Origin of the sequence: Bradyrhizobium sp. USDA 336, assembly GCF_044908355.1 — a bacterium.
In the GTDB taxonomy this organism is placed as follows: domain Bacteria; phylum Pseudomonadota; class Alphaproteobacteria; order Rhizobiales; family Xanthobacteraceae; genus Bradyrhizobium; species Bradyrhizobium yuanmingense.
In genome coordinates this window covers 7,538,210-7,653,552 of sequence record NZ_JBIYDC010000002.1, presented here as the reverse complement: position 1 = coordinate 7,653,552, position 115,343 = coordinate 7,538,210, and the positions used below count along the sequence as shown (strand labels likewise).

General features: G+C 58.7%; 78 protein-coding genes and 25 pseudogenes (2 of these 103 running past the window's edge). 32 read left to right on the top strand and 71 right to left on the bottom strand.

Annotation, left to right across the window (positions count from 1 at the left end):
* The 5 genes from ABIA45_RS36675 to ABIA45_RS36655 all read right to left on the bottom strand — a co-directional run.
* On the bottom strand, positions 1 to 1,415 hold the 5' portion of the coding sequence (locus ABIA45_RS36675) for a M81 family metallopeptidase (RefSeq protein WP_404655304.1). The gene continues 55 nt to the left of window position 1, outside the view; only the first 1,415 of its 1,470 coding nucleotides appear in the window; the start codon lies at positions 1,413 to 1,415; its stop codon lies off the left edge, out of view.
* A 332-nt stretch (positions 1,416 to 1,747) separates the two neighbouring features.
* On the bottom strand, positions 1,748 to 2,224 hold the full coding sequence (locus ABIA45_RS36670; protein ID WP_404655303.1) for a hypothetical protein: 477 nt from the start codon (positions 2,222 to 2,224) through the stop codon (positions 1,748 to 1,750).
* Positions 2,225 to 2,348: 124 nt separating this feature from the next.
* Positions 2,349 to 2,966, bottom strand: a complete 618-nt coding sequence (locus ABIA45_RS36665) for a reverse transcriptase domain-containing protein (protein WP_404655844.1) — start codon at positions 2,964 to 2,966, stop codon at positions 2,349 to 2,351.
* Entirely contained in the window at positions 2,909 to 3,235 is a 327-nt protein-coding gene (locus tag ABIA45_RS36660) for a hypothetical protein (RefSeq protein WP_404655302.1), read from the bottom strand. The genes ABIA45_RS36665 and ABIA45_RS36660 overlap by 58 nt, the downstream gene beginning before the upstream one ends.
* Positions 3,202 to 3,486, bottom strand: coding sequence for a hypothetical protein (locus tag ABIA45_RS36655; RefSeq protein WP_404655300.1), 285 nt, complete (start codon positions 3,484 to 3,486; stop codon positions 3,202 to 3,204). The genes ABIA45_RS36660 and ABIA45_RS36655 overlap by 34 nt, the downstream gene beginning before the upstream one ends.
* Positions 3,487 to 4,286: 800 nt before the next feature.
* On the opposite strand from ABIA45_RS36655, the pseudogene ABIA45_RS36650 reads away from it, so the two are divergent.
* Positions 4,287 to 5,485: pseudogene (locus ABIA45_RS36650) on the top strand (IS256 family transposase).
* Between the two features lie 88 nt (positions 5,486 to 5,573).
* On the opposite strand, the gene ABIA45_RS36645 reads toward ABIA45_RS36650, so the two are convergent.
* Positions 5,574 to 5,906 (bottom strand): hypothetical protein, encoded by a 333-nt coding sequence (locus tag ABIA45_RS36645; RefSeq protein ID WP_404655299.1) that lies wholly within the window; start codon positions 5,904 to 5,906, stop codon positions 5,574 to 5,576.
* Positions 5,907 to 6,261: 355 nt separating this feature from the next.
* On the opposite strand from ABIA45_RS36645, the gene ABIA45_RS36640 reads away from it, so the two are divergent.
* Positions 6,262 to 7,104: a fumarylacetoacetate hydrolase family protein gene (locus tag ABIA45_RS36640; RefSeq protein ID WP_404655297.1), complete on the top strand. Its 843-nt coding sequence runs from the start codon at positions 6,262 to 6,264 to the stop codon at positions 7,102 to 7,104.
* A 211-nt stretch (positions 7,105 to 7,315) separates the two neighbouring features.
* Complete coding sequence (locus ABIA45_RS36635; protein WP_404655296.1) at positions 7,316 to 8,173, top strand: D-amino-acid transaminase; 858 nt, start codon at positions 7,316 to 7,318, stop codon at positions 8,171 to 8,173.
* Positions 8,174 to 8,639: 466 nt separating this feature from the next.
* Here the strand turns inward: ABIA45_RS36635 and ABIA45_RS36630 are convergent.
* Positions 8,640 to 8,914 (bottom strand): annotated as a pseudogene (locus ABIA45_RS36630) (aldehyde dehydrogenase family protein); the annotation flags it as partial.
* A 512-nt stretch (positions 8,915 to 9,426) separates the two neighbouring features.
* Here ABIA45_RS36630 and ABIA45_RS36625 point away from each other — a divergent pair.
* Positions 9,427 to 10,764 (top strand): annotated as a pseudogene (locus tag ABIA45_RS36625) (IS5 family transposase).
* Positions 10,765 to 10,984: 220 nt separating this feature from the next.
* Here the strand turns inward: ABIA45_RS36625 and ABIA45_RS36620 are convergent.
* The gene (locus ABIA45_RS36620; protein WP_404655295.1) at positions 10,985 to 11,452 is read right to left on the bottom strand and encodes a GNAT family N-acetyltransferase; all 468 of its coding nucleotides are present in this window, start codon (positions 11,450 to 11,452) and stop codon (positions 10,985 to 10,987) included.
* Positions 11,453 to 11,855: 403 nt separating this feature from the next.
* On the opposite strand from ABIA45_RS36620, the gene ABIA45_RS36615 reads away from it, so the two are divergent.
* Positions 11,856 to 12,641, top strand: coding sequence for a 2OG-Fe dioxygenase family protein (locus ABIA45_RS36615; RefSeq protein ID WP_404655294.1), 786 nt, complete (start codon positions 11,856 to 11,858; stop codon positions 12,639 to 12,641).
* Positions 12,642 to 13,109: 468 nt separating this feature from the next.
* Here the strand turns inward: ABIA45_RS36615 and ABIA45_RS36610 are convergent.
* Positions 13,110 to 13,313 (bottom strand): annotated as a pseudogene (locus ABIA45_RS36610) (transposase); the annotation flags it as partial.
* Between the two features lie 240 nt (positions 13,314 to 13,553).
* Here ABIA45_RS36610 and ABIA45_RS36605 point away from each other — a divergent pair.
* On the top strand, positions 13,554 to 14,774 hold the full coding sequence (locus tag ABIA45_RS36605; RefSeq protein ID WP_404655293.1) for an IS110 family transposase: 1,221 nt from the start codon (positions 13,554 to 13,556) through the stop codon (positions 14,772 to 14,774).
* A 19-nt stretch (positions 14,775 to 14,793) separates the two neighbouring features.
* Here ABIA45_RS36605 and ABIA45_RS36600 read toward each other — a convergent pair.
* A pseudogene (locus tag ABIA45_RS36600) lies at positions 14,794 to 15,710 on the bottom strand (IS3 family transposase); the annotation flags it as partial.
* Between the two features lie 53 nt (positions 15,711 to 15,763).
* On the opposite strand from ABIA45_RS36600, the gene ABIA45_RS36595 reads away from it, so the two are divergent.
* Positions 15,764 to 15,979: an amidase family protein gene (locus tag ABIA45_RS36595; RefSeq protein WP_404655292.1), complete on the top strand. Its 216-nt coding sequence runs from the start codon at positions 15,764 to 15,766 to the stop codon at positions 15,977 to 15,979.
* Between the two features lie 263 nt (positions 15,980 to 16,242).
* Here ABIA45_RS36595 and ABIA45_RS36590 read toward each other — a convergent pair whose 3' ends face one another.
* The 5 genes from ABIA45_RS36590 to ABIA45_RS36570 are packed head-to-tail and all read right to left on the bottom strand — an operon-like array spanning position 16,243 to position 21,670.
* Complete coding sequence (locus tag ABIA45_RS36590) at positions 16,243 to 17,241, bottom strand: ABC transporter ATP-binding protein (protein ID WP_404655291.1); 999 nt, start codon at positions 17,239 to 17,241, stop codon at positions 16,243 to 16,245.
* Complete coding sequence (locus tag ABIA45_RS36585; RefSeq protein WP_404655290.1) at positions 17,238 to 18,239, bottom strand: ABC transporter ATP-binding protein; 1,002 nt, start codon at positions 18,237 to 18,239, stop codon at positions 17,238 to 17,240. The genes ABIA45_RS36590 and ABIA45_RS36585 overlap by 4 nt, the downstream gene beginning before the upstream one ends.
* Positions 18,240 to 18,246: 7 nt before the next feature.
* Positions 18,247 to 19,128, bottom strand: coding sequence for an ABC transporter permease (locus ABIA45_RS36580; protein ID WP_404655289.1), 882 nt, complete (start codon positions 19,126 to 19,128; stop codon positions 18,247 to 18,249).
* 1 nt (position 19,129) lies between these two features.
* Complete coding sequence (locus ABIA45_RS36575) at positions 19,130 to 20,074, bottom strand: ABC transporter permease (protein WP_404655287.1); 945 nt, start codon at positions 20,072 to 20,074, stop codon at positions 19,130 to 19,132.
* 3 nt (positions 20,075 to 20,077) lie between these two features.
* Positions 20,078 to 21,670, bottom strand: coding sequence for an ABC transporter substrate-binding protein (locus ABIA45_RS36570; RefSeq protein WP_404655285.1), 1,593 nt, complete (start codon positions 21,668 to 21,670; stop codon positions 20,078 to 20,080).
* A gap of 722 nt (positions 21,671 to 22,392) precedes the next feature.
* On the opposite strand from ABIA45_RS36570, the gene ABIA45_RS36565 reads away from it, so the two are divergent.
* Positions 22,393 to 22,986, top strand: coding sequence for an ATP-binding protein (locus ABIA45_RS36565; protein ID WP_404655284.1), 594 nt, complete (start codon positions 22,393 to 22,395; stop codon positions 22,984 to 22,986).
* Between the two features lie 2,184 nt (positions 22,987 to 25,170).
* Here the strand turns inward: ABIA45_RS36565 and ABIA45_RS36560 are convergent.
* The 3 genes from ABIA45_RS36560 to ABIA45_RS36550 all read right to left on the bottom strand — a co-directional run bounded on the left by ABIA45_RS36560 (position 25,171) and on the right by ABIA45_RS36550 (position 26,387).
* Positions 25,171 to 25,710 (bottom strand): DUF2285 domain-containing protein, encoded by a 540-nt coding sequence (locus ABIA45_RS36560; RefSeq protein WP_404655283.1) that lies wholly within the window; start codon positions 25,708 to 25,710, stop codon positions 25,171 to 25,173.
* A 46-nt stretch (positions 25,711 to 25,756) separates the two neighbouring features.
* On the bottom strand, positions 25,757 to 25,951 hold the full coding sequence (locus ABIA45_RS36555; RefSeq protein ID WP_404655282.1) for a transcriptional regulator domain-containing protein: 195 nt from the start codon (positions 25,949 to 25,951) through the stop codon (positions 25,757 to 25,759).
* 163 nt (positions 25,952 to 26,114) lie between these two features.
* Entirely contained in the window at positions 26,115 to 26,387 is a 273-nt protein-coding gene (locus ABIA45_RS36550) for a DNA -binding domain-containing protein (protein ID WP_404655280.1), read from the bottom strand.
* A gap of 640 nt (positions 26,388 to 27,027) precedes the next feature.
* On the opposite strand from ABIA45_RS36550, the gene ABIA45_RS36545 reads away from it, so the two are divergent.
* Entirely contained in the window at positions 27,028 to 27,309 is a 282-nt protein-coding gene (locus tag ABIA45_RS36545) for a helix-turn-helix domain-containing protein (protein ID WP_404655278.1), read from the top strand.
* A gap of 165 nt (positions 27,310 to 27,474) precedes the next feature.
* Here ABIA45_RS36545 and ABIA45_RS36540 read toward each other — a convergent pair whose 3' ends face one another.
* From ABIA45_RS36540 to pimC, 15 genes and pseudogenes are all read right to left on the bottom strand, one after another.
* On the bottom strand, positions 27,475 to 28,818 hold the full coding sequence (locus ABIA45_RS36540; protein WP_404655276.1) for an LLM class flavin-dependent oxidoreductase: 1,344 nt from the start codon (positions 28,816 to 28,818) through the stop codon (positions 27,475 to 27,477).
* 679 nt (positions 28,819 to 29,497) lie between these two features.
* Positions 29,498 to 31,969 carry a CaiB/BaiF CoA transferase family protein gene (locus tag ABIA45_RS36535; protein WP_404655275.1) on the bottom strand — a complete coding sequence of 824 codons (2,472 nt, stop codon included), beginning with the start codon at positions 31,967 to 31,969 and terminating at the stop codon, positions 29,498 to 29,500.
* Between the two features lie 795 nt (positions 31,970 to 32,764).
* Positions 32,765 to 33,547, bottom strand: coding sequence for an SDR family NAD(P)-dependent oxidoreductase (locus tag ABIA45_RS36530; protein ID WP_404655274.1), 783 nt, complete (start codon positions 33,545 to 33,547; stop codon positions 32,765 to 32,767).
* A 170-nt stretch (positions 33,548 to 33,717) separates the two neighbouring features.
* Positions 33,718 to 34,977: an aminotransferase class I/II-fold pyridoxal phosphate-dependent enzyme gene (locus ABIA45_RS36525; protein WP_404655273.1), complete on the bottom strand. Its 1,260-nt coding sequence runs from the start codon at positions 34,975 to 34,977 to the stop codon at positions 33,718 to 33,720.
* A gap of 222 nt (positions 34,978 to 35,199) precedes the next feature.
* Positions 35,200 to 36,316, bottom strand: a pseudogene (locus ABIA45_RS36520) (IS630 family transposase).
* A 298-nt stretch (positions 36,317 to 36,614) separates the two neighbouring features.
* The gene (locus tag ABIA45_RS36515; RefSeq protein WP_404655271.1) at positions 36,615 to 37,943 is read right to left on the bottom strand and encodes an aspartate aminotransferase family protein; all 1,329 of its coding nucleotides are present in this window, start codon (positions 37,941 to 37,943) and stop codon (positions 36,615 to 36,617) included.
* A 297-nt stretch (positions 37,944 to 38,240) separates the two neighbouring features.
* Positions 38,241 to 38,951 (bottom strand): hypothetical protein, encoded by a 711-nt coding sequence (locus ABIA45_RS36510; protein WP_404655270.1) that lies wholly within the window; start codon positions 38,949 to 38,951, stop codon positions 38,241 to 38,243.
* A gap of 410 nt (positions 38,952 to 39,361) precedes the next feature.
* On the bottom strand, positions 39,362 to 40,252 hold the full coding sequence (locus ABIA45_RS36505; protein WP_404655268.1) for a crotonase/enoyl-CoA hydratase family protein: 891 nt from the start codon (positions 40,250 to 40,252) through the stop codon (positions 39,362 to 39,364).
* 31 nt (positions 40,253 to 40,283) lie between these two features.
* Positions 40,284 to 41,546: a diaminobutyrate--2-oxoglutarate transaminase gene (ectB, locus tag ABIA45_RS36500; RefSeq protein WP_404655843.1), complete on the bottom strand. Its 1,263-nt coding sequence runs from the start codon at positions 41,544 to 41,546 to the stop codon at positions 40,284 to 40,286.
* A 462-nt stretch (positions 41,547 to 42,008) separates the two neighbouring features.
* Complete coding sequence (locus ABIA45_RS36495) at positions 42,009 to 44,510, bottom strand: CaiB/BaiF CoA transferase family protein (protein WP_404655266.1); 2,502 nt, start codon at positions 44,508 to 44,510, stop codon at positions 42,009 to 42,011.
* A 674-nt stretch (positions 44,511 to 45,184) separates the two neighbouring features.
* The gene (locus tag ABIA45_RS36490; protein ID WP_404655265.1) at positions 45,185 to 46,033 is read right to left on the bottom strand and encodes an acyl-CoA thioesterase; all 849 of its coding nucleotides are present in this window, start codon (positions 46,031 to 46,033) and stop codon (positions 45,185 to 45,187) included.
* Positions 46,034 to 47,090: 1,057 nt separating this feature from the next.
* Positions 47,091 to 48,224, bottom strand: coding sequence for a mandelate racemase/muconate lactonizing enzyme family protein (locus tag ABIA45_RS36485; RefSeq protein WP_404655263.1), 1,134 nt, complete (start codon positions 48,222 to 48,224; stop codon positions 47,091 to 47,093).
* 309 nt (positions 48,225 to 48,533) lie between these two features.
* A complete protein-coding gene (locus tag ABIA45_RS36480; protein ID WP_404655262.1) occupies positions 48,534 to 49,970 on the bottom strand; it encodes an MATE family efflux transporter in 1,437 nt (478 codons plus the stop codon).
* 820 nt (positions 49,971 to 50,790) lie between these two features.
* The gene (gene pimD / locus ABIA45_RS36475; RefSeq protein WP_404655261.1) at positions 50,791 to 51,933 is read right to left on the bottom strand and encodes a pimeloyl-CoA dehydrogenase small subunit; all 1,143 of its coding nucleotides are present in this window, start codon (positions 51,931 to 51,933) and stop codon (positions 50,791 to 50,793) included.
* Positions 51,934 to 51,980: 47 nt separating this feature from the next.
* Positions 51,981 to 53,168, bottom strand: coding sequence for a pimeloyl-CoA dehydrogenase large subunit (gene pimC, locus ABIA45_RS36470; protein ID WP_404655260.1), 1,188 nt, complete (start codon positions 53,166 to 53,168; stop codon positions 51,981 to 51,983).
* Positions 53,169 to 54,006: 838 nt separating this feature from the next.
* On the opposite strand from pimC, the pseudogene ABIA45_RS36465 reads away from it, so the two are divergent.
* The 5 genes and pseudogenes from ABIA45_RS36465 to ABIA45_RS36445 all read left to right on the top strand — a co-directional run.
* Positions 54,007 to 54,715 (top strand): annotated as a pseudogene (locus ABIA45_RS36465) (transposase); the annotation flags it as partial.
* Between the two features lie 149 nt (positions 54,716 to 54,864).
* On the top strand, positions 54,865 to 55,965 hold the full coding sequence (locus tag ABIA45_RS36460) for an Ldh family oxidoreductase (protein ID WP_404655259.1): 1,101 nt from the start codon (positions 54,865 to 54,867) through the stop codon (positions 55,963 to 55,965).
* A 521-nt stretch (positions 55,966 to 56,486) separates the two neighbouring features.
* Positions 56,487 to 57,068 (top strand): annotated as a pseudogene (locus ABIA45_RS36455) (KUP/HAK/KT family potassium transporter); the annotation flags it as partial.
* Between the two features lie 136 nt (positions 57,069 to 57,204).
* Positions 57,205 to 59,007: a hypothetical protein gene (locus ABIA45_RS36450; protein ID WP_404655258.1), complete on the top strand. Its 1,803-nt coding sequence runs from the start codon at positions 57,205 to 57,207 to the stop codon at positions 59,005 to 59,007.
* Between the two features lie 147 nt (positions 59,008 to 59,154).
* Entirely contained in the window at positions 59,155 to 59,526 is a 372-nt protein-coding gene (locus ABIA45_RS36445) for a hypothetical protein (RefSeq protein ID WP_404655257.1), read from the top strand.
* A gap of 213 nt (positions 59,527 to 59,739) precedes the next feature.
* Here ABIA45_RS36445 and ABIA45_RS36440 read toward each other — a convergent pair whose 3' ends face one another.
* Both ABIA45_RS36440 and tnpC (ABIA45_RS36435) read right to left on the bottom strand, forming a co-directional pair.
* Positions 59,740 to 59,982 carry a transposase domain-containing protein gene (locus ABIA45_RS36440; RefSeq protein ID WP_404655255.1) on the bottom strand — a complete coding sequence of 81 codons (243 nt, stop codon included), beginning with the start codon at positions 59,980 to 59,982 and terminating at the stop codon, positions 59,740 to 59,742.
* Positions 59,983 to 60,004: 22 nt separating this feature from the next.
* On the bottom strand, positions 60,005 to 60,709 hold the full coding sequence (gene tnpC / locus ABIA45_RS36435) for an IS66 family transposase (protein ID WP_404655254.1): 705 nt from the start codon (positions 60,707 to 60,709) through the stop codon (positions 60,005 to 60,007).
* A gap of 83 nt (positions 60,710 to 60,792) precedes the next feature.
* Between tnpC (ABIA45_RS36435) and ABIA45_RS36430 the strand changes: the two are divergent.
* A pseudogene (locus tag ABIA45_RS36430) lies at positions 60,793 to 61,884 on the top strand (IS3 family transposase); the annotation flags it as partial.
* Positions 61,885 to 62,225: 341 nt separating this feature from the next.
* Here ABIA45_RS36430 and ABIA45_RS36425 read toward each other — a convergent pair.
* The 5 genes and pseudogenes from ABIA45_RS36425 to ABIA45_RS36405 form a co-directional block, all read right to left on the bottom strand.
* Positions 62,226 to 63,250: pseudogene (locus tag ABIA45_RS36425) on the bottom strand (IS110 family transposase).
* A gap of 161 nt (positions 63,251 to 63,411) precedes the next feature.
* Positions 63,412 to 64,014 carry an IS66 family transposase zinc-finger binding domain-containing protein gene (locus tag ABIA45_RS36420; RefSeq protein WP_404655252.1) on the bottom strand — a complete coding sequence of 201 codons (603 nt, stop codon included), beginning with the start codon at positions 64,012 to 64,014 and terminating at the stop codon, positions 63,412 to 63,414.
* A gap of 336 nt (positions 64,015 to 64,350) precedes the next feature.
* Positions 64,351 to 64,863: a transposase gene (locus tag ABIA45_RS36415; protein WP_404655250.1), complete on the bottom strand. Its 513-nt coding sequence runs from the start codon at positions 64,861 to 64,863 to the stop codon at positions 64,351 to 64,353.
* Between the two features lie 681 nt (positions 64,864 to 65,544).
* The gene (locus ABIA45_RS36410; RefSeq protein WP_404655248.1) at positions 65,545 to 66,816 is read right to left on the bottom strand and encodes a glycoside hydrolase family 28 protein; all 1,272 of its coding nucleotides are present in this window, start codon (positions 66,814 to 66,816) and stop codon (positions 65,545 to 65,547) included.
* Positions 66,817 to 67,765: 949 nt separating this feature from the next.
* Complete coding sequence (locus tag ABIA45_RS36405; RefSeq protein ID WP_404655247.1) at positions 67,766 to 68,434, bottom strand: hypothetical protein; 669 nt, start codon at positions 68,432 to 68,434, stop codon at positions 67,766 to 67,768.
* A 524-nt stretch (positions 68,435 to 68,958) separates the two neighbouring features.
* Between ABIA45_RS36405 and ABIA45_RS36400 the strand changes: the two are divergent.
* The 3 genes and pseudogenes from ABIA45_RS36400 to ABIA45_RS36390 all read left to right on the top strand — a co-directional run.
* A pseudogene (locus ABIA45_RS36400) lies at positions 68,959 to 69,174 on the top strand (transposase); the annotation flags it as partial.
* A 2,153-nt stretch (positions 69,175 to 71,327) separates the two neighbouring features.
* Positions 71,328 to 72,308, top strand: coding sequence for a lysylphosphatidylglycerol synthase transmembrane domain-containing protein (locus ABIA45_RS36395; protein ID WP_404655246.1), 981 nt, complete (start codon positions 71,328 to 71,330; stop codon positions 72,306 to 72,308).
* A 348-nt stretch (positions 72,309 to 72,656) separates the two neighbouring features.
* The gene (locus ABIA45_RS36390) at positions 72,657 to 73,004 is read left to right on the top strand and encodes a hypothetical protein (RefSeq protein ID WP_404655245.1); all 348 of its coding nucleotides are present in this window, start codon (positions 72,657 to 72,659) and stop codon (positions 73,002 to 73,004) included.
* 276 nt (positions 73,005 to 73,280) lie between these two features.
* Here ABIA45_RS36390 and ABIA45_RS36385 read toward each other — a convergent pair whose 3' ends face one another.
* From ABIA45_RS36385 to ABIA45_RS36360, 6 genes and pseudogenes are all read right to left on the bottom strand, one after another.
* Positions 73,281 to 73,502, bottom strand: coding sequence for a three component ABC system middle component (locus tag ABIA45_RS36385; RefSeq protein WP_404655244.1), 222 nt, complete (start codon positions 73,500 to 73,502; stop codon positions 73,281 to 73,283).
* A gap of 145 nt (positions 73,503 to 73,647) precedes the next feature.
* Positions 73,648 to 73,770: pseudogene (locus ABIA45_RS36380) on the bottom strand (three component ABC system middle component); the annotation flags it as partial.
* Between the two features lie 101 nt (positions 73,771 to 73,871).
* Positions 73,872 to 74,171 carry an ABC-three component system protein gene (locus ABIA45_RS36375; RefSeq protein ID WP_404655842.1) on the bottom strand — a complete coding sequence of 100 codons (300 nt, stop codon included), beginning with the start codon at positions 74,169 to 74,171 and terminating at the stop codon, positions 73,872 to 73,874.
* Positions 74,172 to 74,809: 638 nt separating this feature from the next.
* Positions 74,810 to 75,566: pseudogene (locus ABIA45_RS36370) on the bottom strand (IS5 family transposase).
* Positions 75,567 to 75,731: 165 nt separating this feature from the next.
* Positions 75,732 to 75,884 (bottom strand): annotated as a pseudogene (locus tag ABIA45_RS36365) (VirB8/TrbF family protein); the annotation flags it as partial.
* A gap of 263 nt (positions 75,885 to 76,147) precedes the next feature.
* Positions 76,148 to 76,340: pseudogene (locus ABIA45_RS36360) on the bottom strand (IS5/IS1182 family transposase); the annotation flags it as partial.
* Between the two features lie 201 nt (positions 76,341 to 76,541).
* Here ABIA45_RS36360 and ABIA45_RS36355 point away from each other — a divergent pair.
* Positions 76,542 to 77,273 (top strand): methyltransferase domain-containing protein, encoded by a 732-nt coding sequence (locus ABIA45_RS36355; protein WP_404655243.1) that lies wholly within the window; start codon positions 76,542 to 76,544, stop codon positions 77,271 to 77,273.
* Positions 77,274 to 77,464: 191 nt separating this feature from the next.
* Here the strand turns inward: ABIA45_RS36355 and tnpC (ABIA45_RS36350) are convergent.
* The 6 genes and pseudogenes from tnpC (ABIA45_RS36350) to istA form a co-directional block, all read right to left on the bottom strand.
* Positions 77,465 to 78,933: pseudogene (tnpC, locus tag ABIA45_RS36350) on the bottom strand (IS66 family transposase).
* A gap of 122 nt (positions 78,934 to 79,055) precedes the next feature.
* Positions 79,056 to 79,411, bottom strand: a pseudogene (gene tnpB / locus ABIA45_RS36345) (IS66 family insertion sequence element accessory protein TnpB).
* Positions 79,408 to 79,839, bottom strand: coding sequence for an IS66-like element accessory protein TnpA (gene tnpA, locus ABIA45_RS36340; protein ID WP_404655242.1), 432 nt, complete (start codon positions 79,837 to 79,839; stop codon positions 79,408 to 79,410). Before tnpA ends, tnpB begins: the two are co-directional and overlap by 4 nt.
* An 864-nt stretch (positions 79,840 to 80,703) precedes the next feature.
* Positions 80,704 to 81,096, bottom strand: coding sequence for an ATP-binding protein (locus ABIA45_RS36335; protein WP_404655241.1), 393 nt, complete (start codon positions 81,094 to 81,096; stop codon positions 80,704 to 80,706).
* Between the two features lie 186 nt (positions 81,097 to 81,282).
* Positions 81,283 to 81,923, bottom strand: a pseudogene (gene istB / locus ABIA45_RS36330) (IS21-like element helper ATPase IstB).
* A 61-nt stretch (positions 81,924 to 81,984) separates the two neighbouring features.
* A pseudogene (gene istA, locus ABIA45_RS36325) lies at positions 81,985 to 83,471 on the bottom strand (IS21 family transposase); the annotation flags it as partial.
* Between the two features lie 846 nt (positions 83,472 to 84,317).
* On the opposite strand from istA, the gene ABIA45_RS36320 reads away from it, so the two are divergent.
* Positions 84,318 to 84,518, top strand: a complete 201-nt coding sequence (locus ABIA45_RS36320) for a recombinase family protein (protein WP_404655240.1) — start codon at positions 84,318 to 84,320, stop codon at positions 84,516 to 84,518.
* 545 nt (positions 84,519 to 85,063) lie between these two features.
* Here ABIA45_RS36320 and ABIA45_RS36315 read toward each other — a convergent pair.
* The 7 genes and pseudogenes from ABIA45_RS36315 to ABIA45_RS36285 form a co-directional block, all read right to left on the bottom strand.
* Positions 85,064 to 85,450 (bottom strand): hypothetical protein, encoded by a 387-nt coding sequence (locus tag ABIA45_RS36315; protein WP_404655239.1) that lies wholly within the window; start codon positions 85,448 to 85,450, stop codon positions 85,064 to 85,066.
* 823 nt (positions 85,451 to 86,273) lie between these two features.
* On the bottom strand, positions 86,274 to 87,509 hold the full coding sequence (locus ABIA45_RS36310) for an NAD(P)/FAD-dependent oxidoreductase (RefSeq protein ID WP_404655238.1): 1,236 nt from the start codon (positions 87,507 to 87,509) through the stop codon (positions 86,274 to 86,276).
* Entirely contained in the window at positions 87,506 to 88,327 is an 822-nt protein-coding gene (locus tag ABIA45_RS36305; protein ID WP_404655827.1) for a sugar phosphate isomerase/epimerase family protein, read from the bottom strand. Before ABIA45_RS36305 ends, ABIA45_RS36310 begins: the two co-directional genes overlap by 4 nt.
* 65 nt (positions 88,328 to 88,392) lie before the next feature.
* Positions 88,393 to 88,728, bottom strand: a complete 336-nt coding sequence (locus ABIA45_RS36300; RefSeq protein WP_404655191.1) for a Rieske 2Fe-2S domain-containing protein — start codon at positions 88,726 to 88,728, stop codon at positions 88,393 to 88,395.
* A 146-nt stretch (positions 88,729 to 88,874) separates the two neighbouring features.
* On the bottom strand, positions 88,875 to 89,867 hold the full coding sequence (locus ABIA45_RS36295) for a sterol desaturase family protein (protein ID WP_404655190.1): 993 nt from the start codon (positions 89,865 to 89,867) through the stop codon (positions 88,875 to 88,877).
* A 1,539-nt stretch (positions 89,868 to 91,406) separates the two neighbouring features.
* Positions 91,407 to 91,829: a hypothetical protein gene (locus tag ABIA45_RS36290; protein ID WP_404655237.1), complete on the bottom strand. Its 423-nt coding sequence runs from the start codon at positions 91,827 to 91,829 to the stop codon at positions 91,407 to 91,409.
* A gap of 194 nt (positions 91,830 to 92,023) precedes the next feature.
* Positions 92,024 to 93,286, bottom strand: a pseudogene (locus ABIA45_RS36285) (type IV secretory system conjugative DNA transfer family protein); the annotation flags it as partial.
* Positions 93,287 to 93,396: 110 nt separating this feature from the next.
* Between ABIA45_RS36285 and ABIA45_RS36280 the strand changes: the two are divergent.
* A pseudogene (locus tag ABIA45_RS36280) lies at positions 93,397 to 93,740 on the top strand (ISNCY family transposase); the annotation flags it as partial.
* A 591-nt stretch (positions 93,741 to 94,331) separates the two neighbouring features.
* On the opposite strand, the gene ABIA45_RS36275 reads toward ABIA45_RS36280, so the two are convergent.
* Positions 94,332 to 94,577: a hypothetical protein gene (locus tag ABIA45_RS36275; RefSeq protein WP_404655236.1), complete on the bottom strand. Its 246-nt coding sequence runs from the start codon at positions 94,575 to 94,577 to the stop codon at positions 94,332 to 94,334.
* A 121-nt stretch (positions 94,578 to 94,698) separates the two neighbouring features.
* Complete coding sequence (locus ABIA45_RS36270; protein WP_404655234.1) at positions 94,699 to 94,965, bottom strand: hypothetical protein; 267 nt, start codon at positions 94,963 to 94,965, stop codon at positions 94,699 to 94,701.
* A 131-nt stretch (positions 94,966 to 95,096) separates the two neighbouring features.
* Between ABIA45_RS36270 and ABIA45_RS36265 the strand changes: the two genes are divergently transcribed.
* Both ABIA45_RS36265 and ABIA45_RS36260 read left to right on the top strand, forming a co-directional pair.
* The gene (locus ABIA45_RS36265; protein ID WP_404655232.1) at positions 95,097 to 95,510 is read left to right on the top strand and encodes a group II intron maturase-specific domain-containing protein; all 414 of its coding nucleotides are present in this window, start codon (positions 95,097 to 95,099) and stop codon (positions 95,508 to 95,510) included.
* A 264-nt stretch (positions 95,511 to 95,774) separates the two neighbouring features.
* A complete protein-coding gene (locus tag ABIA45_RS36260; RefSeq protein ID WP_404655840.1) occupies positions 95,775 to 96,845 on the top strand; it encodes a transposase in 1,071 nt (356 codons plus the stop codon).
* On the opposite strand, the gene ABIA45_RS36255 is transcribed toward ABIA45_RS36260, so the two are convergent.
* Positions 96,788 to 97,822, bottom strand: a complete 1,035-nt coding sequence (locus tag ABIA45_RS36255; RefSeq protein WP_404655839.1) for an IS110 family transposase — start codon at positions 97,820 to 97,822, stop codon at positions 96,788 to 96,790. The two genes, ABIA45_RS36260 and ABIA45_RS36255, sit on opposite strands and share 58 nt — an antisense overlap.
* Here ABIA45_RS36255 and ABIA45_RS36250 point away from each other — a divergent pair.
* A pseudogene (locus tag ABIA45_RS36250) lies at positions 97,817 to 98,084 on the top strand (transposase domain-containing protein); the annotation flags it as partial. The gene ABIA45_RS36255 and the pseudogene ABIA45_RS36250 sit on opposite strands and share 6 nt — an antisense overlap.
* A 110-nt stretch (positions 98,085 to 98,194) precedes the next feature.
* Here ABIA45_RS36250 and ABIA45_RS36245 read toward each other — a convergent pair.
* The 4 genes and pseudogenes from ABIA45_RS36245 to ABIA45_RS36230 form a co-directional block, all read right to left on the bottom strand.
* Entirely contained in the window at positions 98,195 to 98,671 is a 477-nt protein-coding gene (locus ABIA45_RS36245) for an integrase core domain-containing protein (protein ID WP_404655230.1), read from the bottom strand.
* A gap of 96 nt (positions 98,672 to 98,767) precedes the next feature.
* The gene (locus ABIA45_RS36240) at positions 98,768 to 98,860 is read right to left on the bottom strand and encodes a hypothetical protein (RefSeq protein WP_404655837.1); all 93 of its coding nucleotides are present in this window, start codon (positions 98,858 to 98,860) and stop codon (positions 98,768 to 98,770) included.
* A 302-nt stretch (positions 98,861 to 99,162) separates the two neighbouring features.
* A pseudogene (locus tag ABIA45_RS36235) lies at positions 99,163 to 99,311 on the bottom strand (transposase); the annotation flags it as partial.
* Between the two features lie 910 nt (positions 99,312 to 100,221).
* Positions 100,222 to 100,788 (bottom strand): hypothetical protein, encoded by a 567-nt coding sequence (locus ABIA45_RS36230; protein ID WP_404655229.1) that lies wholly within the window; start codon positions 100,786 to 100,788, stop codon positions 100,222 to 100,224.
* Here ABIA45_RS36230 and ABIA45_RS36225 point away from each other — a divergent pair.
* The 4 genes and pseudogenes from ABIA45_RS36225 (at position 100,787) to rfbC (ending at position 104,848) form a co-directional block, all read left to right on the top strand.
* The gene (locus ABIA45_RS36225) at positions 100,787 to 101,728 is read left to right on the top strand and encodes a glycosyltransferase family 2 protein (protein WP_404655228.1); all 942 of its coding nucleotides are present in this window, start codon (positions 100,787 to 100,789) and stop codon (positions 101,726 to 101,728) included. The two genes, ABIA45_RS36230 and ABIA45_RS36225, sit on opposite strands and share 2 nt — an antisense overlap.
* A 247-nt stretch (positions 101,729 to 101,975) precedes the next feature.
* A pseudogene (locus tag ABIA45_RS36220) lies at positions 101,976 to 102,822 on the top strand (IS3 family transposase); the annotation flags it as partial.
* Positions 102,814 to 102,933 carry a transposase domain-containing protein gene (locus ABIA45_RS36215; protein WP_404655835.1) on the top strand — a complete coding sequence of 40 codons (120 nt, stop codon included), beginning with the start codon at positions 102,814 to 102,816 and terminating at the stop codon, positions 102,931 to 102,933. The pseudogene ABIA45_RS36220 and the gene ABIA45_RS36215, both read left to right, overlap by 9 nt.
* A 1,366-nt stretch (positions 102,934 to 104,299) precedes the next feature.
* Entirely contained in the window at positions 104,300 to 104,848 is a 549-nt protein-coding gene (gene rfbC, locus ABIA45_RS36210; protein ID WP_404655226.1) for a dTDP-4-dehydrorhamnose 3,5-epimerase, read from the top strand.
* Between the two features lie 220 nt (positions 104,849 to 105,068).
* Here the strand turns inward: rfbC and ABIA45_RS36205 are convergent, their stop codons facing one another.
* From ABIA45_RS36205 to ABIA45_RS36190, 4 genes are all read right to left on the bottom strand, one after another.
* On the bottom strand, positions 105,069 to 105,713 hold the full coding sequence (locus ABIA45_RS36205) for a hypothetical protein (RefSeq protein WP_404655224.1): 645 nt from the start codon (positions 105,711 to 105,713) through the stop codon (positions 105,069 to 105,071).
* A 13-nt stretch (positions 105,714 to 105,726) separates the two neighbouring features.
* A complete protein-coding gene (locus tag ABIA45_RS36200; protein WP_404655223.1) occupies positions 105,727 to 105,972 on the bottom strand; it encodes a hypothetical protein in 246 nt (81 codons plus the stop codon).
* Positions 105,973 to 106,166: 194 nt separating this feature from the next.
* Positions 106,167 to 107,294 (bottom strand): NAD-dependent epimerase/dehydratase family protein, encoded by a 1,128-nt coding sequence (locus tag ABIA45_RS36195; RefSeq protein WP_404655221.1) that lies wholly within the window; start codon positions 107,292 to 107,294, stop codon positions 106,167 to 106,169.
* A complete protein-coding gene (locus tag ABIA45_RS36190) occupies positions 107,281 to 108,582 on the bottom strand; it encodes an NAD(P)H-dependent oxidoreductase (RefSeq protein WP_404655220.1) in 1,302 nt (433 codons plus the stop codon). The genes ABIA45_RS36195 and ABIA45_RS36190 overlap by 14 nt, the downstream gene beginning before the upstream one ends.
* A gap of 946 nt (positions 108,583 to 109,528) precedes the next feature.
* On the opposite strand from ABIA45_RS36190, the gene ABIA45_RS36185 reads away from it, so the two are divergent.
* From ABIA45_RS36185 to ABIA45_RS36175, 3 genes are all read left to right on the top strand, one after another.
* A complete protein-coding gene (locus ABIA45_RS36185; RefSeq protein WP_404655218.1) occupies positions 109,529 to 109,789 on the top strand; it encodes a hypothetical protein in 261 nt (86 codons plus the stop codon).
* A gap of 1,031 nt (positions 109,790 to 110,820) precedes the next feature.
* Positions 110,821 to 111,231: a hypothetical protein gene (locus tag ABIA45_RS36180; RefSeq protein ID WP_404655217.1), complete on the top strand. Its 411-nt coding sequence runs from the start codon at positions 110,821 to 110,823 to the stop codon at positions 111,229 to 111,231.
* The gene (locus tag ABIA45_RS36175; protein ID WP_404655833.1) at positions 111,231 to 112,574 is read left to right on the top strand and encodes a UDP-glucose dehydrogenase family protein; all 1,344 of its coding nucleotides are present in this window, start codon (positions 111,231 to 111,233) and stop codon (positions 112,572 to 112,574) included. The genes ABIA45_RS36180 and ABIA45_RS36175 overlap by 1 nt, the downstream gene beginning before the upstream one ends.
* 533 nt (positions 112,575 to 113,107) lie before the next feature.
* On the opposite strand, the pseudogene ABIA45_RS36170 reads toward ABIA45_RS36175, so the two are convergent.
* Positions 113,108 to 113,346 (bottom strand): annotated as a pseudogene (locus tag ABIA45_RS36170) (IS256 family transposase); the annotation flags it as partial.
* Between the two features lie 1,731 nt (positions 113,347 to 115,077).
* On the opposite strand from ABIA45_RS36170, the gene rfbF reads away from it, so the two are divergent.
* Positions 115,078 to 115,343 carry the start of a glucose-1-phosphate cytidylyltransferase gene (gene rfbF / locus ABIA45_RS36165; RefSeq protein ID WP_404655215.1) on the top strand. Its footprint extends 514 nt past the window's final position, so 266 of the gene's 780 nt are visible here — the first part of the coding sequence; it begins with the start codon at positions 115,078 to 115,080; the stop codon falls past the right edge of the window.

The window sequence follows — 115,343 nt, the reverse complement described above, 5'->3', positions numbered from 1 at the left end:
ACACGAGTGTAGGGAATTTTTCGGCAATCACGGTTCAAGGCGCCATCGCTATCGATGTGGATAACCTTCTTGGCGATCGGACCATACTCCGCCATGAAATGGTTGGTCGACTTCACGACCACGATTTTCTTAGCGAGCGGTTCGATTCCAACGTTTCGGAAGAGCTCGAGACCGAACGCTTGGGTCCGGGTGCTGGCGAGCACTATCTCGACCCCACCTACGCGCACCGCGGCGCAATCCCCGAGCGATGACCGGCTTGAACCGTGACTCTGCCAGCAATCGCGCCTGAGCCCGACAACAGTCACGATAGCATCGATCGGCACGCCGGAGGCAGGGCCGATCTTGCCACCGAAACGCAGCGGGAACTCAAACCCCTCGCCGGCATCGAAGCAGAGCCGCACCGCGATGGGGTCCCAGATGGGACCCACTGCGGCCCTCTCGACCTGACGCTCGATGAGTTGGCGTACGATCGTCGTGTTGTCGGAAGGCGCGCCGCCGCCGGCATTATCGGAGGGATCGGCTATAACGACGGGCTCGCCGTCGAATTCGGTGGCAGCGTCAATCCCGCCATCGACGGAATAGTATATCGGCTCGGTCTGGCCCCGCATTGAGATGAACTCTTCGCCGACCTCCGTTGCAAGCGCATCGCCCCTCGCCTTGTCCTTGTCCATGACGACAAGGATGCGGCTGCCCACCTCCGGTACGTCAGCCAGGTTAAAGCCATGACCGATGGAAATCGACAGCACGCCATCGTTGCCCTCCATCGCCTTGACCCGGTCGACAAAGCCGCGCATCAACGGCAGCGTCGTGGGATAGACCCCCAGCTGCCGGCAGTCATAGAGGGACATGACGGGCCTCACCTGCCCTCGCAGCGTCTTCAGCACGATGTCAAGCACGTCTTCGGCGCGCTCCACCATGTCTGTGTGGGGAAATTCCTTGTAGAGGACGATGACGTCGGCGGACGTCACGCGCTTCGCCGTCAGATGGCAATGCGGATCGAGCTCGACGCCTATGACGCATTTCGGACCGACGAGGGCGCGCACACGCTCCAGGATGTCGCCTTCGACGTCGTCATAGCCATGCGCCACCATGGCACCGTGTAGGCCCAGCAGCACGCCGTCGACGGGCAGTGCGTCCTCAAGCTGAGCCAGAATCTCGTTGCGCATGAACTCGTAGTCGCGCCGATTCGTTGTGCCGGCTGGCTGGGCCGCAAAGCAACTCCCTTCGATGAGGGTGAAGTCCTCGGCAAGTGCCCTACGGCGCGCCACCCAGAGCGGCTCCGACCCGAATACCGGCCTTTCCTGGGGATGCTCGCCGGGCCGCAGGAAGACGCACTCTTTGTAGGAGTCGAGGCTAGTTGGCATAGGCGAGAAGGTATTGGTTTCAGTTGCAAGCGCAGCGGCAAACAAGCGCATGGACGTAACTCCCTCGATTTTTTTGCAAAAGATTGTGAGTAGTCCCGGCCGACCCCAGCGGATCCACTTCCTTGAACCCCGCCCTTCGCGCGACCTTGGTCAGCCGGAAAGCTGTACGGGTCGAATATCGCCGAGCGCTAAGGTTGGATTTGGCCGATTTGAGGCTTCATACGGCCGAAATGCTGCGCTTAATCGAAGACTATGCAGCTTGAATATTCGTCACCTTTGGCTCAGCGAGTGGCGAGAGGCGATCGAACGCTCGAGGGGCACGGCGCATCGCTGCCAGCGAAGCCAGCGTTCAGGCGGCTCAGGCGTTCAAACTGCGCAAAGATTTAGACAGACCTGAACCATTCTGCCATGGTGCTCTTCCGACGCCGCTTGAGAGCTACACCGTCGTGCTCTATCCACCGCGGACAGAGGAACGCGACAAGCGCCCTGCGAACGCCTGTGTCACCGGTTTGTATTTGCGCGTGATGAAGCAGATAGGCATCTGAGCGTCCTTCGTAGCGGCCAAACCCTACCTCCTGCTTGAGCTCCTTATAGTCCCGGTCGATGCGCAAACACAGCTTGGCAAGGTCGACGAGACGCTCGAAGCGGATGGTCTTCGGCAGCGTCGCGCGCCAGTATTTTGTGGGCGCTGCTTCACCTTCCGGCCATTTGATCAACAGCCACTCCGGGGACAGCTTCTCGGCGACCAGCTTGTTGTACCCGACACGGACGCGCTCACGTGCAAAGCGCGAGGACAGCTGGCTGGCTGAGCCTTCCCGCCACGTCACCGTGCGCCAGGCCTGCTTCGGCAGAGCAAGCATCACTTCCTTGGCCGAGACCAGACCGGGCTCGTGGCGTCAGCAGGTATTACTCAGCGGTCTGTGCAGGCGGCTTTCCCGCACCCGGCTCTTCCCGAGGGTATCCCGCGTCATATCCGCGCCTGCGCTATGTGCGAGTGATGCGTGGAGTTGGCAGGCGGAAGCGTGCCGTCAGGGTCTCGAACTCCGGCCAGCCCATGCGCCGACTTTTCTGGCTGCGCCGCCTCAGACAACGCAGCCAGGTTCGACGCACTTCGCGGTAGAAGCCGTTGAGCGCTGGATAGTTGTGCGGCCTGCCATAGTAGCCATAGTGCCCGCGCAGTACGGCGGCGAACCACTCGTGCTGCTTGGCCAATGGCGCGTGCATGAGCCGCCAGGCGTCCTGGCGCAACGCCGTCAGCTTGCGCGTCAAGCGTTTCCCTTCCGTCTTGTGCTTCACGATGAACCGGCCATCTTGGGTCCGCACGCAGTAGTGGGTAAAGCCGAGGAAGGCGAAGGTCTCTGGCCGCCGCTCGCCCCGCCGCTGACGCGAGAGGGCCGCGAACCGGCCAAACTCGATCAGCCGCGTCTTGTTCTCATGGAGCGTCAGGCCGAAGCTGGCCAGCCGCACCTTGAGAGCCAAGAGCATTTCCTGCGCATCGGCCTTGCTCTCGAATCCCATGACGAAGTCGTCCGCGTAGCGCGCGATCACAATGCGACCGCGTGCATGGCGACGACGCCATTGGTGGACCCAGAGATCGAGGATGTAGTGCAGGAAGATGTTGGCAAGGAGCGGGCTGATGCCCGCCCCTTGCGGCGTGCCCTGTCCGTCTCTTGCTTCTCGCCGCTCTCAAGAACGCCAGCTCGCAGCCACAGCCCGATGAGCTGCAAGATGCGAGGATCGGCGATCCTGTGCGCCACCATCCGCAACAGCCACTCGTGGTCGACCGAGTCGAAGAAGCTGCGTATGTCGGCATCGAGCACCCAGTTCACGTGCTGGCTCATGATCGCCGTATGCAGAGCATCAAGCGCCATGTGAGATTCCGCCCCGGCCGGAAGCCATAGGAGAACCCGAGGAAGTCGGCCTCGTAGACGGCGCTCAGCACCTCGGCCACCGCGCTTTGGACAATCTTGTCCTCGAGCGCTGGCACGCCGAGAGGCCGCTTGCCGCCATCGGCTTTGGGGATGTAGACGCGCCGCACCGGCGGTGGCCGGTAACGACCGGTGTGGACTCGTCCGCAGAGGTCGCGGAGGTTATCCGTCAGCCCCTCTTCGTACCTCGCCACCGTTACCCCATCGACCCCCGCGCTGGCTTGCCGCTTCTGTCGTCGAAACGCCCGAAGCAGAGCGGCTTCATCGAGATGGTGCAGTAGAGCCGTGAACCGGGTTGGGCAGCCTGCCTGGCTGCCGCGTTCACCCGCTTGAGGTTCGGCGGCAAGGCAACCCGGCTCTGTGTCCGGACCCTGGCCTCCTCGCGCAGGCTCCCCTCGGGCTGGTCTCTTCCCTCCATGCGTCTCGTTACCTTCGACGACTTCACAGGTAGTATGGATCAGTCCGACTCCCGACCTCAGCTCGGACCGCGGCTCTGGCAGTGCCTTGCCGCTGTCCCCCACTGGAGACCAATCCAATGGACCCGGTCGGGCCTCTCATGTTCCGATGATTATCTTCCATGCGTGATCCGGCCATCGACCCCGACGGAGCGGCATCGTCTCGCATAACGACGATGCTCATGCTGTCTTCGTGACTAGGGAACACACTCGGCCTCCGCGAACATCCACCTTTCGAGGCTCATTCCCGCACCCCGCACGACTCCTGTCTACACTTCGGACCCCAGCGTTGCCGCAACGCCCGCAAGACTCGGTCCCGGCTTGCCTGCTACGGCTTTGGCCGGATGGGACTTGCACCCACAAGCAATCATCAGCTTGGCATGACGTACTCCCGGGTGATGGTGTAGCTCGGTAGAGCAAAGCCGTCCGCACGCGCGCCCTCCCATGGCGCCGTAGCGGGCGGGCGGCTTTGCGGTGGTCACCGGCAGTTCCCCGGTAGGGTCGGGTTGCTGACACCAACCGGATTCGAGGAACCACCGATGACCGATGAGATGATGAACCTCCGCACGCTCGTGGAGAAGACTCCTGATGCGGATCTGCTGCGCGAGATGATCGGCTTTGCTGCCCAGCGCCTGATGGAGCTAGAAGTGGAAGGCCAGACCGGGGCCGCCTACGGCGAGAAGAACCCCGAGCGTCTGGCGCAGCGCAACGGCTACCGCGACCGGACCTGGGAGACCCTGGCCGGCACGGTCGAGCTGCGCATTCCCAAGCTGCGCAAAGGCTCCTACTTTCCCGGCTTTCTGGAGCCGCGTCGGATGGCCGAGAAGGCGCTCACCGCCGTGGTGCAGGAAGCTTATGTGCAAGGAGTCTCGACCCGCGCCGTCGACGATCTGATGCAGGGGATGGGCATAAGCGGCATCTCCAGGAGCGAGGTCTCGCGGCTGTGCGCGGAGATCGACGACAAGGTGAAGGCGTCCGTCGCTCGCCGATCGGGGGCGATTGGCCGTATCTGTGGATCGACGCCACCTGCGTGAAGGTGCGCCAGAACGGGCGCATCGTGTCGGTCGCGGTGATCGTCGCCGTCGGCGTCAACAGCGGTGGCCGGCGCGAGATTCTCGGCATGGATATCGGCCCCTCAGAGGCCGGGACGTTCTGGACAGCAATCCTGCGCAAGCTTGCACGACGCGGCCTGCGCGGCTTCAAGCTGGTCGTCTCCGACGCCCATGAGGGCATTAAGGCCACCGTCGCCAAGACGCTCAACGCCTCCTGGCAGCGTTGCCGCGTGCACTTCATGCGCAACGCGCTGGCCCATGCCGGCAAGAGCGGACGGCGTGTCGTCTCCGCCTTCATCGCCACTGCGCTTGCCCAGGACGATGCCGAGACAGCACGAGCGCAATGGCGGAAGGTCGCCGATCAGCTCCGCCCCAAGCTACCCAAGCTCGCCGGCTTCCTCGACGAGGCCGAGACCGATGTGTTGGCCTACACGACGCTCCCGCCGCAGCACCGCACCAAGCTGCACTCGACCAACCCGATCGAGCGCCTCAACGGCGAGATCAAGCGCCGGACCGAGGTCGTCGGCATCTTCCCCAATGAGGACGCCATCGTCCGCCTCATCGGCGCGATCCTGCTCGAACAGAACGATGAATGGGCCGTCCAGCGCGCCCGTTACATGACGCTGGAAACCATCGCCCCGTTGAGCGATGATCCAACCGTCAGCCTCCCGGCTATCGCCAGCTGACCAATCCGACTCTTGCCGGCGAACGCGGTGTCCCACCGCCAGTTACACCAGGCTCAGGGACACGATCCTCCAGCGCCGCGCGATTGGTTCACAGCCGGGTTGGCTCCCGTGTAAGCCTAACGAACCCTCCTTCGGCTAATTCGGCTTTGTAGGCCCGCCCGTTAAGTAGAATTGTGGTGGAGTTATCTGCGGCCGGTATGAAACCTTCGTTACGCAGCTTGTCGATTAAGACAGGTGTGGCCCATTGCTGTGATTGCGGCGTTCCGAAGCGGCGGTTCTCCGAGAAGAAGGCTCCGAAGTCCGGCACGCCCGCCCGGCCGACCCCAAACACTTGGTCCTCCGCAGGGTTATGAACAAGACGAACGCGATTGGACGGATACAAACCGGCGGTGTAGCGGTGACCTTGGATTTCATAGATCATCGTCGGGTAACCAAGGCGCTGCCGATGCCATTGTCAACTCGTGTTAGAGAGGCGATACCTGCCGACCCCCGCACTTGGCCTGACTTTCCTGAGACTTTCATGTCGATCTTGATGATGCTTCCAGCGGCTGGAATCCGCCTCGATAACCCGTAGAAGACGCAGAATTTCTGCATCGATACCTCGGCTTTGCAGGAAACAGCGCCGCCCTCCTTATTAAAAGCAGTAGAAGGTCCGATCTTCCAAAAGATCGTGCTTAGGTTCTGCTATTGGTCATCCGCAAGTGGGGTGCGGAGGGGCTGCTCGGACTGCTGGTGACGCGCTCGGCGCGGCGACCATCCCGAAGGAGGAGGCGAAAATGAAGCTTGTTCGTTATGGTGAACATGGGACGGAAGAACCGGGCCTGATCGACAAATCTGGCCAGCTGCGCGATCTGTCGGCGCATCTGAAGGACCTGACCGGAGAGGCCTACTCACCGGAATCCCTGAAGAAGCTGGCCGCGCTCGATCCCGCCTCCCTGCCCGCCGTCTCCGGCAAGCCGCGCTTCGGCGCGCCCGTCACCGGCATCTCGAAATTCGTCGCCATTGGCCTCAACTACAGCGACCACGCCAAGGAAACTGGCGCCGCGATTCCGACCGAGCCGATCATCTTCATGAAGGCCAACACCTCGCTGTCGGGCCCGAATGATCCCGTCGAGAAGCCGCGCGGCTCGACCAAGCTCGACTGGGAGGTCGAGATCGCCGCGATCATCGGCACCCGCGCCAAATACGTCTCGGAAGCCGACGCGCTGAACCACGTCGCCGGCTATTGCGTGTGCAACGACGTCTCCGAGCGCGCCTTCCAGATCGAGCGCCTGGGCCAGTGGACCAAGGGCAAGTCGCACGACACGTTCGGCCCGCTCGGGCCGTGGCTCGCCACCAAGGACGAGATCGAGGACGTGCAGAACCTGTCGATGTGGCTCGACGTCAACGGCCAGCGCCGACAGACTGGCTCGACCAAGACCATGATCTTCTCGATGGCCAAGTGCATCTCCTATGTCTCGCAGTTCATGACGCTCCTGCCCGGCGACGTCATCACGACGGGCACCCCGCCCGGCGTCGGCCTCGGCATGAAGCCGCCGACCTTCCTCAATGTCGGCGACGTCGTCACGCTCGGCATCGAAGGCCTCGGCGAGCAGCGCCAGGAGATCGTGGCGGCGTAATTTCTCTGTAGAGAGCGGTCGAACATGCCAGCTCGAGATCGCGAGAGACTTTCACTGAATATCAGCCCAGCCAATCTTCCCAGCGCGGGTCGGCGGTGACGGCGGCCATGGTGCTAACGGACGTTTGCACGCAGAGAATGACCGCGCACGCCTGGAACAGCGCAGGGGCTGGTGATAACGCGCCTCACAACAAAATACATAGGAGCATCAAGTGGACTCGATTGCTTATGTTAATGGATCCTTCGTGCCGCTCTCAGACGCTAAAGTGTCGATACTCGACCGCGGCTTTATGTTCGCCGACGGCATCTACGAGGTTTCGGCGGTCCTCGACGGCAAGCTGATCGACAACGCATCCCATCTGCGACGTTTGAAACGTTCCGCAGCTGAGATTTCGCTGGAGCTACCTCAACCTCTAGAGCGGATCGAACAAATTCAGAAGGAGTTGATTGCGCGCAATAAGCTGAAGAGCGGAATAATTTATCTGCAGGTTACGCGTGGTGCCGACAAAGGGCGTGACTTCCCATTTCCGCAGGGCATTCGACAAACACTTATCATGTTTACGGCTGCGAGTGATTTGATCAATGCACCCTCTGCCAAGTCCGGCATTGCTGCGATCTCCGTGCCGGATCTCCGCTGGGCGCGTCGGGATATAAAAAGCGTCGCGTTGCTCGCGCAAGTGCTGGCAAAGCAGGCCGCCGCGTCAGCGGGGGCGGGTGAAGCCTGGATGGTAGAGGACGGCATGATCACCGAGGGCGCTTCATCATCGGTTTTCATCCTGACACACGACGACGTGCTGGTCACGCGGCAGAATGGCAATGAAATATTGCCGGGATGTACCCGCCAGGCGCTCGTCAGGCTTGCCGAAGAACAACGATTGCGTGTGGAGGAGCGTACATTTTCAGTTGCTGAGGCGCTCACCGCAAAAGAAGCGTTCATCACCAATTGCGCCGCGTTTGTCCAGCCTGTCGTGTCGATCGATGGCAAGTCGATCGGAGACGGCCGGCCTGGCCCGATTGCGAGACGATTGCGCGAGATCTATGTCGATTTTGCGCGTTCAACCGCTGTATAGAAGCGGCAGTTGTTCCTTTCGATTTCACTGCTGGCATAGAGCGGAGGCAGATCGAGAACTGTTTTACACTGAGTGCGCATCGACATCCTGAAATGATCGCATTAACCTTCTCAATTTGCGTTGTGTTAGCTGTAAAAGCTAAAGGCAGCACGATCCCGACGGCAAACCCAATTTTTTTTGCACATCGGCGATTCAGTATTCGCAAGCGCGGTAACTCGCGCCTGATCCTAGAGTGGAGGAATGGACGACCCGACCGAAATTCAGGCGCATGTGAACGGCAGTCATAAAAGGAGCTGGCGGCGAAACTCGGCTTGTCAGAGCGACGGCACGTTGTGAACCGCAGTCCGCGCTTCTGACACGCGGAGACATCCCTAAGACTTACCATCTCGGATCCAACCGCCGGACATTTTGTCGCGAATGCGGCGACACGCGCCGCCAGGATCGCGGAGCCGCGATCTTTGTCCGTCTTCATCGTCGGCATAAGGAACTCAGCTCCAGAGCGAATGCCGGTAGGCCACCGTGTCTTCAACTTGGTGTCGTACCCCTCGGGCTCATGCATGTGATCATCAAGGAGGGACGCCTTCTATCCACCAAACGAGTCGAATGCCATCGGAACCGGGATCGGCACGTTGATGCCGACCATGCCGACTTAGATTTGCCAGATTCGCGTGTGGCATCTCGGTTCCTCGTAGAGATGGTTTTACCATTGCCAAACTCGTGCGCATTGATCATGTCGGCGGCCTCGTCGTTCATATCGGTTATGACATTGGCGCCCGCAGCGAGGATGGGGAAGCGATTCTCGCTTTCACGCCGATTCAAGTTTTCCTGACCCGTGAGGGGCAGCCTTCGTATACCGCCACGCATACCTGCGTCGCCAGTGAGGATCGAGATCCTGACGCTGCTCGAAATCACGATCGTCGCCACTGCGAGCGCTCGAGAGCCAGTTGCAGCTACCGTCAACGCGATACTACAGCCGCCCTGAGCCCGAAGTCGACGGTGATTCTAGCGTGGCAGCCTGTTGACGGAGCGGCGGGAGCAGGGCCCATCATTCCGAGCGCCATGGGGTCGCGATCGGCAATAGAATGTCGTCCGTGAAGACCGGCTAAACGAGTGAGCTGGGATTGCATTATTCGTTGTGGCCTGTTTTTGGGATTGCAGGGTTTTGATGCTTCGGGCATCGGAACCCTGCAATTTCGTTTTGAGGATTCCATCGAAACGCCAGTCATGATTCCGTCCTTGCATCGGAGGCGGCGATGCGACCGAAGAAGCCCAAAGCGACGGGATTAGGCGATCTGTTCCGGGCCGGGCTGGACCAGATCATCAACATAAAGCACGAGCTGGTTCAGCTCGCCGGCAAGGTCGACTGGGACTGGATCGACGGCGAGATCGCGCCGCTCTACAGCGAGAACGGTCAGCCGGGGAAACCCGCTTCATGATCGGGCTGCTGCTGCTCAAGCACATTTACGGCTTGTCCGATGAGGGGGTGTGCGAGCGCTGGGTCCACGACCCGTATTTCCAGTACTTCACCGGCGAAGAATTCCTTCAGCACGCGTTCCCGCATGAGCGCTCGGACCTGAGCCACTGGCGCAAGCGGCTTGGCGACAAGCTGGAGCTGTTGCTGGCCGAGAGCCTGCGGGTGGCGCACGAGGCCGGCGCGTTGCGCAGCCAGGACCTCAAGCGGGTGACGGTCGATACCACCGTGCAGCCGAAGGCCATCACCTTCCCGACCGGTGCCAAGCTGCTGCACGCGGCAATCAAGGGGCTCAACCGCCTGGCGAGGAAGCACGGGGTCAAGCTGCGGCAGTCCTATCTTCGCATTGCCAAGACCGCGGCGATGATGGCGGGACGCTACGCCCACGCCAAGCAATTCTCGGCATCAGCGGCAGTTTCGCATCCTGCGCAGCCGGCTGGGCCGGATCATCCGCGATATCCGCCGCAAGATCGAAGATGAGGCCGTGCTCGAGAACGCCTTCGCCCTCCCGCTCGGCTGGGCCTCGCAGATCCGCTCGCAGCAGCAGCGCCAGCGCGGCTGGAAGCTTTATTCCTTCGATGCTCCAGAGGTCGAGTGCATCGGCAAGGGTAAGGCCGCCGCGCCCTACGAGTTCGGCGTCAAAGCCTCCATCGTCCCAACAACCGCCGTGCTCCTGGCGGCCTGTTCGTGCTGCACGCCATGGCGCTACCCGATAACCCGTACGATGGTCACACCTTGGACGTCATCGACCGCACCGAGACACTCACCGGCTGTGCGATCGAGCGGGCCTATGTCGACAAGGGATACCGCGGCCACGACGCGCAAATCCCTCGTCGCGTCTTCATCTCCGGCCAGAAGCGCGGCGTCTTCGGTGTCATCAAGCGCGAGCTGCGCCGCCGCTCCGCCATCGCGCCCATCATCGGACACCTGAAGACCGATGGTCACCTCGGCCGATGCTAACTCAAAGGCTGCCTCGGCGATGCGGCTAATCGTCATCCTCTCCGCCGTCGGTCACAACTTCCTCCGTGTCCTCGCCTGGCTGAGGGCTCTTTGGTGCCTCATCCTGGGCACCCTCATCGCGGCCCCCAGCGACTGCTCACCGCTCAAATCGGTTTCTTAACGGACGGCTAGAATAAGTACATCCAACAGCCGCAACTTCAACCCTCAACTAGGACCGCTGTCGACGCAGATCTCAAGGTGAGACCGCGTCGTGGGGCTCGTAATCGACAAAGCCCGGTCGTTCCATGACGCCGAGATCGCGATCGACAACAGCGGCTCGGCGCCTTCGATTGATCCGGTTTGGAGCTTTCTCAAGCCAGAGCCAGACCGCTAACCAGGCATTAGGCAAGTGACTTCATGTAGAGTGCAAGCGGGTGCGTGTTACCAGGAAAATGCTCGTCGGTCAGGTATTGAAATCCCATTGCTTCATAGAACCGACGCGTACCCTCGTACGGCTTGACCTTGCTACGCACGTGATGGGTCCAAACAAGCAGGAATCTAAGTCTATCCGCAAGCGCGGCGTCGCAGGCTGCAGTGATGAGTGCACGACCGATGCCGGAGCGGTGGCGAGCCGGATCGACTCCCAACCAGAAGATCTCAGCCGCGAGCGCGCTTTGCTTCTTATATATGAGCAAGCCTTCGGGCTTGTCGTCGAGCCGCGCAACGTAACCAGGTAGCACCTCTGCTTGTTCGGCGTACGACAAGCTTGGCTCGCCTTGTCTGAACCAGCCTGGGAGCCGGACAGTCAAGCTTTGCTGAATGCCTCGCTTCGCTATAGGGTCGGACTCAAGTGATACGGTGATGGTCATTGTGTTCCCTTTCTAAGCTTCGTCTGCCGAAGCGACTACGGATCAATGCTTTGGTCAACGACCAACGGATAGTGGTTTCGTTTTCCCGTGGCGGGTTGGACAACTAGTTTGGATGCGATTTGGCGAGGGTTGCTAACAAGCGGGTTCCCTATTGGTAGCCCGTGATCAAGTATCCAGAGTAGCACGAAGTAAAGAGTTGGTGGGAGCACTCCTCATTTGACAATTTGCGATGCCAGACTCAGAACTGGTAGTTGGCACGTTGAAGCAATGCGTTCATACCAACACCGGAAGCCATTTTGCCCTGAGCCAACTTGCTCTGAGCTACCCGTCCATGCGTGCTCAGACACTTAGCTCTTGCTGGCGGCGGGTTTCCCTGGACACACTCGCGACGAAAGGACAGATCATGATTGGGGTGGAGCGCGTTTCCACGGAGCTCGCGCGAACTGGATATGCGCGCCTCGACGCTGCCTTTTTCACCGGCGAAGGGCCGGATGGAGACGCAGCGCGTCGGAAGTTTGCGGAGAGTTGCTGTGATCTTCCGCCTGACGAGCACGGCCTTGGCGCAAATCGCTACCGAAGGCACGGCCTGTTCATAGTCTTTCCTTGGAATGGTACAATGGTTCCAATTCCGTCCCATTGGGATGAAGCAGGACGACGATTTGTGTCCCACTATTTGCAAAGCGCTGGGGCCAACCCAGAGCACCAGGGGAAAGTAAGGTCTTTCGCTCCCCTCACCGAGGAGCAACGAAACAGCTCGTTCCTGCAGAAGGTGATCTGGTCGTGCTTGCACGTGACGCCATTGAGGAACGTACCGCAACCAGTTGCTGTTGGTTGCCACATTGTCCGATTGGTAGCGAAGCCCGGCTCACCCGCTATGGCGTCGCCCAATTGCATTCACCAGGACCACGAACCGTTCACATTCGCGGCTTTAATCGAACGACGGGGGGTAATCGGCGGTGAAAACCTTATCGCGGCTCCCGAAGCAGCAAACCAGCATCCCGACGAGGTCGAACGCAGTGCTATAATTGCGCGGTTTACGTTAGAACACCCGTGGGATGGCTGGGTCGTCGACGACAAGAAGGTCTCCCACTATCTCTCGCCGGTTGAGATCGCTGCAGGGTATGATGAGGGCCACCGTTTAATCCTTTTGGTCGATTTCACCCCGATGATTCCAGCGACCCAAGCTTAATTTACGTTTGGGTGTGCCGCGCGGCATACGCGCTGCGCACTCTCTGAGTGGAAAGGGTGTCAAAGCAAAAGGGACCGTGAAGCCACCGAGTGATTTAGACCATCGGCGAAATAACCCGGATGCCTGAAGACCGCGGAAATTGACGACGTCATTACCGGGAGCGGTAGAATGGGGCAGCCTACTCCAGTAACTACCAATCGTTCGTTAGTCTTTGCTATGATCATTGAGTCTGATTTGAAATCTCCTCGGATCACAGAACTACTGCACTCACGCATTTGGCGGGCGCACTGCGTTCAACGTATTCTTCATCCCTACAGGGGGCTCTCCGAGGAACGATTTATTATGTTGCTGTCGATACTGGGCAGTTGACCTGCCACTGATTTTTCATCCAGCAGCGGTTAGAGTCTCGGGGTTTTTTGCAGCGAGGCCGAACTTTGGACCATTCAGAACTAGAGTTTTTCGCCGTAATCACGTTGGCGGGCTGGATGCGCCAACGTTGTTTTGCAGCAAAATCGGCGGTCGATTGCCGATCGTGCCATGGGGCCGCTCTTCATTGTAGTATCTGCGCCAAGTCTCCACTTTTTGCTGGGCGTCCGCAAGGGACAGGAACCAGTGAGCGTTGAGGCATTCGGCCCGGAAGCGGCCCTTGAAGGCCCCGATGAACGCGTTATCCGGCATGATGTAGCCGGTGTCCCGTGTTTCCAGACTCGATCTAGCCCATTAGCGTAGACCGATCCGGGCCTCGGGGCACCGGGAGCACGCAAGTGCGGGCAGGCCGTCGCACTGACATGAACTGCGAGTTCGAGGTCGTTATCTGGCCGCCCCTGCGACTAGCCCGGATGCGCTGCGAGCGCGGATCCGTAATTGTCGTGTTGCCCGCAGCTCCCTTTCGCACTGACCATGGAGGGAGAGATGCGCATCATTGGCATGGACATCCATCGCGTGGCGGCCGAGGCCGTGGCGCTGCTCGAGGGACATCTAACGAAGCTCGGCCGCATTCCCATGACTCGTGACAGCTTGGAGGCTTTCGCCAGGAAGGAACTCACCCATGATGATCACGTGGTCGTCGAGGCGACTGGCAATGCCGCGGCCGTTGTCGAAGTTCTGGCGCCGTATGTCGACCGTGTTGTCATCGCCAACCCGAAGCAGGTGCGGTTGATCGCGCACGCAAAGATCAAGACGGATGCGATTGATGCCGCCGTGCTCGCGAAGTTGTACGCCACCGGATTTCTTCCGGAGGTCTGGGTACCCGATCAGCGCACTATGGCCCTGCGACGGCAAGTTGCGCGCCGTACACAGCTCGTGCGTCAGCGGGTACGCTTGAAGAACCTCATTCAGTCGATCCTTCACGCCCACCTCATTCCGCCCTGTCCACACCTCAACCTTGTAGGGATCAGCGGTCGCAGGTGGATCGCCGCCCAGATGGTACCTGCCGACGAGCGTGCCGCAATCGAGCGGCACCTGGCGCAGATCGACCTGATCCAGGGTTCGTTGAAGGAGGTCGAGGCGGATATCGCGCGTGAAGCGATGTCCGATCCGATCATTCGGCGGCTGATGACGCTCCCGGGTGTGGATATGACGGTGGCTTCGGGCGTGGCCGCGGCCGTCGGCGACATTCGGCGCTTTGCCGATCCGACCAGGCTGGTGAGCTACCTGGGGCTAAACCCGAGCGTAAGGCAGTCGGGCGAGGGCTCCGCCTACCATGGCAGGATCACCAAGCAGGGCCGCGGCCAAGCTCGCGGAATGCTCGTCAAAGCAGCATGGGCTGTAGCCCGTTCGCCGGGACCGCTGCGTGCATTCTTCCAGCGCGTGGCTTCACGACGCGGCAAGCACATCGCGGCAGTCGCGACGGCGCGGAAGCTGGCGATGATCATCTGGCATATGCTGACCAAGAGCACTGACTACATCTGGACCAGACCGGCCCTGCTGGCGCGCAAGTTCCGGAGCATCGAACTGCGCGCTGGATTACCCACCAGCCATGCCAAGCGTGGATCGGCCTATGATTACAACATCCCCGCGAAGAGGGCTGAGGAACGAGCACGCGTGGAATCCGCCGAGAAGGAGTACACGAGGTTCACGTCGCGGTGGCGGGCAAAGCCACGATCCCGACACAGCAAGGCTTCCGCGACATAGGGCTTGCGACATAGGGCTTGTCTACAACATCCGTGTCGGTCGGTTTGCCGGGCCGCGAGAAGTCCAGCGTGACGCCGCGCTGGTAGGCCCACAGGTCAAGATCACGCGACACAAACTCGCTGCCTTGATCGATGCGGATCGTTGCCGGGAACCCCACTTCCTTGCAGGCCCTTTCCAACACCTCCACGACGTCGGTGCCGCGGAAGGTGAATCGCGGCGCCAGGGCCGGCGAGAAGCGGGAGAAGGTATCAATGATCGTAAGGACGCGAAGCTTGTGTCCGCTCGCCAACTGATCATGGACGAAGTCCATCGCCCAAGTCTCGTTCGATCGTGTGGCCGGCCTGCGATCATCGCGCAGCTTGGCCTTGACCCGGCGCTTCGGCGTTTTGTTGCGTAATCGCAGGCCCAAGTCGCGATAGATCCGCCGCGTCTTGTTCTGGCCATGGCGCCAGCCTTCACGATGCAGCAGCACGTGAACACGACGATAACCGTAGCGGATACGAACATGGCAGATCTCCTTGATCTTCTGTTCGAGGGCAGCCTGGCCGGAGCGACGGCACTTGTAGTGGTAGGTCGAGCGGTCAAATTCGAGAGCGTCACAGGCCCTGCGGGATCGAGACCTGCCATTCGCTGCGGACCGCGTCGACCAGCATGCGCTTCCGACCAAGCTTCATAGCTTTCGGCGGATCACGTCCTGCAGCATCTCCTTGTCGAGCGACAGGCCGCGACCAGCTTCTTCAGCTTGCCGTTCTCGTCCTCGAGCTGCTTCAGCCGACGCATCTCGGTCGGCAGCAGCCCGTCATACTTCTTCTTCCAATTGAAGTAGGTTGCCTGGCTGATCCCGGCCTTACGGCAGATCTCCGCCACCGCAACCCCGTCGTTGCCCTGTTTCAGGATGAACGCCTTCTGGGCGTCTGAAAACTTCGAGGCCTTGATGGTCCATCGCTCCTCCCAGCCGAGGGATTCGGCAGCGAGAACTCTAGCCACAAATGGTCCAGTTTGCCGGCCTCAGATCATTTCGTATTGTCGGAAGAACAACACTGCCGGGATTCGGTACATCTGGGATGAGCGAGTCCATTCTCCACGGCATCACCGGCAATCCGTGGAATCTGGAGCGCTCCGCGCGAGGTTCATCTTCTGGAGCGGCGCTTGGAACTGACGCAGCTAGCTTGCAATGCGCACGACGAGGTCAATCGTCGCATTAATACCGTCATCGAATTCTACGTGGAGCGTAACGTCCTCTGCCGCGCACAAGAGGGGCTAACCCGGTCGCGTCATAATCAGCATATTCGCTTAATTCCATTAGTAGTCCTTTTTTAACGCTCCGCTAGCCTTCGAAACGCTCTTGTTCGCCTCGACTAGGTCGCCTACCGGCAGGGGATCCTCGAGTTTCACAAGGAAACGACCGCACCGTGAGTGTTCATGAAAATCGCTCCGCCCGGCCGAAAATAGCATTTCATCTAAAGCGTCAGATCGACTTCCCGGAAATGCCCAGCGCGGGAGCGCGCACATGACAGGCCACAACGCGACCGTCTGCCATCGGCGCCAAAGGCGGCCTTTCGACGCGGCAACGCTCGACCGCGATCGGGCAGCGCGGGTGGAACGTGCACCCATTTGGCGGATTGAGTGGACTTGGCACCTCGCCCTCCACCGGCACCGCCTGCCGAACTCGCGTGGGATCCGGCACTGGAGCTGCCGCGATTAGTGTTTCAGTATAGGGATGGACGGGGATAGCAAAGAGAGCCTCGCACGAGGCAAGCTCGACGATCCGCCCAAGATACATGACCGCGACCCGATGGCCGATGTGCTCCACCACACTCAAATCATGCGAGATGAAGACGAAGGCGATGCCCAGCTGCTGCTGGAGGTCCATGAGCAAATTCAGGATCTGTGCCTGCACGGAGACGTCAAGCGCCGACACGGCCTCGTCTGCGACGATAAGTGAGGGCTGGAGGGCCAGTGCGCGCGCGATGCCTAGCCGCTGCCGCTGCCCGCCCGAGAACTCGGATGGGAGCCTGTGCATCATATCGGGAGCCATTCCGACCTTCCGCAGAAGCTCCGCCGCAAGCGCTTGGCGTTGCCTGCGGCTGAGCCGCTCGAAATTCTCAACCGGCTCGGTGATGATCTGTCCGGCGGTGAGACGCGGGTTAAGTGACGAGTAAGGATCCTGAAAGACCATTTGCATTCGACGACGCCATGCACGAAGCGCGTGCGTCTTGAGACCCGCAATATCAACCCCATCAACGATGACGCGTCCGGCCGTCGGCTCTACGATCCGCATCAAGAGGCGTGCGACAGTGGACTTGCCGCAGCCGGACTCACCGACGATGCAGAGCGTCTCTCCAGCCTCCACCGAGAAGGAGACATCCTCTACAGCCCGCACTGCCGGTTCGGTCTTCGTCAGGAAGCCCGTTCCGCGCCCGTAATATTTGGTGAGGTTCTCGACTTTTAACAGCGGATTACTCATGCTCCCGAGACCTCTTCGGAGCGCCAGCAGGCCGCGGCATGACCCGGTTTGACATCGCGCATGATGGGCGCCTTCTCGCGGCAAATGTCGATCACAAACGGACACCGCGGAGCGAAGCTGCAGCCGACGATCGAATCGCGCAGGCTTGGTACAATGCCAGGAATCTCTGGAAGGCGTCGCCGCCGGCCGTGCCGCTGATCAGGCACCGAGCGCATCAGGCCCTGGGTGTAGGGATGCGCAGGGCGTGCAAACAAGTCCAATACGCTTGCTTGCTCTACGATCCGGCCGGCATACATGACAATCACGCGTTGGCACGTCTCTGCCACAACGCCCAGATCATGCGTGATGAACATCACGGCCGTTCCTATGCGCTGTTTCAGATCGATGATCAGCCGCAGGATCTGCGCCTGCATGGTGACGTCAAGCGCAGTCGTTGGCTCGTCTGCAATCAACAGTTCGGGTGAGCAGACAAGAGCCATCGCGATCATGACACGCTGGCGCATACCGCCTGACATTTCATAGGGATAGCTGTCAAGGCGACGCTCGGGGTCTGCGATGCGGACGAGATGGAGCATCTGCTGCGACTTTGCCATCGCCTCGGAGCGGGAGGCCTTGGTGTGGATTTGCAATGCCTCAGCGATTTGGTGACCGACGGTGTGAACTGGGCTTAGGCTCGTCATGGGCTCCTGGAAGATCATGGCAATCCTGTTACCGCGGATCGTTCGTATCTCGGCTTCCGACAGTTTCAGGAGGTCGCGTCCATGAAAGAGTATCTCCCCGCCCACGGTCTTCGCTGTCAGCTTCGGCAAGAGGCGAAGAATTGAGAGCGCAGTGACGCTCTTGCCGCATCCCGACTCGCCGACAACGCCCAAGGTTTCACCTTTCTTCACTTGGAAGCTGATACCTCCCAAGGCGCGAGTAACACTTTCTTCGCCGTAAAAGTGTGTCTCGAGGTCGCGGACATCTAGAAGCAAGTTGTCGCCAGTCGTGTTTTGCATTCGTATGTCACCATCTGCGCTTCAAGCGTGGGTCGAACAAGTCGCGCAGGCCGTCCCCGAGTAGATTGACGGCAAGGACCGTGATCGCAAGCCAAATGCCAGGAGCGAAGACCGTCAGTGGGGCTATGCCGAGATACAACCGAGAAGTTGAGATCATATTCCCCAAGCTAGGGATCTCGGGCGACACGCCTGCGCCGAGGAAGCTCAGCCCAGCCTCAGTCAAGATGGCCGAGGCGCAGATATTGGCGCTTTGGACCATAAGCGCCGGAATGGTGTTTGGGAGGATATGCCGCCAAAGCACCTTCGGTACGGACGCACCACCGCAGAGCGCGGCCTCCACATAGGGACGCTCCCGAACACTCAGGACCACGGAACGAACCAACCGCGCGGTGCTGGGGATCTGGGGAATCGTGATAGCGACGATGAGGATACTAAACCCGGAGCCTCCGAGAGCAACGAGCGCCATGGCCAAGAGAATCGTCGGGATCGCCATCAAGCCATCCATGACCCGCATAATAATACTATCGAAGCTGCGATTGTAGCCGGCGATGACACCGATTAGAAGCCCGCTGAGAGCCGCGCTCGCCACCACCATCAATCCCACGGTGAGTGAGATTCTGGCGCCAAACAACGTTCGCGCAAAGACATCGCGGCCCAAATGATCCGTTCCAAACCACATTGCCGCCGAGGGCGGCTGCAGCGTTTTAAACGGATCCATGTTCATTGGGTCTCTGGCGAAAGACGGCGCAAAAATCGCCGTGAGGATTGCCAGCGCCAATAGGCCGCCGCCGACAAGGACCAGGGGGTGCCGCCTCCCCAGACGGGGAAAATCGGATGATCGCAGCCACGCCGTCGGCGCAGCGTCAATCGATGCAGAAAGAAGAGTCATATCAATACCGAATGCGAGGATCGATCAGCCGGTACGCAAGATCGACTGCGAGATTAATGAGGACGTAGAGCCCAGAAACGAGGATCAGCACGCCCTGAATGACCGGATAGTCACGATTATTGATCGCATCGACGACCAGACGCCCAATACCAGGCAGGTTGAATACTGTCTCAGTAATCACCACGCCACCGATCAGCCAGGCGAAGCTTAGGCCGATTGCGGTGAGGATCGGGGCGCCCGCATTCTTCAAAGCATAGTGAAAAAGCACGGCATAAGTCGAGGCGCCCTTGGCCGCCGCCGTCCGCATATAATCTTCCGAGAGTACCTCGAGCATGCTAGCCCGCGTGATCCGGGCGATGAAAGCAACATAGGACAAGCTCAAAGCCACAGTCGGCAGAATCAGATGCACGAACCAGGGCCCGAGGCCACGATCTATAGGCACATATCCCTGAACGGGAAGCCAGCGAAATTTCATGGCAAACGAATATGTGAGGAAATAGCCGACGACAAACACTGGGACGGAATAACCAAGAGTCGAGAACGCGGTGAGCATTCGATCGACAAAGCCGCCGGCGCGCCACGCGGCGAAAATGCCGAAGGACACCCCCGCCGTGACTGAAACGATCATGGTCAAGATCGACAGCGAAATGGTCGGCTCTAGGCGCTGCGAGACCAAGGTGAGAACTGGTAGCCCCGCAAAAATCGAATTGCCGAGGTTTCCGCTAAAGATCCCCATTGCCCAATAGGCGAGTTGAATCGACAATGGCTCGTTCAGTCCCAATTGTTCGCGGATGTCGGCAACCATCTGTGGTGTGGCATTAGTGCCAGCGATCATAGCCGCCGCATCGCCGGGCACCAGCCTCAGAAGCAAGAAGATGAAAATGCCGACCATCGCCATGACTGCGATGGCCGCGACCAGTCTGCGGAGGACATAAGTGCCTACCACGGCTTAAGCTCCCTGCTGCATATTCCACATCGGGAGAAACGCCGGGTAGCTGATGAGGCCCGTGAGCGTCTTACGGCGCGCAATGGGCGTGATCGTTTGCCCTAAGAAAACGAAGCCGACGCTATCCCACCAGATTTGCTGCATCTTGCGCGCCAGCACCTTACGCTCTTCGAGCGTGCTATCCGCCCATCGGAGCCGAAGAGCCTCGTATTCGCCGTTCGTCGCCCATCCATTGGCGGATCCATTCATAGCCAATCGCTCTGATGAGAGCGGGGTGCCGAAGCTAATATCGATGCTACTCGTGGGGTAGAGACTCCAGCCGCCGTTCTCCACGGGGCCCTTGTTCGACCGACGCTCGACAAGCGCTGCCCAGTCACTTGGTGCAAGCTCGGCGTTAACCCCTATGTTGCGTAGCGTAAGAGCCAGAAGCTGCATGGTATTACTACCTTGAGGCCAGTTCGTCGGTTGGAGAATGACGACCTTCTCACCAGCATATCCGGCTTCCTTGAGGAGCTGCTTGGCCTTTTCCGGATCACCGCCTTTCTTGTACCATGCGGTGTTAGCATCATTGACATATGGAGTGCCGGTTCCGAACAACGATGTTATGGAACGATTGTACTTCGGATTTGGATTAAGAATCCGCATGTACGCATCCTGATCAACCAGATGCAGCAACGCTTGGCGCGCCTTCACGTTGTCGAATGGCTTCTGCAAAGAGTTTATGCTGATAAAATAGTTATCGCCCGATTTGTGCAAATCATCGAGCACGAGATTGGGATCATTTTCGATCATCGGATAAAACTCAGCCACCGGGTCGCTCACAAAATCAAGCTCCCCAACTTGCAAGGCCGACAAGGCCGTCTGCATATCACCGATAGCTTCCCAATTGGCGCGATCGATCTTGACGATCTTGCCGCCGGCCAATCCACTGGGTGGCTCATGTCGCGGGACGTACTTTTCGTTTCGATCGTAGACATACCTCACGCCCGGCTGGAAAAGCGCCTTGTTGAACTTGAATGGACCCGATCCGATATGCTCAGTTACGCGCTGCGCGGGGGGGCGGTCCGCATCTTTCTCGCGCATGATGAACAGGAGGTAGTTCGCGGAATCTGCCATTTGATCGATCAAAATCTCCAGCGGCTCTCGGAGAGCGATCATGAACGTTTTGTCATCTTTCTTAGAGACATCCCTGGTCCTTCCCATGACCATTTTTCCGCCGGCAGTCTGACCCCACCGGCGAATAGAGGCCACGCAGTCGGCGGCAGTGACAGGGGTTCCGTCATGAAAGCCCAAGCCGTCTCGAAGCTCGAACGTATAGGTCTTTTTGTCGTCGGATACGTTCCATTTTTCGACCATTTGCGGCTGAGGAGTGAGCTTTGAGTCGAGCGCAAACAACATGTCGTAAATCGCCAAGCCGTGGTCGACAGTTTTGTAGGCGGTCGTGGAATATGGGTCGAAGTTGGTAATGTTGCCGTTCACCATTTTCACAGTCCGCTTGACAGCAGACGCTAGTTGCGCGCGCAGTATCGATGGAACCGAGAGAGCTGCTCCTGCGAGCACGCCCGCCTTAACAATGTCACGCCGAGAAATCGTCATGTTTCACCCCCTCAAGAACGATTAGGCGTGGCGCATCCACCCACTAGGGGGATAGTTTAAGAGCCGCACGACCACGCTGAACCTTCAGCAACGGTAGCTGGTCGCCAAAGAGGAATTTCACTCAATTGCCCGCAACGCACGAAGGAATCCTGCACCCGCCCCCCCCCGAGACGCACGAATAAAGGCGCGACTCTGCAAAGCAAACGGCACGCTAAGGAGGTGCGGATCAGCAGCGAGGCACTGCGACCGGAGGTGCCGTTTCGACACGAGCATATCGCGAGGGAATTTCAAGCCACCTTCCGGTGCGCGAGGCGTTTCGACAGCAGGAAGCCAAACATCTTGTTGTCTCTATCCCGCGCCGGGCGTGGCTCCACGGGGAATCCGGTGATGAAGGAGATCGCCGGGATGTGGGCCGCGCTCGAGGTGGTCGGCCTGTTTAGATCAGCCTCAACACTCACATCTCACGGCTTTGGAGTGATCGCGCTAACTCTGATCGATGAATATACCCAAAGAAAAAAGAGGAGCTTGCGAGGAGCCAACCATGCCTTTCACCACCCCTGCCCCCTTCTTGCGGGATGCCGCGACTGCTTGCGAAATCGTGATGGAATGCAGCTTACCAAATCGCGATCGGTCTTCCCGATGGCGCGCGCAAACAGAACAACCGAAGTCCCCACCGACCCGCTGAGGCGGCGCGTGCGAACCTGTCAGCGTGAGCGCTGATCTTGCTGCGCGAGCGCGAGATTGTGCGCAAGGATCATCGCCGCATCGAGATGGCATTAAAACTGGCACACTTCCTGGCCGTGGAAGGAGCTTGCGGGCTTCGACTTCGAGGCTCAGACGCCGATCGATCCGGAGCAGATCCGCGACCTGGCCGCGTCACGTTGGTCGCCAAAGGCATGCTGCTGCTCGGTCCGCCGGGCGTCGGCAATTCGGCCGCCGCGCTCGGGCGAGAGGCGATCCTGGCCGGTTACTCGGTGCAATTCACAAGCGCGGCTACGCTGGTCGCTGGCCTCGCCAAGGCGCGTGGTGAGCGGCGCCCGGACGAAAAACTGCTCGCGCTGGCAAAGCCAAAGTTGCTGATCGTCCACGAACTCGGCTACCTGCTGCTGGAGCCCGGCGCGGCGCATCTGTTCTTCCAGTTGTTCATCCGGCGCTACGAAAGCGGTGCGATTCTGATCACATCGAACCGCAGCGTTGCCGAATGTGGCATCGTGTTCGCCTATCTAGTGGTCGCCACCGCGATCCTCAACCGGCTCTTGCACCACAGCCACATGCTGACCATCCTCGACGACAGCTATGGGCTCCGCGCCAAGTGAAAACGCGGTCTCATCAAGGCGGCCGCGCTGCCGGTTCTCCGGTCGGCTTCGCCACCTTCCGTCCGTTTAGCGGCGGAGCCAACCTTCAGCGGAGATCATGAACCCGAGGGTGAGCAGTTCTTCATGACAAAAAGGGGGAGCATTGCATCGCAAAAAATATTACCCGACAACTTCCCTATCGTGTCTGGGAGCGAAGCTGCCGAATCAGTTCCGTGGCGCCTATGGCTGGGTAGATCAGCATGCGCGCAAAGCGCGAGATTACATCAGCGCTGGAGGGACTTATCAGGCGAGCGGGCGGCTAGAGAAGGGACGGATTCTGGACGAGCTGTGCGCCGTTGCGGGATCGGATCGCAAGCACGCGATCCGAGCACTGTCAGTGGACAAGGCTCCGAGATCGGCCGTGCCGCGGCGGCGAGGCCGGACGTCCGGAGCTTCCATTCGCAAGCCCTAATTGTGCTATGGGACGATCTGATGGGCTCTGCAGTAAGCGGCTCGTCGCCATAATCCGTTCTTGCTTCCGCCTCTTGAACGGCACGGCAGTTTGAAGCTTTCTGCCGATGTGAGGTGGAGGGTCTTGAGGGTGAGCGCTGCGAGGATGAATCGCCTGCTGAGCGACGTAGGGATCACATCAGCCGGCGGAGCCTACGGCGCACAGGCTTTTCCAGCGCCGTACGGCGGCAAGTCCCGGTGCGTACATTCAATGACTGGGGATCACTGCCAGGAGGGTACTGCGAAGCGGATCTGGTCGCCACGACGGCATGTCCGTGTCCGGCGCCTTCATTAGACGCTAACGCTGGTCGATATAGCAACGGGGTGGACCGAATGCTTTCCACCCGTCGTGCGTGAAGCAGCTCTTATGGTCGAGGCTATCGAGCGCGCGCAGAACCTATTTACCTGGCCCGTTCGCAGGCTCGATTTTGACGACGACAGTGCCTTCATGAACCGACACGGTCGTGTCGTGGTGCCGCTCTCACGAGGTTGAAGTCACTCGTTCCAGGGCCTACAAGAAGAACGATCAGGCATTCGTGGAACAAAAGAACGGAGCAGTCGTCCGCCGCCTGGTGCGCTACGAGTGATTTGAAGCCATTGATTCCCCTTGCTCATTAGGTCGCCTGTTTGCGGCCGCACGGCTGCACATCAATTTCTTTCAGCCCTCGTTTAAGCTGAAGGAGAGAAGCACCGCGAAGGTGCCAAGGTGATCGAGCTATCTTCCTCCCGCTACACCGTACGGAGGAGCATTGGTCCACCCGAGTTTTGATGAGGCATTCAAACGCACACTTGATCCGGTGGTATTGCTGGCACAGATGCGGGGCGCTCAAAATGAGCTGGGCAAGCGCGTTGATCAGCGGCTGGAAAGCCAGCGATTGCTGTCGTGCAAGCGACTTGGCGGCCTTGGCCCGGGAGCTCGGCGATGGTTGAAAAGAGGGTGAGCAGCGGGGCATCTATCGACGACACTATGTGCGGCGCAGGCCCGTGCCACGTCGGCCATCGATGCTCGATCCCTACATCCCATCGTCGAGGAATGGCTTGCCGCGGCTCCGCGTTTGTCCGCGGTCGATCTTCTCTCCCGCTGGCAGCGCCGCGCCCGGTCGGTTCGGCGGCCGTCAGCGGCGTACGGTGCGGCGATTGGTGAAGAATTGGCGGTCAAGCCGCTCGAGTGCTCATCAGCAGCACAGAGGTCACACTGTCAGTCCAAGCTTCGTGTTGTGGTATCTAATCCCAACAGGTTCGTTCGCCGAATCACCACAAGCCGCTCGCTCGCGACGGTCCTCTGGAGCGCGCGCTTCGCGAGCGGCTTGCTCGGACTCCACGGTCCAATTCAGGAGACGTCAAGGTTCGCTTCGGTAACATTGTCATCTAAGGCAATATGACGGGTAGTTCGGATGGCGTTTAACAGCCGTCCAGACGATTCGGCCGCTCAGGCGACTTGAACCCTTCGCCCCACCCGCCGCAACGTAGTCCTTCACCGTCTGATAGCTGCAAGTTCAGCGCGCTCAACTTGAGAAAACCCATCCGAGCAAAGCCGTCAAAGCTTACGAAGAAAGCCTTCCTTTGTTGCAGCCATCCAGACGCCAAACAGTGAAGGATCAGGAGGCAGACATCTCATCCTATCGGCCGTCGTGTATCTCGCCGGCCAGCGAATTGGCTGGCAGAACGGGAGTATGCCATTTATCTTTGAAGAGCTCATGAACTGTCGTTCCTGCGTCTGCCCTTGTGGAGGAATGCGCGGCAGCGAAGGCGCATGAGGCGCCGCCCCAGTTTAACAAGTCGAATGGTTCGGCTGCGCAAATCGTCTGTTTTCCAGCCCCGCTCAGCAATACGATGGCTTCCAAACAGGCCTTGCGCGATTTGGTGATAGCTATTTCCTTCCTGCCATCCATCCAGTGCGCGCAGCGCCAGGATCAGCCGCCGCTGCTTCAAAGCCGGCAAAGCAAGAGGAGGCGTGCCGAGCGGCCGATGCTCAAGCGCGAGATAAAATCGACCTGCGGCCTGCAAGCGAAGCTCTAAATTCGCATCGAGCGGCAGATCGAGGATGACAGCAGACCCGCCCACGGGAAGCTTGCTCAGGAAAAGGCGATGGTTCGCGCCGCCGAGCGGCACGATCGCATGCCATCCGTCCGGCGCGCGACGCACCTCGCTGCCCGGCAGATTGGCGACGTCCAGCTGGTAGCTCTTAGGCGCCATACGGTTGGCCGCCCGCACAGGCAGTACGGTCGACAGCACCTCGGGCGCCCAGAAGACTGCTTGCTTGTCGAAAGCCTCTTGCGGATCAGCTGGAAAACGAGAGCCCCCACTTCCGGCGGAACTGGCCCGCCGGTGCGCTTGAACGTTCGCGGAGAGATAACCGCCTATAATCCTCTTGGTAGTCGCGATCTCGGCGCAGCCACTCCCAGGCCAGATCAGCCGCTTCTGCGCTCTTGAGGCCGCAGTATGCCTCCTCAGATCTCCAATCAGTATTCGGCATCTCTCCATTTCCCGCATGATCTTCACACGCGGCGAACTGCAGCCGATGATTGTGGCGCTTTACGGCTGCATGCGTACCGTGCGCTCGCTTTGCATGCACTTAATCGATGGCACGATCTTCTTTTGCGATTGCTAGGAATTCTGCCGATCCTGCTCAGCCCTGTTCATTCCTTGGGCCAACCACCTCGGAGCAGATCACGATAGCCGTGGCTCGCTAGCCACTTGGCCCGAGCCAGATGACTTTCGAAGGTGCGTCGCGCGCCTTCCGGTTCAAGGGCCGCGTCAAGTCCCAGCACAATGCGCGCGATTTCGCGCCAATCGGCCTTGTCAGCGTCGGCATCGAGAAGTCGCATATAGGTGATAGCGTGCTCCTTGTCGTATGACGTGAGCTCGTACGCGCTTGGCGCCAATTCTGCGATCTTCGGATCGGCCGACACTCCCTGAAGCTCCTACCAAGTTGAAAACTCTATTGAAATCGGAGCAACAATAACGGACTTGGGGCCATTTTGGGACCGCTCGAATCGTCGCGGTCCCAAGCTATTTTTCCCTCGTCGTAACTGCGAGCGCATATCGGCTCACAATGACCTAGTGACTCCATTCTGGGCATTTGCTCTTTCATCGGCCCGGGCTCTACTCGCAGTCCATACCGCGACCGCTCGCGGATTTGCACAGCTTAGGCCGTCCTTGCTCTTCACCCTGCCGGAACGGAATGGACACCTGTCGTTTTCCCGCACGCTGGGGAAAGACTGCGGCCTAAAGGCAGCCAAGTGGAAAGAACTCGTTCACTTTTGGAGCTCCAGCTGACGGCCGCCCTATTTGGTCGCGACGCCCAGAAAAAGCGCCTTACCTCTGGGCTCATTTTGCTCTCCCGCCAGTAGCGAGCTCTCGCACCGTAAGCGCGCCTGTGATGGGTCGACGGCATCCGAAAACGACAAACTCCATGACATCTGCGTCTCACGGTGGCCTGCTCCCTAGAAGCAATAGTGCCAGGAGAGCCAATTGCTTGGGTGTGAGCTTATCGTAATAGTGTGGCTATCACCAGTGGTTTCATAATCGTCGGAATGGCTGCCTTTGCGCATGAACGCTCGTGCGCTTGTGGTCTGGAATGTGCGCCGGATCCGCGTAGAGCGCGGCATTCCGCAAGAGCAATTGGCCTATGATGCCGGGATCGACCGCTCGTATATGGGGCGCATTGAGCAGAAGAAGGAGAACCCGACCATTGATCTCCTGGATCGTATCGCCGCGACCTTGAGTATTCACTTGTCCGAATTGTTCGCGGAGCCGGCTAACGATGCGATGCCCCCCAAGCCGATGTCTAGGGGACGCAAGCCGGCCCGCCAGTGCCGGAATAGGAAGTAACTTAGAAGGCCATGCTTGTAGCTAACGACGGGCGCAGACGAGCCGGAGCGGCCTCGCGTGCCGCTTCAAATCGACGGCGGCGATTCTGAACCTCCGGCTCGAGCTATGCTGGTTCCTCTTAATCAGCGCCCAGCGCGACCTGCGTCCAGGTAGCCAAAGCATAGCTTACGCCGCTCGTGTAAACTGATTGTCTGGCCGCTTGAGCCCGAGGTTCTCTCTAAGAGTCTGCCCGGAGCTTTTCGACCTAAACTTACCGCGGCGGCGCAATTCGGGAACGACGAGCTCCACGAAATCCTTGAGCCCGCTCGGAACGATGGGGGGAATAAGGTTGAATCCATCGGCCGCATATTGATCGTAGGTATTGATCATGATGTCGGCTATCTCATTAGGCGTCCCTACCGCCATGAGATGTCCGCGCGAATCCGATATCAAGCGGATCAGCTGTCTCCAGGTCATTCCTTGGCGTGCAGCTACCTCGAGGAGCACCTTCTGGCGGCTCTGAATGAAATTCGTCTCCGGCAAAGTGGCAGGAACTAACGAATCAATATCGATCGCACGCAGGTCGGAGACGAACCCCAGCCATCGATCTGCGGTCTCCATCATGACGTCTGGATCAGTATAGGACTGCAGTTTCCTAAGCTTATCGGAGGCCTCCTGCCTGGTCCTTCCAACAATCGGGACAATGCCAGGCATGACCAACACCTGATCGTCTTCGCGCCCCAGCCCGCGAGCCTTCTCCTTTAGATCTGCATAGTACCGCTTGCCGCTTTCAAGCAATGGCTGTGCCGTGAAGACGACTTCAGCAAATTCTGCAGCAAATTTGACTCCGGCCTCGGATGAGCCAGCCTGAACGAGTACAGGATAGCCTTGAGGGGGCCGCGCGATATTCAGTGGGCCCCTAACCGAGAAATAGGTTCCGCGGTGATTGAGGAAGTGCAGCTTGGCCGTGTCGGCGAAGATTCCGCTTTGCTTGTCACGAACGAAGGCGTCATCTTCCCATGTGTCCCAAAGCCCCTTCATGACGCCTACGAACTCTCTGGCCCGCTCATAGCGCGCGTCATGCTCTGGAATTTCCTCATCACCAAAGTTTGCACCCTCGAACTTATTTCCGGAGGTCACGATATTCCAAGCGGCACGTCCGTGCGAGAGGTGATCAAGCGAAGCGATCATACGTGCGAGATGATAAGGCTGGTGATACGTCGTGGTCGCTGTTGCAACAAAGCCGATATTCTTTGCTTTTGATGAAAGAGCTGACAACAGCGTGATCGGCTCAAACGTATCGTTTCGGCCTGCACGCGCTATGTCTGCATGATCTCGCTCGACGACACTTGGGCTGTCCGGAAGAAACACGAAGTGAAATGCCGCGCCTTCGGCAAGAGCCGTAAGGTGTGCATAATGCTCGATATCGACCCCGCCAGTCTCCGGCACGCTTGGATCGCGCCACGCTCCCTCGATATATCCCGCCTGCAAGACGTATAATCCGAGCGCCATCTCACCATTTCGCGCCATGCCGTACTCCCCTTCTCAAGCGTCTCTCATGTTAGACGACTGGCCAATCGACCGAAAAATCACATTCGAAGGTCTACGCCCCGAGCCGAACCGCAGGAGCGAACAAAGCAGCGGAAGGAAGCCGGCGGCGGTTCAGATTCAGCATTGCTGCTGTACAAGCGCTCGTCTTCCACCCTAGGACTTCGCGAACAAAGTCTGTCTCCGGCAGTTCGCTCTGTTGCTGCTGATGTCGACAGTATAGGTGCCACGACTGCACATTCGCATCAACAGTGAGCACTAGTAGTTGACTTGAGCGCCGCTCTTCATTCGGTCTGTGGAGTTTTCGCAAATTGCGGCCGACTTCCACCGCTCGACCTCATTTGTCTCGGCCCCTTACGAAGAGCGCCTGATCGACGCAGTAGCTGATGCATAGCGGCCTATCGTCTTTGCAGGCTACCTTATGATCCGGTCAGGAGACCTGCCGCCGAACTGAGGCGGCTCCTCAAGTAACGTGAGACTCCTCTAACGAGCGGGCAGCGCTTCGCCCTAGTTAAGTGCTTGGCGCACCAACTTGCGAACAGATCAAACGCAAGCGCAACTGCGCAGTTATCGCACGCTCCGGCCTCACATTTAGCTGGCAAATCCCCCGCGTGCGCATGGGTCTATGTAGTCCTTAAACAGGCCGCATGTAAACGCAACGCTATCTCGTTGGAGCTTCTTCAGAGCGCCGTCTTTGTCTCAGCTCCACATCCGAGAGCATTTGTGTTCCGATGATGCCCTTCCCTTCGAGCTTCGAAATTTCGGCGTCGCAGAGCCCCAAAAGCCCGGCCACAATTTCCCTGTTATGCTCTCCCAGCGTCGGGGCTGCTCGGCGGATCGAACAAGGCCGTGCGCCTTCACGAATCGGGATCGACGACTGCGGGTGCCCACCAATGAAAGCGCGTTCAACGTGCTGAAAGAATGAACGAGATCTTAGTTGCGGATCTTTCAATAAGTCGACGGGCAGGCGGACCACGCCGGCTGCGATGCGTGCTGCCTGCAGCAAGAACATCGCATGATCTGCATCAAGCGTGCATGTCCAGGCTTCGATGGCGCTCTCGATTGTCTCCTCCATCGCACGGCGGCGGTCCGCAAGCTTGAGTGAGGGGTCAGCAGCCCAGTCTGGTCGCCCGATCACGCTCGCAAGTCTCTGCCACATACCGACATCCGTGGCAGCTATCGCGATCCAGCTGTCATCCCCGGCGCAGCGGAAGCAGCCGTGCGGCACAAACTGAGGGTGCCGGTTGCCGTACCTTCTGGACGTACCACAAAGTGATTGCATAATGATCCATGGAGCAGCAAGCGGCATCATGCATTCGACCTGCGCGAGATCAACAAACTGCCCCTCCCCAGTCTCGCGGGCGTGGATCAGTGCAACAAGAAGTGCAGCGCAACCGTTCAAACCGCCTATCGCATCCCCGAACGCAACATGGCTCATCACCGGCGGCCCGTTGACCGTTCCTACCACACTCGGCAACCCGGAAGCCTGCTCCAGCGTCGAGCCATATGCTCGGCAATCGCGAAAGACGCTGTTCTTTCCGAAGGCTGACATTGACATCACCACCAGGCGCGGGTTGAGCCTTCTCAACACTTCGTAGCCAAGCCCAAGCCTTGGCAGCACATCAACCGAAAAGTTGTCGACAACAATGTCGGCGCTCTCTATCAGCCGCTTAGCAAGCGCAAGGCCGTCGGCTCTGGTCAGATCGAGGGTGATGCCGCGCTTATTTCGATTCATCATGCAATAACGTAGCGTCTTCTCGTGCATCTGACGATTTACGTAATCCGGTCGGCGATCAACACCGCGCCACCAGTCCGGGTACTGGATCGCCTCGATCTTGATCACGTCCGCACCAAGGTCGGCAAGGGTTCGCGTACACAATGGGCCAGCCCAGCCCATCGAAAAGTCGATGACGCGAGTTCCGAACAAAGGCTGTTCGGCCGGGCTGCCGGAGCCGCGGAATATCGACGCTCCGTCGGTGGGCTTCCGTCTGGTATTCGTGGAAGATGAAGATTGCCGTTCGCCGGGGGACGGAACCCTTCCGCCGCGGCGAGGTGGTGTCAAGGTCAGCCGCTGCATCGAGCCAGCGGTCAGCGCTCTTTCCGGGCCGAGCAGAATGGGTACGATTGCGCCACGCTCAATCTTCTCTTGATCCTGGAGAAGAGCGCTTATGTCTGGCACCGGTACAATCGGGATCTTGCGCTTTAGACCTTCGGCAAACCACTGCTGCGCGGTCCGCCTCCTCAGCCTTGGGATGACCAATCGTTCGATCTCTTCCACGTAGTTCAGACGGTCGGCACCCAGCACCAGGGCTGGATCGTCTCGCAATTGAGGAAGGCCGAGCATGTCGCAGAACGCACGCCATTGTGCCGGGGTTATTGTCGTGACGCCGAGCCATCCCATTTTTGTTTCATAGATGCCGGCTGGAAAGTTTGGCCAGAAGCGATTGACGCCGATCCGATGCATCACCTCGCCCCGCTGGTATGCCTCGAATAACTGATACTCGCTGAGCGAGATACAGGCTTCGAAAATGCTGAGCGAGTACGACCGACCTGCTCTACTGTGCATTCGCGCAAGCACTGACGAGGCAGCCGCGATAAAACCCCATAGACCCGCTAGGACGCCAGTCTGGAAATCCGGCGAGTGCAAAGGTGGGCCTTTGACCGGCCCAACCAGCTTAATGAGCCCGGCAAGGGCGCGAATGATCGTGTCACTCGCGATGAATTCAGCATAAGGCCCCTCGCGGCCGAACCAGCTCGCCTCGAGATAGATTAGCCTTGGCTGCCGCTGTCGGATTGCGGCGACATCAATGGGCGGGCAGTTCGCAGCATCGATATTGCGGCCATCGATTAGAATGTCGCAATCCTCAATCAAGAGTGTGAGCCGCTTGACCGCCTCTGGGTCCACAGGATCGATGACAATACTTGATTTGTTGAAGTTCAGGAATGCGAACCACGCACTATGGCCGCCCGGGGTGAGCGGAGCGCTGGAGCGAAGTGGATCGCCAGACGATGGCTCGACCTTCCATACCTCAGCGCCGAAGTCGGCAAACAGCCGCGCACAATAGCTCGTCGCAGCTGAGCTACCAATTTCGACCACTCGCACCTGCGACAACACCTCTCTGGATCGCTTCATTTTCTAGGCCATGATTATGCTTTCGGAGTCAGCCTGATGACTAGGTGCGCGTCAACCCCAAGCCGCCCACGAGAGCGCGACAGCCCCAAGCTTTCAAGCTAGGACCGCTGGGACACGACGTCACCATGGATATATTCGGATCCACCTGCTCGCCTTTCCGCTGATGCTCAGCCTCCCAGCAAGGACCATGCCGGCTCGCACTGCTAAAACACAATCCTTTCGACACAACACCGCGCATCGCTCCCAACGGTTCGCCATCTCGAACTTCTGACAACTCACAGCTGATGGATATGCGAGCTAATCCTGAGCTACGGAATGCACTTTGAGATCCTACCGCGTCATTGGAGCGTCCTTACGACTGGGACACCGTCCCACAGAGACGAGCCTCCCCGACAGGCGCCGCATATTGATCGGACCACCCGTCTTTATCAGACATTGCGATGACACCCGTCGTAGACGTCTCGATGAGTTTCATCCACGGCCGGCTTGGCCACACGCGCAGGAGACGCCCTTGCGCGGATTGATAACATAGTACCCCTCTTCACCCGAACATTCCTGTCCGCTACATTGCAAACCGCTGGACTTACGACACCCGCCTCGCGGCCTTCGCCCAGAGCGTTCCATGCCGATCTTCTTCCAAGTTTTGTCTTGGCCCGATGTGATACAGCAGAGCGCCATCCATTTGACCACATCAGCGCAGGGGAAATACTGTAGTCGTTCACCTTAGACGAGGCGATCCATCCGCTCTCAACTCGGAGCATAAGTCCGCTATCACGTCACAAAGACGCCCATCGGCTAAGCGGCGAACTCGCCACCTGTGATATCGATCGTCGCACCCGTAATAAAGCTTGCTTCCGGTGAGGCCAGAAACGCAGCGAGGCACGCAACTTCCTCGGCCGTTCCGAAACGACCGACAGGAATGCGGGCGAGGGCTGAACGGTTTACCGCCGCTTCCGCTGGCCCGGTTAGATCACTGAGAACCCGACCCGGGGCGATACAATTGACCGTGACACCGTATGGGGCGAGATCACGTGCGGCAGCGCGGGTTAAGCCGACCAGACCCGCCTTCGATGCAGCATAATGCGGACCCGCGATCAACGGCACGGCGCGGCCTGCCAGAGATCCAATGTTGATGATGCGCCCAAACCCGCTTGAAATCATTGATGGCGCTAAAAGTCGTATGAGAAAGAACGGGCCGCTTAGATTGACATCCATGACCCTTGCCCATTCCTGAGATGACATCTGCGAGAGCCAGGGAGCATTCTGGTCCACGCGTTTCGGAGAGATGCCGGCATTGTTAACTAGAACGGTGATCTTGCCCCAGCTTTTGCGGACCTGGTCAACAAACCTGGTTACTTCAGGTCCCTGAGTGACGTCGACCACCCCTGCACAAATACGATCTTCCGAACAGCCAAAACCGTCTAGCGCATGCTGCACGTGCTTCGCTTGTGTCGCCACGAAAGCTACTCGATAGCCATCCGCCAAGAACCGTCGTACAATGCCAAGTCCGATCCCGCGCGCTCCCCCGGTTACGAGTACAACGCCCGGATCACCCTCTTTCAGCTTAATTGTCGCCATGCTTCATGGCACTCCGAAGGAGCGTCTTTGTTTTGCGCTCGTTAGCGAGAGATGGCGCCCGCAAGACGTGTAGTGTCCACTAACAGAACGACTCTCATGTCCGCCGCGCCCCACCAGATGTACCTTGTTGCCGCTGTCCGCCTTTGTAGCCTTTAGGCAAGGGGTAGTCATTACGACGCGACCGCCGGGACCCTGTCCAAAATGCAGTCACACAGCCGCTCTATGTCGCCAACATCGTGATCTGCCGTAACGCACACTCGAACGCCTGCACTTCCTTGGGCGACGGTTGGAAAGAATATCACCGAGGTGTAAAAGCCAGCGTCGAGCAGCTCTCGTGCCACCGCAACCGCCTTAGCTTCCGATCCTATAGAAACCATTCGAATTGGAAGTGAACTGCCTTGCTCGATCGTAGCGATCCGACCATCAAACACCTTGATTCGTTGCCCCAGCTGCCTCTGCCGTTCGCCAAGTTCTGCTGAGCGATGGATCTTACACGAGCCTAGCGCCGCACCAACTGCTGCCAAATTTGGCGCCACGGAGAATGCGTAAGGAATAGAGTAACGTCGAAACAGAGCTTCTTGCTCGGCTGTTCCCAACATCAACATGCCGCCGGATGCTCCAAATCCCTTGGCAAGCGAGGCCGCTATGATTGTGCGATCACCCAAAACTTCCGGAAACTGAGTGCGCGCAAATCCTTCGCCTTGGCTTCCGAACAGCGATATGCCGTGTGCATCGTCGATATATAGAAAGAGGTTATAACGCTCCTGGAGCTCGCGCAGCTCCTTGATGGGCGCGTTTCCACCCATCGAATAAACACCATCGCAGACATAGGCGACTACCGGATGCTTGCGGCACAACGATTCGAGAGCCTCAATATCATTGTGCGCGATGGTTTCCACTCGCGTTTCATCCGCAACCACGGGCTTGTGATAGGCAAGCGAGAGATGCGCGTGACGATCAAACGCGACAACCGGCTTCGCGCCTCCTGTCAAAACGCCAGAAGCGAGAATTGGCATGGCGCCCAAGTTGGCGAGCATGACGGTCGAAAAGGCGATCACACGCGCGCCGAACATGTCCGACAGATTGACCTCGAGCTTCGCCAAAACATCGAAATTGAGTCGGGTTCGCGCGCAAGACCAGTGTAGCGATCGGTGCGCCTCTATTGCCTCGATCGCTCCAGATACAATCACGGGATGATTGTCCAGCCCAAGGTAGGAACACCGCACAAAATCAATGATCTCCCGTCGATCATCAAGTGGACCGGTGCCTAGAGCAAATCTGCGTCCAGCCGTAGAACGTCCGTGAACAGCCATTAGACCGGCGGTATGAGCTGCATCAAAAAAGGGCCTGCTCTTGTTGATGACATACGCAGTGTTCCGAAAATGTCGTTTCGGACGAGCACCCTCGGAAGGCTCGATCTGCTGTCTCATGTCGTTCTCCAATCATTCTGCAGGCGTGCGCTCCAGGCTGCCAACATAATGCAGTGCGCGGCGTGGCGACGTCCCGACGGACCTTTCTAAGCAATGGAGAAAGGCCTTGTCGGACCTTATAAGTTGGAGCGAACTTACAGATGGCAAGTCGGGCTGGCAGCTACTAGAACAAAGGGGACTTGCTGCTCACGAATGCGAATAAGCAGCTGCGTTGAGGATGAGCTAGTGTCCTGAACCAGAAGTTCGCAACCTTGTTTCGTGTGCTGCCGGGGCATTGTATCGGCAGAAGCGTCGATGGATGCGAGAATGTCATCGGCGGACTTGGTCCATCGGAATGGTTTTGGATCGGCGTTGTGCGGTTCGATGAACGAGGTGATGTCGGCCCGGAGGGCAGCGACGCTGCGATAGATGCCGCGCCTGATCTTCTTGTCGGTAAGGAGCGCGAATAAGCGCTCGACTGATTAAGCCATGAGGAGCTTGTCGGGGTTAGGTGCACATGCCAGCGGGGCCTTTTAGCCAGCCATCGCCGGATCAGCGGGGTCTTGTGCGTGGCGTAGTTGTCCATGACGAGATGGACGTCGAGTTCGCGCGGCACGGCGGCCTCGATCTCGTCGAGGAGCTTGCGGAATTCGGCAGCACGGTGGCATGCATAGCACTTGCCGATGACCCGTCCGGTCGCAATATCGAGGGCGGCGAACAGCGACGTGCTGCCATGCCTCTTATAGTCATGGCTCCTTCGGGCCGGCTGGCCGGGACGCATCGGCAACATCGGTTGGCTGCGGTCCAGAGCCTGGATTTGAGACTTTTCGTCTACACACGGAACGATGGCGTGTGCCGGCGGCGAGACGTTAAGGCCGACGACGTCGCGCACCTTGGCCACGAAGTTCGGATCGGTCGAGAGCTTGAATGTCTCCAGCCGGTGCGGCTGGAGCCCGAAGGCCCGCCAGATACGTTGCACCGTCGACACCGAGAGACCGCTGGCCTTTGCCATGCCTCGGGAACTCCAATGAGTGGCGTTCTCGGGGCAGCTTTCAAGCGTCCTCACGATCACGGCTTCGATGCGACCATGGTCAATGGTGCGCGGCGCCCCCGAGCGCGGCTCATCGTGCAGCCCGGCCACGCGCTGCTCTACAAAACGGCGGCGCCACTTGCCTACCGTCCCCCGCTCCAGGCCCAGCTTGGCCGCCACTTCCTTGTTCTGACCGCCTTCTGCGCAGGCCAGCACGATCCGGGCTCTCAGAGCCAGCGCCTGCGCCGTCTTCCGCCGCATCGTCAGCGACTGAAGTTCGGCAAGCTCACCATCGCTCAGTATCAAGGGCGCAAGTCGCTGGGCCGACATCAGATCCTCCGTCGCTGTTACAGCCGCCAACTCTGGCAAGCGACGCGAATCTACTGCGAATCTACGATTGCGAACTTGTGACTCGGGACACTAGCAAGCCATTGGCCTCTCCTTTTGGAGGCGAATGGGTCTCACCTGCAAGTTAGCTCCTCTAGTGGCTGAGGACGTCTTGTGAGATGACGCTTTGCGGTGGCCGACCGGTCGCAGAGTCTACTAGAGAACAGACTGTCGTATCGCGAGCACGCGAATCGAGGCAGCCAGAAAAGCGCTTGCCTTCGCTGGCGCCACGAGTATTCGCCTATGCTTTCCAGCACTCTCGATGGCTGTCGAGAAAGCCTCCAAATACATCGACCACGAGCTCAGCGTCGGCGCGCGTCATGGCTGTTGACAGTGAAGCCGCGGCGGCATGCGGGAACATAACGCCGTTTTCGACAAAGAAGTCGCCAAGCTGCTTCATGAGTTTAGATGGGCCGGACGAGAGATAGGCCTCGCGATTGTCCTTCGGAGCAACCGCCATCGGATGAATGCGAAAGAGTGAGGCGGCTCCAGTGATGCAGAGAGACGCCCTCCGCTTTGAGATGGCTCGGCCAACCCCGTCCCGAACAACATGCCCGAGCTCGTCAAGCTTTGCGAAGGCCGCATGATCCAGATGCTTCATTGCGGCAAGACCGGCTGTTATGGACAGTGGATTGGCGGAAAATGTCCCGCCTTGCGGAAGTAGAGGCCGGCCCGCTGAGGCGTCGAATACTCGCATTACCTCTTCGCGCCCTCCTATTGCTCCAATTGGCAAACCACCACCGATGATTTTGCCCATGGTGATGAGGTCCGGAACAAGGCCGTACAAGGCGGAAGCACCTCGGAAACTCTGCCGGAGATTTAAAACCTCATCAGCGATCACCAGAACACCGTTCTTGCGGGCCGTATCTTGTACCGCGGCAATGAATTCAGGCTTGGGCGCAGTAAGACCGCCGCGGCTTGGCATCGGATCTAAAATAACCGCAGCAAGGCTGTGCCCATGAAACGACAGCAATTGGCGTGCGTTCTCCGTGTCATTAAACCGGAGCACAACAACCTCATCCAGCACGCTCGCGGGCATACCGCGATAGAACGCGGTCGAACTAGGCGCCGCCGCATCACCCCAATTGTCTGGAGTTGCCGCGACGCTCACCTCAGCCCAATCGTAAGCGCCATGGTAGGCACCCTCGAGCTTGGCAACCTTAGAGCGACCGGTGAAGGCACGCGCAGCCTTGATCGCAAACAGCACGGCCTCGGTTCCGGTGTTGACAAAGCGTACCCGCTCGACGTGCGGAATGCGGTGACAAAGTAATTCGGCTAGCTCAATCTCGCTCTCGGTCGGATTTGCGAAACAAGTACCGCGCTGAACTTGGCGCGTCAGCGCTTCCACCACGGGCACGAACGCGTGACCGTGGATTAGCGCTGTAAAGTTGCCATTGAGATCGAGAAAGCGGTTATCGTCCACATCGAACAGATAACTACCTATGCCGCGTTCAATGTAGAGCGGCTCCGGATTCCGCTCCACCGTCACCCGCGACGTACCGTCAGGGAATACCCGCCGCGCGCGAGTGAAGATATCTTTGGATCTTTGCCCAACTTGGGACCCCACCATATCGAACCTCACCGATACGCCATTTCCCGCTATCAATTGACTAAGACCGAGTGCTCACTTTCGCAGCCCCTCACCTCCCCAATTGCGAGTGCCTCAGAGCACTGGCATTCTTTCGCAAGCCTAGCCGCTCTTTCCCCTACCTCAGATATGCTTCAAGTCCGCCGTCCTGCCCGACGCCGACATTTCTCCATAGAGTGTCGAGTCACTGACATTTCCATATCGCCTGCCAGGAATATACCGGAACGTGGGTAAGTTCTAGCTCGACTTATTCCCCCCGTTACGATTTGCTGCCGATACTCACGCGCACATCGCCACCTCGCTTCCCTCATAGCGAGTTACAAGATCTTCCAACTCGTCACCAGTTAGCCAGGCAATGAGATCGTCGGCCACGATATTCTCTTCTACCAGATGCAGCACCGATCCGCCCGCCTCCCAATGTAACTGTCCGTATTGCGCAAGAACGCCCTTAGAAAGTAACCAGCGCTCTGGAAGCCCAACGACGAAATCAGGAGCCCACATCGAGAACGACACGCCACGCAGCACTGCAGCCATGATCTCTGGCATGCCCTGTCCTCGAAACTCTTTGCGCAACCAGAAATCTCCGTGGTACGCGACTTTCCCATTGATCTTCTTCGCACTTGGCGCCGTGCAACTACAACGATCTTGAGGGTGTGCCTGGGTCGCAGGATCGCCATAGAACACCCTCAAGGATTCGAGATGCTCTGCAAAATTGCTATTAGAAAGATCATATAGCCGTGCCGCCTGCACAAGCACCACTTCATTGTTTTTATCGAGGCCGACCATCCAATATCCCTCCCCTTTTTCAATGGGCGAGCGATCCGGGCGGAACGTCGGATATGTCGGCACTTTGGTCGGAAGACCCTTTGTAATTGATACGTACTTGTGAAAATCAAATCCTATTGAAAGCTTAATGCCTTTCTGAGCGGCGGCCTCGTCATATCTTCGAAGGAAGCGCGAAACGTTCAAAGGGTTAACCACTCGTTTCATCTGCAACTTATCCTTCCTAATCAGTCGCCTCGCAGTCGGAACGCATGTACAGGGTACAGGTCGGTCGCGGAGCGGGCGACTACCAACTCCGGTGAGGACAAGGGAGAACGGGAATTGACCCGGTACAACCAAGATCAGGCGGCTAGGGACATGACTTGCGGGTGTCTCAATTGCATCAATCCTGCTATTTGAGAACACTCCAGTCGGAAGCTAGAAGCGCAGCTGCTAAAAGGCTTCCTTCTCTAAAACGGCTTTCCCGTTGATGCGCCGTGAGAGCCAGCTGAACTAAAAGTCGATCAATAGCGCGCTTTCAGCTGCCAGCCAATGGAAGGGCACCGCTGTCCTGCTCTTCTTGTTGGACTAACTGTTCAATCGGCGAGCGCGCCGGCCGAACGCCGAAAGACAATCACTTATTCGTATTCCCGCTCCTTCCACCAGGGAAAGAAGTCCGGCAGATCGGCCGGTACTCGATCTTTAAACACCGCCGGCCGCTTCTCCAGGAACGCCACAACGCCTTCCTTGGCGTCGGCGGAGCGACCTCGCGCGTACATGCTGCGGCTTTCGATCTTATGGGCTTCCATAGGATCATCTGCGCCCAACATGCGCCACATCAGCTGCCGGATCATCGTGATCGACACTGGCGAGGTCTTATCCACGATCTCGTGGGCGAGAGCACGCGCGGTCGGCAATAGCCGATCGGCAGGCACGATCTTGCTGATCAGGCGGCCGGCGAGCGCCTCTTTCGCTGTAAATATTCGCCCGGTGTAAGACCACTCGAGTGCCTGCGCGATCCCGACGACGCGCGGCAGGAACCAGCTAGAGGCACCTTCTGACACCAAGCCACGCTGGGAGAACACAAAGCCAAAGCGTGCGGCGTCGGACGCGATTCGAATATCCATCGCAAGCTGCATGGTGAGGCCCATGCCGACGGCAGGCCCGTTCACAGCAGCGATTACAGGTTTCAAACACCTGAAGATCCGCATCGCAATTTTTCCGCCGCCGTCACTGACCGAGGGGTCGCTGTAATCAACCTTTCCATCGGGCAACCGCTTCACCGGCCCGCGCCGTACGTCACGATCGAACGTGTCGGCTCCCAGCGAAAGGTCAGCGCCAGCGCAGAAGCCCCGGCCTTCGCCGGTCACAATAATCGCAAGGACATCATTGTCTCCGTCGGCGCGGTTGAAGGCATCTACAATTTCGCGCTCCATAACGGAGTTGCACGCATTGAGCTTCTCGGGACGGTTCAACGTAATCGTGAGGATTTGCTCGGAAACCTCATACTTGATCGTCTCGTACGCCATAGCAATCCTTTCACCTGTTGAACACGCAGTTTTACGATGGCCTCGTTTGTTTTAACGCTTCGTCCAAAGAATGCTGGAATATCTCAAGACCATCATTGAGTGTTTCAGAGTCGATCGTGAGTGCGGGCAGGAACTTGATAACCTGATCGACAGGCCCACATCGTTCGACCATCAATCCTTTCTCAAATGCCGTCCGTGCCGTAGTTGCGGCAAGCTCGGGCGCTCCACAATCAAACCCAAAGGCCATTCCGCGTCCACGAACGGAGAATCCGTTTCCATACTGGGCTGCTATAGACTCAAGCCTATGGCGCATAACTTCTCCCGTTCGATGAACACCCTGTGCGAAGATGTCGTCTCGCCAATAGAGGTCTAGCGCTGCCGTTGCGGATACCAACGCCAGATTGTTTCCTCGAAACGTGCCGGTGTGCTCTCCCGGCCGCCAGGCGTCACACTCCTCCTTGATCAACAACATGGATAAGGGTAGACCGAACCCACTCAGTGATTTCGACAAAACAACGACATCGGGCGACAAGTCGGCGAATTCGAAGCTAAAAAACTCGCCTGTGCGGCCACAGCCCATCTGGATGTCGTCAACTATGAGCAGCGCACCTGCGCTCTTTGCGATAGCTTGGATCGACTGCAGCCACTCTTTGCGAGCTACGTTTATGCCTCCGTCGCCCTGAACCGTTTCAAGAAGAATGGCGGCCGGACAATCAAGGCCACTGCTCTCATCTCTTAGCAGCTTCTGCAAATAGTCAGCCGCGTCAGCGTCAGGCCCAAGGTAACCATCGTATGGCATGAAAGTTACGTCTGACAAGGAGACGCCGCTGGCGTTGCGATAATAGCGATTACCGCTGGCGGCCATCGCTCCCAAGCTCATGCCATGATAGCCATTGGTGAAAGAGATTATGTTCTGGCGTCCTGTGACTTTGCGCGAGAGCTTTATTGCTGCCTCGATAGCATTTGCACCGGTTGGCCCCGTGAATTGAAAACGGTATTGCAGATTCCGCCTCTGAAGTATGACGGAGTTGAAGGTCTCCATGAACTCGAGCTTTGCTGGCGTGGCCATGTCTAGGCCGTGGACGACGGCATCCGATGCCAGATAGTCGGTAATGGCAGCTTTGAACCGACGATTGTTATGACCGTAGTTAAGAGTTCCAGCACCGCAGAGAAAGTCGACGACCTTTCGGCCATCTTCCGTCAGCATGATTGAGCCGCACGCCCGGCAGAAAACGGCAGGAAAGGAACGTGAATACATGCGCACGCCCGATTCAAGCGCTTCCAGCCCTTGCATCTTGTGTGACTCGCTTATCGCTCCAGCCATGCGTCGCTCCTCCGACAAGCGAGTGGTTAGAAGAACAGCACGCTTAACTCAGCGCGATTGCGCTTTCTCGCGGCTTTCTCTCAACTCATTTACCTGAGACGTGACAACGACGAAGCTACCAAGACTTGTAGTGGCCGCAACCTACGGGTCATAAGTCCACTTGCGTGAAGATTGTTCAAATGCGGAGGTCGATAGGGTGGGATGACAGACCATGCTCCCTCCCTAGTACTTGCTGCTTGCGGACCTCTTCAACATGGAGTCATATTAGCCATGGCCGGCCATCTTTGCCCGGCATGGACGGTTCGATCAAGTTCGTTATCTGGTGATCCCGTTCCAATTGCGACAGCGCACGAGCAGCGTACGAAATGATTCTGCGCGATGCGTGTATTTCTAGCAACCAGTGCTTGTCACTTGTGCACACCGCCAGGTCTTTCAATTCGGGGTGTGTTCAGGATGGGGGAGTTCCGCCTCGGAAAGCATCGACGTGCCAATGATGTGATCGGTAGCCAATTGCCCGATCTCCGTATCGGAGAGCCCGAGAAGCCCTGATAGGATTTCTGCGTTATGTTGTCCGAGAGTTGGCGCCGCTGTACGGATCGGATAGGGCGTCGCGTTCTCACGAATTGGCATCGACGGCTGCGGATGCAATCCGACGAAGGCGCGATTCACTTCCTGCAGAAATGCGCGCGAGCTGAGATGCGGGTCCTTGAGTATATCAATTGGAAGTCGGGCGGCGCCGGCGGCAACCCTTACCGCTTGCAACTCAGACATGGCCTGATCCGCATCGCGGGCGAGCGTCCAGGTTTCGATGCCTCTCTCGATATCATCCTCGATGGCGCGGCGGGCCTCTGGTGAGTTCAGAGACGGGTCCATGGCCCAGTCCGGCCTGCCAATAATAGTAGCAAGTCTCTGCCACATGCCCGCGTTGGTAGCCGCTACTATGATCCAGTTGTCCTCACCCGCACATCGGAAACAGCCGTGTGGGACGTGCTGTGGATGACGATTTCCATATCTGCGCGGCGGCATGCCATCGATGGAGTGCACGGTGATCCATGGCGCAACGAACGGCATCATGCACTCGACTTGCGCCAGATCAATGAATTGGCCTTTCCCGGTCTTGCGCGCGTGAATCAACGCAACCAGAACTGCAGCGCAACCATTCAACCCGCCAACGGGATCACCGAAAGCGATGTGGCTCATGACCGGCAGTCCACCCGCGTCTCCGACCACACCCGGAAGTCCCGAGCCCTGCTCAAGGGTCGAGCCGTACGCCCGACAATCGCGATGGACGCTGTACGACCCGAAGGCTGACATCGACATCATGACGAGCCGAGGGTTGAGGGCCCTGAGCACGTCGTAGCCGAGCCCCAGCTTCGGCAGCACGTCGACTGAATAATTGCCGACGGCAATATCGGCTTGTGCCACTAACCGCTTGGCAAGGGCAAGCCCTTCCGGCTGCTTCAGATCCAGCGTCATGCCGCGCTTGTTGCGGTTCATAATGCAGAAGCACGGCGCCTTTTCGTACATCCGATCTTCAAAGTAGCCAGGGGGCCTGTCAACGCCGCGCCACCAATCCGGATATTGGATCGCTTCGATCTTGATGACATCCGCACCAAGATCACCCAGTGTGCGCGTACATAATGGCCCTGCCCAGCCCATCGTGAAGTCCACCACGCGGATCCCTTGCAGAGGCAACCGGTAGCCATCGATGCAGCCCGGCAAGGATCGCGGAATAGTCCGCTCGGCTGTTCGCACACCACCGCGACGCTGCATTTCCCCCACGCCTGGAACCTGCCCTCCCGGCCGTGGCAACGTCAATGTCAGCCGCTGCATTGAGCCGACGGTCCGCCCCTCCTCTTGGCCAAGTCGAACGCGCACGATTGCACTGCTCGCTATCTTTTCCGTATCCTGGAGCAAATCTGACAATTGGGGCACCGGGACCAGTGGAAGCTTGCGTTTGAGTCCTTCCGCAAACCATTCCTGGGCCGTCCGCGTTTTCAGTCTCGGAATAAGGTGTCCGTCGATATGATCCATGTTTTGCAGACGACCTTCGTTGGACACTAACTCTGGATGGTCGCGCAACTCAGAGAGGCCAAGCAATCCGCAGAACTCGCGCCACTGTTTTGGAGTAACCGCTGACACGCCGAGCCACCCTTTCTTGGTTTCATAGATGCCGACCGGAAAGTTTGGCCAAAAGCGATTAATGCCGATCCGACGCATCACGTCGCCGCGCGCAAACGCGTCGAACATCAGGTACTCGGTCAGAGTGAGCGTCGCTTCGAAAACACTTAGTGACCACGACCTCCCCGTCCCGCCCTCCATTCGCGCAACCGCTGAAGACGCCGCCGCGATGAAGCCCCATAGACCGGCAACGATACCCGTCTGAAAATCCGGTGCATGCGAAGGCGGGCCTTCGGTCGGTCCGACAAGCTTTACCAGGCCACCGAGTGCGCGCACCGTAGAATCAGTTGCGGCAAATCTCGCATATGGCCCTTGCCCGCCGAACCAGCTGGCCTCGAGATAGACCAAGCCGGGGCGACGTTGCCGAATGTTATCAATATCAATGGTTGGGCAGTCAGCGGCATCAACATCGCGTCCGTCGATCAAAATGTCGCAACCTTCAATCAGAGCCGTGAGCCGTTTGATCGCATCTGGGTGCGCGGGATCAATGACAACGCTCGACTTGTTGAAATTCAGAAATGCAAACCATGCGCTTTGCCCACCGGGCGTAAGAGGCGCGGTTTGGCGAAGTGGATCACCTGCCGGCGGTTCGACCTTTAGAACATCGGCCCCGAAATCGGCGAACAACCGCGCGCAATAGCTGGTCCCAGCCGAGCTGCCGATCTCCACGACCCTCAGATGTGATAAGACTTCCATCGAGGACTCTACTTCCAGGTCATGCTGATGCTGTGGACGCGGCAGGTCGCAGCTCATCGAGATCGCGGCCTCGCCTGTTGTTCACTGGTGGACTGCGGTCCTGAGGACACGAACGACTACCGCTACATGTGAGATCAATGACGTTCCCGCTCTTAAGCTATCACCCGCGTCTTTTGCGGAGAGATCTCCGCCTACCTTCTCCCAGTTAATCCCCCTGAGCAGAATCCGCATGCCGGCCCGATGTTCTTGCTACAACCCATGGATGGCGGCAACGACTAAACCACCGGCTTCAGTGCTCGGACAGCTACCAAATCAGATAGGGTTCAGGACGCAACGATCGGTGATCGGACTACATTGATTTGAAAGCTTCGCTTCGCCGCACGCATTTAGTCGCGGCCAAATATACATGTTCCTGCCGCTTACCGTATTTCTCTACTCAGGGGGCGCTGTGAAGCGTGCGATTTTCCGAGCGCCGTGCGCGTAAACTGTGCATGGCCTAGGCAATTTGTGAACATTCACTGTTCGGATCAGCTTAGGCGGGCAGACTGGTATCCTCACCAATCTTAAGGAGGGAGGGGATCGCCTTTCGTATATCTCGCCGCGAGCGCGGCAACACTTGAGCGGGCGCACCACTCTCAAGCATCGCGGTTCTCTCCAGACCGGCCCCTCAGGCCCAAACGTTTGACGACGGGCTCGGTGAACAGTGATTGCGTGTCTGCTAAAGCAGGGGCTCAAGGTCGCTCGCGAACTGACCCTTCTTGGGCTACGGATGCCACCAGCGTGCCATCTGGCTTGAAGATCAATCCTCTGGTAATGCCGCGGCCCCCTTCCGCACTCGGAGAATCATGCGCGTAGAGCAGCCAGTCGTCCGCGCGGAACCCCCGATGAAACCACATAGCGTGATCGAGGCTAGCAGGTATCATCCGCCTGTCGAACGGCTTGCGGCCATAGCGCGCGGTTACTGAGTCAAGTAACGGGTAATCGGAGGCATAGGCCAGCGCGCATAGATGCAACACCGGATCGTCCGGCAGCTTCGCGGACGTCTTAATCCAGACGTGGATACGGCCATCCTCAAACTTGTGTCCGAAGTAGCGCCCGGTCTCAACCGCGAGTAGCTCAATTCCATAATGGCGGCGAATGAACTCAGGCGCCTCAACAAACACAGGCTGAATGGCTCGCTTTTCCAATGTCAGTTTATCCGGTGATGCCACGTCTGGCATGGTGCCCTGATGATCGACCGCGCCCTGTTCTTCGGTTTGAAACGACGCCATAATGGAAAATACCGTGTCGCAGCTCTGGATTGCGGTGACACGCCGGCTCGAATACCTCTTACCGTCTCGCAGGGTTTCAACTTGATAGATGATCGGCACCCGCGGATCGCCGGCTCTAAGGAAATAACCGTGTAGTGAATGCGGTAGCCGGTCTTTCACCGTTCGGCATGCGGCGGCAATCGATTGGCCAATCAGCTGACCACCGAACACCCGTTGCCAGCTGGTGTTTGTAACGTTGTTACGAAACAGATTCAGGTCGAGCTGTTCGAGGTCGAAAATTGCAGGAAGCTCAATTTCACTTTTTGACATTGAAGGACCGATATTTTCCTGCTCTTTCCAACCGGTTTATGACGCGTGACTATCTCGGATCTCATTCATATCTGGCTTCCGGCTCGAACGAAGCTCTAGGATGATTGAAAGTCCACGACAGGATTATCGCTCCTTACCCTTTACCACGGAGCGGCGCGCCGGCTTGTGCGATAGCGACGCTTGCCGACGCGTCTACCGCCTCGACCGCACTCATGCGCTCCATCGACATTCGCGTTAGGCATTGCGCCACGTACCAACCCTGTCATGCCGCCCTGCCTTGTAACCGCTACTTTCTCGCGGTGGCGGAGCCGAAGAACGTCCGAACTTGCTCTGTGGTTCGAGCACGGACGACCGCCCGCGGCTTGGCCAACGATTTACCGGCCAGACTGTGGCGATAGCACTCGCCGATATCAGCGCCGGCCCGCACCGAGCTCTCGTCAGCCACCGCGTCCAGTTGATCAATGAAGCCGTGAGACATGTTACCTACGTAAAACTCCCGCGGACCGATACTTCCAACGTATCTTGTGGTGAACTACTAACATCGGTAGTCGTGAACTGGCGCGAAAAACTCACGGAGTAGGGGCTCGATTTGCGACATCGTATCGGTGGATGACCGGTAGCTGCTTGCGCTTCTCGTGACCTGCACACTATACATCGTTCGCAGGCTGGGCTTCCCAATGCGCTCACCCGGAAGACATGAGCCTCGCTCGTGGCAAAGCTCGCTCTGTCCATTTTTAGATCGAAACACCGACCCCGCTTCACGCTCTTCTGCAACTCACAGAGTGCGCGGGGCCCATCCTGTCGCCCTGACGGACAGCGATGTGCGCGCCTTGCCTCTTTCAAAACCCTTGCGCGATCTCAATTGATTTAAGCGGGCTAAAGCTCTGACAGTTTTCCCGTTGCCCACGCCTGGATAGCGCGTTTTGCGATGTCCCGCTTTTCAGCAGGCCTCACCTTTGGCCCGAACGCGGCAGAGCACAGTTCTGCAACGCCAGTACCGGTTTTTGCGCAATCGGACGTGCCTCGGCTGACCAGCACCTGCCGCGAAGCCCGGTAATCAATGCGCCGCGTATCGCGTCAGCGCGTTGCGGTCGATTTCGACGCCAAGCCCTGCCCCTTGGGGTACGCGGACAATGCCGCGGGTGTGCTCTATCGGCTCGGTGAGAATCGTCTGTCGAATCGGGTACTCGGTGCGGTCGAATTCCAGGAGCGGCGCGATCGCTTTGAGGGAGGGCGTTGTATGGCACGGCGAAACGGCGAGCAGATGCAGCGCCGCAGCTATCGCAATGCCGGTACCCCAGACATGTGGGTTAAAACGAACTCCGAACGCTTCGGCCATGTCGGCGATCTTCTTACATTCGGAAAGTCCGCCGGCGGCGCAAGTATCCGGCTGCGCAATATCGAGGGCGCGCGACACGAACAGCTCGCGAAAGCCAAAGCGGGTGAACTCGCATTCCCCACCGGCGATTGGGATCGAGAGTGCCGCCTTCACCGCTCGATATCCCGCAATATCCTCTGGCGGCACTGGCTCCTCGAACCATGCGATGTCATGCTTCTCGATGAGGCGTCCCAGACGGATCGCGGCGACGCTATCATAGGCGTGATTTGCGTCTACCATCAACTTCACAGACGGGCCAATTGCTTCGCGCACGACGCCGGTAGCGAGCGCATCCTCCTCCACACCGAAGCCAACCTTGAGTTTCACCGCGGAGAATCCTTCAGCGACATAACCTGCTGCTTCCTCGGCGAGATAGCGGGTCGGATCCTCTGCTTTTCGCCTGAGCAGGCCAGTCGCGTAAGCAACAAGCTCCGTACGGTGAGCGCCACCCATTAGCTGCTGCACAGGAACCCCGAAATGCTTGCCCTTGATGTCCCAAAGCGCGATGTCGATGCCGCTCAAGCCCTGGATGACAACACCTTTTTGGCCGTGATCGCGTAAGCCGGCATAGATCATCTGCCACAGGTGCTCGGTAGACAGGGGATTTTTGCCGATCAGCCATGCTGCGACATTGTCGACCACGGCTGCGGTCATCCGTGCCGGGCCGTAGCATTCTCCCCAACCAACGATACCCTGGTCGGTTTCGATCTCCACCAGCATTGCTGTGCGGCTGTTATACCAGGCTCGTGAAGAAGCAAAAGCTTGCGACAGCGAGGCTTGAAGGATGTGAGTGCGAACGCCCGTGATCTTCATCGGTTGCCTTACAGATTCCATCTCCGTCGATGCACCCGCTACTTAGACGTGCTCATAAACTTGGTAAGAACGCGCTTGCATTTCAGTTCTCAACTACTCGGCAGGCGCTTCACATGTACCCGCATGCGTGCTTTGGCGCGATACAGGCTGCGCCTACCGGCACGGCCCCTTAGGCTCTCTTCCAAGAGGCCGCGAGTCCGTCCGAATGATGAACTGTGGTCTCGGGAATAGAGGCTCCAACAGCAAGTTCTGAGCTTATCCATCCTCCGAAAAGCACCGATATTCACGCGAACTCATGGGTCCACTCGACTAAACGTCGGCATCACGAGCAAGCCTGCTCGCCAGCGCCCGGAAGCGCAAAACGAGAAGCGCCGCATAGACGGCCGCCCCAATTGAGAACCCAGTCCAGACACCAACGGCTCCAAGCCCGCTCTTCAACCCGAGCAGGTAACTGAGGGAAAAGCCGATCAGCCAATATCCGATACCGGAAAATAAGAGCGGCACTCGCGTGTCCTTAAGCCCACGCAAGCTGCCCGAGGCGATGGTGTACACTGTCATAGACATAATCGCGCCTGCGCTGATAACGATCAGATGTGCACCAAGACCGATTGTTGCCTCGAGATCGTCGACTGATTTACCCAGAAAGAACTCGGCGATCTCGAAGCGCGCGGAAATCATCGCAACCATCAGCATCGCCACGATTAGCGTGCCGAGGAGAATCGCGGCCAGACCTGTCCGCTTAATGGCGGGCCGGTCGTTGCGGCCAACGGCATAGGCAACGCGCACGGTCGCCGCCATGCCGATGCCGGAGGAGATCATGAACGGGATCGCCCAGATTTGAAATACGACCTGAGCGGCAGCAAGTGCCTTGGTGCTAATCAGGCCCATCAAGAGCGCCGCTGCAGACCAACTTCCGCACTCCAACAGAAGGGTAAATGAGATCGGAGCCCCGATAACAATCAACTGTCGCATCAAACGCACATCGAAGCGCCAGAGCTGCGCAAGTACACGGTAGTCGCGGAATGGTCGACACAATGTGGCGAACCACAGCCCAGCCAAAAACATCGCCCAGTTCACTAATGCCGTAGCTAGGCCCGCCCCGAACAGCTCAAGTTTCGGCAAGCCCAGCTTCCCATACATCAGCCAATAGACCAATAGAGCGTTCAAGGGAATGGCCGTGAGCGTGATCCACAAGACCGGCTCGGGCCGATTGACCGCGCTCATGAAAGTGCGGATCGCCAGAAATGAGAGTGCCGGCGCCACGCCCCAGGCCATTCCAGACAAATATTGCTGCGCGAGACCCGATACGTCGGGGGGCTGGCCGAGAACCAGCAACATTTGCTCCCCGCGCAGTTGAACGGCCACTATCGGGACCGATAGCAGCAGCGCTATCCACAGCCCCATCCGCAGCGAGCGCCGTAACACACTTAGATTATCCGACTCAAAAGCTTGCGCCGCAAAGGATGCACTCGCCGCCAGCAGACCCGTGCCGAAGATGACGCCGACCAAATAGATCCTGCCGGCCAGCGCTGCGGCGGCGATTGCCTCGCGCCCATTGCGCCCGATCAAGGCAAGATCCGTCGTGGTCATCGCGACCTGCCCAAGCTGCGTCACAACTATCGGCCACGCAAGTTTCGCAATTTTGCTGAGCTCGACCGCGAAACGATACTCAGCCGCGTGTCGCAGATCGCCTTGTCGCGGAAGTGACACTAGCTTTGATTCGCCCGCGTTCTCCGTGGAATTCATGCTGCCCGTTCTTGTTTGTGCGGCTCAGAGGATCCTGCTCCGCCCTGAAGCCGCGATCACTGGCGGATCCGCCCCCCCGAGGGCTGCCTTGCAGCTGCCTTTTCCGAATAGGAGCATGATTTCGATTTGAACCTGATATGCGGAGCTGGTATCGCCTAGCGCCGTACTGTCCCACCGGTAAGAACAACTGCGCCCTTCCATGCTCGACTGCCCTGAGTACTGAAGTTTTTTGCGCGCGCTAGGCACGAAGATTAGCTAACACCCGTCGCTCAACAGCAGTGCGGCATGCTGCCAGCGCGACCGGAGTCCTGAGACCAAAGTGGTGACACACTCGCGCGATGGCCCTGATATCCGGAGAATTGCAATCAAGCCCATACGTAAAGCGAGATGCTAGAGATGATTCATGACGGCAACTCATAGATTTGGCGAGGTGCTGGATAAACCTCATCTTTCAAAGTTTGTACCAAGTTTGAGACCTTGGTATGTAAGCTAAATTTCCACTAGTGCGTTCTGAGCTCGACAGCATGTGGCGATTCCGACATTCATTCAGGTCGGCTTAATGACGACGTGCGGGCGAAAGATTCATCATGTCGTTGATCATCAAAGCGCGCGTTCGTAGCCAAGAAAGCACAGCGGCGCGCCGCGCGAATCCCGGTTGCACGCGGAAGAAATGATCGAACGAACCGTCTTGGTCCGGCAAGGCGTGCGAATGGCTAGTTGCGGTACATAGTTTCCTGACATACGCTCCCCGCCCTGGAAGGGAAACACGGCAGCGGATGCCGCAACTTCGCGTGCCTGTTGCTTTGCTACCAAATACCAACTAGAGCAGCGCGCCACTCTCACTGACCCGCCGCACGTGGTAATCGGCATCGCCAAAAGTGTGCTCGATCATAGTTAGCCGCTTAAAACAATGTCCGATCTTGGCTTCCATCGTCATACCGATGCCGCCGTGCAGCTGGATCGATTGCTGCCCGATGAATTTTCCGCTTCTCCCGATCTGCACTTTTGCCGCTGCAATCGATCTCGCCCGCTCGGTCGGATCAGCGAAAGCGGTCGCCATGGTAGCAAACATCGACATCGAGCGCGCTTGTTCCAGCGCGACGAACATGTCGGCAGCGCGGTGCTGCAAGCTCTGAAAAGATGCAATCGTCACTCCGAACTGCTTCCGAGCTTTCAGGTATTGAACGGTCATTTTCAGGGATTCGTCCATAAGGCCGACAGCTTCCGCGCAAAGGGCGGCGCGGGCCTCGTCGACGACGCGTTCGATCAGCGGCAGGCCGTTATCAACATCTCCGATCGCCGCCTCCGCGCCAACTTCGACACCATTCAGAACAACATCAGCAGCATGCAGGCCGTCCTGCATCGCATAGCTGCTCTTGGAGATGTGCTTGGCTGTAGCAGGCACCAGGAAGACCGCAATACCGCATCTCTCGCGCTGAGTACCACTCGTGCGCGCCGTGACTATGAACGCGTCCGCGTTTTCACCATTGCGGACGATGAGCTTTTCGCCATTGATGATCCATCCGTCGGCCTTCTTCTTCGCGGATGTGGTGACGTCGTTCAGATTATAACGCGAGCTCTTTTCGAGCTGGGCGAACGCAAAGGTCCTGCTTCCATTGACGATCGAGGGGATATGCGCAGCCTTTTGCGCGGCCGAGCCGCCATGGCGCAGGAACCCGCCGCCGATCACCACCGTCGGCAGATAGGGCTCGAGCACTAGCGCGCGTCCCAGAGCCTCCATCACAATCAACGTCTCAACGGCGCCGGCACCGAAGCCGCCATCTGCTTCGAGAAACGGCAAACCGAGCAGGCCCTGCTGGGCAAGTCGGCTCCAGATCGCTCGGCTCCAGCCGCCTTTCTCCTTCATGTATTTACGCCGCTGCTCGAAACGATAAACATCGGCTAATAGGTCATCGACGCTTTCTTTCAGGATCCGCTGCTCATCAGATAGCTCGAAGTCCATTTTTGGTTGCCTTGCGAACGTAGGTTGGCCCTTTTCACTAGGAGGAGCTACAGTCCCAGCACAACTTTGCTAATGATGTTGCGCTGGATCTCGTTTGAGCCGCCATAAATGGAGACCTTCCGGTTATTGAAGTAGCTCGGCGCGACCTGTGCGATCCAATCGCCGGCCTCTGTCCAAGAATCGGAATGGCCATCAAAGGGCGCGACGAACGGCCCAATCACTTCCATCAGAAGCTCGGTCGTGGCCTGCTGAAGCTCAGATCCTTTGATCTTGAGCACTGAGGAGGCCGGATTGGGCTTTCCGTTGCCATGCTTGCCTTCATCCGCGACGACCCGCAGCTGCGTTAGCTCCAGCGCTTTAAGTTCTATCTCACAGGCGGCGAGTTTCTGGCTGAAGACAGGATCGTTGAGCACAGATAGGCCGCAGGACTCGAATGTCGAGGCAACTTCCCTGATCCGGCGGATCCGCTCCTTGGAGACACCCACACGCGCGATGCCGATTCGCTCATTGGAAAGCAGGAATTTCGCATAGTCCCAGCCCTTGTTCTCCTCCCCGACGAGATTTTCCACGGGCACCTCTACGTCTTCGAAGAATACCTCATTTACCTCGTAGCCGCCGTCGATAGTTTGGATCGGGCGCACGATGATCCCTTTGCTCTTCATGTCTACTAAGATGAAGGAGATGCCGGCCTGCTTTTTGGCACTTGGATCAGTGCGGCAGAGACAGAAAATCATGTCGGCATACTGGGCTAATGTAGTCCAGGTTTTCTGGCCGTTGATGATGTATCTGTTGCCCTTGCACTCGGCTTTCATGTTCAGCGAGGCGAGATCGGAACCGGCTCCAGGCTCGGAAAAGCCCTGGCACCACCAGTCGTCGACATTGGCAATACGCGGCAGATAGTGTTTCTTCTGCGCTGCGTCACCGAAGGTGTAAATAACCGGGCCGACCATGGAAACGCCGAAGGCGAGCGGCGCCACGACTGGATACATCTGAAGCTCCTCCTTGAAGATGTAATGTTGCACCGCGGTCCAACCCGTTCCTCCATATTCCTCCGGCCACTGGCTAACGCCCCAGCCTCTCTCGTTGAGGGTGCGCCACCAGGCGATCATCTCATCTTTGGACAGCTTCCGCCCTTCCACCAGCTTGCGCGAGATCTGCGGAGGAACGTTATCGCGCAGGAACTGCCGCACCTCTTCGCGAAATGCCTGCTCTGTAGCTGTAAACGCGAGGTCCATTGGCTTATCAATCACTCATTTTGGTGTGAATCGAGATTGTCCTTCTGAGACTCGCGTATTCTGCCCCGAAGAAGAGCGCAAAGGATACCTGTCATTCCCTGACGTGTTTCGCCTGCCACGAACTATCGAACCGCTTGTGCCTCTCTTGCGAGCCTTCTTAAATGTCGTTTTAATTTGCTTTGCCGTCAGCTTGATGCTTCCGAGGCGGCTCTTGCCAAGCGAGCTCTCAGACAATGCATGTTGCTCTCCGTCAATGGATTTTAACGAACGCTCGGCTGTTCTCACGTCCCTGCCTCTTAGACGACGAGCGTCGCTCGTCTAGCTTTCGGCTTCTTTCACCCGCATTATAAGCAACCGCTGTGCCAAGTTCCGCAAACCCCTAAGCTTCTGTTTCCGTTTAAGATAACTCCCAAGCCGCTTTAAGTGCGTTATGTTTTAAACCGAACAGCCATTGTAGCTCAGTTGAAAACCGGCCAAGGACCAGCGACTTTGACACGCTGTGTGGTGCGGGCGCGGACGGTACCTTTTCCGCATGCCCACTACAGCGCGATGGTGCCCCACGGCCAAATAAGGTGGGTCGCGAGACTACCTACAGCCCCTGCGAACTCTGTCATTTCGTACGTGTAGGCGGGCGATATCTAGCAGATCAGCATAGAAACTGGTCTTGGTAGCGACGCTTCGACTTGGTTGTTTGGCTCCGTCACGCTAAGGCAATTGGATGATCGATCTTGGAAGATCGATAGGAGCGCTAGACGCGCCATGCAGCATTAGCGGATGCTGTACTGCCACTGAGTATTCCCAGAAGGAGTTAGAGCCCGGCCCGAAGAAGGACGGACAAATGAAGCGAGCACGGTTCACGGAAGAGCAGATTATTGCGGTGCTGAAGGAGCACGAGGCCGGAGCGAAGACGGCCGATTTGGCTCGCCAGCACGGGATCTCCGAGACGACGATCTACAATTGGCAGGCCAAATTCGGCGGCATGGACGTCTCCGAGGCGAAGCGGTTGAGGGCCCTGGAGGAGGAGAACGGGAAGCTGAAGAAGCTTCTGGCCGAGCAGATGCTCGATGCAGCCGCACTTCGCGAGCTCCGTTCAAAATAATGGTAGGGCCCGCGGCCAAGCGCGCTGCGGTCGCGCATCTGCAGGCCGTCATGAGCCTGTCGGAACGGCGGGCCTGCTCGATCGTGGGTGCGGATCGGAAGATGATCCGCTAATGCTCCAGCCGCCCGCCGGACGCAGTTCTGCGTGGCCGATTGCGCGATCTCGCCAACGAGCGCCGGCGTTTCGGCTATCGCCGCCTATTCGTCCTGCTGCGGCGGGAGGGCGAGCCATCGGGGATCAACCGGATCTACCGGCTTTATCGCGAGCAAGGGCTCACCGTCCGCAAGCGGCGGGATCGCCGGCAAGGCCGTCGGGACCCGGGCCCCCGATCTTGGTCGAGGCCAAGCCAAATGTCCGCTGGTCGCTGGACTTTGTCCACGATCAGTTCGCCAATGGCCGACGCTTCCGCATCCTCAACATCGTCGACGACGTCACCAAGGACTGCCTCCTGTTTGTCTCGCGTCGCGGAAAAACTCGATGGCATCGCGATGGGCCTACACGTCAGTCCAAATGAGGTGCATGGAGCACACGGCGGCAAGAAACTTGCATTACATACCGCGCCGCCAAATGTCCGGTGTGCGATAATGGAGGGCCCTTATGACTGTAATTAAGAATCCAGCGCTCACCGGGGTAGAAGAGACGGGAGGCTTTGTGGTGATCAAGGCCGATCGTCTCAAGTGCATCTGTATGGCGCTCCTACAAGCTGCCGGCGTTCCGGAGGACGAGGCGCAAGCGGTCGCAACCGGATGTGTCAATGCCAACCTGGCAGGCCATGATTCCCATGGCGTGATCGCTATTCCGACCTATATCGATCGCATTAAAGCGGGGCACATCGTGCCGGGCGCGGGGTGGACGATTGTGCAAGACTCCCCGACCACGACCGTCATCGACGGCCACTGGGGCCTCGGCTTCCATGTCAACGCCAAGGCGATGGCGCTCACCATCGAAAAAGCAAAGATTGCCAATATCGCCGCTTGCACTGTATTCCGGCAAAGTCATGTCGGTCGTCTCGGCGCGTATCCCTTGATGGCGGTACGCGCAGGTATGATCGGGCTCGCTACCGCGCATACCGGTCGCTCACCTAAATATGTCGCGCCTTTCGGTGGTCGCGAGGCGCGGCTCGGCACGAACCCAATCTCAATCGCAGTACCCTCCGATCTTGAGACTCCTTTTCTTCTCGATATGGCGACCTCGGCCGTCGCCGTCGGCAAAATCCAGCTGGCGATCGCGCGCAATCAGGCAATTCCCACCGGCTGGATCATCGATGCCGAAGGCCGCCCTACCACCGATCCCAGCGACTACCACAACGGCGGTGCGCTGCTGCCGCTCGGCGGCACTGAGGGCTACAAGGGCAGCGGCCTCGCGGCCATGGTGGAAGTACTAAGCGACCTCCTGGTCGGCCCCGGTTTCGAGGCCGAGCCGAGCAGGAACAATAACGGATGCTTTATGGCTGTGTTGAATGTGGCAGCGTTCCGGCCACTTGATCAATTCAAGAAAGATGTGACCGACTTCGCACATTACCTGACGTCCACGCCGCTCTCGGAAAGCTCATCCGGCGTGTTCTACCCCGGTGAGGCTGGATACGTGCGCGAGCAAGAGCGCACGGCAAACGGCATTAAGATTGAGGATGCGACATGGGAGACGCTGCGCGCGCTTGCGCGTGAATACGACCTTACTGACGAACTCGATCTCATTTGAAGAGGGCAGCGGCGTGCAAAAGGATTCAGTCGATCTTCGGCTGGTGCAGAACAATACGAAACTGTCGGGTTTATTGCAGCATCAGTAACTGACTCGACGTGCTCCGCCGCAGGCGGAAGGAGTAGGGAGTGGCGAAACAACTTGCGACTTTGATCGTATGATCAGGTATGTGCGACATAGACCTTGACTGCGAACGGCTAACACAGGCAGGTGATTCATGGAGCTTGTGCTCGACGCATCAGGACGGGTTAAGGCGGCTCGCTGGTCGGAAAGGAAGAACCAGCCGCACTTTTTGGCCCTCACATTATCGATGAACTGGGTCACACGTGCTGTACCGGGATGCCGTGTGAATTCGTTTCGTCTTGCGATCGATCAATGTTGCGCTCTTCGCCCCGTTGATCTGCATGCAAGGGGGCGATCTCATCCACATGGGCGGCCGATGAAGAGCTACGAGCTGGGGCGAGACCGGAAGCCTCGAAGGGCGCCGGATTAATTCCAGGGACGAAGCGTTTTCCATCTTCATGACGGCGAGGATCACACAGGCCGAGACCCAGGAAGGGCCGGTCACCTCGGGCTTTTGGGCCCTCACGCTCGGGAGTATCGGTGTCGTGTTCGGCGACATCGGCACCTCGCCACTCTACGCGTTTCACGAGACTGTCAGGGCCGTGGCCGGTGACGCAGTTGATGGTGCTCGGCGTGCTTTCGCTGATCCTGTGGGCGTTATTGAGCGTCGTCATCGCCAAATAAGTGCTGCTCCGGCTGCGCGCCGACAATAACGAGGAGAGCGGCACGCTCTTCCTGATGGCGCTTGGCCAGCGTGCGATGGGGCGGCGGAGCTGGCTCCTGCTCGCGCTCGGCGTGGTCGGCGCCTCGATGTCCATCGGCGATTCCATGATCACGCCGGCGATCTCGGTGCTGTCGGCAGTTGGCGGCCGCCACGCCCGCGTTCGATCATTTCGTCGTGCCGCTCACGGTACTGATCCTGCTACGTGTTTGCAGTCCAGAGCAAGGGCGCCGCGCTGATGGCGTCAGCCTTCGGCCCGGTGATTAGGGTCTGGTTCACTTGCCTCGCAATGCTGAGCGTCATCCACTTCGCCGACGACCATGTCCACCTCTCTCCGAGACTACAGACTCTACCAAACCTGGGAGGAGATTGCGGGGCTAAGGTCAATTAGAAGCTCCTTAAGGCTGATCTCCATTGAGAACAGGCCTCATCTAAAAAGCTGCGGGAAGGCACCTATGGCAAGAGATAAACATTTTGCCAACGCAAGGATGTTGTCAGTTTTGCTCGATCCGGTTTTGCTGACCCTGTCCGCCGCAACCACAGCAATTCTTTTCGCTTGGGTGCTATACTATAGCAATTTCGGTTTTAATCTCGCCGATGAAGGTTTGTACCTCCACTACATCGCGAATCCATTCGCCTATGCAATCAGTTGGCCGCCCTCGCTCTTCGGCTTCCTGTATCACTGGCCATTTCTGTGGGCGGGCGGCGACATCGCAGTGCTTCGCGTGTCGAACGTCACGCTTACCACGGTATTGGGTTGGATTCTCAGCTTCCTTTTGATCCGGCGACTCTGGAGAGCGGGCTGGCCGCATGCGGCGGTCCTATCGTCAGGGATCGCCAGCCTGGCACTATTGAACTTTTCCGGCTCGTGGCTCACCCCCAGCTACTACTCACTTGCCTTTCAATCGCTCTTGATGGTGATGACCGGATTGCTCTTAGCCGAACGGCAAGGACGCATTCGCAAGGTCTTGGGATGGACCCTAGTCAGCGTTGGGGGCTGGTGCTGCTTCATGGCCAAGCCTACCACCGCAGCTGCCATTGCCCTCGTCGTTATGCTCTATGTCGTCGTCTTGCAACGAAAGTCGCTCTTGCACATGCTTGGCGCCGCTCTGGTCGCTCTCGCTCTACTGATCGTTACAGCCTATTTGATTGACGGTGGCGTGACCGGGCTGCTGACCCGTATGATCAACAGTGCTGAAATGGAAACCTTGCTGGGTGCCGGGCACGAGGTGTCGCTCACGTTTCGGATCGATTGGCTCGCCACCAGCCGCTCGCAACTCGCTATCGCTGTGTCAATGGCGACAGTCTTTCTACTCAGCATTCTCATTGGGTCTGCTTGCAAGTTGTTTCTATCGCTTGCTTTCACTGCGGCGTTGATCTCAACAATAACGATTGCGCTGCTGGGGACCAATCCGATCAGCATTAAATCGTCGACTCTGTTCCTGGTGCCCGCCTTCACATCTCTTGGCGCGATGGTCTATCGCGGAGGGTTCGTCTTGCGCGCCCAGACCCCCACCAGCATCACTCTAACGCTGACCTTCTTGGTCCTGCCGCACCTGTTCGCATTCGGCTCCAATACGAATTACTGGCACGTCGGTGCGATGGCCGCCTTGTTCTGGATGCTCGCGGGCGTGGCTTTCCTAAGCCCTCTTGCGCAACAGAGACGCAGCGTCGACACCCTACTGCCGCTAACGGTGTTGGCACAGCTGCTCACTGCATCAGTCCTCAATGCTGGCATGCACACGCCGTTCCGTCAGGTCAAAGATCTGCGCGCTTACCCCGCTGTCATGCCCATGCCAGGTGGCGGAAAATTGGTACTCTCGCAATCCTTCCACGACTATCTGGCGACGGCCAGAGCCCAAGCTCGTGAGGCCGGCCTTGGAGTCGGTACTCCCGTGGTCGATCTAACGGGCCTCTCGCCGAGCCTGCTGTATGTGCTGGAGACGCGAGCGCTGGGTCTGCCATGGATGGTCGGATCACAACCTGGCAGCAACGCAGTCGCGGTGGAAACGCTCAGACTTGAGTCCTGCGCCGATCTGGCTAAAGCGTGGGTACTGATCGAGCCGGAGGGCCCGTATCGTCTTGATCAAGCCGCTGTCATGGCGTCCTTTGGAGCTGCGCAGGCGGACTACATCGTTGCGGCTACGTTGAATCCCCCTGTCTTTGAGGATTATAACCCGAATTCTGCCAGGCAGTTTCTGCTAAAGCCCACACGCCCTGCCGAATTGGCAGAGCAATCCTGCCGTGAGGCCAGGTGATAAAAGCCGCGTACGAGGAATGGTGCCGATCGTGAAAGCTGTGTCCATTGGTCATCCGCGGCGGCTCAAAGGCTACTTGATTGTAACCGGTATGAGCTACCACGTCCGCGATGATTAGCGGTCGCGTGCGTAGCGGATGGGCATCCAGTGCTGGCGCAGCGCCTCGACGACGGTTGGGATATCGAGGTAGGCGTTACGGAGGAAATCCTCGGGTTTGCGACCGTTTCGTGGCGGTCCGAGCACCGGACGGGCCTGATCGTCGCGACAATGCAGCAGGATGGGCAGCGGCAGGCCGTGATTGAGTTGTTGACGTCGAGCAACGGCGCCCACGCCGACAGTCTGAGCCGCATCAGGGCATCGAAACCCTGGCAACAGAAATGCGCATCGATGTTGCCGCTGGGGTCGCGCCGGTGCATCGGCTCGAACCGATCGGGGGCAGTCGAGAGGGTGTTGCTGATGTCGTTGTGGCGCAGCGCGACGGCGGAGATGGCGGCGAACTCCGGCGTGCTGCATGGTTGAAAGCGTCGGCATCGATCGCGAGCAGCGGGCAGATCCAATCGAGCGGGCTTATCGACACCGGTCCCGCACGATCGCGGCGGTATAGCTGTCGAGCATGGGAATGCTTGTGTCGGCTAGGATGGCCATCGACGCGATCCTGAAGCCATCGCTCGAGCTCCGCAAGCGACATCGCGGCTGGCGCCATCGACGATGCTGCCTTATGGCGACGTGGGCTCATGCCGCTGCCTGCGGCGTGTGCGGGCGCGCCGCCTTCCAGTTCCAGGCGAGCCGCTCGTGCAACTGATGGCTCTTGGTTCGCCCCGACACGATGCGCTCCAGCACATCGGTCAGGTAGGCCTGCGGGTCGAGCTCAAGTTTTGCCGTGTTCACGAGCGACGCCAGGATCGCCCAGCTCTCGGCGCCGCCTTCGCTGCCGCTGAACAATGATTTGCGTCTTACCATCGCAATCGGGCGCATGGAAGGCTCGACTGTGTTGCTGTCAATTTCGACACGGCCGTCGCGGAGAAAAACGCGTCAACCCGTCCCAGTGATTGAGTGGGTAGTTGATGGCCTCCGCCAGCTTCGATTGGGAGAAGAGCTGGCCGACCATTGTGGTCAGGCGCGTCCTGAGCGCCTCCATCAATGGAGCGGACCTGGTGACGCGGGTGGCCAGACGCTGCTCGGCGCTGCTGTCACGGATCTCTGCTTCGATGGCATAGACCGCCTGCAGGCGCTCGATCACTTCGCGCGCGAACGGCGACTGGGTCGTCTTATATACGTCGACGAATTTGCGACGGGCGTGGGCGAGACAAAAGGCGAGTTGGATCGCGCCGCCATGATCGCGGGCGAGCGCTTTGTAGGCGGCATAACCGTCGACGTGCAGAATGCCGGAAAAGCTTATCAACTGTCTGGCGATCTCCGCCGTGCCGCGGCCATCGGCGAACACGTAGGCCACCGACGGCGGCGAGGGACCGCCGCATGGCCGGTCATCCATGGCATACGCCCAGAACTGGCAGGTGCGCGGGCGATGTCGTCCAGGATCGAGCACCGGCATGGGCGCCTCGTCGCAGAACAGGCTCGGCGCGGCCTTGATCGTGCGCAGCTGAAGCGCATAGAGGCTCATGAGCCACCAGGCCGAACGTTTCACCCAGCCGGCAAGCGTCGCCCGGTCGAGATGGACACCCTGGCCGGCCAGAATTTGCACCTGTCGGTACTGAAATGGACCCCGGTCTTGGGACCATGTGCTTAGTTGGAAGGGGCTGCTCCGTTTGATAAACGGAGCGCATGATGACGACGAAGACGAGACGCAAGATCGACGCGGCACTGAAGGCAAAGATCGCGCTGGAAGCCGTACGGGAGCAGGCGACGGTGGTGATCTGGCCCAGCGCTATGAGGTTCACCCGAACCAGATTTATGCCTGGAAGGAGCAACTGCTGGACTAGGCGGCCCGGGCCTTTGACGCAGGTGTCGGGCGCGAGAGCGAGGAGGCTCGCAAACGCGAGATCGAGAAGCTGCACTCCAAGATTGGACAACTGACAGTCGAGCGCGATTTTTTAGCGCGGAGGTCCGGAAGATGAGCACGCCGGACCGCCCAGGAATGCTCGATCGCGCCGATACATGGCGCTGTCGATCCGCCGGCAATGCATGTTGCTTCGCATCGCGCGCTCTGGGGTCTACCGGCCGCCCCGGCCGGCCAACGACAACGACCTTGCCCTGATGCGGCGGATCGACGAACTGTTCACCGCCTGGCCGTTCCTGCCTCGCGGCGAATGACCGCGATGCTGAAGGCTGAGGGGCTTCCGGTCAATCCCAAGCGGTGCAGCGGTTGATGCGCAAGATGGCATCGCGGCGCTGGGACCATGGCCGAACACGACAAGGCCGGCGCCGGGCCACAAGATCTATCCCTACCTGTTGCGCAACATGACGATCGACCGGCCAAACCAGGTATGGGCGGCCGACATCACGTATCTGCCCATCGGCCGCGGCTTTCTTTATCTCGTCGCCATCATCTGGGCGGAGCCGTGCGGTTCTGGCGTGGCGGTTGTCGAACACGATGGACGTCTCGTTCTGCGTGGCGGCTCTGGACCAGGCGCTGGTGAAGTATGGCAGACCGGAGATCTTCAACACCGACCAGGGCAGCCAATTCACCAGTGCGGCCTTCACCGGCGCGTTGGCGGGCGCAAACATCAAGATCTCCATGGATGGCGCCGTCGTTGGATGGACAACGTCTTCATCGAGCGGCTGTGGCGGTCGCTCAAGCATGAGGATATCTATCTCAAGGGCTATGCCGACGGCCGCGAGGCCAAGGCAGGCATCGCGAGCTGGATCGCCTTCTACAACGATCGCCGCCTCCATCAGGCGCACGGCTATCGCACGCCGATGGCGGTCCGGCGCGAACGGATGCAGGCCGCGGAGGCTGTGGTCATGGTGGACAACGCTGACGCGTTGACCACATGCCCATCTGTGGACGCCCCCGGGGATGCAAGAAGAATCTTTCGTCAAGCGCTGCGCTGTAGTCGGGGTGCTGACATCTGTCCGGCCTCTATCGCGACCGTCAAATGTCGCCGGCCCGTATGGGAGTTCGCGGATCAGGTCCAAATCACAGCAGCGTGCTCGGGTAGCACTTGGGCATGTCCTGGTTTTCCTGACCCCGTCTCTCGACTGTTGCGCCATACCTTCCGTTTGACCTTCCTACATCTCGACGACCTCTAACCGGACGGCTATGCCGCCACGGTCGGAGCTTTGTAGACCCCAGCGTTGGCCATCAGAGCCCAGAGGATGCGAGCCATCTTGTTGGCAAGGGCAGTAGCCGCCAGCATGGGCGGCTTACGGGCAATCATGCGCCCTAGCCATGATGACGGTGACGCACCTCGTCGCCGTGCATGCTGCACGACCGCCGTCGCACCGATGATGAGTAAGCGCCGCAACGTTCGCTCGCCCATCTTCGATGTCGCGCCTAACTTCTGTTTGCCACCCGTGGAGCGCTGCAACGGCGTCAGCCCCAGCCATGCGGCAAAGTCCCGCCCACACCGGAAGCTTGCTGCGGCAGGTGCAAGGGCAAGCAATGCCGTCGCAGTCATTGGTCCCACGCCAGGAATCGTCATCAAGCGCCGGGCATCTTTTTCTTTCCGGGCGCGGCGGACGATCTCACGGTCGAGTTTCTTGATCTGTGTTTCCAGTGTGGCCATGGTCTTGATCCTATGTCGAGTGCAAACTGTGCCGCTGCGGGTACGTCGGTTTTCGGGTCCGTCACCCACTCGACAAGCTGTGTGACATGAGCCGTGCCCTTCGGCACGATCAACCCGTATTCGCCGAGATGACCGCGCAAGGCATTGATCATCTGGGTCCGTTGCCGGATCAACAGGTCGCGAGTCCGAAACACCACTGCGCTCGCTTGTTGCTCTTCGCTCTTGACGGGAACGAAGCGCATGGTCGGTCTCTGGTCCGCCTCGCAGATCGCCTCCGCGTCAGCCATGTCGTTTTTCTGCCGCTTGACAAAGGGCTTCACGTACGCCGGCGGGATCAGTCGCACTTCATGGCCGAGCTCGCCGATTTCACGAGCCCAGTAATGCGCACCCGAACAGGCTTCCATTGCCACGAGACAAGGCGGCTGCTCGGCAAAGAATGCCAGCATTTTATTGCGGCGCAGTTGTTTGCGGAAAACCACCTTGCCGGTGGCATTGGCTCCGTGAGCCTGAAAAACATACTTCGCCAAATCCAACCCGATCGTAGTAACTTCGTTCAAGGACGCTTCCTCTCTCGTGATGGCTGTTCAACACCCTTCACTTTGGCACATTGATGCCGTCGAGGGGGCGTCACCCCATCACAGCAACTCCAGCAGACAGAGTCTCTCGCAGCATGATAGAAAGAGATCAGGAGCGCTCAGTTTCCAACTAACAAACCGGTTCAAGCGGTCCCGCTCCGCGGGTCGGTTTCAGTACAGCGGCAGATACCAGGCGACGAGACTACCACGTGGCTCACGGGTGCGGTCGAAGCCATACCGCTCTCGATCAGGCGCGGCAGCACCTTCGCCTGGATCACACCATCGGTGCAGAGGAGGCAGCCGTGACGGACCGTCCGCAGCACCCGCAGGATCGCCGGGATGATGTCTAGTACCTCGCTGACGTCCTCGCCGATCTTGTGAAGCTGGCCCTGGCAACACGGGCATGCGGTCGCCTCCGACTCCAGCACATGCTCGCAGCGCGGCAAGTGCTTTGAAAGCGCGCCGATGTTGCGGCGCGCCTTCTTCCGCAGTGGCTTGCCGGGCGGCTTTGCCGCAGCCGCATCGTCGTTGGCAGCTGCAGGCGGCGTGACATCAGTCTCAAGATCGCCAAGCTCAAGCGCGAGCTGCTCGGCCACGAGCGCGGCAAGCCGCTCCGAGGGCTTCCCGAAGATCATGTCCTTCGTTTGCATTGCTACGCGCAGCGTCTCGTTCTCAGCGTCAAGCGCGAGCACCATCTCGGCCAGAGCTGCCGGATCGGTCGGGAGAGCGCCGGGGCGAATCGCCATGACCAGAGGTTACATCCGTGCGACCCATGCTCCAGTGAGATCCTCACTTCTCAGCCGACAATGGTCGGCTGCTTCACAGGCTTGGGCGACACGCGTCCACTCGAACCCGTCGGAGTAGCATCGCAAGCTGCGCCGCACTGAGATGCACAACGCCGTCGCGGATCGCGGCCAGGTGAAACGCCCATGGTGCAACCACTTCGTTACCAACACCATGCGCTGCCGTCCCACGCCAGACGCTTCACTCTGTCCTGGGCTTGCTGCGGAACACGAAGACGTCGCCGCAACATGGGTTCGCGCGCAGTGCTTCGCTCACCAGCGCCGAGCGTATGCACCGGCTTACGAAAGTCGACCGGCTGGGCCGCCAGCACCACCTTGAGGTCTGACCGTAGAGCAATCACCGGATGCCTCGAAGCGCCGATAGCACCAGCGAAAGCGTCGCCAATTCCACCCTCGGCTCGACCCGGATGCGCGCCCGTTCACCTCGATTTCGACCACTCCACAGACCTTGGCCGGTGGCGTGGCGATCTCCACGGGCTTCGTCTGTACCGGCGAAATGCACTCGGACTTGCCACCCCCCTCCATCGCTCTCGGCGCCAATTTGGAAGGCACGAAGTTCTGGGCTTTGCCGGCCGAGCGCGCCGCTACCTGGCGTCGCCACACCGTGAGCAGTCCGCGGGAAACGCCATTGCGCCGCGCCACCTCGGAGATGTTCGCCCCCTCCTCAAAGCTCTCCGCCACGATCCGGGCCTTCTCCTCGCTCGTCCACCGTCGCCGGCGCTCCCCAGTGATCACCTCAACGCGGCGATAAGAGTCACCTTCCTGCCTGGCATCAAGCATGGCATTTGCCATCGCGCCACCCCATCGATCAGCTTTGTCAGCCTGTATCGCAGACAAGCTTCGTCACTGCGAGGTGAGGCCCTCATGCCGGTTACCCTTGATCACAGAACACGTCGCCAACCACTTCCTGTACGGGTCGTGGAAATGACCGCGTTCTGGCGGGCAGGCGCGTCCTTCCGCAATATGATGTACACTACAACGCCGTCGGTGCCCTGCACCGTAGCTTGCGGCGCAAGATCATCACGAAGCTCGGCAGCTTTTTCCAATGTCGACGCGGCATTGAAATTGCTTTATCGCGGCGAACTGCCGTCATGGGTCATTCAGCTGAGACCTATAGAGCTATCGCATTGTGCCCCGGTTTTCCTCGGCCTAGTGATAATCCGCCTGATTTGCGCCATCGGCGCAGCTCAACGTGAGACAAATTTCTCCTCAAGCTGTCAGTCAGCGTCGTCTCAATGATACCTTCGCTGCAGATCGTGAAGCACGCCTGGTGGGTGAACGTGATTGAAATATGCATCCCCGCCGCCCAATATCGACTGCTGCATCGACGGCTACCAGCACGCCCTTGTCGAGGCCGCCACCCAACAAGAAAGGCGATACGGCCCCGCACAAATGGACGTTCACGCCGACAGGGGCGCCCGCCAAAATGGCCCACGCCGTCCAAGGCCATGGGCCAATCAAAAGTTCAACAAGTCAAAATCTCTGCTTCCCGGTACTCGGTACGGTTTGCCCAGCCCCATCCGGCAGGGGCGGTGACACGCCGGAATTTCCAACCGTCACGTCTGCATTTTCTACCTGCCAAGTCGCGCTCTCGGCAAATCGCACATCATCCAACGTAATCTCAAGAGCATGCTTCTGGTCGAGCCCGCGCATCAGCAGCGCGCCCTTATCGCCACGCACATGGCGCAGAACGATCTGGCGATAGATCGGAATGCTCTCACCTTGGGCGTTGGGATCGTATTTTGTATCGAATATAATAGGCCATTGATTGTTGCGCAGGCGTACATTTTCATACGTTACCTTCTCCACCAGGCCACCCTGGCTGACATCGCTTTTGATACGCAGGCCCGACGTCGTGCCGTTGAAGGTCAGGCCGTTCACGAGTATGCGGCTAACACCCGAGCTCACGTTGCTGCCGATCGACATGCCGTGCCCCCAACCGAAGCAGTTATCGATGATGGAGACATAACGGGTCGGACCATCGTTTCCGGCCCTGAGCGCAACGTTATTGTCACCAGTGCGGATGAAGCTGTGGGTGATGGTCACATCCTGGCTGGCGCCCGCATCAATGCCATCGGTGTTGCGGATGTTGGCTGGTGCATCGATGGTGATGCCCCAAAAGGTGGCTCCTTCGACGCGATTCATCGCGACGTGGAAACTCGGCGCATTGCGTAAGGTGATACCATGAAAGGTGATGTCCTTCGCTTGATCGATCTGGATCAAACCCGGGACGTTCTGGTTTCCACCGTCGATTTGCGCGCGGCGGACCAGCCGCCACCAAGGTCCAATGCCGCCGACCACGTACGTGCCGCTCAAGCCATCGATGATGCCGCCGCCATAGATACCGCCGCCATACGTTTTGGAAAAGCTAATGAACGGCCGACAGCCGTCACCTTTGTCATCGATGGTGCCGCATGTTCCCAAGCCCTTGTCATAGGCCGTCGGCTCGGGGATGGCGGAGAGCGTAGCATTGCGCTCGATCCAGAGCGTAACGCCCGATTTCATATCGAGTGGACCCGACCGGAACGCCCCGCCTGCCAGATAAACCGCCGCCCCGGCGGGGCAATGGTCAATGGCATCTTGCAGCCTAACCGTATCGTTCTTTCTCGAGGGGAAGAGGCGGGCGCAGACATCGATGGGTTCGACAGGTTCGGCTACAGCGCGGCGATCTTGGGCCTGGGCGGCGGAGCAAAGAACGATTGCGGCAACAGCGGACACCGCGGCTCGGTAGAATAGGTTTGTCATCAAGACCCTCGTGCTTCTGCGCCGTCTAGGCGGTGTGATCGAACGCCAGCTAAGGCTAGCTCGCGGACAGGGAGACTTGCCAAGGAAGCGGCGCTAACGGTCCGCCAGCGCTCAGTCACTTCCAAATTGCAAACGAAAGCCCAGGCGCCGAGGGCTGGTACTTGACGTAAACTCCGCGATTTCCCGAGAATTGGTGATGACGCAGCGCAGCGCTGGTGATCATGGTTTGGGTTGCCATGCCCACGGCCGCGGTCGTCTTGGAAGTCCGATTCTGCATGATTGCGCTTCATCCCATATTGTGTCTCACGGTGGACAACTCCGACAAAATGATGGGCGCGGAATGGTGTTGGTGCACACTAAGCAAGAGCTGGGCCAAACGCCCGATGCGGTCGCACGTGGGCTATGTGCACAGCTGGTCAGAGCCAACGCGCAGCACATTTCTTCTATTCGGAAGCAAACTCGGCTGTTTAGTATCCACCAACACGTTGCGAACGCGACATTGCTAGCCAAAACCGTAGCAAGTTCGTTATTTCCCGCTGTCCCCAATCCTGCAGCATCACATAACCCCTCGAGAGCGGGCGACCAATACGACTCGGAGCGCGCTTGAGTTTTGATCTGCCGCGCTGTGACCTCGTGCACCAAATATAATGATCACTCATTCTGTGCATCGAAGGGCGTTTGCGGTCACCGCACGGCTTGGCCCTTGACCGGCCCGAGCATGGCGGCATGCTGGCGTGGAACGGGACTGCATTCCTGGCTAGCACTTGCCGTCAGCGGCGGTTATGTTCGTCGAGCGCGGGCGACCTCGCAAAGCGTGACGCGTCGGCTGCAAGCGTCACCGGACTGCCTATTTTGTCCTGCCGAGCTGAGGCGCCCGCGCGCCGCGTTTTGGCCGCCGCGCTTTCCATTGCGACACGAATCATTTGTAGCTGCTCCGCCTGGGCGGCAATTAACATCTCGCGGTCGCGCAGCGCCTTGATGTCGTAGGCATAGGCTGATCCGCGACGGCTTCCTTTCTGTTGCGGATTCCAGCTTGAAGTTGCATCGCGGGCTTGTTGGCGACCAGCGCCGGACGCGCCCACAGGTAATCCTCGCCCTTCGTCAGCAAATGCCAGCAGAGCACCGTGAGCTTGCGAGCCACGGCCACCGCGGCGACCTGATGACCAAGCCGGGCACGGATCCGCACTAAAAAAGCAGGCAGTGGACCGGGCGCCTTGGCCGGGGCCCAGGCCGCCTCGGCCAGCATTGCGCGCGCGTGACTGCGGCCGATCTTGCTGATGCGACCGATGGCGTCCTGCGCGATCTCACGGTCGAGCAGAGCCAGGTCTTCCGCCAGCCAGTCAAGCTCACGGACATGCCGATTGAAGGCCGCGCGCTCATCGTCCGGCAGCTGTTGGGCCGTCAACCACGCCCGGCCGTGGGCGTTGAAAAGTTCGGCATGCGGGCACTTCGGGATTAGGTGCGCGTGCAGGATCGAATGCACCTCGTTTTTGGGCCGCGTGCGGTGCCGCAGGACCTGGTAGCGCCGCGCCACGAGCCGACGCTTGCGTTCGGTCTCCGCGTCAGGCGTATAGATCTGCGGCAGATACCGCCTGCAGACTGGCGAGCGTGCCGGCATCGATCTTGTCAGTCTTAACGTGAGCCTGGGCGATCGCGTTCACTTGCAGCGGATTGGCGATAACCACCCGTGCCACGAACGGCGCCAGAGCCCGCGACACCGCCATGGTGTTGGCAGTCGGTTCGCCCCCCAACCTCATCACTGGCGAGCAGGGTCTTGCCAAATCCCTCCAGCGCAGTCCGCGTCATCGATGCGGCTCGCACGTCGGAGCCCGCCGTCCTCCCAAAACACCACCCCGCCTAAAGTTTGGTGGACGTCGATGCCAATCACCCGTCGCATTCGCACCTCCTGCCAGACATATGACGGGAGCTGCGGGCGACACGACAACTACGGATTCGCGCTCCCAGCGCAACCGGGTGAGTCGCAGAGGCGGCCAGCTACTAACTCGAGCTATCGGCTCTTGGAAAAACATCGGCCTACCCGCACTTCGTGTTCCCGGTGCCTCTGTCCCGATAGTCGCACCATACGCCACGATGTAGAACACCGCGGCGGGAACGTTGGCACCGAGACATCTCATACCGCTTACCAAGCCGATCGAGCGCCTTAACGGGGAGATCAAGCGGCGCACCGAGGTGGTCGGCATCTTCTCGAACGAAGATGCCATTGTCGCACCTCATCGGCGCGATCCTGCTCGAGCAGAAGGATGAATGGGCAGTCCAAGCGCCCGTTACATGACTATGGAAATCATCGTCACATTGAGCGACGATCCAGCCGTCAACCTTCCGACAATCGCCAGCTGATCTGACCGGCTCCAGACAGTGAACGCGGTGACACGCAGTCAGCGACCCCGCGCAACGGGACACGATCTGTCACAGGAAATTGTACCGAGGTCGAGAAGCCAGGGGAAGGCACTCGGCAAACCGACCCATTGCAGGTGCTTCCTCCATCTGGAGGACCACGTACATTCCCGCTCTGAGATTGAGCTCTGCACCACCGTCGGGTGCCGTGCCCATGGGTCCAGCGTCCACCGAATCCCGGGCCTGGACGGTGGCAGTAACCGCGCGTGGTGGATCTCGGACGACCTCTTCGAAGCCTAGCCGTTCGGCGCGCAGGCGGTGGGGCTGCGTCACGGCCTTCCCAACATTATTAGATGCTACACCTATTTGATCAAAGTAATACGTCGCCAACTACTCCCTGCACGTGTCGAACGAGCTCGCGACATTACACCTCATTATATCCCCTCGAAGCCTTGCTGTCATCGCTATCATCGAGCCTGTCGTCCGCTGGCGTGCAAAGCTTCAGCAGCACTGTAATATATCTAAATGCCACTTGTCGTGTATGTTCCAGTGGCCGAATGGTACAGTGGTTGCTGCCAGCGACCAACCCCATAGAGCCCCCTCGTAAATCAGGTGCTCAGAAGGAACCACAAGTGATGCTTTTGATTCCGTCGACCCCATCATAAACTTTGACCACTGGGGGCTAATCCGCTGGTACAGCGTTTCCCATCGATCCCTTAGTGGATCCGGAAGAGAATAAGCTTGGTCCCGATCAAGATGCTGAAGACCCCGCCGTACTGATGCGGCGGCAGAAGGCAAGGTGCAATAAGAGACATGAACCCATGGGACGAAATCCCGAAACTAGTGAAGCAACTGCCCCTAATGCGCTTAAGCGCGTAGTTATTCAGACCTCGTTTTTGCGTTATCCCAGCGAGGCTAGCGGCCATGCGCCGCGCGCGAAAGGCCGGACATATAACCACACCGTTGCAACGTGTGAATCGACTGAAAGAGATCTTGCCACCACATTTGGGGTAAGTTCACGAAATCGTAATGTCGGGCACTCCCTACCACACCTGAGGGCTGAAGTTCAAAACCTGATGAGTTACACGCAGGTGGTCCCTCGTTTGTGGCTCCCAATGGTAATTTTCCGGATTTGCGACTTAGAGCTGTCAATCGTCGTACCTTGCTCCGACGAGCTGTCGGGACTCCAAGGGCTAGTCAGCGTGGCTGTGGCAGTGCGCGACTACAGTAGCTGACGCTACCCCGCGTGACGGCTCCTCTGACAAACTCGGGAGGCGATGACCTGCCTGACCGTCCCACCAGAACGTTGTCGCGGCGAGCTTTTACGCGATTACGGCCAACAATTTGCGCTTGTAGCCGGCTCGCCGCGAACTGTGCTCGTAATGCATGCAGACCTACAGTACCTCAGAGCTTCCTGACTAAATGCTTCAGAGCATAAAAGGGACCTCTTCTGACGCTGAATGCGGCCAACGAACTAGTCGCGCTAGAGAGGCCTTGGTTAAAGACCTCGAGGCGAGATTTTTTACCTCCAGAGCGCTCGACTGACGTTTTGGATGTCGTCGATAAGGGAAAGTTCAAATTGATGTCGCGCAGGATCGCCGAAATTATTGCGCAATTGCCAAGGAGGATTCGATGGTTCTGCTGCGACTGTCGCAACGAACATCTAAATGCGTTTTTCAGCATATTGAGTGCGGGTCGATGCGTTGGCCAAGCACCTTGCCGCTATCGTTGTTCGGTTGGGGAGTGGGAGCTTGGTTACCTTAGTGCAAAGATCCGGAAACTGTAACTGCACGACGAGTGGACGAACCATAAGTGCGTGAAGACCCTCATTCGATCATCTCGACGGATTTTTCGGCGGCTGATCTCTCTCAACAATTCAAGATGGGAGTAGTCACCCGTCTGGAAGTGGCCGCGCACTTACGGTCCAATTCCTCAATGGAGCTATCAATTCGCACTCCAAAGCATGTACGTTTTTCTACGCCAGCTCCGGGCCGAAGCGGAGAAAATAGCATCAACTACCGGCCACTATCACCCGAGCAAGCAGCTTTGGCTGAGCACGGTCCCTCGAACTTTTACATCATTCGGGAGCGCTTAATGAGCTACGTATCAGACCCTGGTGCCGCTTCAATTCAAGCGGGACGTAAGTGAACCCGACCATGCGCAAACTTCTCCTCTTTGCAGCCCGGGTGGCGGTATCGGTCGGGCTGTTTTACCTCGCGCTACGCTGGATCGATTTCGCGGCGGTTCAGTCGCAGTGGCGTCACATCAACCCGCTGTGGATCGCGGTTGCCATTGCGGTGACCATCTTCCAGATCTTCATCGGCGCGCCGCGCTGGCGTGAGATTTCCGATCTTTGCCATGCGCCGCTAGGAACGCTCAAGGCGTTCCGCTACAACATGATCGGCAGCTTCTTCAACCTAACCCTGCCGTCATCGATCGGGGGCGATGCGGTTCGGCTTTGGCTCGTCAACCGCACTGGCGCCGGCTGGCGCGCGGCGACCTATTCGATCCTGATCGATCGCGCTGTCGGACTCATTGCGCTGGCGCTCATTACAGTTGCGAGCCTACCCTGGAGCTACGCCATAATCAGCGACTCCCACGGCCGGCTCGGGCTCATCTTTCTCAATTTCGTAGCGCTCGTCCTGGGGGTGGGCTTTCTGCTGCTCGGTCATCTGCACTGGGCCTGGCTGAGCAGCTGGTGGGCGATCAAACATCTGCACGCTTGCTCGGTGATTGCCAACCAGGCGATCTTCAGCAAGAGCAGTGGATTGAAAATTGCGGTGCTGTCGCTCACCATTCACGTGCTGACGGTCGTGATCGCCTGGTGCTGCGCACGCGCAATCGGAGCGCCGGGCGATTTCGAGCAGTTGCTCATGCTGACTCCGCCGGTCATACTGATCACGATGATGCCCATCTCGATTGCCGGCTGGGGCGTTCGCGAGGCGGCCATGATGGTGGCCTTCGATTACGCAGGCCTTGCTAAGACCCACGGCGCCGTCGTCTCGATCCTGTTCGGCGGCGTCTACTTCATCGCGGGCGCGCTCGGCGGGCTGATCTGGATCTTCAGCGCGGAGAGGCAGTCGAGCCACATCGAAATAGTTGACGCCCCGAAGGATTGTTCACCCTCAACTCGCTAGCAGAGCGTCGGAACCCAGGCCTGAAGTCCAAAATGGGCTTCAGCCAACTCGCCTTACAACTACGCACGCGACGACCTTTTAAATCCAACAGCGCAAGAGCGACTTGCAATGATCCCTGCTGCTCGCCCGGATCCTACCATAGCGCTGGAGTCGATTTTCGAGAGCGATCACCTTTGCACCGGAAAGCATGAGGAACGCGTATGGGATGGTTGGCCCTGAGCAGTTGCGCTTGGCAAAACCTTCTCGGCTCGACGCAGCTTCAACAGGGCCGCTTCCCAGCGACCCTCGAGCTCGCCGGCCACAACCAGTGTCGGGGGCGGCGCGATCGAACTTGCGCAGGAACGGCACATGACACTGAAGCCTCTCAATCTGCTGCTGACCGTAACGCAGGGCTCTTTCGGACTGCTCTCTGCTTACGCCACCGGTTGCAAGAATGCCGCTGTGCGCGTGCATCGATGGTGCGGGGCGCAGACTCTAACAATCGGGTCCCCAGCCGGTTGCCTGTCGCGCGGCGATCAGGATGGGAAGGCCATCCTGCTGCATTGTCGCGACGATCAGGTCGGTCCGGTGCTCGGAACGCCACGAAACGGTCGCAAACCCGAGGATTTCCTCCGTAATGCCTACCTCGATATCCCAACCGTCGTCGAGGCGCTGCGCCAGCACTGGATGCCCATTCGCTACGCACGCGACCGCTAATCATCGCGGACGTGGTAGCTCATACCGGTTACGATCAAGTAGCCTTCGTCTTCGCCGTCGCGATCGAAGAGCACTGCAAACCAGGAGATGCCTCGCCGAATTTCACCTCGGCGATCGAGCACTCGGAACGGCCCCACCAATAATCGACGATATTCAAAAAGGGCCTACTTCCCCGTCTTGGACGCGCCGGTGATTATGTTCAGCGCGCCGAGATTGAAACGAAGGTCCCGACGTTCACCGTCATGCGAATAGTCGCGATAGCTCTGATCTGAATGGTCAAACTCGCACTCCCAATGTCTGCAGGACGGCGGCGGGATCCGACTGGTTGCCAAGCCAGCGTCCCAGCAGGCCGGCGGCTCGGCGCATCGCATCGACCCCGTCCATTGTCGCCGAAACCTTGGTACCCAACTTGATGGGCCGCTTCCCGACGATTACGCCGTCCGGACCGACCTTGATCGCATCGAGCTGCGCAAGAAACAGGAGGGCCTCCCGCCTCACGAGCCCGAGGCGCAGAGTCCGGTCGGGAACCGTGGCTAAGCGTGGCAGCGTTTTCGCCGGCCCAGGTCGCGAAGCCTTTTGGGCTCCCTGGATGAAGGACCAACGGGAAGACAACGAATGCGTAGGCGAGTGGCATCGCGCCGCCAACCTGCTTGCGAAATTCGTTGATCGTCCTAGCCAGTAATTCGCCGCAGAATGCCGGGTTTAAGTGAGCTGCTTCTTCTTGCGGTTTATCTCGCCAAGCGAGTTCAAAGCGCGTGAGGGCCATCTCACTTCTCCTCCGCGCAAAGTGAGACGTAGTCCCGGTGGCAGCCGACCCGAAGGTCGTTGGCTAGGATGTGATAGGGATCCCGTTCAAGAAGCGGGCAGTCAAGGAGCGGAATGGGAACCGAGCTTCATTCTCGACCCATTGGTAGAGTGCCTGCCCTTCCTGCTTGAGAGAGCTGGTTCGGGGGACGTACCGTCGTGAACGTCGCACATAGCCTCAAATAGGGGCTGCCATTCTTCGATCAGCCGTCGCTCGAATCGCTCAACCTCGTCGTCGAGCACGACATGCTCATGTGTCCATTTGGAACGCTGCGCAAAGCCCGGTAGATACGTGATTCGCAGAACGCAGACGGCTTCCCCCGAGTCCGACCAGATGCAACTGATGTACGAAGCGAAAGCCATCATTCTCCGCGTACTCCGCTTCACCAGACTCGGCATCTTCGAAATCCGCGACTAGAGCATCTCGCTTCAACGCGTCTCGCATGTCGTCGAGCTTCGCCTCCACCATTCCAACCGGGATGGGCTCAGAAGGGCGCCTAACCAGCGCGGCGCAGACCTTAGGCCCCCCTCAGGTGCTTCACGTTCGGCGGTCGCTTTGCCGGCGGGGGCGACTAACTTAAGAGCATGCTCCAGTTCGCCGTCCAGGTCGGCAATCAATGGTTTGTTGTAAGGACCTCCACTGCACTGAGAAGCGCAGACCGCATTGGCAAGCCCAGCGCAAGGAAAGCCGCGAAAGCTGGCGCTAGCGCCTCGTTTGCCCGATGTCTGCGCGACTACCGTCACGATTTCGTTTGCAGATTTCGGATTGCGCTTTACCGACCGGATAGGCGCCAGGTGGCCGAAGCAAAGCGGCCGCCGATAGGGCGGGAGCGGCCGCAGTGGTCAAAGGCCAGCTTAGCTCGCGACGGCAGCGACGGACATCCTTGGCCGCCTCGGCCCAAATTCGAATGGTTTTCCAGAGATCAGAGCTCGCATTGCTGAGGCTCGCGACGCGATCAATGTGATCTTTGGTTTGAAGAAGCTCTAGGCAGAGTGGACAGTTATCGCATCCATAGGACGATGGCGGCGAGAGTGACGACAGCTCTGTAGTTTCGGGCGGCCTTTTCGAAGCGGGTTACGACGCGACGGAACTGCTTGAGCTTGCTGAAGCAGCATTCGACGAGATGACGCTGGGCATAGAGATGTTTGTCGAGCGAATATTTGAGGGCCCGCGAGGGGTTGTTGGGGAATGACGGCGAGCGCGCCCTTGGCTGCCATGGCCTGGCGTAAGTGATCGGCGTCGTAGGCCGTGTCGGCCATAACGACCTGGGCGGCCAATCCCTCGATCAATTTGGCGGCTTGTGGTGCATCGCCCTTTCTGGCCTGCCGTGAGCGTGAACCGCACGGGACAGCCCAAACGCCGGACGGCCATATGTATCTTGGTGCTTAAGCCACCGCGCGAGCGTCCGATCGCTTGATCTTCAGACCCCCTTTTTCGCCCCAGCGGCGTGCTGATGCGCCTGGACGATGGTGGAATCGACAATCAGATATTCGAAGTCCGGATCATCGGACATTGCCTCGAAGATCCGCCACCACACACCCTTGATGCTCCATCGACTGAAGCGCCGGAACACGCTGTTCCAATCCCCAAACGCCTCCGGAAGATCACGCCAGGGCGAGCGCGTACGAACAATCCAGAGCACCCCTTCCACGAACATCCGGTTGTCGCGGCCGGTCGAACCTTTCTGGTCAGGCCGGCCTATTGATCAGCGGCGCCATGCGCTCCCAGGTCGCGTCGCTCGACACCAAACGATCCATCACACCAAGGCTGCCTCCCAAAAAGAAGCCTTGAATCTGATTTGCGCTCAAATGGGAATCCTTAGACTCCACACCACCTAAGGCGGTGCCGTCCTTATGGAAGGAAATGTCGTCGAGGCGTTCGATCGCATCCCCGTCCGTCGTAAAGTCGTTGGCCTCCCAGCCAGTTTTCGCGAAGGACGATCGCGCCTTCGGCAGGCCACGCATGTGCTCGATGAAGCTAGCCAAATGGAATGCGACTTGCGGATCGGTCGGGTGATAGCTGGCATTTGCCGGAGCAACCGCCTTGGCTTCGCCCAATTGATCGACCTCAACCACCAAGGGCGTGATCGTGCGCTGATTGCCAGACCAGGGCTCCGGAAAAGCCCGCGGAGAGAAAGAGGCAGCCAAAGGCCATCAGGCGCCAGTTTTCGCCTGGCGGCGCGCAGCCCCAATGCGGTCGTCCCCGACCTGGGCTGCGCGTTGACAGCGCGTGACTGCGGAGCCGCCGGAGCTGCTCCCTGCCCTGATCCTGGGGCACTGCTGCTCCCGCGGACTCCAGACTTTGCGTCCGCCCCTGGGCTGCGACCGCGGCGCGAGGTCAGGAGCATCGCTTGCAGTAGCTTCTCCGGCGCGATCGCCCTATCGGCGAATAGAGCGTGGCAAACTCGCGCTTCACCACCACGCCTCGTTCGCGATCGTCCGGATCGCTCGCAGCGGATGATCGCGGCGTACCTGCGCCTCCAGGTCCACGCAGCTGAACAGCTCGCCCGTTCGATTGTCGCCACCGCGCACGCGCCATCTCCGAATCTCGTCGGCGCCAATGAAACACGGGCGCCGAGTTTAACTCATCGAGTTTTAAAACTTCACCCCTCGGGTATGGTAGGGAGTGCCCACCTTTACATTTCCTAATCTGGATTCTATTCCTTGTTGCGTAAACTGTGAGCCTGCGGCCGTCTAATGATTGATGAAGTTAGTGTTTGCGATCACCGCCAAATGGGCACCGAATTTTCGGAGAACGAGTACTATGACGCCTATCCGCCTGGTTATGAGCGACACTATTGGCATTGCGCTCGGAGCGCCATTTTTAAGAGCTATGTCCACGCGTTTTGTGGCATCGGCGATACGATACTCGAAATCGGCGCCGCTCGGGGGCATTACGTTAGCGTCCTACGTAAAGCCGGGTTCGACGCGTACGGCTGTGATCTTGGCGATCCGTGGGTCCACGAGGAGGTGAGACCGTTTGTCTTTACGAAAACTCATTTCGCCGATATTGACAAGGAGCTGCGCGACCGTGTCAGCACGGTTCTGCTGCTCGACGTGCTTGAGCACATCGAGCAGCCGGTCACATTCATCGAAGCAATATTTCGAGCCCTTCCGGCGTTGCGTTCGCTGATCATCGCAGTGCCTGCGCGGCAAGAGCTTTGGTCGAGCTTTGATGAACATTACCGCCATTTTCGACGTTACGATGTTGCTGAACTACGCAAATTGGCGCTGCAGTCATGCTTTTCGATCAAATCCTACAGTTACTTCTTTCATGCTTTATATGCGCCGGCTTTATTACTGAAGACACTAGGCATAAAGCGTCGGGCTCCATTTTACGCGCCCAAAGCATCTCGGCTGCATAGACTATTAGGAATTGCGTTTTGGGTTGAAAGCCACCTTTTGCCGAAGAATATCTACGGCACCTCAATAATTTGCGCCTGCGTCAAAGATCCTCCGGTCTGAGAACTCGCGGCGCATCTATCGGCCCACTACAGATGTGGTTGGCCACAAGAGCGGCGACGGCGAACCGGTCGCCACCGCAACATTCGGTGATCCGCGATAAACGCGACTGAGGCCCACGTAACAACCAACGCGCGCCCGGAGGGCACTTCGCTGCATTCCACCCGCGCACTCACACTGCGTAAGCGTCGTTCTCAGGCCACGGCTTTGAGGGCTTGAGCGCGGTAGGCCCAGGGCAATAGCTGGTCGATGTCGCGGTTTGGATGCCCGTTGACGATTCTGGTCAGGACGTCGGTGAGATAGGCGAGCGGATCGACGTCGTTGAGCTTGCAAGTCTCGACCAGGGTTGCGACGACGGCCCAATGTTCGGCGCCCCCGTCGGATCCGGCTAACAGCGCGTTTTTGCGATTGAGCTTGATGCCACGGATTGATCGTTCGACCGTATTGTTGTCGAGTTCGATGCGGCCGTCATCGATGAAGCGCGTTAAGCCTTGCCAGCGCGAGAGGGAATAGCGGATGGCCTGGGCGAGCTTGATCTTCTGGCTAATGAGAGCCAGCTTAGCGCGCAGCCATACCTCAAAGGCATCGGCCAGTGGTCGGCTCTTTTGCTGCCGCACCAGGCGACGCTCCTCCGCGCTGCGGCCGCGGATCTCCTTCTCGATCGCATAGAACGCGGCGATGTGCTTCAGCGCCTCGCTCGCGATTGGAGCGGGGCCGGCTGTCGCGAGTTCGTAGAAGTTGCGCCGCATGTGCACCCAGCAGAAGGCGAGCTCGACCTCGCCACGCTAAGCAAGCTTTGGATAGGCGTTGTAGCCATCGACCTGCAGAACGCCCTTGAAGCCGGCAAGATGGCTGAACAGCCGCTCGGCTTTGCGGTCGGGTGCATAAACATAGGCGATGCCGGGCGGATCGAGGCCGCCCCAAGGCCTCTCGTCGGCGGCATAGGCCCAGAGCTGACCGGTCTTGGTGCGCCCTCGCCGGGATCGAGCACCGGCACCGTCGTCTCGTCGGCGAACAGCTTGGACCTCTCGCGAAGCACCGTAAGAAGGCGCTCATGCAGCGGGCGCAGATGGAAGGCAGCATGCCCAACCCAGTCCGCCAATGTCGATCGATCGAGAGCGATGCCCTGGCGGGCATAGATCTGGGCCTGCCGGTAGAGCGGCAGATGATCGGCGTATTTGGACACCAGAACCTGGGCGACGGTTGCCTCCGTCGGCAGTCCGCCCTCGGTCAACCGGGCCGGAGCCTCGGCCTGCAGGACGCTATCTTCGCAGGCTCGGCAGGCATATTTGGGACGTCGGGTGACGACAACGCGGAACTGCGCCGGCACCATGTCCAGCCGCTCGCTCTTGTCTTCGCCGATCTGATGCAGGTCGCCCTGGCAGCAGGGACAGGTCTTGTCGTCGATATCGACGACGACCTCGATCCGCGGCAGATGCGCCGGTAGTGCTCCGCAATTGTTGCGGCGCTTGCGTGCGCGCTCCGCCCGAGCTGTCGCGTCTTGGCTGGCTTCCGTACAGGCGGCAACCTGTTGGACGTCCTCGAGACCGAGCAGCATCTGCTCCTCGGGAAGCGACTCTGCCTTCCGGCTAAAGCGATGACGCTGCAGCTCCTTGATGATCTGGCGCAGCCGCTCGCTCTCGTGCCGCTCGGCAAGCAGCATCGCCTTCAGCGTCTCGGGATCATCAGGAAGGTTATCGCTCACAGGCAAATCAGAGCATATTCGCGCCTGCCTGACGACGTGCTCGATGCGCCTGATTCACTTCGCCGCAGCGCGGCCCACAATTATCCGGCTTGCGTCGGGACGACCGTCTCCCGTGACGTGTGGACACGCCGCCAATCAAGCCCTTCGAGCAGCGCCGACAATTTCGCCGCCGACAAACGCATCGCGCCATCCTGATCTTCGGCCAGCGGAAGACGCCTTCCTCGAGCCGCTTGGCGAACAGGCACAAACCCGTACCATCCCAGAAGATCAGCTTGATCCGGTCCGCCCGCTTGGCACGGAACACATAAACAGCACCCGAGAACGGATCGGCCTTCATGTGCTCGCGTACCAACATAGCAAGCCCCTCCATTCCCTTGCGGAAGTCGACCGGCTTGGTGGCCACCATCACCCGGACAGTTCCGGACGGGCCGATCACCGGCTTGCCTTCAGCGCATGGACGATGGCCGCAATCATCGCCACGTCCGCGCCTCGGCCGACCCGGATAGTGACGCCCTCGGCTTCGATCTCGATGCCCCCGACATCCGGCTTGGCCTTGCGTTGCGTTGTCTTGCGCTCATGGCCAACAGCCACGGCCGGTACCACGGCGTCTACCACCGCCGGTACAAACGGCGGATCGTCAGCCATCGGCGTCGACAACCGGCGTGCTTGCCGGCGCCAAGTGAACACTTGTTGTGGGGTCAACCCCTGTCGCCGGGCAATCTCGGAAACGACCGCGCCTGGTACCAGCGTCTCTTCGACGATCCGGGCCTTGTCGTCCTTGGAGAACCAACGACGGCGTCCCGTCTCCGTGATCACTTCCAGCCGGCGCGCCGTCACGTCCGACTTAAGCGTATGGTCGAGCATAGACACAAGCCGATCGCTTCAAAGAGATCTTGAAATTCGTCTATCCCATGTGCCGCGAGTAGGTGGGAGTGGAACGACGCTTACCACACTGCTGGCAAAACTCGTCAGCAATGCTGCGGCCCCCTCAGCGAGCGCAAATGTGATGCGGCGTCCAGGTTATGAATAGCGGGTCCAAAATTGGAGTCCCAGGTGGCGCGTAGATTTGCCAGGGGAAGCTATGTGAGCAATTAACGACCGATTGTAAGACCGCATGCCCGCCTCTGCCTGTGACGCGGCTTGCTCTACACTGCGCGTCCTAGGGTTACTCGGGCGGTCCGAGCCGATCCTTATCGCAGGAGGACGAGTCGTGCCACATTATTGGAAAGCATTTGTTGGAGTCGATTTCTCGACGCTGAGACACGCCATCGCGATTGCGGAAACAGGCCGGGAAGGAGAGGTTCTCTTCTTCGGTCAGGTCGACGCGTCGGCGACCAGCATACCCTGGTGATTGAACGGATCTCCAGCCGGTTTGATCGCGCGCATTTCTGCTACGAGGCCGGTCCGACAGGCTGTGGCCTTTCTCGCCTGATCCGATCGCCCGACCATACGCTCAAGTCGGACGTGAGGACGAGACGACGCGCCAGCCGGAAGGAAGTTATCAGGGAAACGGGGCGGCGTCGTTGGTTCTCAAAGGACACCAAGCCCGGGTTGTGGACGGGACACTGGTCCCGGCACTGTCGTTCCCAGATTGCCCGACGACACGGACTCACTGTCAACGGCGCGGAATCTTCTCAGGAAGTGGCGCCGCAAATTCCCCAGTTTTGCGGATGGCGATCGCCCGTCCACTTGATCAGCGCCTACGCTTTTCCCGGAGACCGCGTAGGCCTAGCTCGTTTGATGACCGTGTGGTGAACGAGGCGATCGACGCGGTAGCGACGGAATCGCCGAAGATTTCGCCCATTTTTTCGCAAAGCCGCGGTTCGATGTGAGTATTATCGCTCCCTCATATCGGACGTTGAGGAACTGGAAGAACAAGTTACCGGCGCGGGGAATAACCGGAGGTAGCATTTTGTTAATCATGAGCAGCACAGCGGCCGTAATGGCTAGTAGAGCGCGGTCAGGTTTGGTCTCGGCGGGCGAGGCGACGATATCGGCAAGGGAGCTGAAGCAGACGCTGCGCCCTGCTTTGATGGCCTCGACTGCGGATTCTGATGCCGCGCAGCGTTCCAATCTGATCGCGCGCAGGTGAAGCCCCCGATCGATAAAGGCAATTGGCACTATCGTTAGCCCGTGGTCAAGCGCCGGCCGAAGAGATCACGTCTGGTGTTGCTCGACGGAGCGAAGCTGACTGGACGCGCACCCCCAACAGTGCCGTAGCGGCCGGTCAGCTTCGCGGGCTGCAGCCCCGGTCCTTCATCGGGCCGACGATGCAATCAAGGCCACGGAACCGGACGCCGCATGGAGTCACCGTTCAAGCCTGTGAGCGTTGTGAAGCAGGCGATCGAGTATCGCATCAGCGCAAGTTGGGTCATTTATGGGCTCATGCCATTTGGCAATTGGAAGCTGGCTGGTGACGAGTGTTGATCGACGGCCGTAACGATCTTTGAGGATTTCGAGCAGATGATGCCGCGCGTTGGCGTCGATGGCTTGGAGGCCTCAATCGTCCAAAATCAGGAGCTCGACGGCGGCGATGCTCTTCATCCGCGAGCTGAATCGGCCGTCGCGACGGGGAAGGTCCAGTTCTCCGAACAACCGCGGCAGCCGGGTGTAAAGTACAGAGTGGTTGTCCCGGCAGGCCTTGCGACCAAGTGCACACCCCAGCCAGCTTTTCCCGATGCCTGTCGGCCTGACAATGGCGCAATTCTCGTGGTTCATGATCCAGTCTCCCTAGCATGTCGAACAAGCGGCGGTCGAGCCCACGGGGTGCGCGGTAGTCGACATCCTCGGGCACGGCATCATGTCGCAGTTGCCTTACGAAAGCGAAGCGCCAGGCGCCGGTTGTTACGCCAGGTGGCTTCATGGTCCAGCAGCAGCGCCAACCATTCGGCGTGAGCGAGGCCATGGACCTGCTCGTTGTCGGCGAGGCTTTTAAAGGCCTCGGCCATGCCGGCAAAGCCGAGCTGGGTAAGCAAGTGGAGCGTGGGGTGTGTCAGCCATTCTCTCCGAGCCTCTGATGTTGGTGTGTAGGATCGGCTAGCTCGGGGCACGTGGGCGTTGCAACGCGATCGAGGCCCTTCTCGAGGATCGATTTGACGCTCGGGTAGTTGCGAACCTGGATCTCAATTGCGCGCAGCGCGACCGCCTCGAGGCGCTGGGCGCCAAAGCGCTTCTCAAGCCGGATGATCCCCAGGCACGAACGATAGCCTGTTCGGGATGCGGCCGATCTTCGATGATCCGGTCGATCAGCAGGCGCAGCATCGCGCCGATCCGGCTTGCCTCGCTGCGGATCTTTGCCGGCGTCCACTCGCCATAGCGCCGGTGGCTGGAGGGCATGTGGGCGCTGATCGTCGTGTGCCGCCCCTTGCCGTTGCCGCGCATATTCGCGGCAATACGCTCGCCCTCAGAAAGATTTCAATCGTTCGCTCACAGATACGCGCTTCTACCTCGCGATGGGCAAAGCGGTAGGGCACCGAGTAGTAGTGTCGTTCGATCTCCACGTGATGGTCGAGCCCGACCCGGCATCGGCGCCATTCGGCATGGACCCACGGCTCGCCGGGAAGCGGTTTAAGATTCGGCGCGTCAATTTCCTCCAACAGTTGGCGCCGTGTGCGGCCATACCGGCGCAGCACCCGTCCGTCATTGAGCTTGGCCAGCCGCTCGGCGATCGCAGCAGTTCGGCCAGGCTGTAAAAGGTTCGGTTGCGCCGGCGCCCCAGCAGCCAGCGTTCGATGATACCGACGCAGGCCTCAACCTTCGCCTTGTCTCTCGGGCGACGCGGCCGTGTCGGCAAAATCGCCGTGCCGTAATGCTGCGCCATATCGGTGTAGCTGCGGTTGACCATAGGGCCATAGAGGCATGCCTTGATCACCGCGACCTTGGCGTTGTCGGGCACCAGCGGTTGCGTCGCGCCGCCAAAAAAGCTGTAGGCCACGTTATCCCTCGCGATCCAGTCGCCGATCTGCTCGGTCCACGTCGGCAGCGCAAACGACAAGCTGGATGCGCCCATGACCGCTGCGAAGATGTATGCGTCACGCACTTCGCCAGTTTTACGGTCAACCACCAGCACCCTGTCGCCGGCATAGTCGAAGAACAGTTTATCGCCGCCGCGCGCATCACCAGCGGCAGCCGGCCTTCCCAATTGCGGAACAAGTCACAGAAGCGGCTGGACCTGTACCCGTCCGGATGCTTCGCAATGTACTCGTCCCAGAGCACCTGCAAGGTCACATGTTGCGCTTGAGCTCGCGGGCAATAACGGACCAGTCAGGCTCGGCCCCCTTGCGACGCCCCGGCTTCACGCCAGGAACCCCGTACAGCAGTTGCTCCAGCTCGGCGTCGCTTGTCGCTTCCGGGACCGGCCACGCCAGACCCGCGCGCGCAAACCGCTTCAGCTTGTCACGTACCGTCGTCAGCTCGATGCCGACGCGCTCGCCGACCACGCGCGTCGAGAGCCCGGCCTCAAGGCTCAACCTCACAATCTCGCGCACCTGGCGCATGATAACCCTCCTCGTTGGCATCCAACCCTCCCAGCTGCTTCCAGCCGGAAAATTGGCACAAGGATCGGGCCTCACGCCATCCGAAACTGCGCGCGATCAAATCGGAATGCTGCGCGCGATCATCTCGGAACCCTGCGCGCCATCAAGTCGGTACGGTTCGCACCATCATCTCGGAATCGGCAGCCTCGACGCAGAGGGCGATGCTCAGAATGGTCTTGCCAGCTCCTGGCGGACCAGCGTCATAATGCCGGGTGTCTGAGGTTGAGATCCCCTAGGCGCCCATCCCCGACGCGGAGCGTTAGTCGTAGTTGTCGCCTGCAAGCGGCTTGAGGGGGGAGACGCATTTTGTTACCAGACAACCTGATGCGGCTTAACGCTTCTGCCGGCATGGATGGCGGCTCCCGCCGGCCGCTTCCTTCCGACTGACACCTGATCCGCGGCTTCCGGTGGATCGTCTGCTGGAAGTGTACATCCTTGTCGAGCGGTCTTAGCCTCCTCCTCCGGGGGAATCGTCTCATTCGCGAGAAGGCGGTCATGGCGAACGCATCAAGTCGTCAGTCGATCTTTTCGAGAGGCCTCAAACAGAAAGCAGCGTTCCAACCGAAGCTCACCAGGAGATGCTGAGCTGTTGAAGGAGCCGACCGAAACGCTCACCGAGAGCGCGGTCCACGCAAAACAACGTGAACGGGGAAGACGGCGGTGAGCAAGACCACGCCTGAGCACCTTGCTCGCCAGACCGTCGTGTACGTTCGTCAGTCGACGGCCAGTCAGGTTATCAACTACCGAGAGAGCCGGCGCCGCCAGTACGGCTGGGCGGACCGGGCCCGGCAGCTGAGCTGAAGCGAGGTGATTGTGGTCGACGATGATTTCGGTCGCTCAGCTGGCAGCACCGAGCGTCCCGGGTTCGAGAACCTGCTCGCTACGATTTACGAATGGCGAGTTGGCGCCGTGGTCTCGATTGAGGCCTTTCGGCTGGCTCGCAACGGCAGGGATTGGCATACGCTCCTGGCGTTCTGGGGACCGGTTAGAACACCTGACCATCGATGAGGATGGCGTCTACCATCCACGCCACACCATCGCCTTCTCCTCGGTATGAAGGGCACGATGAGCGAGAGCGAGTTGTGCATCTTGCGACAGCGCTCGCTTGAATTCCTGAGGCAGAAGGCGCGCAGGGCTGAGCTCTTCCTCAATTTGCCATCGGCAATGTCGGGGTCTCTCAGAATCGTGACCTGCTCGGTGCATTCAGGAGGCTCTCGCAGTCATGTTCACCAGGTTTGCCAAGATGCAAACACTGCGCCGGATCTACCTGTGATTACAGCAGGGGTGCATCGCTTTGCCCGCGGACGGCCATGGCCCCCGGAGGAAGTTACCAGTCTACAACACGCAACACAATCCACGACATCCGGACCAAGCCCATCTATACTGGCGCCTACGCTTTCGGGCGCAGGCAGTCGGGTGACGATTGAGGCCGACTGCAAGAGAATCGTGCGGAGTCTCGGCAGGAGCGGAGCGACTGGAAAGCTGTAATCAAGGGCCACGATGAGGGCTACGTTACGACGTGGGCGGCGTTCAAGAGGAAATCAGGCGCTTGATCACCGATAACGCCAATGGGAAGAGCTTCGAGTCGTGGTCGATCCGCCGCGACGAGGCCCTTCTTTCAAAATTCCTTCGTTGCGGTCACTGCAGTCGTAAACTCCACCTTCGCCTACAGCGGCACGCAAGCTCGGTCGGGCGCTATCACGGTTCGCCGGCCTGATCGCGGGGCGAGCTTGCCCGGGCACGAGCTGCGTAAAGGCGCACGCTGGGTGATCATGGCGCTTGATCTTGAGCACCCGAAGGTCAAGAAGAGCGCACTGGGGTGACCCGATGAGGTGGACGGCTTCGGCGCAATTGATAAACTGCAATCCGGCAAGCACCAGGACGCGGTTCTTGTCGAGCGAAGGCTGGCAGGCGAAGTCGAAACCGGTGAACGTCTTCATTGCCGACTTCGACGGCAACGACTCCGCCACCTTCGATGCCGCGCAAGGTGACATCAAGGATTTCCAGCGCGCGACATCTTCAGGTCGACGAAACTGGTCTTGGTGCGCTCGATGACTTGGGAAGCGGTCATCACACGTCCTCCTGGCTGCCAGGCGGCGACCGACGGCCGCTTAGAAGTCCCAGCGAAACGAGGGACAGCGTGGTCACCCGCGCGCGTAGAGTGATTGGTTCTGCACTTGTCTAGGCAGCGTTGAAAGGCCAGTCGAACCGGCATCGTAACAGAAATGCACGCGATTAAAGCCGGCTGGCGGTCTGTTCAATCACCCGGCGCATGCTCGTACCGACGCGTCGACTTCACCGAAGAAGCGAACTTCTCATTCGCGACCTGTTTCGCAATCACGATGAGCATTTCTCAACTTCGCGACATCGATTGCGACAAAATGCTTCCCTGCATTCTGCCACCGCTCGTCCTCCTGTGATGTGGATCGGCTCGGCGCGCCCGAGTAACGCTGGGACGCGCAGTGTAGTGGCGAGTCGCCTCACCGGCAGAGCCGGACATACGGTCTCACGATACAAGCCGAACGATTTCGGTTGATGATCGCCAAGTCGCCAAGCTCAGGTTTATTCTTTCAAGGGAATGGCTGGCGAGGCTTGTTGTCACTCTCGTTCCAGTATCAATGGCGCGGCAGCAGCTCGTTCAATCCGTCTCGATTCAAAATCAGTGAGGTTTTTGCTTAGCGCCGCAGATTAGGTCGGCAGCGAGCCTTGAATCCGCGGAAGCGTTAGTTCAAGCCACTCGGAGCAGTTTCTCGTCGACCCTAGCTAGACCAGTAAAGTTTTGATGTTCACCGACGGGTTTGCGAGCATCTCAGCCTTGGGAGCAAGCCGCCTGCCGATCATCACCTCGGCTAAACGTATTTCCTTAGCGATCGCGCCCAAGCTGCCGAAGCCGCATGCGGAGACTAGCCGTCCATCGGGGGCCAGATAGAAGAGAAACTGGCCCTTGGCGCCGAGATTCTTGGCTATCGGGATGTCTTTTTCACGATAAAGCCCAGCCATTTGAAACGTCTCGTCGTACTGATCCGACCAGAACCACGGCACGTCGTCGTACGGCCTCTTCGCACCTAGGAGGTTGGCCGCGGCAGCCACGCCCTGCTGCCGCGCATTGCGCCATGCCTCCAGCCTAATCCGCTCGCCGTAGAGGCGGTGCGGGAACACACAGCAATCGCCGGCTGCGAAGATATGTGGATCCGAGGTGGCCAGCATCTCGTCCACGACAATGCCGTTTTGGACTGCCAATCCCGCTTCCTCCGCGAGTTCCACGTTCGGCACAACGCCGACCCCGACAACCACCAGATCGGCGAGATATTTTCGTCCGTCCGCCAGGACGACCATAGAGCGTCCTTCGGTCGCATCAATGTGCTCGACCATAGCGTTGGTCTCTACGCGCACACCCGAACGTACGTGCTTGGCGCTGATGAGGTCGGCCATGGGTCCCGGGACCCCCCGCATCAGGAGCCGCGGCCCGGCCTCGACGACAGTGACCGAAGCGCCTCTCGACACTGCACTCGCTGCAGCTTCCAGGCCGATGAAGCCACCGCCGATGACGACCACATCGCACACTCGGCTAATGACTCGGCGGATAGCGGATGCGTCCGCATACGTACGTAGCGTCGCCACTCTGCTTTCTGCGGCAACCGGAACACTCAATGTTCGAGGGCGGGCGCCGGTGGTCAGCACCAGTCCTTCGTAAGCTAGCTGCGCTCCGTCCGAGAGTGTGATCGTGCGCGCCCCACGATCTATCGAATTCACATTACGACCTTCGCGATAGTCGATCTGCAACTCCGCCAACCGCTCGGGCGTGACGAGCAACTTCGGCCCAGGGTCCGTCGTCTCCGTCAGGGCCGCCTTCGATAGCGGCGGCCGTTCATATGGCAGTATCGATTCGTTGCCGATTAGGACGATCAGGCCACGCCAGCCGCCCTCGCGCAGCGCGACGGCGGCGGCCGTGCCCGCCTCGCCCGCTCCCACCACTGCTAGTGCGCGTTCGTCGTTCACGCGACCGAACCAAGCTGTGCATCGACTGCCGAACGCTCGAACAGGTCGCGCACAAGCGACTTCATCAACAGAGCTTCCTGCCAGCGGTCGGTGGTGTCGTTGCCTTCGCGATCCGTGATCGCATAGGGCCGCGGGCCAAGTTCACATACGAAAGAAAGAACTGCACCCGCCCCTGCGCGCTTTCGCCAGCTTCTGAAGCCGTAATCCCACCAACGTAGGAACAACTCGAGCCAGACCTTGTGCTGCGGGAACGTGATCTCAACCTGTACCTGCTCGCGCGAAGCGACGCGGCCATGAAATGCCCATGTCCGGTCGAGCACCTGGCGTACCAAGGCTTCGTCCTCGTCAGTGATCGGATACCAGAATTCGCGGCCCACCAGGACATGCGAGAGGTCCGCCAGCATGCACATCCCAGGAACCTGATCGATGAGATCGAGTGTGAACAGCAGGTCTGTCGTCATCCTGTTACGATGCGTCTCGAAATAGATTGGCATACGTGCCTCTTGGGCCACCCTTATCCAAGCTTCCAGGAGCGGGATGCAGTCCGCGACGCGGCGCGGGCGGACGTCAGGCTGGACGTTGAGATGCAACGCGCCGAGTTGCTGGCCCAGATTGATCGCGGCTTTGAGGTCGTCAATCGTCCGTGGGAAACACATGCCCTCGACTGCGAGCCCGGTGCCTGCCAGGGCGCGCGCGATCTGGGCGACACGCGCGGGATCGATGCAGGACGTGCTGACGCCGTCGAATCCCGCTTGTTTAATCATCGTCAGGTTCTGCTCGATGGAGCCCTCAATCCCGTCGGAATGGCGCCGTTCCATCGCCCAAAGTGACTGCATTAAAACCAGGCTCTGTTTCGACACTAGCGCCCCCCCCGCTGGCTCACTCAGATTTTCACGAACACGGTGTCGCTCTCGACCTTGACCTCGTAGCTGCGCAAGTCGATGCATGCGGGCAGCGCGCGTGCCTCGCCGGTCCGGTAATCGAAGGTTCCGAAGTGCTTAGGGCATTCGATGATGTAGCCATCGACAATGCCATCCGCGAGGTGGACCTTCTCGTGGGAGCAGTGGCCTTCCATCGCGAAATAACCGCCCTCTGGCGAGCGAACAATCACCAACGAGTGCCCTCCGTGGTCGAAGCGGAGCACCTCTTCCGCCCCCAACGCATTGTCGGCGCAGGCTGCCACCCACTCTCCTTCGTTAGTCAATCTGGCCTCCTCCATTTCGGGTGTCGAAAGCCGGCACCATAAGGGCGACGGACAGCCTGCGGCTACTGCAGGCGACGTCACGGCATAAAGCCGCATAGCTGCACACGGCCCCGCGAAGGGGATGGGAACGCACACACTGCCCGCCAACGGACCAATGTATGCTATGCGCGGCGCGCGTACTTCTTAGCCTTCAGTCGGCTGTACATCGCCTCGTCGGCTTCAGGCGAACCGTCATGCGCCGTGCCAAACCACTCGTCTAGCGGGATCAGCTGCGTGCCATAGTTCACCTCAAAGTACTTGTGATGCAGATAATGAAAGTAGGTGCAGTTGTTGATGTACTTCCCATCGTCTATCGCGATCCGGTCGAAGCCGGCATGCCCCCTCGCCGGCGAAAGCGCCGCCTCCATAAGCGCAAACATTGCGTGCAGCGGATTCGAAGGCACAACAAAATAGATCAGCACGCTGGAAAAATAGACGATGTGCTCGAACGTGTGCATCGATAGGCCAGACCAAGGCCCCGGATTAACGTTGTTGTGATGGACTTTGTGGATAATATGATACAATGGCCCCACATGAATCAGGCGGTGGATCACATAGAAGTGCAGAACATACCACATCGGCACCAGCAACATCAGCATGATCAAGTAGGACGGCTGCGTTCGAAAATCGGTATAACGGATGTAGCCGTTGGCGAACATCCACCAAGTGAGCACCTCATACGCCGTCCAGACTGGCACACCGCTGCACATCGTCCAGAACACATTCTCGGCGGTCTGGCTTCCGAACAGGAATGTCGGATTATCCGTGTCGGGCCACTTGGCGTTGTATTTGAACTCAGTCTGCTGGCGCCGCTGGATGTAGAGCACGGTATGTAAGCCGCCATAGACCAGGAGCGCCAGCGCAGCATTGCGCACGAGAATGAGCGAAACCCAGCCGACGCTGAACTCCCGCATCGTTTCCAGCGGAGGAGTCAGATAGACCCACGCGACGAGTGCGACCGCGGCAGAGAGCGAGTGATACTTCAAATAGCCAAGCAGCCAGAGCAAAAACGCCCTCGGCTGAACCGGCCAGACGAAGACCGGAGCGCGCTTCGGCAGCTTGTTTGGTTTCCAGTTCCCCCGTTTGTCGCGAGTGCCATACAGTGTGTCGTCCATGTCGCTTTCCAGTTGCCATCTTGCGCTGTTTGGCGGGGCGCATGGATATTAGTTGACTGCGATACAGTATTTCATCTGATTTTTAAGGAAAATGCAGCTTTCTGGCGCGATTGCGTCACGGCTCGCCGCAATCCAACGAGGAAAAAGAGCGGGGCCGAGCTAGAGAAATCTGAGCATCGGCGTTGGGAGGCCTAACAGCTAGGTCTGATTGAGAGCCGTTGTTTGCGCGTCGGTTCGCCGAGCAGCTGAAGACAACTTGGTTTTCGGAAGAATGAGACAGCGAGCTTACGACGTTGACATGGCTGGCTGCGCCGCTTTAAGCCTGCCCAACAAACTGTCTAATTCGTGCGTCAGCCACGAACTTTCCTCACAGCAATTCGGGAGACATCAGCACTTGGATCGAATCCGTCGATTGTTTCGCGAGTTTATCCACCACTTGCTGCATCGCTCGATTCCATCGCCCACCACGATCGTCAGCGCACACACCCATCACTCTGACTGCTACCTATGCCCGGCCGTTTCGGCGCTCTCGAAATTGGCGCTGATCAGCGCGTCGCCAGTTTCATAGAATAACATCGGGGTGATCGGGGGATGGTCAATGCCGGCTTCTTCGTGCCTCGCCGAAAGTGATTGACCTGCGGATAGATGACTCCACTGTTTGGACGCGCGGGCCGCTTGCGGCTTTGGCTGAGCAGCAACAGCTTCCTGCCTACCAGCACCACAGCCTCTGACAGCCCACCGATACTCTGCGCGATAAGACGTTCCTCGAACGCTCTGGTTGATGGCAACGCTCCTTGAAAGGTGTGGGACAAATGAGCCTCCCTTGGCAGGCACGTGTGTCTTTTCAGGCAGGTGGCTCGCGGTCTGACTACAACATCTCGGCGTGACCAGCTGTGCGCTGGCCCCGCCGCCTCCAGCGCCCAGCCTCTTTGAAATCGCTGCATCCAGGCCGAGCCGATTTCCTTCGACATGAGAACCTCCGATTCTTTGCTCATCGAGCCTCTAGCGCTGCGCCAGATATCGCTGCCCATATGCCGCACAATCGTTGGCGCGCTATTCCTCTGCCAATCGAGTTGAGATCTATCGCACCAATGTTATGAGAACGATGCACTTGTTCCGGGCCGTTCGGCAGGTGAAGCCGGTCCACGCCGTGCTCAACATCACCTCCGACAAGTGCTATGAAAATCGTGAATGGATTTGGGGCTGTCATAAAAAACGGTGCGCTCGGCGGAAGTGGTCCCGATGGCAACAGCAAGGGCTGTTGAACCTGTATCTCTGGCCTTCTATAACTCTTTTTCAGCCCAGCAAGCCATGTGGGCCGGGGTGGATTAGCCAATGCCCGCGCCTGCAGTGTTCGAGTTGAGCGGAATATGACGCAGGTTGCTGCGGGCCTGGCACGTGAACGCTACACTCGAAACATCCCACGAGCTCCGACAGCGCCGTTTAGAGAAATTCGGGATGGTGCGGGTTGGACGCGGATTGGGCTCTCTGTAAACTGGCAAGTAAACAACGACAGTCCAGCACTGGCAACTCTTGATGTTACTTAAACGACGCTGCCATCACCGCCCTAATCCTGCCGCAACACCCACGCTCGGTGTGGATTGGCGAGTAATTTGACAGGAAAGGCGGGACCACGACGACAGATCCGACAAGAGACCGCGCTTGTATTCCGGCGCAGGAAGAGAAAGGATCGTCTCGATCAACGTGAACCGGGTTCGCTTGTGATTGGGGCAGTACTCGCTGCGTCGCTTGATTCCATACTGACTTCTTGAAGAACGGCGGGGCCGCTGGAAAGCCGTCGTCCCAGAGCTCGACAAAGCGATCATAGCGTTCGGCGCCTTTGGCCCGCGCTGCCGGAATATTCTGCTCCGGCAAAGCCGGAGTGGACGTCAACCAGAAGCGGATGAACAGCGCGATTGTCTCAAGCGTGATGGCATCATTGCGTTCGAGCCGTTCAAGCACGCGTGCGATGCGGTAGAGCCGCTTGGCTATTACCGCTTCTTTCCGGTCGGAGTCGTCAGGCGAGAGGAATGACGAGATCGCAGCCTCGGCGACCGCGGATTGGGCTTGCCGTGACGTTTTGCGACGGCCTCAAGGCTGCCGAAGACACAGCGGGATCCAGGTAGATGCTAAGCTGGACCTTTTTCATGGCGCCCTCAAAGACCCATTTTGTCGTCCGGATCAAGGCTGACAGACCGATTAAGGCCCTGCATCGAGCTATTCAGAGTCTGCGATTGTACGACCTCGACATCGGCATCATCCGGGGCAGTGTCGAACTCGTTTTCCGGCAAGTGGGGAAGTGATCACAAGCTCCTCATGTTGCGACAGTTCGGCTCGCGGCGAATTCCACCATTCGGGTCGCGGGCCTTACGTTTCAGGAGCAGCTCGATAGAAGGCGGGATCGGCTTGCGGCCAGACCAGTCGTCGGGCTGCGTGGTCAAGCTTACGAGCCCCGTGAGCGAGGCCTTCAAGATTGGACGCTGGAATTGCGGATTCTCGTAGTAGCGAACCTTGCGGGCATGTACGGGGTGCACTCCCGAAACCATCGCAATCGCTTCATTGGGTGAGAGCTGCATGACCTCGCCGGGCGTGAGGAGTGGTCGCGATGTTTCCTGACGGCTCACCATGAGGTGGCCGGGCCAAGGCGAGAGACGATGCCCGGCATAGTTCTTCTGCCGCATCTCGGTGGCGGTCCCCAGCGCATCTGACACCCGCTTGGCCGTGCGCTCATCATTGTTCGAAAACGCGATCCGGATCTGGCAATTGTCGGGAATGGCGTGGTTAGTCCCATAGATGCGTTCGGGTTGGTTCAGGCTTTGGGTGATCAGAAAGCTCCGGATGCCATAGCCGGCCATGAAGGCGAGCTGGCTCTCAAAGAAGTCGAGCCGGCCGAGCGCCGCGAACTCATCAAGCATGAGGAGCAGCTTTGCCGCCGCTGTTGGTGTTAAGGCTTTCGGTTAAGCGCCATCCGATCTGACTAAGCACGAGCCGCATCAAGAGCTTGGTGCGGGCGATACCGGATGGAGGCACCACCAGGTAGAGCGAGATCGACCGATCCCATCAACCAGCTCGCGGATGGCCAATCGCATCGGCCGGTGACCTTGGCGACGACTGGATCGCGATAATGGCCTAAGAAGCTCGTCGTGGTTGACAAGCCGCCCGAGCGTTCGTTTTCACTCTTATTCAGGAGTTCGCGCGCCGCCGAAGCGACCACTGGATGAACGCGATTTCCCAGATGTGGAGTCGCCGACATCGCATTCAGCGTCGTCTCGATCGGTCGCGACGGATCAGAGAGGAAGTTGGCAACGCCGGCGAGCCTTGTCGGCCTTGGCGTAGAGGACATGCAAGATCGCGTCCAGGAGCTAGGAATGGCGTGTCTTCTCCCAATGATTGCGGCGTTCGAGCGCTCCTTCGGTGTCGCGCGGCGATCAGGATGGAAGGCGCATTGCTTTGCCTTAATTGTTACCAGATGCCGAGCCGTTGCCTCACGTAAATAGCTCCCTTGGATTGGAAACGAGCAGGGGCGAAGATGGGGTGGCTAAGCATGGCAACGCGGAAAGAACTGACAGCGGCGGCAGGCGCGCGCTATGGGCGTTCGGATCGCGCGAAGAAGGCGCGGATATGGACGAGTTCGTCGACATCGCTGGATTCCAGCGCAAGCATGCGATGCGACTACTTCGAGGCCAGGATGATGCACGCCCAGGCCGGCGGGCGCGACGTCGGGTCTACAGGCAGAACACAACGCGCTCGTGCTCCTTTGGGAGGCGTCAGACCGGATCTGCGGGAAGCGGCTGAAGGCGTTAATGCTTGCGCTGATTGAGGATGGAACGGCACGGCCACCTCGACCTTGCCCCGGGATCCGCGACAAACGTTCGGCTGGAAGCGGTTCGCTTGCCGCGCTCGTACGGCTTGAGCTTCGCCAGGGCGACTTCCTGAGGGCGAGGTGAGCGTGCAGGTACGCCTGCGTCGTCTCGACCCAGTCATGACGAGCCACAGCGCGATCACGGAACAGTCGACGCCGGTTTGCAGCAGTTCCATCGCAGCGCTGTGCCTCAGCACGTGCGGCGACATGCTCTTGGTCTTCAAAGACGGACATCTCTCTTTAGCGACACGAACATGCTTTACTAGTACGAACTGGCCGCTATCAGCACTGAGCCAGCCCCTGCACGTTCGGGAACAGCGCTGTTGCTCCTTTCCGCAACGGTTCCTTGAGCCACGCCTGGAGCGCACACCGAGCGAGTGTGGGCAGCGGAGTGGTCCGCTCCTTCCGCCGTTTGCCGACGCATCGTACGTGTGCACCAGACCCGAGGTGGACGGCATCCGGTCAAGGCCAGTCAGCTCTGAGAGGCGCAAGCCCGTCTGGGCCGCTACCTGCAGTAAGGTGTGATCGCAGTGACCACGCCACGTCGTTCGATCGGACGCGGCGAGAACCGCCTCGATCTCAGGGGGCGTCAGGAAGTGCACCTATTGCTTGTCATGGCGCTTGCTGGGTATGGCAAGCACGCGCTGGGTCAGCGCACTGTGTGCCGGTTCCTCGAAGGACACGAACCGGAAGAAGAATCTGATGGCCGTCAGATGCTGGTTACGCGTCTTCGCGCTGGCGCCGCGTTTTACCTCAAGATCGGTGAGGAACGCGCCGATGAACGTTACATACAGATCGGCGAGCGTCAGGACCGATGGGGACTTACGGAGACGCACCTGTGCGAACATGAACAGCAGCCGGAACGTGGCTCTGTAGGAGCGATGGTGTTGGCGCTAACGGCGCTGGCGCATGAGGTGCTCGGTGAAGCGCTCGATCAATGTGGCGACGTTTCAGGCGGGCTTCATGGTGTCACCTCCTATTGCCGATCGAGACGGCGCACCGCGGGCAGGTTGACTGATACCGGTAGGTATCGCGCACGCAGGCGTGGCGGAGGTAAGTGGAGATCACTGGGAGTTGTTGCTCGACGTCCTTGCCTTCGCGATAGCAGTCGAGCAGCGTCCGGGTGGCGAAGCGATGACGAAGTCGTGCACGCGTGGCCGGTACGATCACTTGGCGCCGCAGCCCGATCTCTCGGAGCAATCGCCAGAAGACGCGATGGACGTACTGGTGCAGCAAGCGGCCTCCCTGTTCGGCAAACGAAGAAGGTCGAGCAGCAGCGTGATTCGAGCATCGCGTCATGCCGGAGGGCGTAGTCGCGTAAAGGATGACGGCCGGCGAGGTGATTATCCTGAACAGAAATTCGACTTTTGGGCTACACGTTCCGCGCCCGTCGGTCGAAGAACCGTTGGGGAAAGCACTTCGTCAACTTCAGCCCCGGTCTCAGCAATGCCGCGAGGAAGGCAATCCGACAGGAAATCCGTGCCTGGCAACTACGCTGCCAGGTGGATAAGAGGATCGACGACCTGCCGATGTTGTTCAACCCGATCATCCGAGGCTGGATGAACTACCATGGTCGGTACTACAAGTCAGCGCTTTACCCGACGCTACGCCATCTCGACCGATGTCTCGCGCGATGGGCGATGTTGAAATGCAAACGTCTGCGGCGACATCGAAGACGGGCAGAGCACTGGGTACGGGACATTGCTTGCCGCCCCCCCCACGGTGTTGGCCCATTGGCCGATGCTGCACAAGACGGCGGCTGGACGGTAAGAGCCGAATGAGCAGAGACGTTCACGTCCGGATCTGTGAGCGCCTGGGGGTGAAACTCCCCCGGGCGACTCAACGGTTGGTACACTGTCGGAATGAGATGGAGGCGCAAAGCGTTCGCTAAGCGCTCCAGGCTCGGCTGGCGGAGTGCCATCCTAAAGACGAGGATCGTCTACTGCAGGGAATGATCGACGCCGAGGTAAAAGCGAGCCGGACATGGTTGACTTTCTCGGTTATTGCTTCCGGCCACGATCGTCCTGGGGCCGCGTTCGCAGAAGATGTTCTGCGGGTTCACTCCGGCGGTCAGCAAACCAGCGCTGAATGCCATGCGGGCGACGGTCCGAGGCTTGAAACTTCGCAAGCGAACCGAGGTAACTTTGGACGATATTGCCCGCGAGCTAAACCCGATGGTTAGGAGGTGGATCGCTTATTATGGGCAATACACGCGCTCAGCGCTTTATCCTTTGGCCTGCTACATCAACCAGACGTTAGCTATTTGGTTGAAGCGAAAGTACAAGCGCTTTCATCACCGTTTGGGACGCGCGCGTCTCTTCCTGGAGAGGATCGCGCGTGAGAAGCGCAGGCTCTTTGTGCATTGCAACTCGGCGATGGCGGCAAGCTTGCCTGATGGGAGCCGGGTGAGGCGAGAGTCTCACGCCCGGTTCTGCGAGAGGCTGGAGGTGAAATCCCTCCGGCCTACTCACCCCACGGTGCCGGTCCTGGCCAAGGGCAAGACCCGGACCGCTCGGCTCTGGCCCTCCGTACGCGACGACCGTCCGTTTGCCGGCCCAGATCCGCCGGCGGCCGTGTTCTTCTACTCGCCCGATCGTGGCGGTGCGCATCCGGAGCAGCATCTCGCCGGCTATGCCGGACTGATGCAGGCCGACGCCTACGCCGGTTTTGGCAGGCTCTACGAGGCTAATCGCAAGGGCGGCCCGATCATCGAGGCCGCGTGCTGGGCGCACGGCAGACGCAAGTTCTTTGATCTGGCACGGCTTACCAAGGCGCCGATCGCGGCTGAGGCGGTCAAGCGTATCGATGTCCTGTTCGCCATCGAGCGTGAGATCAACGGTTTTGCGCCGGAGGAGCGCTTGCGTGTGCGCCAGGAGCGTAGCCGCCACCTGATCGTCGAGTTGGAGGCGTGGTTGCGCGAACGGCGCGCCAAGCTCTCCAGGAACAACGACACGACCAAGGCGATCAATTACTGCCTCAGCCGCTGGGATGCATTTAGCCGCTTCCTCGATGACGGACGACTTTGCATGTCGACGGATGATGTTGAGAAGCTCTCTCGTCAGTTCATGACAACTTTTTTTGGCTTCTCCTTCCAGGCCGCCACCATCCGCTCGTAGGTCTGCTCGACGCGTGCGACGTAGCCAGCTTCCCGCTCGCGGAGTTCCTTGATCCAGTAGTCCCGACCCGGGCCAGCCTTGCCATAGGCACGGGGCGCTCCAGCCTTGAGTGCCACCTTCCGGAGTTTCATCGCTGTAAACGCTGGGCGCGCGTAAGCATAATCTTTCCCGGTCGTCAGGATGTGCCAGATCATCACTGCGAGCTTACGTGCCGTTGCGACGGCCGCGACTCCAGGCCCATGCTTCCTCTGAATGCGGTTGAAGAAGGCCCGCAGCGGCCCTGGCGCCGTCTTGGCTGACCAGGCCGCTTCAACCAGCATCTTGCGGGCGTCACGATTACCCTGTTTCGAGATGCGACCATGTCTTGCCGGGCGCCCTCCCGATTGTCGAATCCGAGGGGTCAAACCGAAGTAGCTGCTCAGCTTATCCGGTGACGGGAAGCGTGCGATGTCGCCGATCGAAGCCAGCACAGTCGAAGCAACGACCGAACTCACGCCGGGAATCGTCATCAGCTTGAGGGACCGTGGATCATCCAGAGCCTCTTGCGCCACGACTTTGTCGATCTCCAACAGCTGTTTTGTCACGCGTTCGAGTTCCGCGATCAGACGCTGGAGCATCGCATATTTTTCCGGTGGAAGCGGCAGACTCTCGAGCCAACGTTGCCCGGACTTCCCGAAGAGGTGGCCTTTGTAGGCCGGTATGAGATTGGCATGTAGGATTGCCTTCATGCGTCCCTTAATTCTGACGATCTGCGCCAAGACGCCAGCGCGCTCCGCCATCTGGCGCCGGCGGCCGTAGGTATCCTCGTCGGCAACCCAGACCTCAGGCAAAAAACCGGCAGCATGCAACTTTGCCAGGGTTTCAGCATCGATCTTATCCGTTTTGATTCGCGCATAGGCGATCGCTCGAACAAGCCTCGGGTTGGCGACCGCGACGCGCTTAACATGCGGGTCGACAGCATCATGCCCTTTAACAATGCCGCTGAACGAGGGTTGCGAGGCATCGCTCTGGGGCGAAAGTCCGCTGTTCTGCGGCTCCGATCGCGGCGGACGGCGTGCGGCGGCTATGTACAGCCTGATCGTCACGGCAAAAATGAACGGCATCGACCCGCAGGCGTAGCTGGCGGATGTTCTTGACCGCATCGCCGCACACCCCAGATCATCGGCTCGAGAGCTTCTGCCTGGAATTGGACGATGGCGCACGCGGCGTGATCTGCGAGATGATGACGCTGCTGCGTGACGACTGACCCTGACCTGCCACTGGTTTTCATCCAGCAGCAGTTAGAGTCTCGTGGTTTTTGCAGCGAGACCGAACTTTGGACCATTCAGAACTGGAGTTTTTTGCCGTGATCAGGTCGACGGGCTGGATGCGCCGACGTGGTTTTGCAGCAAAATCGGCGGTCTGTTGCCGATCGCGCCATGGGGCCGTTCTTCGTTGTAGTATCTGCGCCAAGTCTCCATTTTTTCTTGGGCGTCCGCAAGGCTGAGGGACCAGTGCGTGTTGAGGCATTCGGCCCGGAAGCGGCCGTTGAAGGCTTCGATGAACGCGTTGTCGGTTGGCTTGCCGGGCCTGGAGAAGTCCAGCGTGACACCGCGTTGGTAGGCCCACAGGTCGAGATCGCGCGACACGAACTCGCTGCCTTGATCGACGCGGATCGTTGCCGGGAATCCCACTTCCTTGCAGGCGCTTTCCAGGATCGCCACGACGTCGCTGCTGCGGAAGCTGAACTGTGGCTGCAGCACCGGCGAGAAGCGGGAGAAGATATCGACGATCGTGAGCACGCGCAGCTTGTGTCCGCTCGCCAACTGATCGTGGACAAAATCCATCGCCCAGGTCTCGTTCGACCGCGTCGCCGGCTTGCGGTCGTCGCGCAGCTTGGCCTTGACCCGGCGCTTGGGCGTTTTGTTGCGCAATTGCAGGCCCTATTCGCGATAGATGCGACGGGTCTTGGTCTGGCCGTGGCGCCATCCCTCGCGGCGCAGCAAGACGTGGACGCGCCGATAGCCGTAGCGAATGCGAACATGGCAGATCTCCTTGATCCGATCTTCAAGAGCAGCCTGGCCGGAGCGATGCGACCGATAATGGTAGGTTGACCGGTCGAACTTGAGAGCTTCACAAGCCTGTTGAGAGCTTCACAAGCCTGGCGATACTTGCCACTCACGGCACATTTCATCGACCAGCTTGCGCTTCCGGCTAGGCTTCATAGCTTTCGGCGGATCACGTCCTGCAGCATCTCCTTGTCGAGCGACAGGTCCACCACCAACTTCTTGAGCTTGGCGTTTTCCTCCTCGAGCTGCTTCAACCGTCGCATCTCGATCGGCAGCAGACCGTCATACTTCTTCTTCCATTGAAATAGGTCGCCTGGCTGATCCCGGCCTTGCGGCAGATCTCCGCCACCGCAACCCCATCACGTCTCTGCTTCAGGATGAACGCCTTCTGGGCGTCCGAAAATTTTGAGGCCTTCATCGTCCGTCGCTCCCTCCCAGCCGAGGGGATTCGGCAGCGAAAACTCTAGCCAAAAATGGTCCAATTTGTCGGCCTCAGATCAAGGGCGTGCAAGCGTGAAGCTCGAGCGATAGCTCGAAAATACAGCTTCATGCTGCCTCTGGTGGGGCTAAGGTCGGCATTCCTCGGTAAGATAACCAAATATGTGCTGAAAAGAGCGCCAAAAAGCAATAAGGGCGGAAGGCATCGGACTTTTAACACGGTCTGCTAGCCTTAAGGTCATCTGGCGAATGCAGGTCAAAGTGTTGGGCCGAGCCTCTGCGCAACAGGGACGCAGCGTCGGAACCCTGCTCGCCACGGGCAAGCTTTCGAGAGATGTTGTCGCCATAGGTTCGGCATGGTGCTGGTGAACTTCCATATGGTTAGGGTCACCTCAAATATGAGAGGTGATAGACACGCTACCAATGTTGGCAGCAGATTGCGGGGAGCCGGTCGCCTAGAAGCTCCTCAAGACTATTCCATTGGAATGCACCTTGTATGCGAAGCTTGCAGGAAGGCGCCTATGTCAAGAGATACCTACTTCACCGAGCGGAAGGAGGTTGTCAGTCGTGCCGGATCAGCCTTTGGTCCCTCTACCACCGTAACCATAGCTATCCCTCACGCTCTCATTCTTGTTGCCGAAGGTACCTACCGCAATTTTACTGCGCCCCCGGTGTTCCTATCTTATGAGCAGTCCGCCGTCCCTTTCCGTTTTGTTCATCACCCGTCATTGGATGGCGACATCGTGCTACTTCGCATAGCGAGCTACATGCCTACCACGGCCCTGGGCTGGGTGCGGTGTCCCTGGACAACGGGTTGGCTGCGCATGTCGGTTTTGTCCTCAGAGATCGGCAGATTGGCATTATATCACTATGGTGACATACCCCTCCAGCTACGACGTGACGCTGCAATCGCGCTGGATCGTGATCATCAGCTTTCTGCTAGGCCGGCGAAAGCACATCAGCCGAGTCTTGGGGGGGGGCATTCTGATCAGCGTTGTGGGCTGGTACTGCTTCATGGCCAAGCGCACCGCGGCTGCCGCCCTTGCCTTAGTCATTGTGCTCTGCTTCGTCTTTTTGCACCGAAGGTCGCTGCTGCTCTTGCTCGGCGCGGCGCAATCGTCCTGGCTCTTCTTGTCACGACGGCGGAACATCACCTCAATTGCGCCTTTGGCAACTCGCATTGTTGAAGCGCTGAGTAACACATACGTCGTCAGAAATCCGAAATCCATGGCTCGCGTCACGCGCATAGCATTCCAAAGTGTTTCATCGGAATTGCGAGAAGCCAGGGCTATTTGTGTGCGAGGCAGGGTTAACGCTGGCGAACCTTCGGTTTTTAACCCTTGGGTCGTCCTCTTTGTCTCGACGTTCGCCGCGTGGAATCGCAAAGCGCATGATATCAAATCCAGGTCTTTCGTGCGCTCGATATCTTGTTGACCAGCCGAGTTCGTTTCAGCCATGGCTAAGACCATCAGTGTAGTCACGCCTGTGTTTAACGAACAAGATAATGTCGTTGAACTATGCAACCGCGTCGCGACAGTGATGGCTGGCGCCGGCTACGAATACGAACACATCCTCATAGATAACGCATCCACCGATCGAACTGTCGAAATCTTGCGCGGCATTGCAGCTAAGGATGTCAGGGTCAAGGTCATCGTGAACACTCGAAACTTCGGCTATGTCCGCTCATCGTTCCATGCCGTCCTGCAGGCTAGTGGGGACGCCGTGGTGCTCATCCATGCTGATCTGCAGGATCCACCGGAGATGATCCCTCAGCTTATTGCCAAGTGGGAAGAGGGGTACAAAACCATCATGGCAATTAAGCCGACGAGTGAGGAATGGCCGGTCATGTTTCACCTGCGCCGACTTTATTATCGGACAATCTCTCGCATTTCTGATGTGCCCTTGGTACAGGATGCAACGGGCTCTGGCCTCTACGATCGCTTTGTCATTGACGTGCTGCGCAAGCTCGATGAGCCCTATCCCTATTTTCGTGGACTTGTCTGCGAGGTGGGTCACAAGATTACGACCGTCCCCTTCCATCAACCTCGGCGTAATCGAGGATTTAGCAGCCAAAATTTCTATTCGCTCTACGAATTGGGAATGTTGGGTGTGACCAAGCATTCTAAAGTGCCGCTTCGTCTGATGACCATGCTCGGCTTTCTCGTGTCGACCGTCAGTTTGGCTGTTTTTCTCGCTTCGGTCGGCACAAAACTTCTATTCTGGAATTCTTTCGAGCTCGGTCTCGCTCCAATCCTCATTGGCTTCTTCTTTTTTGTAGGAATTCAAATACTTTTCTTGGGCCTGATTGGCGAATATCTGGGATCGATACAAACACAGGTAAGACACCTGCCTCATGTCATTGAGGCCGAGCGGGTAAATTTTACGTCAGAAGTCTGATGTGACCCTCGGTCTCTTTCACTAATTGCTGAAGCTTTACAGTTTTTCAGTTTGTAGTCAATTGGACTCGACGCCAGTTGAACGGTAAGCATCGGGCGTGGGCCACAGGCGGGTTGACCTGCCACTGAGTATTTCCACCAGAAGGAGTTAGAGCCCGGCCCGAAGTGATCTGAGGCCGACAAATTGGACCATTTTTGGCTAGAGTTTTCGCTGCCGAATCCCCTCGGCTGGGAGGGAGCGACGGACGATGAAGGCCTCAAAATTTTCGGACGCCCAGAAGGCGTTCATCCTGAAGCAGAGACGTGATGGGGTTGCGGTGGCGGAGATCTGCCGCAAGGCCGGGATCAGCCAGGCGACCTATTTCAATGGAAGAAGAAGTATGACGGTCTGCTGCCGATCGAGATGCGACGGTTGAAGCAGCTCGAGGAGGAAAACGCCAAGCTCAAGAAGTTGGTGGTGGACCTGTCGCTCGACAAGGAGATGCTGCAGGACGTGATCCGCCGAAAGCTATGAAGCCTAGCCGGAAGCGCAAGCTGGTCGATGAAATGTGCCGTGAGTGGCAAGTATCGCCAGGCTTGTGAAGCTCTCAACAGGCTTGTGAAGCTCTCAAGTTCGACCGGTCAACCTACCATTATCGGTCGCATCGCTCCGGCCAGGCTGCTCTTGAAGATCGGATCAAGGAGATCTGCCATGTTCGCATTCGCTACGGCTATCGGCGCGTCCACGTCTTGCTGCGCCGCGAGGGATGGCGCCACGGCCAGACCAAGACCCGTCGCATCTATCGCGAATAGGGCCTGCAATTGCGCAACAAAACGCCCAAGCGCCGGGTCAAGGCCAAGCTGCGCGACGACCGCAAGCCGGCGACGCGGTCGAACGAGACCTGGGCGATGGATTTTGTCCACGATCAGTTGGCGAGCGGACACAAGCTGCGCGTGCTCACGATCGTCGATATCTTCTCCCGCTTCTCGCCGGTGCTGCAGCCACAGTTCAGCTTCCGCAGCAGCGACGTCGTGGCGATCCTGGAAAGCGCCTGCAAGGAAGTGGGATTCCCGGCAACGATCCGCGTCGATCAAGGCAGCGAGTTCGTGTCGCGTGGGCGGCGTCAACCTGAGTTGAACTATGTTGATCTGCAAGCCTGGCTAGCTGAGGTGCTGGCCAGGCTTCCAGATCGCCCCGTCAACAGAGTCGCCGACCTGCTTCCGTGAATTGGAAGGTGAGCCGACAGTCCAAAGCGGCTGCGGCCAGAGCGTCGCGGCAGACCTGTGCGCCTGCCCTCGGGGTGCTGGCGGATGTGCACGAGGCGACTGCGTTTCAAGAAAGTGTATCCGAGTGCGGCGCGATCTGGATGTGATGCTTGAACACGCGACTCTCCATTACGTACGAGCTCTCTGGAGAGCGCTCCCTGCTGGAGAGCATTTATGTGTTTAGCCCTCTCGAGCGTCGAACCGCCCGCCACTTAGAAATTGCGCGTTCAGTCGCGAACCGGTTGTCGGCCTTGATCGAATACAGCAAGGGAACAAGGATTCCCACTACCAGTTCTCGAAGCAGGCGCAGGTCATGACTGAACTCCACGTCAGCATTTCCCCCAACTCGCGCTAGGCTTTGAATTCGGCTCATCAACCGTCATCTACTACAAGAACGTTGGTCCCAGGTGGCAATGCCAACCTGCCCGGGCACCCAAAAGTCAATTCAAAATTCAGCTAGTAATCAAGCCAACCCCGTCCCGGTTGAGTGAATGTGAATATGCCCCCAGCCCCTGCATTGTCCTCCATTACCATACTGTGGCTGATCACCCCGCGAAGTTGCCCCGTCCCATCGCCTGTCAGCGCAACATAATTGTGTAGCTCAGCGCGGCCACGTGAAAAGCAAGTCGCAGGCAACCCATAAGCAGGATGCTTTGCATTCGTAAAATGATTTACATATTTGGTGAGGGTCTGACGACGCCAGCTCTCGACTGCTTTGGCGATGCGGCTGCGGCACTTCCTTCCGCCCAGCGGTCCCAAAAAGTCGATCGCGCCGCTGAGCGGCGCGTTGTCACCGCAGATGAGGGGAAAACCTATCGCGTCTTAGGCCGCGCTCTTCTTGATCTACATTAAGAACTAGCGTCACGGCCGCTGCAAAGGGCGATGTCGCATTTCCGACCATGTCGTAGTTCCGTCGATCGCCTATCGGGCCAATCGATCACCAATATCTCAAGCATTTGTCTCCAGACCTGATTCGCCGGAGCGCCGCTACTGGCACGAGCCTTGCTGCTCTGATCCCAAGTTCTCGGAACTTATGGAGTACGGCATGCACGGTATCGTCTACGTCAAGCAGGCTTTCAACTTCGCGCAGATCCATGGACGCCCCGTGGTCAACAGTTCCATGCTGCACCGGGTTGTTCGCGCTGAACGCATTGCCGGAGCTAAGCGACGAGTGCGACGGCGACATAGCCGAGCTCATCGATGGGTGGCGACCCTTACCACGGCACTGCACTTCGGCGCCGACCACATCGTGCGATCATTGATCGCATATCCGCAGGGCGGTCGGACCCGCAATAGAAAGTTGAGTGAGTCTACCCCGGTATAATGCATGATCTTTACTCAACCTCCTGTTTCGGACGCGTGGATTATCGACATCGAGCGAAGAGGCGATGATCGTGGATTTTTCGCGCGTACCATGTGTAAGGATGAGTTCGCCGAACATGGCATGATCACCGACTACGTGCAGCAAAATAGTGCTTTCTCCGCGCAGCGAGGTACTCTGCGTGGCATGCATTTTCAGACCGGCAGTGCCGCTGAAGCCAAGCTCGTCCGATGTCTGCGGGGAGCTATCTTCGACGTCATTGTGGACCTCCGTCACCGGTCGCCGACCTATCTGAAACATGCGGCGCTCGAACTGAATGCTGAAGACAGACGCCAGATCTACGTACCGCCCGGCTTTGCTCACGGTTACCAGACGCTCATGGACGACACCGAGATCAGCTATCTGGTTTCGGCACCCTACTCGCCGGCCGCAGAGGAGGGCCTCAAGTTTGATGACCGGACGCTTGGGATCGTGTGGCCCTTGCCCGTCACGGGCATCTCAGCCAAGGATCTCTCCTGGCCCGCGCTTACGGCCGAAGGGCCGCCGTTCTTTTAGCGAGCGTCTCTTAAATGCGTGCGTGCCTGAACTCTCGACGCGTGATTAGAACGCAACCCCAGCCTAGTCTGTCATGCTGGCCTTCTACAGCATCCGGCGATCGTCGATCACGAGCGCTTCACTCTCGGACATTCCAACGAGTTCCGGAAGAGTTATGAACGCCGGCCAAACGGTCATCAGCAAAATCGCCTAGGTACCCTTGAGAGCCTCAGCGAGCGTGTCACGAGAAACCACCGTCTGCCAAGTACGTGCTCTGCTCTTGCGAGCGAATCGGATCAAAAGCTGTCACGCGCGCGCCCTTCGCTGCGAGGGCCTGAATGACCGGAATGGAAGGGTCTCTTGATGTCGTCAGTACTAGGCTTAAAGGCGACGCCAGCACGGTCACGCCAAGACCCTCGATCTTTCCCGCGCCCTTTTCGAGCATCTCGTTTTTTGAGGCTAGCGGTTGTTGAAATCGCTCGCCGAGTTCAGGAGCTGCATGTTCGCGCCGCCGCTCGCGCCACATGCGATAAGCACGATCATCCTTCCGAAAACACGACCCGCCAGAGCCGGCGCCGGGCCACGGATAAGCGATCATACCAGGTGTGACGCGGTTGCCGCCGGCCAGAATGGGCGAGCGGCGGTCGAGATGCGGGCCTTTCATGACGTCGGCTAGATCGGCTTTCTGAAGCGCGCAGAGATTTGCGACCTCATTGAAAAACGAGATCAGCGTCGCCAGCAGAGAATTGGCCATGGATTTGATCATTTCCGGCGTGCCCGGATCAGTGCGTACGACTCCGACATCTCGGACACCCGAGTAGAGCCGATCGAGCACTTCGGCGGAGCGTTTGTCGATCGCACTGAGAACGATCCGATCGGGATGCATGATTCCTCGATTGCTAGCCTTCGAGGAGAAATTCCGGATTCATGCCGACACCGAAATCCTTCCCGGCCGTTCTTGCCGCTGGATTCCTCCAAATCCGTAATACCACGTCCGTGATCGTGTCAGGAACCACCGCGCTCTTCACCACGACGATGTGGTAGTCCGGTTTTTCCCGCAACACGTAGCGAATGTCAGTCGCTACATGGCGAATGTACTTCAGATCGATGACAGTGCCGTCGAACGGGATTCCGACGGCGATCATTGACAGTCCGATTCCAAGACGGCCTTTCTCAAGTCGGTGGTTGCCGTCAGGTGGTCAGGAACGGTCTTATCCAGCAATTCCTGAAGCCGTCGCTCAGAGATCAACGTGCACGCAGACAACCTCGCGACCGAGTTCTGCCAGATAGGTTCCGGAAAGAATGCCAACGTAACCTGTACCCAGGACTGAATCTTCAATTACGCATCTCCAGCGCACTGGTTTGCAGAATACCAAATAAGTGCACGCTCCAGACCATTCTCTAAACTCACTGTCGGTTCGTAGCCGAGCTCCCTACGCGCCTTGTCAATCACTGGACAGCGGCAGTTCGGATTATCGACTAGATAGTCCTTGTCCGCGCTGATCTGTTTTACCACCCGTCCAGTGTAATCCCAATTCTTCGCCGCCAGTTTTACAATGCTCTCCGCAAGCTGGACGATCGGAACTTCCGGCCTGTCTGTGCCTATGTTGTAGGGCTCGCCCTTACGTCCATTGGCAAGAATCTTGTAATATCCAACTATGGCATCAGTGATGTAACAGAACGTTCGCGTCGCGCTGCCGTCCGATAACATCACGATGTCACGCCCCGCGAACACGTCCCTGGCGAAATCGGGAAGCACGCGTCGATCCGAAATTTTCAGGCCCGGACCGTAATTATTGAATGGCCGAGCCATCGTGATTGGCAGGTCGCATTGGCGGGCGAAATTCACACAAAGCGTTTCCCCGTAACGCTTGGATTCGTCGTAGCAGGCTCGTGGGCCGGTGCAGGAAACGTGACCGCGGTACGTCTCGGGCGTCGGAATGTTCTCCGGCGTCGGATCCCCGTATATTTCGCTGGTAGAATAGAACAGAAATCCCGAAAGCGGCTTGCCGGATTTTTTCAGCTTGAGGGTATACTCCAGCAAGTGACGCAGTCCCTTAACGTTGGCGTCCATGGTCTCAATGGGATGCTTGCGATAGTAGACGGGAGAAGCGATCGAAGCCGCGTGGATGATGAAGTCGAAATCCGGCGCACCACTTGGAACAGGATTGGTGATGTCGTGCGTCACCAGCGTAAGATGCGGATCCATCCTCAATCCGTTCAGCCAGCTAGGCGTTCCCCGGATCCAGTTATCGTAGACGGTCACATCGATGGCGGGACCTTTGTTCAGACGGTTCCAAGCCAAGGGAGCCTGAACCAGATAGTAGCCGAGGAAACCGCCTCCGCCAACGACCAGAAGCTTCTTGCCAGAGAGCCTACCGAATTCTGCCGCAAGTCTGGTGCCGATATCGGAGAGATCCTCCGTGACGATGTCCTCAGCAGTCGGCAATCTTCTATTTGCAATCATGGAATAGACAATCCTGTTCGAAACGAAGTTGATGGGAAAGACTGGCCTTGGGCGCGACGATATCATTCCAAGTGATCACCTGATCGCGCTTGATGTCATGAATGAGCTTGCAACCCTCAGCGAGCCCCATTGGTAACAGATTCTCGGCCTTTGCAACGTCGTAATTCTCGCACTGACCGTAGGTCATGTACCAGCCGAGCCCATCCAGCGTGTCACCAGCTTTGAGATCGGTCTTGGCGGTTGCGACCACCTCAACCACCGGCCGGCCGATCGGAGCGATCACGTTGTCACCGAAAAGGCGTACGCGAGCCGCAGAAATATGAACCTCGAGTGCGGTTAGATGCCAAGGCGTGTAAAAGCTGTAGATCGGGCCTTCACCCAACTTTCCATAATTCAGGTACTGCGCCTGGGTCCTGTCTTGCGCTTCGGCGAAGATATAGATGCCAGGACTGGGTTTGGCGCCGACCACGTAATCGACGATCCCTCCGAGAGAACGCATCATGTCAATGTCGTACATCCCGGTCATTTCGTCGACGTGACCTTTATACTCGAGGCCAATCATTCCCCGCCGCGCTACCTTCATGCCGGTCGCATTCGCAACGGTTGCCTGCTCCATCGAAATTTTTGTACCGTCGGCAAACGACGTCACCATGTGCGGGGTCTGCCCCCACTGTTTGGCAAATGATGCCTGGGTGGTGGGGTTGCGGTAGCGATCCTGCAATCCTTTAATGTTGCCGCATAGCAGTGGTTTGAGCCCGAGTGTTCGGACGTAGCGCAAGAGATTCATCTGCACGCCGGGCTGATCGCCGTCGCAGCCCGAAAGTATCACGCCCGCTTGATCCGCCTTTAGCTTCAAGATCGACCCGATCGTGGCGTCGAGTTCGACATTCATGGACACGATCGGCTTCCTTGCAGCTATTGCCGCAAGTACGGCACGCGCGCCGTATTCAACATGGCCTGTGGCCTCGATCACAACTTCAATGCCAGCCGCCGCAGTGATTGCCTCGGGATCCTGGGTGACGCACAATTTCTCGGCGCGCATTGCCTCGTCAATCTCCGCCGCTGTGGTGCATTCGCGGATTTCTTTCGCCGGCACACCGGCCTTGAGGTAAGTCTCGATTGCCGCCGACGGCGTCCTGTTGCAGATGGCCGCGATACGCATACCCGGCGTATATCGCATCACCTGGTTGACGATACCCTTAGCCATGAAACCTGAGCCGAACAGCGCTGCGAGCAGGGGTCTGCCTGCAGCAGCACGCTTTGCCAGCCCGGCGTCTACGATCAACATTCCCTCATCCTTTCAGCGCCTCTTTCCAAACACACCATCATCACAACACCAGCTTCCGCTCGCGATTTTCGTACAAAAGATATCGAAATCCACGACCAAAAGCGGTAGTCGATAAGATAAGCAGTATGGCCTTCTCGCCCCTGTAATGGTCGATGGAGCTGTGGTGCGTGGGTGTTGTATGCAGCGCTTCAGTCATCGCCCTCTTTGTCCGGATTACATCGTAGTTCGGGAAAACGGGCATTGGCCCCACCAGCTAAACGAAAACATGGCAATACTGTTTTCGACGTACGGTCTTGGAACTGTAGATGGTCACAGCAGCGAAGTATGACCACGTAGAAATCCGGCTCACCTCGGGATCGCGATAGTGCTCACCTCGAAGACCGTCTTGGGCCCGGGCTGGACCATTTCAGCTCGATTGTCGGGTCGGTTGATCGATATGTTACGCCGGGCACTCTCGCCCGCCGACTTCGGCCTCGCCACAATGACCGACGCCGTTGGTGATGGCGCTGGACATGGTTCTCGAGGTGCCGCGCATCTGGCTCTGACGAGCCTGCCCTGGGTGAACAATAAACCTGCCGCCGAGTTCGGAAGGAACAATCTGCGGGAAATTCATGGGCCGAATGTACCGGACCAGGGCGGGGGTGCTGCGGGCTACCGGAGCGATGGCTTGCGCCGGGGCTAATCCTGGCAGGAAGCTACTGGGCAAGCGTTGTCAACAGTTCGCTGTCGAACTTGCGACGACATCCTACATCCTGGCGCCGTACCGGCCGGCATTCTCTCTGTGCAAGTTTTCGGAGTTCTCGTCGTTCCTGGGCTCGTTCAGTACGACACAGATCTTGAGGGCGCTCAGTTGGCAATTTGATCCTATGCTAATATCTCAGTCTGCTCGGTAAGGAACTCTCCACGTGCGCGAACTCAGCTCGAACCGAGTACCGTACCGCATGCCGTGGCTGCGCACGTACTTCGACAATTCCGCAACACCTCGGGAGAGGCGCGGGGGGTCGGCTTCATCCCAGTTGCCGATGCCCTCAGGGAAGCCGCCGGGGAACCAGCCCGCGTCCACGACGAAATACTCCAGACCGACCCCGGCGACGAGAAGCTCTCCATCGCTGCGTTGTTCCAGACGTTGCCGGATCGGCTCATGCTGCAGCCGATTCTGTCGGCCATCAGCCGTTGGAACTGCTCGCTGGTGTACTGTGCTTATTGAAATTGAGGGATGATGATCGGAATCGAGAAGATTGCCTGGGCCATCTGGAACGGCTGGTATCTTCAATCCACATTGAACAGTAGACTGACGAGGCCTCACGCCTCTGCGAAAATCGACGCGAAGGACTCAAACAGCCGGCAAACCTGGAACTCTGCTGATCATCTCGGCAACCATCGGGACAATTAGAGGGTTGGCGGAAGGTCGCGTTAAACACCATTTTAGGTCGATTCCGATCGTACGGAATTCAGAGGCGGTCGTTACTTTCTGACCTGATGATCCCGCATCATCATGTGCTCTTTTCGCCCCGGCTCTTGTCTATCCCAATGTGCGACAGACTCTACCAATTCTTGTAGGAGATTGTGGCGCTCTGGCGGGTTAGAAGCTCGGCGTCCTCTGCGAGGTCGACAGGAGGAACTGTGCTATCAGATAACTAGATAAGACCTGCTCAAGAGCCTCGGCATCCGGTCGAGATGCATGAATTTACGCCAGCAACGCCCAGCCACTCCTTCGGAGCGCTTCGTGACAATCAGCCTCGTCGTCAAAGAAAATATCGAGCGTATGCATGCAGCCTTCCCGCGTGGACGCTTCGCAGGGGCCACCGTTCTGGTAACGGGCTGCGCAGACGTCCTTGGATATTACTTCCTCCAGTACTTCACGCTAAAAGTCCGAACTCGACCTGAAGCGGGTCATCGCGTTCGACGCCTCTTCCTGCTGCATCGCCCGCGCTGGCTGACCAATCTGAGTGCGAAGTTTCCGGACGTGCTCGAGCCGCGTACGTTCAACATCGCCACGGATGACCTTCAAACGGTAGACGGCGCTCGACACAGCGCACTACGTGATCCATTTGGTCTGATGTTATCGGCAGTATCCAATCGAGACCATCGACGCAAACGACTTGGGATTGCGGCTACTCGAATCCTGTCGGGGTTCGGATCGACTCAACGGCCTGTTGTTCTTTTCGAGGAGCGAAATCTATGGCGATCCAGCGGAGACTGCGATCACGACTCACGAGGAGGACCGGGCAATCTCGCTTGCCTTGGCCGCGCGCCTGCTACGACGAATTCAAGCGTTTTGGCGAAACGATGCGCTACGTCTTCTCCACGACTTATGGCATGTCCATCTTTGCCGCCCGCTCCGACGCGATCACGGGGAATCTCCTCTGCCTACTGCATGGGAAATACGATTACTTCAATATGGGGGTCGACAAGCCGGAGATCTCCGTCCAAAACCCTGCCGAGATTTATCAGCAGGCTTCACTGGAGCTTTTCAGACCGCGCGGCGCGGAGAGGAGTTCCGATGCTGAGTATCTTGTCGACAATCCAAACCGGCGCTGCCCCGTGATCAAGAAAGCGCGGGACATTCTCGGGTACGCTTCCAATATCCACGTAAATGAGGGTATGCGTCGCTGCCTGTCCTTTCTACGCGACGAGTTGGGGGCGTGATGCGCATCACAGTTGTCGGCTCGGGTTATGTGGGCCTCGTCTCGGGTGTATGTCTAGCGGCGAAAGGACACGACGTGACGTGCGTCGATCTGCGGAAGGATGTGGTCGCGCAGCTTAACGTCGGCGTCCCGCATATCTATGAGCGTGGCCTCCCTGAACTGCTCAAGTCAGTCCTTACATCGGCCCGCTTTAGGGCCACCACCGACCTAAACGCCTCGATCGAGACGGCGGAAATCGCCTTGATCGCGGTCGGCACGCCATCCGAGAACGGTGCGATCGACCTCAGCGCCGTCCGGCAATGCGTTCGCCAGATCGGCGCTTATCTCGCGACTACTCCTCGTCACCTGTCAGTCGTGGTGAAGAGCACTGTCATTCCAGGAACAACGGACACGCTAGTGCGGGCAGAGCTCGATCACTCGTCCGGGAAGACAATTGGGGCATTCGGGTTGGGCATGAACCCGGAGTTTCTTCGCGAGGGGGAGGCTATCGAGGATTTCATGGAGCCCGATCGGATCGTGCTCGGTCACGAGGACGAGAGAACGCTGGTGCGGCTCGAGGAACTCTATGCTCCCTGGAATTGCGACAAAGTGCGGGTGAACACCCGCACAGCCGAAATGATCAAATACGCCAATAACGCAGTTCTGGCGACCCAGATCTCCATGGTGAACGAGATAGCAAATCTTTGCGCTGCGGTGGGAGGCGTCGACGCCCTCGATGTCATGCGCGGCGTCCATCTCGACAAACGCTGGTGCCCGATTACCCCGTTGGGCCGCGTCGCCCCACAGATCCTGACCTATCTCATTCCGGGCTGCGGGTTCGGCGGGTCGTGCTTTCCAAAGGACGTGCAGGCGCTGCGCACCCAGGGCGAGAGCCTGGGCCTTCCGATGAACATACTGAATGCCGTTCTCGACGTGAACGCCGCGCAAACGCACCAGATCGTCTCTACCCTCGAGCGAAAGCTCGGATCTTTGTCCGGCCGACGAACCCTCCTTCTCGGCCTCTCCTTCAAACCGAACACCGACGACGTCCGCGAATCCGCCTCGATCAAGATCGTTTACGATCTTCTCCGAGCCGAAGCGGATATCAGGTGTTACGACCCGCTGGCGACGGAGAAGTTCAAGCTCGCCATCGGAATCGCCGCGGACCGAATTCAGTTCTCGTCTGACTGGCGTCGCGAGATCGAGTGGGCCGAGATCATCATCATCGCGACTCGGACGCAGGAATACGGCGAACTCACCTCGTTGCGAGTCGCCGGAAAGACGGTTTTCGATGCGCGTCGATTGATCAACCCAGCTGCAGTGCCCTCGGTGGACTATCTCTCCATTGGGCGCCGTTTGAGCTGAGTCACGCCATGACTACGAACCTACCCCCGTATCGGAGCTTTCCTCATCAGCCTCTCGCCTCGCCGCAACGGTCGCGGCTTCTTGCCCGCGTTTTTCGCGCGGAAGAGTTAGCTCCCGCGGCTTGAAAGGGCTTCGACAGATCAACACCTCAGTGTCTACGCATGCGCGCACGCTCAGAAGCCTGCAAGGTTGCGTCGACCGACGCAATCGATCGATGGATTTTCGAAGTCATGCGGCCGGCCCGCGACAGCTATCCTTTCATGCGCATTATGACTTTCTGCGCATTCCGCTTGATGTCGCCCAGCGTTGCGAGGCGACCTCGCCCACCATTCCGGGATGATGTCGCCCCTAGGTGAGGAAACCTCTTCTGGCTTTGATAGTCCAGCTTTCTCTGCTTTACGAAGGAGTAGACCTGGCCGCGAGCGAGAGCCTTGCGGTGCACCATTTGCCTGATGCGATCAGACAAAGTCGGCCGGCGAACCGATCCGCGCGATCGCGGAGCTATCGCCAAATTTGGGTGACGGCCGGGCTGGTTAGGCGGCGGCGATTTTGGTCTGATGCTCGGTCAGCTTGGCAATGACTCGATCCATGTTGAATCACACCGAAAGCGAGTTTTGGGCAAAAGTTGTGACCATCCAGACGGCGCCCAGCTTTTCTGCGCTCCCTCGATCAGTTTGAAGACCATCGGCAGCGCTGTCCTGTTCGACAGGCAACCCTTCGACCGAATCGTGCGGGTGGCACACGTCGCGAAGGTGCTTTCGATAGGGTTGGTAAGGTATCAGATTTCTCTGTGCCGATGTTTCGCTGCAATATTCAAGATCATAGCGTATGGTGCCACCATTGGGGCAAAGGCACAGGGAGCACGAACGTGCGGGCAGCCCGATACACACAATGAGCGCCGAGAGCTCTCGTTCTGCGTAGTTGCGATCATTCGACCCCGCGTTCACTTCTAGATACTGGCGCTTGGCCTTCGCCGGCCGATAGCACAATCGATCCTGCGTCATATCGCCAAAATCGATCAAGCTAGAACTGCTCGCAAGAGAAAGTTCTATCAGGACCGGACAGCTCACCAATGCGTCAAAGCCTGTCCAGTTGGCATGGGCCTTTGCGTGCGTATTTCGCCCCGCCGGTTGAGGTTACCCATGTTTCGGGTAATGAGAGTTTTCAAAGGCGTCCACCTCAGTAGCGGTTACATGCGGCATTCCGAAAACAATGTTCTATTGGCGAACGCGATCGTGTCTTCTCGTGCCGTTCAGGATAGTCCGCAGCCTGCATTCTCCCCGCGGAACAACGCACACTAATTGCCAGAGCAGTGCTCCGACGTGGAAATTGGGCCGCAGCCGCAAGGTGGTCTCGCTTGGTACGTTTCAAACTCACGGGCCGCTTGGTGGCAGACACAAAACCAAATCGGCCCCGATACTTCGAGCGACATGCGATCCTTTCTTCCCGTCAGGTCTCGGTTAGGAATTGTACCGCGATAATTTTTTCAACACCTCTAAGTTCAACCGCTAAGTTCCTCCCGTTTGGGACCGATCGCGAACGGCAGCCGGCGACGCTCCTCCCATTGTATTAATCCCATTTATCGGATTTCATTTGAGCCGGAGCTGGCTACCAATTCTCGGAGGAGATTGCAGGGCTCAGGTCAGTTAGAATCCCGTTGAGGCTGACATCGATTGGGATGGCTCTGCTCAACGAGGTACAGGAAGGGCTTATGCCACCAGAGATATCCACTTCGCCAACGGAAGGACGTTGTCGGTCTTGTTGGATCGGATTTTGCTGGCAGTGTCCGCCGCGCAACTACAGCAATCGCTCTCGCTGCGCTGCTATACTACAGGAGTCACGGTCAATATTTCAGAGACGAAGGTGTCTGGCTCAATTCCAATACGAACCCATTCGCCCACGCGATCAAAGTTCTGCCGATCCTTTTTGGTTTCATCCATCACGGGCCATGTCAGTGGGCGGGTGGCGATATCGCAGTGCTTCGTATGGCGAATGTCATGGCCACTATGGTGCTGGACTGGACTCTCAGCTTCCTTGTGATCCGCCGACTCTGGACGCGGGGCTGGACGCATGCGGCGGTACCCAGGCTGCGGCCGGCCTTGAAGTCGGTAGCCCGATGGTTGATCTCGCTGGCTTCACGCCGAGCCTGGTGTATGTCCTCGAGACACGAGCGCTCGATCTACCATGGGTCCTCGGGGGATATCCGGGCAGTAACGCAGTCGCGGTGGAAACGCGCGGTCTTGAGAACTGCACTGATCTAGCCAAAGCGTGGGTACCGATCGAGCCGGAGGGCCCGTTTCGTCTTGATGACAATGTCATGGCCTCCTTTGGAGCTCGGCCGGCGGGCTACGTCATCGCCGCAGCGTTCGCCCCCGAGTCTAGAATGGGATCGTCCGATCTCTGCCACGCAATTTTTGCTCAACCGATATGCCCAGCCGCTTGCGGAGCAATCCTGCCGCGAAGCCAGGCGAGAACGTCCGGATAGCCAGAAACGGAGCCGATGGTGAAAGCTGTGATCCTCGCGGGTGGCCTTGGAACCCGAATGTCCGAGGAAACCCACCTTCGGCCCAAGCCCATGATCGAGATCGGCGGCAAACCGATTCTGTGGCACATCCTCAAAATCTACTCGCATTATGGCATCAACGATTTCGTCATCTGCTGCGGCTACAAGGGCTATATGATCAAGGAGTACATCGCCAATTATTTCCTGCACGTGTCAGATGTCACTTTCGACATGACAGATAACCGAATGGAAGTTCACCAGCACCA

Bases quoted from the DNA above. Each gene is read 5' to 3' on its own strand.
- ABIA45_RS36670 (WP_404655303.1), bottom strand. From the start codon at position 2,224: ATGCTTGCTCTGCCGAAGCAGGCCTGGCGCACGGTGACGTGGCGGGAA.
- ABIA45_RS36660 (WP_404655302.1), bottom strand. From the start codon at position 3,235: ATGGCGCTTGATGCTCTGCATACGGCGATCATGAGCCAGCACGTGAAC.
- ABIA45_RS36645 (WP_404655299.1), bottom strand. From the start codon at position 5,906: ATGATCTATGAAATCCAAGGTCACCGCTACACCGCCGGTTTGTATCCG.
- ABIA45_RS36640 (WP_404655297.1), top strand. From the start codon at position 6,262: ATGAAGCTTGTTCGTTATGGTGAACATGGGACGGAAGAACCGGGCCTG.
- ABIA45_RS36620 (WP_404655295.1), bottom strand. From the start codon at position 11,452: ATGACCATCACCGTATCACTTGAGTCCGACCCTATAGCGAAGCGAGGC.
- ABIA45_RS36615 (WP_404655294.1), top strand. From the start codon at position 11,856: ATGATTGGGGTGGAGCGCGTTTCCACGGAGCTCGCGCGAACTGGATAT.
- ABIA45_RS36605 (WP_404655293.1), top strand. From the start codon at position 13,554: ATGCGCATCATTGGCATGGACATCCATCGCGTGGCGGCCGAGGCCGTG.
- ABIA45_RS36595 (WP_404655292.1), top strand. From the start codon at position 15,764: ATGGTCCAGTTTGCCGGCCTCAGATCATTTCGTATTGTCGGAAGAACA.
- ABIA45_RS36590 (WP_404655291.1), bottom strand. From the start codon at position 17,241: ATGAGTAATCCGCTGTTAAAAGTCGAGAACCTCACCAAATATTACGGG.
- ABIA45_RS36585 (WP_404655290.1), bottom strand. From the start codon at position 18,239: ATGCAAAACACGACTGGCGACAACTTGCTTCTAGATGTCCGCGACCTC.
- ABIA45_RS36580 (WP_404655289.1), bottom strand. From the start codon at position 19,128: ATGACTCTTCTTTCTGCATCGATTGACGCTGCGCCGACGGCGTGGCTG.
- ABIA45_RS36570 (WP_404655285.1), bottom strand. From the start codon at position 21,670: ATGACGATTTCTCGGCGTGACATTGTTAAGGCGGGCGTGCTCGCAGGA.
- ABIA45_RS36555 (WP_404655282.1), bottom strand. From the start codon at position 25,951: ATGCCGAATACTGATTGGAGATCTGAGGAGGCATACTGCGGCCTCAAG.
- ABIA45_RS36545 (WP_404655278.1), top strand. From the start codon at position 27,028: ATGAACGCTCGTGCGCTTGTGGTCTGGAATGTGCGCCGGATCCGCGTA.
- ABIA45_RS36540 (WP_404655276.1), bottom strand. From the start codon at position 28,818: ATGGCGCGAAATGGTGAGATGGCGCTCGGATTATACGTCTTGCAGGCG.
- ABIA45_RS36535 (WP_404655275.1), bottom strand. From the start codon at position 31,969: ATGAAGCGATCCAGAGAGGTGTTGTCGCAGGTGCGAGTGGTCGAAATT.
- ABIA45_RS36530 (WP_404655274.1), bottom strand. From the start codon at position 33,547: ATGGCGACAATTAAGCTGAAAGAGGGTGATCCGGGCGTTGTACTCGTA.
- ABIA45_RS36525 (WP_404655273.1), bottom strand. From the start codon at position 34,977: ATGAGACAGCAGATCGAGCCTTCCGAGGGTGCTCGTCCGAAACGACAT.
- ABIA45_RS36515 (WP_404655271.1), bottom strand. From the start codon at position 37,943: ATGGTGGGGTCCCAAGTTGGGCAAAGATCCAAAGATATCTTCACTCGC.
- ABIA45_RS36510 (WP_404655270.1), bottom strand. From the start codon at position 38,951: ATGAAACGAGTGGTTAACCCTTTGAACGTTTCGCGCTTCCTTCGAAGA.
- ABIA45_RS36505 (WP_404655268.1), bottom strand. From the start codon at position 40,252: ATGGCGTACGAGACGATCAAGTATGAGGTTTCCGAGCAAATCCTCACG.
- ectB (WP_404655843.1), bottom strand. From the start codon at position 41,546: ATGCAAGGGCTGGAAGCGCTTGAATCGGGCGTGCGCATGTATTCACGT.
- ABIA45_RS36495 (WP_404655266.1), bottom strand. From the start codon at position 44,510: ATGAGCTGCGACCTGCCGCGTCCACAGCATCAGCATGACCTGGAAGTA.
- ABIA45_RS36490 (WP_404655265.1), bottom strand. From the start codon at position 46,033: ATGTCAAAAAGTGAAATTGAGCTTCCTGCAATTTTCGACCTCGAACAG.
- ABIA45_RS36485 (WP_404655263.1), bottom strand. From the start codon at position 48,224: ATGAAGATCACGGGCGTTCGCACTCACATCCTTCAAGCCTCGCTGTCG.
- ABIA45_RS36480 (WP_404655262.1), bottom strand. From the start codon at position 49,970: ATGAATTCCACGGAGAACGCGGGCGAATCAAAGCTAGTGTCACTTCCG.
- pimD (WP_404655261.1), bottom strand. From the start codon at position 51,933: ATGGACTTCGAGCTATCTGATGAGCAGCGGATCCTGAAAGAAAGCGTC.
- pimC (WP_404655260.1), bottom strand. From the start codon at position 53,168: ATGGACCTCGCGTTTACAGCTACAGAGCAGGCATTTCGCGAAGAGGTG.
- ABIA45_RS36460 (WP_404655259.1), top strand. From the start codon at position 54,865: ATGACTGTAATTAAGAATCCAGCGCTCACCGGGGTAGAAGAGACGGGA.
- ABIA45_RS36450 (WP_404655258.1), top strand. From the start codon at position 57,205: ATGGCAAGAGATAAACATTTTGCCAACGCAAGGATGTTGTCAGTTTTG.
- ABIA45_RS36440 (WP_404655255.1), bottom strand. From the start codon at position 59,982: ATGCGCCCGATTGCGATGGTAAGACGCAAATCATTGTTCAGCGGCAGC.
- ABIA45_RS36420 (WP_404655252.1), bottom strand. From the start codon at position 64,014: ATGGCGATTCGCCCCGGCGCTCTCCCGACCGATCCGGCAGCTCTGGCC.
- ABIA45_RS36415 (WP_404655250.1), bottom strand. From the start codon at position 64,863: ATGGCAAATGCCATGCTTGATGCCAGGCAGGAAGGTGACTCTTATCGC.
- ABIA45_RS36410 (WP_404655248.1), bottom strand. From the start codon at position 66,816: ATGACAAACCTATTCTACCGAGCCGCGGTGTCCGCTGTTGCCGCAATC.
- ABIA45_RS36405 (WP_404655247.1), bottom strand. From the start codon at position 68,434: ATGCCGGCACGCTCGCCAGTCTGCAGGCGGTATCTGCCGCAGATCTAT.
- ABIA45_RS36395 (WP_404655246.1), top strand. From the start codon at position 71,328: ATGCGCAAACTTCTCCTCTTTGCAGCCCGGGTGGCGGTATCGGTCGGG.
- ABIA45_RS36390 (WP_404655245.1), top strand. From the start codon at position 72,657: ATGACACTGAAGCCTCTCAATCTGCTGCTGACCGTAACGCAGGGCTCT.
- ABIA45_RS36375 (WP_404655842.1), bottom strand. From the start codon at position 74,171: ATGGCTTTCGCTTCGTACATCAGTTGCATCTGGTCGGACTCGGGGGAA.
- ABIA45_RS36355 (WP_404655243.1), top strand. From the start codon at position 76,542: ATGGGCACCGAATTTTCGGAGAACGAGTACTATGACGCCTATCCGCCT.
- tnpA (WP_404655242.1), bottom strand. From the start codon at position 79,839: ATGCTCGACCATACGCTTAAGTCGGACGTGACGGCGCGCCGGCTGGAA.
- ABIA45_RS36315 (WP_404655239.1), bottom strand. From the start codon at position 85,450: ATGAAGACGTTCACCGGTTTCGACTTCGCCTGCCAGCCTTCGCTCGAC.
- ABIA45_RS36305 (WP_404655827.1), bottom strand. From the start codon at position 88,327: ATGGAACGGCGCCATTCCGACGGGATTGAGGGCTCCATCGAGCAGAAC.
- ABIA45_RS36300 (WP_404655191.1), bottom strand. From the start codon at position 88,728: ATGGAGGAGGCCAGATTGACTAACGAAGGAGAGTGGGTGGCAGCCTGC.
- ABIA45_RS36295 (WP_404655190.1), bottom strand. From the start codon at position 89,867: ATGGACGACACACTGTATGGCACTCGCGACAAACGGGGGAACTGGAAA.
- ABIA45_RS36275 (WP_404655236.1), bottom strand. From the start codon at position 94,577: ATGTTCGCACAGGTGCGTCTCCGTAAGTCCCCATCGGTCCTGACGCTC.
- ABIA45_RS36260 (WP_404655840.1), top strand. From the start codon at position 95,775: ATGTTCTGCGGGTTCACTCCGGCGGTCAGCAAACCAGCGCTGAATGCC.
- ABIA45_RS36245 (WP_404655230.1), bottom strand. From the start codon at position 98,671: ATGGATTTTGTCCACGATCAGTTGGCGAGCGGACACAAGCTGCGCGTG.
- ABIA45_RS36225 (WP_404655228.1), top strand. From the start codon at position 100,787: ATGGCTAAGACCATCAGTGTAGTCACGCCTGTGTTTAACGAACAAGAT.
- ABIA45_RS36230 (WP_404655229.1), bottom strand. From the start codon at position 100,788: ATGGCTGAAACGAACTCGGCTGGTCAACAAGATATCGAGCGCACGAAA.
- rfbC (WP_404655226.1), top strand. From the start codon at position 104,300: ATGATCTTTACTCAACCTCCTGTTTCGGACGCGTGGATTATCGACATC.
- ABIA45_RS36205 (WP_404655224.1), bottom strand. From the start codon at position 105,713: ATGCATCCCGATCGGATCGTTCTCAGTGCGATCGACAAACGCTCCGCC.
- ABIA45_RS36200 (WP_404655223.1), bottom strand. From the start codon at position 105,972: ATGATCGCCGTCGGAATCCCGTTCGACGGCACTGTCATCGATCTGAAG.
- ABIA45_RS36195 (WP_404655221.1), bottom strand. From the start codon at position 107,294: ATGATTGCAAATAGAAGATTGCCGACTGCTGAGGACATCGTCACGGAG.
- ABIA45_RS36190 (WP_404655220.1), bottom strand. From the start codon at position 108,582: ATGTTGATCGTAGACGCCGGGCTGGCAAAGCGTGCTGCTGCAGGCAGA.
- ABIA45_RS36175 (WP_404655833.1), top strand. From the start codon at position 111,231: ATGCGCATCACAGTTGTCGGCTCGGGTTATGTGGGCCTCGTCTCGGGT.